The sequence below is a fragment of the Bacteroidota bacterium genome (assembly GCA_020161395.1).
Lineage (GTDB): Bacteria > Bacteroidota > Ignavibacteria > Ignavibacteriales > Ignavibacteriaceae > UTCHB3.
Map to the genome: position 1 here is coordinate 519,042 of JAIUOE010000002.1, position 115,343 is coordinate 634,384.

A 115,343-nucleotide genomic window follows, 5' to 3' on the forward strand; every position below is an offset into this window, starting at 1 on the left:
GTTTCTGTTGGACTCTCCCGTCAAGTCAAAGAAACTCAGAATTCTGCTCTTTTTGATATCGGTCATGCAGATATATTTTTCTGATGCCGAGAGCGAATATGGATAAAACCCTGTGTACGCAAGTTTCCTCAGAAAAACAGTCGTGTCACCGGAGAGACTTACATTATAAAGATTCTTGTCGTTACCGACAATATAAACTGAATCAGTCCCCGTTGCTACCGTTGACCACGATATTCCTTTACAATCTGTATTTGGCGGCAGATACTTTATATCCCCCGTTTCGGGATCTGCAAGATGAAATCCCTTTTCGAAATAGTAGAGAGGTTTGCCTTTTATATAGCCGACAAAATTTGTCCCTGATGGAATTTTTTTGGCATACTTGACTGTGTCATACGGCATGCCGTTACTGTCGAGTTTTATTGTTGTGTGAGAATAATCGGAGTAGATCAGGTTTATACTGTTCGAATCCGCAACTATACTGATACCTCCCGCAAACCGGGGAAACCGCAGAGGTTTACCTGTATCTTTTGGTGTTTTATAAACCGAGATGCCGCTGTCACCTTCGAAGGTGTAAAGCATTCCTTTGTTTGTGGCAAGTCGTCCAAGGTTACCCGGGGAAATGAATTCTTTTTCGATTTTGAAAGTTGTCCCTTCTTTTTGCAAAAGCAAAATCCGGTAATCACTTAGAAATGCAGCGAATTTATCTCCCCATTTTACTATTTCATAAACAGGACCGGGGGTTTCGAGTTGAGACACAAGAGAATCTTTTTTATAGACCTTTAGACCATCCATGTAGTCGGATACCACAAGTTCATCACCGATTGGTTGAACCTTATATGCCAGACCCGAAGTATTAAACTGAGTTATTTTTTCCCCCTCAAGATCAAAAATATAGACTCTCGATTCATTCTTAGCCAAAAACAACAGGATTATGAAAGAAACAACTCCCAAAGCAATTATGATATAATTCCTGTTGAGAAAGAGCATTACTAAAAGTCCGAGACCCAACCCTATCCAGGCTGTTCTCTTAAAAGTGGCAAGAAGTGAAGCAAATGAGATAAGGGAAAGGATCAACCATCCCGCCTTCCACTTCACTCTTTTTTCATTTAAAAACAATGAAAACAAAAAGAGTGCGGTGAATGAGGTCAGTTCACCTGTTGTTATCGGGTGCAACAGCACACTGGGTCCTTCGGAAGTATATTTATATAAATCCCTGATAAAATACTCGATCGAAAATCCGATATACAATAAATCGGATCCCAGGGCAAAAATGAGATAAGTGTAGAAAAATATCCTCAGTTGTCTGGCATCGCCGATTCCCGCGGCAATTGTATACATTATCGGAAGAAGAATCACCCTTTTAAAACCAAATTCAAGTGCTTGTGCCTTGTTTTCGGTGAAAATGAATGAGAAAACCTCTGCAGCCACAAAGAGGAGAAGCCAGGGCTCAAATCCAACCTTCTTAAAGAGAGAATTATCCCCTCTGAAGTATGCTGTCGCAAGCAGTACCAGCGCAATGTAATATCCCAACTGGTTGAAGAAGAGGGCATTCGTCAGCGTGCCTGCAAACATCAGAAGGGAAAAAAAAGCTGTCTTTTTGAGTGTTGAGTTAAGCGGCATCAAAAAATAATTAAAGGTTAAATAAAAGAAAACCTGAATGCAAAAACTTTGTCATTCAGGTTTCAAAATTACTTTAATAATTGCAATTTGGGTTACTTTTTAAAGACTCCCTCAATCACATTCCCAAAACTGCCGTTGGGAGCCATTATTTTAAGGAAGTTTGTAACTGTCGGAGCCACATCGGTGATCTCGACATATCCTCGGTGTTCCCCTTTATTGACACTCATTCCGTAAAAAATTAGCGGGACATGGTTATCATATTCATAGGGCGCACCGTGCGATGTTCCCTTATTGTCGTGATGCAACCATCCGGGATTGAAAACCAGCCAGGCATCACCACCTCTTTTTTTGTTGTACCCAAAGAACATCCTCTTCCTGAGAGGATCATTAGAATTGGTGCCGTTTTCCAATCCTGCCACCGGAAAAACATCCCTTATCTCCGGGAATTTCATAAGCTCGGGAGTGATGATTTTTGTCAACTCTTCTACAGTCGTCTTATATTTGGTTACAACTTTGTAATCAAAATAAATCTGGAAATTTTTAATTTCCAGGATAAATTTAGTCTCCGGATCGGGATTAAACTTTGAGGCGAGCACTTTTTCAGCAGCTTTTTGGTAAGCTGAAAGGTCGATCAATCCGCAGTCGATATGATTCTGTCTGACATAACCCGGCACTTCGGATCCCCCATGGTCCGCAGTCAGAAAAACCAGATAATCCCCTTTCGGGAACTGTTTTTTCAGGAATTCCAAAAATTCCTTGATTTCCTTATCAAGTTTCACATAACAGTCAGCAGTCTCAATTGCCTGGGGACCGTAACGGTGACCAATGTAATCGGGTGAAGAAAAACTAAGTGTAAGGATGTCGGTGTATTCACCCGCTCCCAGTTTTTCCTCCTTTATTGCTTCAATTGCAAACTCTTTTGTGAGTGTGCTTCCGTGGGGAGTTCCCTCTGCTGCACTGAAGTTCCCGAGTTTTAGTGTTATCGCAGGAATATCATGCGGGAAAACGGGTTTTTCCTCTCCCGGGAACAAACCTTCAAACGGGGTGTCATCCTCGGAACACATTGTGTACCTCGTCAGCGGGTAGGTCGTCTCCCATTTGCTTTTCAAAAGTGTTTCGGGCCTTCTTTTTGCATTGAAATCAGCTACCCACTTTGGCACCTCTTTCATATAATATGTACTGGATATCCAGTTACCAAGTATCTCATCAAACCAGTAAGCTGCATTTGCTGACTGCCCGGCAGGAAGGATCGAGCTTCGCTCTTTTATAGCTATTCCAATTGTCTTCGATTTGAATGAATTCGAAATCCTCATTTCATCAGCTATTGTATTCACAAGAAGTCGTCTTGGTGAGTACTTTCCCTGTTCCGGTGTACCACCAACGGCAGTCTCATTGTTATCCTCTGCACAATAAACAGACTTGCCTGTCTCCCGCTCATACCAGTAATTGCCGATAATTCCGTGCATCCAGGGCGAGGTGCCCGTAAAGATTGATGCATGACCCGGTCCGGTGTAGGTGGGCATATAATTGTAATGTGTGTTGGAGCAACTGTATCCGTTTTTTACGAGTTCTTTGAATCCACCCTCGCCAAACAGATCCCAGAACCGGTACAAATAATCGTACCTCATCTGGTCAATCACTATCCCGACTACAAGTTTCGGTCTCTCTGATTGCTGCGCATTTGCTGAGAAAACCAAGACCAATATAAATAAAGCTAATTTTTTCATCTCATTCCGTATGTTTTATTTATCAAAATTGGCAAATCCCATTTAAATTTAATATTTTATACTAAAACTAATTAAATTTTATGGCAAAAACTATGAAAAAATGGAGCCTTAAAGGCAAAAACGCTTTTATTACCGGTGGCAGCAAGGGAATCGGGCTTGCAGTCGTCGAGGAGTTCCTGACTCTGGGTGCAAATGTTCTCACTGTCGCCCGTAACGATGATGATTTAAACGCACTCAAAGCGGAACTGAAAACAGACAAACTTGAAACGATGGTTTGTGATATTTCTGTGAAGGAAGACCGGACAAAGGTAATAAAATACCTCGGGGAAAAACTGGATTCATTGGACATCCTGGTTAATAACGCGGGTTCCAACATCCGTAAAAAAGTTCATGAGTATTCCGACGAGGAAATTAAATATCTTTTTGAACTCAATTATTTCAGTTGTGTCGATTTCTGCAGAGGTCTTTTCCCGTTGTTCAGACTTTCGAAGTCTGCTTCCATTATCAACATCACCTCGGTGGCGTCCTTTTTCGACGACTCCACAGGATTTCCATATGCATCCTCGAAATCCGCTGTAAATCAGTTTACCAAATCCCTTGCTTCCGAGTGGGGAAAACACAAAATCAGAGTGAATGCTGTGCTCCCCTGGTTTATTAAAACCCCGCTAACCGAGGGTTACCTGGCGAATGAAGAGAATTACAAAAAAATCATTGAACGGACACCTCTGAACAGGGTCGGAAATGCTGATGAAGTCGCATCACTGGTTGCCTTCCTGTCGATGGATATTTCATCTTATATAACCGGTCAGACAATCTTTGTGGACGGTGGGGTGAGCGGGAGTGTGTTTGGGAAGTAGGTTTGGATAAAAACAAAAAAAAGAGGCTGTCAGATCTTAAAATCAAGACAGCCTCAAACATTTAGATAAAGTGGTCTGTGGCGTAAACCGGATGGATCATACACTCATCCTCTTCCGTACCGTAACAATGGCTGCATTTTTCTACCGTAAACACAAACTTGTCTTCCTTTTCCGATGCACCAATGAAATTAAGTACGGCTTTGCAGCTTGAGCATTGAACTATATGATACCTCTGAGATCTGCCCGAACACTCCGGACACAAATAACCAAGTTCTTCGTCGTGTAAGCCCGGCTCCAGTACGAAGAAGCTTCCACATTTTACATTATTACATTTAGCAAAATGTTTAGCATTTGTAGCTCTTTTCGCGATAGCTCCTCCATTTATTTTCAAGCCTCAACTTAACTGATTTGCCTCACATAAAAATATATAAAAATTTATACCTGTATATCGATTTTGTGCTTGCAAGTATTAATTTGTTCAATTAGAAGCGCAGGCGACAAATTTTGGACTAATTTCCCGACTTTAATTTTTGAACCTCTCCCGAAAGAATTCTGAATTTAATTTAGCGATTCAAAGACCACAACGGGGAGATAAATTCAACAAGTATGATTATTTTAAACGATTAAATTTTTTAATTATTTTCAAGATACCCGGAGAGTCAATGTCGAAAATCGCATGTTTTAAAGCTTATGATATCAGAGGAGTCGTTCCTTCTGAATTGAATGTTGAGCTGGCATACAATATTGCCAGAGGATATAAAAAATTCACCGGCTGCAAGTCGGTTGTAATCGGGCGGGATATAAGAAAATCGTCCGAGGAACTGAGCACAGCATTAGTGAACGGGTTTCTCGATTCAGGTGTGAATGTAATCGATATCGGTTTATGCGGAACTGAGATGGTGTACTTTGGTACATCATATCTGAACGCCGATGGCGGTATCATGATAACCGCATCCCACAACCCCCCTGAATATAACGGTATGAAGTTTGTCCGTGAGAGATCGATCCCAATCAGCTATGATTCAGGGCTTAATACTATTGAAGAAATTATCACTTCGAATGCTTTTGATCCCCTCCCTTCGGCGAAAGGAAGTTACTCCCAAAGAGACATCGCTGAAGAATTTGTGATACACCTCGGCAGTTTCTTTGATGTGAATAAAGTTAAAAAAATGAAAGTTGTGGTTAATGCCGGAAACGGATGTGTCGGACCGATGTTGGACAGACTGGAAAAAATTCTCCCCATCGAGATGATAAAGCTCTTCAATGACCCGAATCCCGATTTTCCAAACGGTGTCCCGAATCCGATGATCGAGGAAAACCGCAAACCGACCATTGATGCAATCATTTCAAACAAAGCTGACCTCGGCGTTGCATGGGACGGTGACTACGACCGCTGTTTCTTCTTTGATGAGTCAGGAGAGTTCATTGAAGGATATTATATCGTCGGAATGCTCGCAAAATCGATACTTAAAATGAATCCGGGCGAGAAGATTATCCATGACCCGAGACTTGTCTGGAATACCATCGAAGTCTGTAAAGAAGCCGGCGGTGAAGCTGTTCAGTCAAAAAGCGGACACGCCTTCATAAAAGAGAAAATGAGAGAAGTGAATGCAATTTACGGTGGTGAAATGTCTGCTCACCACTATTTCCGTGACAATGCCTACTCCGATTCGGGGCTGATCCCGTTCCTGCTGGTTATCCAGTTGATGTCTGAAGAGGGAAAATCGCTTTCGCAGCTCGTTAATGAAATGATCGAAAAGTATCCTTGCTCGGGTGAAATCAATTCAAAAATAGCCGACGCTGCCGGAAAACTTGAAGAGATAAAAGCCAAATACAGCGACGGTATTTTCGATTATACCGATGGTGTTAGTGTTGACTATGGCACATGGCGATTCAACCTCAGAATGTCGAATACCGAGCCTATCATCAGATTGAATGTGGAAACAGTCGGAGATATCCCGCTGATGAAACAAAAAACAGATGAGTTGCTTGCGATAATCAGAGGATAATCTTAATCACATTCCTAAAGTAGTTTATCCCCGGAAGTCGAAACTTTCGGGGATTTTTTATTTCTTTTTGTCGAGGCTTTTAAGTTTCCAGACCAGTCCGGAGATAAAAGCGAAAAACATGAGTACAATTATTGAAAAAGCGATCCCGGCACCTTCAGTATTAAACCCTAAGGCCTTGACCCCTTCTTCCGGGTTGGAAGTTATGAGTACCAACTCATAAACCCAACGGCTCAACCAGAATCCTGCAAGAATATGGATACCTGAACTCTTCATTGCCTCGAAAGTCTGTACCAAACCGGCAAAAATCACCACAGGTATCAGAACTAATGGAAGAATAGTGAGAGCAAACGCCTCCGTTTTGGAAAATGAAGATAACAAGAGCCCCAGTACAGTCGAGGTGAATGAAGAGAACAGGAGAATGAAAAATAGTTGAATATCATTTGCAAAATTAAAATATGAACCTGTGATAATTAAGAGTGAAAAAGTCTGAACAACCGAAAACATAAAGAGCACAGCAAGTTTTGAAGTCAAATATGCAGGTATGGAAAGATTTACCATCCTTTCCCTCTTGTATATACTTCGCTCGTTTACTATCTCCCTTACGGCATTTGAGCAACCTAACCAAATTGTAGATACAACTAAAATAAATAATGCTTTAAATTCATCTCCGTTTTGTTTAAATAAAAGATTGATGAAAAGAGCGATTAGTGGCGCTTGAATCAGAAGAAAGATTAAATTTATTGTATCCCGCATTTTAATCTTTAAATATCTGGAAGTCAGCGTAGTCAGTTGATTAAAAATGTCAGCCGTTTGTGGAACAGTTTTGTTTTGTGTTTGGGGTTTTCTAATTATTGTGTCAGGATTTGCAAAATTATCGAAATACTTGGAATTTCTAAATTTCTGTTTCCACTGATCGGGTGCGAATTTATCCAACTCATCAAAAATTTTAACAGGATCGTCAACTCCAAAGTACTCATTTACTTCGGAAGATGGTCCAAAAAAGGCAAGCTTTCCGTTCTTAGCCAAAACAATCACATGAGTAAAAAACTTAAAATTTGCCTCGGAAATATTGTGAGTGGTAAGCAGAACAGTTCTTCCTTCATCAGCAATCCCCCTTAGAATCTGCATCACCTCCCTGTCTGATCGGGGATCAAGACCGGATGTTGGTTCATCCAGCACAAGAATATTAGGGTCGGTCATTAATTCCTGAGCCAGATTTACTTTTTTCCTTTGTCCGCCACTAATTCCCTTTTTCTCAGGAGAACCAATCTTCACATTTTCTGCTTCCTGGAGTCTCAATTTTTTAATAACTTTCCCGGCTCTCTCATCAATTTCAGTCTCCTCAAATTGATGACCCAGCCTGAGCTTCCCGGTGTAGAGGAGTGACTCGCGAACTTCCAGTTCTCTGTGCAGAATATCATCCTGCGGGACATAACCGAAGACACCTTTAAAACTTTCAGGATTCGCCACAAGTGATTCCCCGTTTATTTTAACATCACCCGATGAAGGTTTGTTAATTCCGCAAATAAGATACATCAATGTGGTTTTACCGGCACCCGATCCGCCTATTAATCCAATGAACTGGCCCGGGGAGATATTTAGACTTATATCATCAATCAGTCTTTTTTCGCCTCCATAATAGATCAAATGTTGTGCTGAAATAGATATCTCATCAAGGGATTTTTTGGAACCACCCAGAAGTGAATCAAGAGAAAACGGGACTCCACCCACTGTAAGAATGTCCGAGGAAATAATTTTTGATTTTAATACTTTAATCCCGTTCAGAAATGTGCCATTGCTGCTGCCAAGATCTTCCACGAACCAGGAATCACCTTCCTGATAAAGCCGGCAATGCCTCCTGCTCACCTTGATATTATCGATCACTCTGTCACAGTCGGGATTTCGACCAATGAAATATTCCTTTTTACCTGTGTTACCCAAAGCCGCTTTTGATGGAGGAGTATAACCGCCGGAAGTGACGAGGTTTTGCCAGTCCAGTATGTGAGATTTTCCAAGAGTAACGGTATCCCCCTTCTGAAGTGTAGCGGAGGTGACCCTTTTCCCGTTGATATAGATTCCGTTTGTCGAGTTTTTATCCCGGATCGTACAGATTCCGCCATGGATTTCCAGTTCACAATGGAAATTCGAAATCCCTGATCCCTCCAGTTTGAGAGTATTCTGTGGATTCCTGCCAATCCTAATCAGTTTTGACCCGCCTGATGGCATGGAAGCTCCTGCCTGCATGGGGGCTCCACAGTCGGCACAGAATTTTGCCTCATCGTTGTTGTTGCTGTGACATTTCGGACATTGTTTCATGGTCTTAGTATCTCCTTAATATCAAATTTCCCGTTATAATTTAGGGGAATTGTAGCTGTTTGATCAAATATTTTTATCCTCAATTTCCCTTTTACTGTGTACGCGACCTTTCCTGCGGAAGTGAAAAGCCCGAACAGGGTTGAGGGACCCGATGAGAGAAGGTCGCCGATATAACAGGCGGCGTTGATAATTCCTGTGGCATTTTTTTCCAGCTTTCCGACAATCAGTGACTCTTCAAGTGAAATTTTCCCGGCAGGTTTGTTTCCGAGCATTACCATTCCGCTGTCAACTCCCGAAATTTCAAAATTGACATCGTAAGGATTATTTACCTGAACCGTCAGATCAAATTTAATTGAATCCCCCTCCAGGGAAATGTCGCTTATTTTTTTAATGGAAACAATGGAATCATTTACGGGTGAACCTGTTTTATTAAAGAGGGAATCTTTGATGTTCAGGGGGACCGGAATGTCAAAATCGACAGGGAGGGTAATAAAAGAAAGTCCGGCTACTGCATAACCACTGACGCTCAGGCGGGCTGTATCACCCATGCCATTGAAGAGTTTCAATGCCTGATTGATGTTCAGGGTGAGGTTTACCCGCATATCTGCAACCGAATCTGCCGGAAGCACCACCTTCTGATCTACGGCAATGTTTCCGATTTTCTTCGAAAGATCAACAAGGTCAGCCCGCAGTTTTTCGAGTGTGATATCGAAGAACACCTTGTTCCTGATACCAATTGTTATTTCAGCCTTAAGTGTTGAGTCTTCGATCGAAATCACACGGAACGAACGAAAACCCGCATACTCAGGTTTGCCAAAAGTCAGCAGTGCAAAAATACCGCCTGCAATTAAAAATAAAGCCACACCACCTGTTATCAGGAAAATCTTTTTCCTGCTCATAACTGCTCCCTTTTATTGCATGTTTTCTATTCTCTTTGCTCTTTCCAGTGACAAAGGATGCGATGCGACAAAATCATTCACAGGGTCTCTGTCGGTTTCCTTGAAGAGCTCTGCGAGGCGTTTAAAGAATGCTATCGCTCCAAACTTCTTGTATCCCGCCTTCTTCAGGAGAGTTACCCCGTATTCATCAGCCTCATACTCATCATATTTGGTGAAAGGGACATCATAAACCGATTTCATTGCATCAACAAGCATCGCAAGATTTACATCGAACTTCCCGGCGATATAGGTCAGCTTTATTTTGTTTATGCAGTGTTTCTTCTCGATGTGTCCGAGTTCGTGAGCTATAACAAAAGCGAGTTCATCCTCACTTTTCACGAAATTCAGAATTCCGGTGTTCAGGTATATTCTGCCTCCCGCAATTGCAAAGGCATTAACTTCCTTGTCATTCACAATTTTGTAATTATAGTTTATCCCTTTTCTTTCGACAAACTTCAGGATTTTCTTGAATACTTTATCGACATCCCATCTCTTTGTAGATCCGGCAGCCATGTTTTTATCGATGTCGGCAGCGAGTCCGGCACCAATATCATTCTCTTCGGCATCACTGATATCCACAATGTTCAAAGTAATTTTTGTAAGGTCGTTTATGGTTCCCGTGATCTCGTCAAAAAGACTCCCTTGAGAAAAAGTGATACCCGAACCCAGAATCAGGAGAAAAAATAACTTTCTCATTTTTCGATCCCTATTTCAACAGATTAAAAAATCCGGAAGTGTTGCCTGTGTTTAGTGTGCACTCCCACTTTGACTCTCTCTTTTCAAATTTCAGAGTCCCGGGTATGTCCTTTTGGATACCAACGATCGGAACAGGTTTGTTGAGGTCAAACTTGAATTCAACCTCAAATTCCGTTTTTTGATCGTTTGTGTACCCCTCCTTGATTTCGCGGAAGTTGATCGCGTCATATTCCTGTCCGAGCAAACCTTTCACAGAATTCCGGACTTTCTCATATTCTTCTTTGTAAAGTGAATTTGAGGGCACATCTTTGCATCCCGAAAGGGTAAGAATCATTAGAACAGGGAGAAGCAATTTCACCAATCTGTTTTTCATACTAACCTCGTTTTTCAGTTTTATTCTTTTTCTCAATAATTACCTGATATATCCAAAGAAGGACTGCAATTACTGACAATAAAATCGTTAGATACGGTACAACAAATGCACTGTTCATGAACAGAGTGCTTTTCTTCAACAACGGAACATCCACCGTGATCACGGCAGTCTCATACATCCTTGTCGCAGTTTGCGTTGTTCCCGACTGATTAATCAGGCACGAAATGCCGCCGTTTGCTGCCCGAACAAATGCCCGGTGATTTTCAAGCGCCCGGAGAGTGGAAAATTCTTTATGCTGATATGGTCCTGATGTGTTGCCGTACCAACTGTCATTTGTAACAACTGCAAAAAATTCAGCACCCTTCTGTGAAAACTCTGTCACAAAATTAGGGAAAACCGATTCGAAACATACAAGAGCACCAAACTTTACCTCCCGCTTGCCGGTTGATGTCTTTACATTAGCAGAAAATACCATCGACTCCTGCCCCACATTCCAACTGCTCAGCCCAACTCCCCATTGCAAAACATTTCCCAAAAAAGGAAGCTGATCGATATAAGGGGTTCGCTCGCCAAAAGGAACGAGCTTTACTTTCCCATACTGCTGAACGGTCCGGTCACCGGGGGCAAACAGCAGAACTGAATTATAAGTCGCATATTTAATGTCACTTCCCTTGTAGGATTTTACATCGGGGGGAAGCTTGTCACCGGGTTGAAACATTTTAATATGCGGCATACCTGTAAGAATATAAACTTTGTTACTGTCGGCATAACTGTAAATTCTTTGTACCTGAGCGTCATACTGACCGTTCATGAGATAGACGGGCAACGCCGTTTCGGGCCAGATAATTAGTTGAGCTCCCTCTTTAACCGCCTTGTCTGAGAGGGTAAAATATTTATTCAGAATGTCATCAAGATTGCCACCTGCCCACTTTTCGTAGGGATCGAGATTTGGCTGTACCAGTCCGGTTCTTAGAGTCTCCTGTACCGGCTGATCATCACGGGTGACGATTCCGTAAAAAAGGGGAACAAGTATAAGGACATTCAAAATCCTTAGCGCCATCCTGTCGGTTTTCTTTTCAGTACGCCATTTTTCCCAAATCCGGAAGAGGATAATATTTATATAAAGGAGCAGCATCGTAACTCCGAGAGCTCCGATGATATCGCTAATCTTGTAGAAAACCGGGAAATTTGCCAATGAATTTGAAAGGGTAATCCATGGGAAGTTCAGGTCGATATTCATGTAAAAATATTCGTAGAATGCCCAAAACGGGGGAAGTAACCAGATCGCCTTCTCCTTCCCGACAAATTTCGACCTGGACAGGGCATAGTAGAGAGTAGTCGGGATGATAAAGAAAATCGGGTTGGCAAAAAGCATCAATCCCCCTCCAATCATCAGAAATGGATCTTTGCCTACAGTGTAAGCCCCGACCCAGTAGAGGGAAACCAGTCCGGTTACAAAACCAAAAAAATAGCCCGCCCTGTTTAAATCGATGAGTTTCTCCCGTCTCGTCAGGACATAAAGAAACGGGACAAGTGCAATGAAAGCGGTTACCGGAAATGGAAAAGGTGGATACGCAAACCCCATCAAAACACCCGATAGAACGATCATAAACCGTTCGGAGCGGAGTTTTTGCTTCTCTTCGGGAGTTCGCGGGATCCGTTTAAACAGGTTCATTACCTGCCTCTGTCTTCTGAAGCAACACTACAGCGTAAGCCACGGCACCCTCTCCCCTGCCAATAAAACCCATTTGCTCTGAAGTGGTGGCTTTGATAGAGATATCATCCGGGCTACATTCAAGGATATCCGATATCATCTCTTTCATGGCAGGTACATACTTCGCAATCTTTGGTTTCTCGAGCACAACTACAGAGTCGCAGTTTACAAGTCTGTAGCCCTTCTCTTTAACGAGTTGATACGAATGCTTCAAAAGAAGTTTGCTGTCGATATCTTTGAACGCAATACAGGTATCAGGGAAGTGCTTCCCGATATCCCCAAGTGCAAGCGCCCCCAACAGGGCATCCATGATTGCGTGTAACAACACATCCGCATCTGAGTGTCCGAGCAGACCAATTTCAGAAGGTATTTCTACTCCCCCGAGGGTCAGTTTCCTTCCCTCTTCAAGCTGGTGGACATCGTATCCGTTTCCGATTCTAATTTTCAATGTCTAATCTCAAATTTAGTAAATTCATTATTTGCTTTTTCTTTAATTACTGTCACAGATTTCACATTCGATCTCATCGGACCTTCTTTCGCTTTCTGATGAAGTGCCTCAATCTGCCATTCCTCTCCCTCTGCCACTATTTCGACATCACCCGACCAAAGGTTTCTCACGAATCCGGTCACACCGATATCTGTTGCTTCCCGATAAATAAAATATCGAAAACCAACTCCCTGAACAAATCCTTTGACAACCATTGCAGCCCTAATCATCCGCAACCTCGTCTTTCTTGAAGACCTCTGTGAACAACAGCCCAAAAAAGATTATTCCTGCCCCGATCAAACCAAGTTTCGTGAACTGTTCACCGAGCAACAAAAATGCAATCACCGCGGCGAATATCGGCTCAAAAGCATAAATAATCGCTGCCTTCACAGGGGGTACTTCCTTCTGATATTTTGTCATCATCGTTATGTTAAACAGTGTTGCAAAAAGCGTCGTGTAAATCAATGCCAAAACCACATCGATATCCGGTGAAAATTTTATGACCTCCACCCCTGTAAAATGGAAAACGGGCATAAGCAAAATGGATACCACCGCTGTGAATGCCAGTTGAGAAAAGGTTGTATAGAGATAATTATTCCTCTTCGTAACAACATCCAAATACACTATATAAATCCCGAATGACATAGCACAAAGAAGAGTAAGGAAATCACCAAAATTAAATGTGCTGCCGAGCTCCGTCAACACACTGATTACATCCCCGTCCCCGCTTGAGAGGAATATAATCCCGACTGCAACAATCCCGATCCCAATGGAATTCACAAGTGACGGTGGTCTCCGCTCAATAATTGTTTGAGCAAGAGGGGTAAATATCACAAATGTGCCTGTAATAAATGCCGACTTTGATGCCGTTGTATATTGCAGTCCAACCGTCTGCAGAATAAACCCGAGAAAAAACCAGAATCCAATCCAAAAACCGTCAAGAAGTTTACCCCTGTCAAGTCCCTTCAAATGTTTATAAACAAACGGAAGAAACACAAGGGACGCAAACCCAAAGCGGAGAGAAACAAAAACAAACGGTGAGACATGATCGAGTGCATTTTTGATTAGAGAAAATGTCCCGCCCCATATCACAGTAAGCAGAAGGAGAATTAATTCTGCCTTAAATTCACGAATTCTTGAACTGTTCATCCGCCGGGTCAATCCCCGTCATCTGTCGAATATCCGAAATACTTCAGATATCTGTCGTCGCTCCGCCAGTTTGATCTTACTTTCACACGGATATCGAGATACACCTCCCTGTCAAGAAATGATTCGATACCGGCTCGCGACTTTTCACCAAGTTTTTTGATCATCGAACCCTTTTTCCCGATAATGATTCCCGCTTGTGAATCCCTCTCGACATAAATCATTGCGGCAATAAAATCCTTTCGTCCCTCCCGTTCTTTGAACTCCTCAATCACCACTTCACAACTGTAGGGAATTTCCTTTTCATACAGTTCAAAGATGTTTTCCCTTATAATCTCGGATACAAAAAACCGCTCGTTTTCATCGGAGAGGTCGTCCTCGGGATAATATTTCGGATGTTCGGGAAGGTGTTCAATAAAGAACTCTTTGATCATCTGAAGATTGACACTTGCCAAGGCAGAAATCGGTACCACTTTGTCGAATTTCTTTGTCCCCTCGAAATATTCGATGCTTTCGATGGTTTTTTTCTCATCGATGTCTATTTTATTTACGCATGCGATTTTGGGGACATTCACTTTTTTTACGAGTTTAAATATCTGACCAATCGCAGAATCCTCCTCCTCGAGAGGTGGAGCCTGAGCATCATGGAGCCATACAATTATATCCGCATCCTGAAGGGAAATATTCACATAATCCATCATTTTTTCCTGCAATTTATATCTCGGCTCGAGGATACCGGGAGTATCAAGAAAAATGATCTGGTAGTTTTCCTCTGAAAGAATACCAAGAACTCTTTTGCGTGTTGTCTGGGGTTTTGAAGTGGTGATTGAGATTTTCTCACCGAGTAAAGCATTCATGAGGGTACTTTTACCCGCATTGGGTGCTCCCAGAATCGTAACATATCCCGCTTTCGTTGTCATGACATCTTCCTTTCTGTAATTTGCCTGAAGCTGAGCATCATCAGTAGGGGTAAATTATGAACAGTATCAAAGAGATAATGCCCAGTGCCCACATACCGGTTGATATTTCGGAACTCCGTTTAGCCGCAAGCTTAAAAATGATGTAAACAATGAATCCACCTGTCATCCCTATCCCTATATTATAACTGAATGCCATCAGAACAATAGTAACAAATACGGGTACCGCCTCACTAAAATCTGTAAAATTGAGATGTGTGACCATGCCGATCATCAACAGACCCACAACCATCAATGCCGGTGCATAAGCGTAAGCCGGAATCGCCGCCACAAATGGTGAAATAAAAAGCGTCAGTAAAAAGAGAAACGATGTAACCACCGCGGTAAGGCCTGTTCTCCCCCCTGCTTCAATTCCGGTTGCAGAGTCGATGTAAGCTCCGGCAGTTGTGGTTCCAATTATACCTGCAAGAGTGGTTGCAATCGCATCACTCAGCATCGGTCTCTCTACATGAGGCAGTTCACCCTTCTCATCCAGTAAATTACCCACCATCGAAAGCGCCATCAGGGTTCCAATAGTATCAACAATGTCCATTACAACGATCGTTAAAATAATCGATGCAAAACTCCATTGAAGTGCCCCTATCAGATCAAACTGCCATACTATCGGCGAAATATCGGGTGGCATGCTAACCCATCTCTTTGGGAGATCCTCCAATCCCGTAACAAACCCCAGAAAAGTGATTGCGAGAATTCCAAGGAGAATAGCTCCCTTCACCTTTTTCATCATCAGAAGCGCAATGACGATAAACCCGAGTATAGCCAGATAGACCTCGGGGTTGTTCAGATGTCCGATTCTAACAGGTGGACCACCTGCACTTTCAATTATCCCCGATTTGATCAATCCGATAAAAGTTAGGAAAAAACCGATTCCCACAGTGCATGCAAGTTTCAGCGAAGTCGGTATCGATTTTGCCAGCCAGCCCCGCAATCCTGTTACCGTAAGGACAATGAGGATGATACCGCTGATCAATATTGCACCAATGGCTGTTTGCCAGGAATGCCCCATTATTTTTACAACAGTATATGCGATAAAAGCATTCATCCCCATATATGGAGCGATTGCAAAGGGTCGTTTCGCATAGACTCCCATTAAAAATGTGCCCAGAAAAGCTACCAGAATTGTGGCAACCATTGTCGGTTCCTCAGGAATTCCGGCGACAGCCAGCACTTTCGGATTAACGATAATGATATACGAAATGGTGAAAAAAGTTGTAATACCGGCTAATATTTCTGTTTTTACGGAGGAGCCGTGTTTTTCTATTTCAAAGAACGATAAAAGGAATTTCATTTACTTTATTTTTTTTAATCAGTTATTGGGAAATGCAATTATTCAGAGAAAAATTTCCCGATCACCTCGGTTGTTTCTTCATCACTTAAAAGGAGAATTCTTGAGATCTCCCTGGCTTTTGCTTTAATTTTTTCTCTGTCTGTCAGCCCGGCAGACAAATGTTCGAGGTATTTTACGAGTACAAATTTCCCGGCAATTTCACAAAGATTCATCACAAGAACCTCGTCCAGTTTCATCTTGCTCCCCAGTTCCATAATGAAATCCGCTTCCCGTCTGTCAAGCTCCCTGTCGGTTAAGGCTATTGCCCAAGCGAACAAAATTACGGCCTTTTTGAATTCAAAGCGGGTTTGTTCGTCGCACTCTTCCCGGGTTATCTCATGCGGTACTCTTATGTCACTCAGATCCCTGGGTACCGGAAAAATGAAGTCAAAGAGGAAAAGCTTTTCTATTTCCCTCAAAGTTTCGTCCGCTCCGGCAACCATCAACAGAACTCTGGAAAGGAATTTCTTTTCCGAATCCACCAGTGGTTTTCCTTCACGGAGGATTTTCTCGAACCCGTATTGCTTCAAGTCCTCCGGTATCCGGTTCGCAGTCCACGATTGTGACTCCTCGTCCCATCTGAAATGAGAACTAATGGAAGTGAAAGCGAGAACTATACCGGTATTAATGGCATCCTCCGAAGGCTGACTTACACGATTATGGAGAATTGCCTTTGTATCAAAAAACTTTTCATCATCGTAAATTCTGCTTCCAAACCTGCCGTTTATTATTTTCTGAAATATGCGGGACATCGAGTGCCTTACATTATTAAGTGCACTCTCTTCACTTCCTCTAAAAACAGGTTCATTAATAGTGGTGGGAATATGGGACATGGCAGCAAACTTCTGTCCCGTGGAAGCACATTGAAAAATGCAAAGAATTAAGTCGCCATCGAGTGTGTAACTCTGAAGGAGGGGTTTTACATTGGTAATATTTGCCTGTTGCAAAGATTGTTCTCCAATAATTCAAAATCGTTTAAGCAAATATTTGAAAAAATATCGGGAAAATCAATTAAATCTACATCAGAAGTGTGGCTAATGCCTCATGAAGTCTGATTCTGAAGTTTTTTATTCCCTCTTTTTTCCTTGTCGGATAGACCCTGTTTGTAAAAAGGATGACAGCAAATTTTTTCCGGTAATCAGCCCAAATGGATGTGCCGGTAAAACCTGTATGTCCGAATGAGTTCTCAGCAAACGATTTTCCCCCTACACCGGCATGTTTGAAGTTGGTGTCCCATCCGAGTGCTCTTGATGAATTGTTGCTTTGACGGGTAATAAATTGAGTGATTGTCTCCTGTTTCAGATATCTAACACCGTCAAAAACTCCTCCGGAGAGAAACATTATCATAAATTTTCTGATGTCTTCAACGGTGGAAAATAAGCCCGCGTGCCCCGTCATTCCTCCGAGTGCAAAACAGTTTTCATCGTGAACCGATCCTTGTATCAACCTGTTTCTCCAGAAATCATCTATTTCTGTCGGTACGCAATATGGAATGTCGACCTGCTCGGGATTATATTTTGTGCTCAACATCCCTATCGGGCTCCACAATATCTCCCTCATAAATTGATCGAGATTCTTTCCCGCAACTTTCTCGACAAGTCTGCCGAGCACGATCATCCCAAGATCAGAATAAACAGTTTTCGTACCTGTCTTATAATCCAGATTCAGTTCGCAAATTTCATTAAATATTTCGTCAGGACCCTTCACCGACCTGAAAAACTTACCCGAAGCAGGCAGACCGGAAGTGTGGGTTAGAATGGTTTTTATTGTAACTTTTTTTTTATTCACAAACCCGGGAATATATTTTTCGACAGGATCATCGAGCGAGATTTTCCCCTCCTCAAGCAGTTTCATCACTGCAAAAGTGGTTGCTGTCACTTTTGTCAGGGATGCAATGTCATACATCGAATTTGTTTTTACTGAGAAAGATGAGGGCTCATATGTGAATCGCCCGTACGAATTCTCATAGAACAATTTTCCATCCTTGATTATGGAAATTGCTGCCCCGGGAAAGATGGAATCCTTTATTCCGCTGTTTACCAGCTCATCAATTCTCTTGTACTTGTCAGAAAGTCCCTGGGTTCTGCCCTGTTCTTTCAACAAGTCGATTCCACTCCCTCTTTTAAATTCGGTGCCGGGAATGGATACCGGAAGTCTACCCGAGATATTGTTTTCGCCAAAAACAGCAGCCGCCAGCGCTTTCTCACCCGCAATCTCGGCTCCATAGTTCGTCACAAATACATCAACCTGGGGAAAATTCAACAAAATGTAGGGATGACAGTGCGCCAGCAGAATAACTTTTTTCCCCTTCTTCAGAAGATCCTGCACTACTTTTATGGTCGATTTTTCCATGTTAATCTTCCCTGTCGCATTACGGATCTGAAGATAAACAGAGACTATCACCTCTTTGGTACCTGTGAGTTTCTCGGAGAGAATTTCAAGATCTGTATCATCAGGTTTCAAAGGTAATTCCCAGGTGTCAATATTTTTATTTCTGGAATTCAGCTCACTGAGGAACGACTTATAATTAGGGAAATCACGCCCGTCCTTAATTACCAGATGAAAGTATTTTTTCTTTTTGTCCAACGGAAACAGACCCGGATTTGATTTCAACAGTGTAATCGACCTGATTGCAAGGTCCCTTGCAATCTCATCCACCTCCCGCTCGGCATCAAGTTTCGATACTTCTGAAATCGAAGCGGGCTTGCTGTCGAAAAGTCCGGTCCATCTTTTCGCCTGCAACACTTTTCTAACTGAAAGGTCAATTCTGGATTCCTTAATCTCTCCCCTCCTGACGGCTGCAACTATGGCAATGAATGCTTCCTTGGAATCGAGCGATGCCATGATTACATCCATCCCCGCCTTTATCGTCCTTACCGCTGCCTCTCCGGGTTTGTTATACTTGGAAACAGCCTTCATGCTCATTGCATCGGTATTTGCGATACCCTTGAAGCCAAGCTGTTCCCTCAGTAATTTCGTTACAATGTTGTAGGAGAGTGTTGCAGGTGTATCGGGTGTATTTTGTGATTCCACTCCAAGATGCCCGACCATGACACTGTAAGCCCCTTTCTCGATGCATTTTCTGAAAGGAAAAAGTTCGGTCGAACGAAACTGTTCATCAGTACCTTTTATTACTGCGAGATCTGTGTGAGAATCGGTGGAAGTGTTGCCGTGTCCGGGGAAGTGTTTTAAAGATGAGAGTACACCCCCGGCATGAAGACCCTTCATCATCATAATTGCCAGTTCAGCCACCTGTTCTGGGTCCTCACCAAACGAACGGACATTAATGATAGGATTTGCGATATTGTTATTGATATCTGCAACGGGGCTGAGATTCCAGTTGACCCCGAGAATTTTTGAATCACGGGCAATCCTCTTTCCCATTTCATAAACAAGGAGAGGCGAGTTTGCTGCTGCCAGTGCCATGTTGAAAGGATATGATTTTGCACCGGGAATCCGCATCGCAACTCCCCTTTCAAAATCTTCCGCAAAGAGTAAAGGAATTTTGGAATACTGCTGCAATTCCCTTATCAACTGAGCTGATTTCATCATGCTCGAACCGAAAAGGACAAAGCCGCCAGGTTTATAGTTTTCGAAATGCTTGTTTTCGAGATATTCCTTTGTCATTCTCCCGGGTTGAACTGCAGGAAACAGCAACTGCCCGACTTTCTCCTCCAGCGTCATTTTTGAGAGGATGGAATCGATGAAGGGGTCAGGTTCAGTCGAGAATATTTCACCGGGGTCGGGTGTCTCTTCCAGCTTGCTGTAGATATCATCCGCAGCTACGGCTGTTTCCGGCTCACTTCCATCAACCACCTTTTTTTCACAACCGGTGATCGAAAGAAAAAGGAGCAAAAGAAGCGTCGAAAGCCTGACCATTTTGCTGTCCATCGTCCGTGACGGGCTATTTTTTTCCATAATCGGCGTCAAGCGGAATCAGCCATGTCGCAAAGAGGCTTGGGATTGCCGTGAGTAGCACAATCATGAAAAAGTTGGAATATCCCACCGTCTCCTCCAGCCAGCCGGACCACATGCCCGGAATCATCATACCCAATGCCATAAAACCGGTGCAGACAGCGTAGGAGGAAGTTTTATATTTGTTGTCGGAAACATACATCATATAGACCATGTAGGCTGCAAAACCAAAGCCGTAACCAAATTGCTCAACCACCACCGCAACTCCGATGATAAAGATATCATGTGGAGGGGTGGCAGCCAGATACCAGAAAGCAAGAATCGGGAGGTGCATCGCTACAAGCATGGGCCAAATCCATCTCTTAAGTCCATGTTTCGAGATTGCAATACCACCGAGTATACCGCCGATGGTGAGGGCGATTATACCTGCGGTTCCATACACAACAGCAAACTGCTCATTACTCAATCCCATACCACTTTTTGAGACGGGGTCTTTCAGAAAAGGAGCAACCATTTTCACAAGCTGAGCTTCAGGCAGACGGTAAACGAGGAGAAAGAAAAGTATCAAACCAATTTTCTTCTGCTTGAAAAATCCTGCGAAAGCCAGAAAAAATTCATTCAGTTTATTCTTCCCCTCTTCCACTCTCGGTGAATCATCAGCGGGATAAGGAAGCATAAATTTGTGATAAACAAAGAAGAGAAGGAACAGACCTGCTGCAATTCCAAAAACTATCATCCAGGCAGGTTCTGCTTCACCTTTGAAATAATTTTTGGTGAAATACCCGGCAAAGAACACCAGAACACCATTTCCGAACAGTGTGGCAGCTCTGTAGAATGTGCTTCTGATTCCGACAAAAAACGATTGTTTGTCCTTGTCCAATGCCAGCAAATAAAAACCGTCTGCGGCAATATCATGAGTTGCCGATGCCAGTGCCATCAGGGCAAGGAAAATCATCGAGGGCCAAAAGAAATCCTCAATCGGTAGTGTGAGGGTGAAAGCCACACCGACAAACCCGGCTGCAAGCAATCCCTGCATGGCAACCGTCCACAACCTCTTCGTTTTTACAATATCAACAATCGGACTCCACAGCGGTTTGATAACCCATGGAAGATAGAGCCAGCTTGTAAACAGTGCTATATCTGTATTTGAGACCCCTAAATCCTTGTACATCACGACCGAAACTGTCATCACAATCACATAGGGGATGCCTTCAGCAAAATAGAGAGTGGGTATCCATGACCAGGGGTGCCTGTGTTCTTTTCTACTCATATTATTATCATTCCGGGATTATAAAAATGGTTAACAAATCAAAAAGGATGAAACTGAAATTGGTTTAATGTTTTTTCATCCGGGAGAATAAACTGTTTCTAAAGTTTGCCACTCTGAGCCAGCCAGACAGCTCCCATTACGGGAGGATGGTCTGTTTGTTTCAATTCCACCTGCGGAAGCCTCTCGGCGAGTTTTGCTTTGAACATCTCTGAAAATTTATTTGATTTCACCAGTACACTTCCGACGAACGAGAGTCTCAATGGCTCATCACCAAATTTTTTCATCATCGCCCTCACATGGTCAATCAAACCGTCAGATTCTTCATCCAGAATTTTGAGAGCGATGGCATCCCCATTACCGGCAGCTTCAACCACCAAAGGCGCAACAGATGCGATATCAAAATTATTGGTATAAACTGCGGTGATCAGGTCATTCGGCTCTTTAAATCCGAATTTTTCTTCCACCAGTGTTTTTATCAGGGTGTCTTCACCTCTTCCGTCAATAGCTCTTCCGGTGGCTGTAAGACCCCTTTGCCCGAGTTTAAAGCCACTTCCTTCGTCACCAAGAAATCTCCCAAGTCCGCCAACCCTGTAGATATCTCCATTTTGATTTTTGCCAAACATAATGGAACCGGTACCTGCAATGAGAATTGCTCCACTAACGCCGGGAAATGCCGTTTCGAGTGCGATTCTTGCGTCTGATACTATTGAGAAATTTTGGAAATGGATATTGTTGGAAAGGAATTTTTTAATTACTGCCTCTTCGAGCCGCTTTGCATCTGCAACTCTGCCGGCACCTGTGGTTCCGAGTACCGTTGCAACGAGGTCGTTGTAATCAAGTTTGTTGGTTGAAATGAAATCGTTGATAAGATTGAAAAGTGTCTCTGAAACGGCTTCTACCCCGTTCATAAGGAAGTTGGAGTTTCCGCCGAAACTCTCTCCAATCTTGTTATTTTGGTCGTCAAGACAAAAAAGATGTGTCTTGGTACCGCCTCCGTCTATTCCTATGTAAAACTGCATCATCTATTTTCTTATTTTTGGACAATTCTTTTTTAAATTCTTGTCTGAAAAATAAGAAATGATGGTCTCATAAAGAAATAAAGAGACAATTATTCTGACATCAAATAAAAGATTCCGTAGAGCGCGCTAACTAACAGGGTTATCGAGATGGTAACAAGAAGAACTTGTTTGGCTTTTTTCTTCCTTTCCTGTTCACGGAGGAAACGATTCGTCTCAGTGTAATCGCGCTTATAGTCACCTTTATTTATGTCCCAGTTTTTATGATTTGGGTCTAACATAAAATATCGTTCAAAATTTAAGTTGATCAGGATTTAATCTGCCTGAAAAGTCCTGATTCAGATTAATAAGATTTTCTCGAACCTAAAATAACATTCAAATCAAATATGACCAAACTTGAAGAACATTTTCTCTCCTTTCGCCGTAACACTTCCGGAAACGATGTGACAATCAACACGATTCAGGGAAAAAAGAAGCTCATCTATGCCGACTGGATAGCGAGCGGAAGACTATATCTGCCAATCGAAGAGGCAATTGCCGGCAGGTTTGGTCCCCTCGTAGGGAATACCCACTCCGAATCAAACTATACGGGTTCGGTGATGACAAGGGCATATCACCATGCCCACAAAAAAATCAAAGAGCATGTAAATGCCTCCGGGAAAGATATCATTATTACTGCCGGTTCAGGAATGACAGGCGTGATCAACAAATTTCAAAGAATACTCGGTTTAAGGGTACCCGAGTTGTTGAGGAAATTTATCCACATGGAAGAGACTGTGAAACCGGTGGTCTTCCTTACTCATATGGAACACCATTCCAACCAAACTTCATGGCTCGAGACCATTTGCGATGTGGTTGTGGTTCCACCTGCTGAAAACGGACTCGTTTCCGAAGAAAATCTGCAAATGGAACTCGAGAAATACCAGGACCGCCCCGTGAAATTTGGGGCTTTCAGCGCGTGCTCAAATGTTACAGGAATAGTAACTCCATATCATAAACTCGCTAAAATAATGCATGAAGCAGGTGGATACGCTTTTATCGATTTCGCTTGCTCCGCTCCCTATGTGGATATCGATATGCATCCGGCAGACCCGGCAGAGAAACTGGATGCCATTTTCTTTTCTCCTCATAAATTTCTCGGTGGACCCGGAACCCCCGGCGTGCTGGTTTTTGATTCGGAACTCTACCACAATACTGTGCCCGATGATCCGGGTGGAGGCACAGTCGACTGGACTAATCCCTGGGGTGAATACAGATTTGTGGATGATATTGAAGCAAGGGAGGATGGCGGAACTCCCCCGTTTCTCCAGACTATAAAGGCTGCAATGGCTATCATGCTGAAGGAAGAGATGGGAACTGAAAACATTATTTCCCGTGAACATGAGATGCTGCCGGGATTCATGGAAAAACTCGACAGGATACCCGGACTCCATATCCTTGCAGGCAACCACCGCGACAGACTCGGTTGTGTGTCATTCTACATGGATAATATCCACTATAATCTGGTTGTGAAAATTCTCAACGACAGGTATGGAATTCAGGTCAGGGGTGGTTGTTCATGCGCAGGCACTTACGGACACTATCTTCTGAATGTCGATCCCTGGATGTCTAAAAGAATTACTGAAAAAATCAGCCATGGCGACCTCTCCGAAAAACCCGGATGGGTCAGGGTATCAATACATCCAACAATGACAAATGACGAAATTGACCTGATTGCCGAGGCAGTTTCCGAAATAAGGAAAAATATAGACCGGTGGTCGTCAGATTATAAATATGACAACCACCGCAATGAATTTGTAAGCAGCGGAGGGGATCCTGTCCTCGAGGTTGGTGACCTCTTCAGGTTTCGCTGACAGTCACTCTATTTTGTGTAGCCCATTCTGTCAAGAATAAAAGCGTACTGGTAAGCCACTTCCTTCAATCTGGCATATCTTCCCGAGGCTCCACCATGACCGGATTCCATATTCATTTTCAGAACGGTTATGTTGTCATCCTTTTTTAGCTCTCTCAGTTTCGCTACAAATTTTGTCGGCTCATGAAAACTGACCTGTGAGTCGTTCAGCCCGCCTGTAGCCAAAATGTTGGGATATTTAACCGCTTTTACATTGTCATAAGGCGAGTAAGACAACATATATTTGTAATACTTTTCTTCCTTTGGATTCCCCCACTGCTCCCATTCCTGAGTTGTAAGAGGCAGTGTCTCGTCAAGCATAGTGTTTATTACATCCACAAACGGGACGATTGCAAGGACGACATGGAAAAGGTCGGGACGCATGTTTACGCACGCACCCACAAGAAGTCCGCCGGCACTTCCACCCATGATGGCAAGTTTCTCCGGTTTTGTGTATTTGTTGTTCACCAGATATTCTGCGCAGGCAATGAAATCGGTGAATGTATTCTTTTTATTCAGGAGTTTGCCATCCTCATACCACTCTTCACCGAGTTCGCTACCGCCTCTGATTTGAGCGATGCCATAGACGAATCCACGGTCAACGAGGCTGAAAACCGACGAGTTGAAGTTTGCCTCGGTGGAAGCTCCATACGATCCATAGGAATATAAAAGTGCAGGATTGTTCCCGTCTTTTTTAAGGTCCTTTTTGTAAACCACAGCCATCGGTACCTTTTTCCCGTCAGGAGCTGTTGCCCACAATCTCTCAACTGAATAGTCATCCGGATTGAATCCACTCGGAATCTCCTGAACCTTCAATTTTTTGGTCTGACCTGAAAAGACATCATATTCAAAAGTGGTCCATGGTCTGTTGAGTGATGTGTAAGTGTATCTGATTGTTTTCGAAGTGTATTCGGGAGTACCACTCAGATTGAGAGAATAAACAGCTTCGGGGAAATCAAGCCATCTTGAGACATATGTGTCGAAAGTGATGGTTCTCAGCTTCCGCAATCCCTCGGTTCTCTCCTGTACCACCATAAAATTGTCGAAGACATCAAGATTTTCAATCTTCACCTGAGGATCATGTGCAATCAGGATATTCCATTTTGACATCGATTCATACCCCTTTAGCGGAGCTTCATATACCATGGAATTCTTTGAATTGTCATCTTTGTAAAGAACAAAGAATTTCGACTTATGAGGGTAAACGGAATACTCAACATCCTTTTTACGGGGCATAAAGGGTTTGAAAGTTCCTGTCGGGTTGTTTGCATCAAGTAAAGAAATCTCACTTGTCGTAAAACTTCCCGAATAAAGCATCAGATAATCGTTTGTTTTACTTTTGTAAACGGAAATGTTGAAGAGTTCATCTTTTTCCTCGTAAACCAGTGTCCCGTTCCCTTTGCCAAAAGCATCCGCTCTGTATAACTGATAAGGTCTCAGAGCTTCATTCCCTTTAACAAAGAAGACTGTTTTGCTGTCGTTAGCCCACGCATAGGATTGTGTACCTGCAACAAAAAATCCGAGGTCTTTACCCGTTTGCAGGTCCCTGATTCTAAGATCATCCTCGGCAAACGAACCGGTTGTATTACTTGAATAAATTGCATAACGGTTATCTTTGCTTACTTCATATCCTGTAAAGAGAAATGTCGGCTTTCCTTCTGCCATCGCATTCACATCAAATATCACTTCCTCAGGAGCATCCAGGTTCCCTTTTTTTCGGCAGTGAATGTTATATTGTTTTCCGGTCTCTGTACGGGAGTAATACCAGTAGCCATTGTCGAGGTACGGTACGCTGTTGTCCTGCTCCTTTATTCTCCCCTTCATTTCATTGTAGAGGGTCTCCTGCAGGACTTTAGTGTGTCCCATTACCTCATCGGCATAAGCGTTTTCTGCCTCGAGATATTTTATAACCTCCGGATCCTTTTTGTCCCTCATCCAGAAGTAGTTGTCAACTCTTTTATTGCCAAATTCTGTAAAAGTAACAGGCTGTTTTTTTGCCACCGGAGGTGCCGGATAGTCTTTCTGTGTTTTGATCATTTTTGGATCGTCCTTCTTTTGGGCGGTGGTAATTCCTGTCATCAATAAAATGACTGAAACCATCAGGATAAGATTTTTCATGTATCTTCTCGGTTATTAAAAAAATGATGAGAAAAATAAGAATAAAATTAAAATTTGAACCCGTAAATATGCAGGAACGGATTTAAATAATTATAAACAGAAGGTGAAGTTATTTTGGACTTTCTGACAATGCAACTTCCCTTAAATTGAGGCTTTGATTTTAATTATTGATGGAACCACCAATGTCCTCTTTTTCTGTAAGATTTTTCCTCCTGCCCGTTTCAATTTTATTAATGCAATCAGTCACCTTCGCACAAACAGACACCGGATATTTCGCCTCCGATGGTGAGTTCATGCGGCTGGTTGAGGGTGGCACATTTAAAATGGGAGCCACTGAAAAAGAAAAATATCTTATTTCCGCATCTGTTCCTCAACACACTGTAACCGTCTCCGACTATTACATCTCCACCACCGAAGTGTCGCTGGCAAATTTTAAAAAATTTATTTACGAAACGGGATATAAAACCGTGGCAGAGATAATCGACTCAAGCTATATAAAAACGAAGGATGATTTTGCTTTTACCAAAGGAATCAACTGGAGACACAACGAATGGGGGTATCTCAGAGACAGCATGTTCAATGATTTCCCTGTCTTTCATGTAAGCTGGTACGATGCAATTGAATTTTGTAACTGGCTAAGCAGGAGAGAGGGTTTAAATCCTGTTTACACAATCGACAGATCCACTGTCGACACATGCAATAAAAGCGAATACGACAAGCTAAAATGGAGCGTAACCTGGAACGATAACCTTCCAAACCCCGGCTACAGGCTCCCAACCGAATCGGAGTGGGAATTTGCCGCAAGAGGTGGAAATCTGAGCAAGGGTTACTTTTACAGCGGAAGTGATGAAATGAGTGCCGTAGCCGTTTCAAAAAACGAACACCTCATCTACAAAGGATCATACCCTGTCGCAGGAAACACGCCGAACGAACTGGGGATCTACAACATGAGTTTTAATGTAATGGAGTGGTGTTGGGACTGGTATGCAGACTATACTCCTGAAGCAAAAATCAATCCCAAAGGTGCTCCTTCAGGCAACTGGCGTGTCAAAAGAGGCGGTGCATGGTACGGTCTCGGGTTCGAAGGAAAGCCCGCCTTCAGAAATGGTTACTCCTCAGATACGACTTTTTTCTGTCAGGGCTTCAGAATAGCAAAAAACAGGAAGAAAAACTAAAAAAAACATTAACATTTCATCCCTTTTGTTTGAATTCTGTAATTTATTTTGCATCTTCTTGTGCAGATTTTTGTAATTATAACTGCTCATTGCATGTTTCGCGAAAGTCCTCATGATGGTGAAAGAGAATCATGCGGATCAAAAGACGGATAACACTCCTGATCTTGCTCTGCTTTATGAACTGACGGTTCAAGACCTGCCTGATGCCGTATACTGGGTTGGCAAGGATGGCAGATTCATCTTCGTGAATCCTGCGGCATCTCTGCACTATTGTTATTCTAAAGATGAATTCTCCACCCTCAATGTTTGCGATCTGTTATCGTGTTCAATCGAGAAGTGGGCAGAAGAATTTCATACACTGAAAGAAGCCGGATCCATTACCCGTGAAACCGAACAAAAGAGAAAGTCCGGTTCTTCAATCCCTGTTGAGGTTAAATCGAGTTATTTCGAACTCGACGGAGTTGGATACGCTTGTAATGTCGCCAAGGATCTTTCAATTCGAAAAAGGGCGTTGAAGGAACTCGAAAGAAGTGAACTAAAAATGCGACAACTCCTTCTTAACAGCATCGACGCAATTCTTCTTACCAAACCCGACGGCACAATTGAATCTGCAAACCCCAGCGCCTGCAAAATGTTTAACAGAAGCGAAGAGGAGATTTGCAGAATCGGAAGAGCGGGTATCGTTGACATCACAGACCCCAAATTGGCAGCGGCTCTCGAAGAAAGAGCAAAGACAGGAAAATTTTTTGGTGAACTTACCGGCCTTCTACCCGACGGTACAAAATTTCCAATCGAAGTTGCCACCGCACTATTTTACCTCGATGGACTCCCTCACAGCAGTATGATAATCAGAGATATCACCACACGAAAAAAAGTTGAACTTGAGATGCTTCTAAATTCCGAGAGACTCGCAGCAATTAATTCAACTAAAGATAAATTCTTCTCGATGATCTCTCATGACCTTCGCAGCCCTTTTCATATTCTGTTAAATTTCTCTCAAATGCTTCTCGAAGACGCTGATAAATTATCCAGGGAGCAGATCAGGCACTACGCAGATACTCTTTTCAAATCGATATCTAATTTGTACGGACTCCTTGAGAATCTCTTAAACTGGTCTCTGATACAAAGGGACAAAATATCCTTCGAGCCGGAGGAATTGAATCTGGCTTCCATTACAGACCAGGCGTTCGAAATAATCTCTACCATAGCCCTTAAAAAAAATTGTTCTGATAAATGGAGTTTTACAGGAGACGCGGATTTTTGCCGACAAAAACATGCTAACGACAATTATTCAGAATCTCGTTTCGAACGGCATAAAGTTTAGTCACCGGGGTGGATCGATTCTCGTAACGGCTGTAAAAGGTAACGATGAGCTTGTTTTGATCGTCAGTGACCAAGGTGTCGGGATAAAAGAGTCTGATTTGCCGGGATTGTTTGAACAGCACGGAAATCTGCAGACTTCCGGAACTGAAAGAGAAAAAGGATCGGGTTTGGGACTGGTACTCTGCAGGGAATTTGCGAAAAGACACGGAGGTTCAATCGATGTGATCAGTCACCCGGGAGAAGGGAGCCGGTTCATTGTTTCATTTCCGGATGCAAAAAAGGAGAAATAATTTTTTAAGCCCTGCCTCTGGCGACAGGGCTTAATAACTTAAAATTGTTGGATTATTTTAGTACTATCATCTTGCGCGAAGAAACATACCCGTCAGTCTCCATCCTGTAAACATAAACACCCGATGAAAAACTTGATTTTGCTGAACTGATATCAAAATCAACCTCGTGCACTCCTGCATTCTTGTATCCGTTCACCAGAGTGGAAACAATGTTTCCCGTAATATCATATACTTTCAATGAAACCCACCCCGGCTTGGGCAACTCGTATGAAATAACAGTTGAAGGATTAAATGGATTGGGATAGTTCTGGAAAAGCGCATAAGCATAAGGATTGGCTAAATCGATGAGAATTTCATTTGAATATGAGAAATCACCGTTTAGATCTATTTGTTTAAGTCTGTATTTGTAAAATCCGGGAGACTGTCTCTCATCTTCAAAATAGTATCTTGATGGATAAAGTGAGGTCCCTTTGCCCTTAACAAACCCCACTGTCGACCATGTCAGGTTTTTATCAAATGCCGTTACCATCTTAGCCCTTTCCACCTCGAAACCACGATTGTTCACTTCACTGGCAGTCTGCCATTCCAGAAAAATCTTGCTCTCTTCCACCGAAGCAGAAAAACCGGTAAGCTCGACCGGAAGAACCGCCGCGGAATCAAAGAATGGAGCTGTCCAAATCGACATTGTGGTGTTGTCAGCTCTCATCCAAATTGGATACACTCTCCCCTGAAATGCTGATATACCTGTATAATCACCGAAAAACACGCCCGAGGAGGGGTTGAAAGATGTTTCACTTACTTTAAAATTTTCCCAGGTAAGCCCTCCATCAACCGATTTCGCAACAAAAACATCAGTAAGATTTCCCGTGGTGTTTCTTCTGTCATAAAAAATTGAATAAAGGACTCCCGTTGCCTGATCCACTGTAAGCCAGCAGAAAAACTGATGTCGTGACGAGTTGTCATTATTTACTTTTATTGGAGCGCTCCATGTGTTGCCTCCATCCGTGGATCTTGCAATATAAACATCCGTGTTTGTCGACCCGGCTCCCTGATCCGACCAGTTAATGTAAATATTGCCGCGATGAATTCCCCGGGAAGTGTCGCAAACCGTTACTGTCAATCCGTTTGCACGGTAGATTCCCGGGACTGAATAATCCCATCCGCCCGGATGTGTAGCCACAAATCTGTCATTTCCAAAAGTCACTCCACCATCAAGCGATTTGTCAAACATTATTCCATGCGGACCCGTCCACGAAACATAAACTTCTCCATTCGGACCAACCGCAGGTACTGCACCTTCCACAGTATTGTCCTCATCCACGCAGTCACCGCTTCTGTCGCTCACTTTTACGGGAGTGCTCCAGGTAATTCCCGCATCTGTGCTTCTGCTGAACAGAATCCTCGAACTGTCGGAGACGGATCCGCTCCCGTAATTATCGAATTCTGTCCATGACATGTAGATATTCCCTTTGTAGAGAGGACTGTGATAATCTGCTGCCAGCCACTCTTTGTCCTGCTCTTTAGGCGGAGTAAGCCCGACACCAGCACCGTCATTCCAGGTGGTACCGTTGTTTGTCGATCTTTGAACCACGATCCTGTCAATCCAGTAACCCACCGTGGGATTTGAAAGATGACCATAGTAGAGATATCCGCGGTGATCGTACAAAAGACATGGATCACCCCAAACACCAAGTGAGGAAGTCATCTGCTTCTGAGTCCAGGTGGCTCCCCTGTTTGTGGAAACATAAAAATAGCTGATGTTCGCCCCACCTGCAATAATGTCGGGGTTGGTCGGATTAATTGCTATCGACACCTCGTTCGGGCTCGATGCATTCGTTGTAGACATCCTGATGTTCTGGAACTGTGGGAACAACGGTATTGAAAAGACTATTAACAAGAGCAATATCTTACACGGTTTCATGATATTTAAACTTTCTTTATCTTAAGACTCATCTTGGAGAATTGATTCAATCAGACATTTAAAATAATCAAATCTGTTGACTTGGTAATGAACCGGAATTTTTTTACAAATGTAAACAAATTATCTCTTGAAATTTGTTATTCTAAAAATAATTATTTATTTTTCGAAGTGTCTTGTATTTTGTATGTGAATTATTTATGAATCTAACATGTATATATTCAGACATCAAATTAAGACTTCCAAAATTATAATAATCCTGAAAGGATTAATAGATGAAAATCTTCACAAGAAACCTCCCTTTTTTCCTGTTAATAACACTATTCTGTTTTACTGATCAGTTATTTTCCCAAAATCATGAAACCTCCATCGGCAGGGCTCCGGCTACTCAGAATCCTGTAAAAGAGGTCACCAAAAACGATAATTTGACAACAACAATCGCCTATGGCAGCGATGGAATTGGTAATCTGTGGTTTAGTGCCGCAATTCCTGCCGGTACTCTTACGCAGATTGGACCCAACGGTGGATTTCTACATATGGGTGGAGATTTTGACGGGCAGGGAGTCTTCTACGCGATAAATGGTAACCTCAACTCACTTATAACCGTAAATTATTTGACCGGGGCTGAAACTGTGGTTGGTGTAATTACTGGAGTCACCGCAGGACTAACCGTCACCTCCATTAGTTGGAATCCTGCGGACTCCAAAATGTATCTAAGTGCCTCAAATTTAACGACTTCATTTCTGTACACAATAAATTTGACCACTGCTGCTGCAACTCTTGTCGGCGAAATTACAAACGCTCCGTGTATTATCGCAATTGGAATAAATTGCACCGGAGAGATTTATGGGGTTGATATAGTGACAGACAGTCTGGTATCCATAAATCCCGGAACAGGTGCCGGAACAGTATTGGGAGCGTTGAACTTTGATGCGAATTATGCTCAGGATGTTGATTTTGACTTCGCTACAAACACTCTTTACCTCGCTGCCTATAACAACACTGCAATGTCTGGAGAGCTGCGTACAGCAAATTTAACCAATGGCTCAACTGCCCTGGTACTTGGCTGGCCCGGCGTTGAACTGACTTCATTTGGAATTCAGGGAAGCTGCGGACCTGTCCCTGTTGAATTAAACCGTTTCGAGGCTGTTCCTAAAGACGGTCAGGTTGAACTGCAATGGGCAACTTCCACCGAAACCAATAATAAAGGCTTCAGCATCGAAAGAAAATCCGCCGATGGTTTTATCGAAGTTGGCTTTGTTCAAGGAGCCGGAACCACTGCTGAGATAAAGCAATACAGTTTTACCGACAGGAATATTCCGGCAGGAACACAGATTTACAGACTTCGTCAAATCGATCTCGACGGTACTGTTGCACTAAGTTCTGAAGTGACTGTCGAAATTGGAGCCCCCACAACTTTCAGCCTCGATCAAAATTATCCCAATCCTTTCAATCCTTCAACCACATTTGATTTCAAGATCGCGACAGGAGGAAAAGTAATGTTAAGTGTTTATGACCTGCTCGGAAGGGAATTGGAAGTGCTTGTGGATGAAATGATGACACCGGGAAGCTATTCGGTTAAATTTGATGCTACAGGCTATTCGAGCGGAATCTATCTCTACAGACTGGAATCTTCAGGATTTGTACAGACCCGCAAATTAATAATTATGAAGTAACCCTTTAAAATATCAAAAGCTGTCATCCGGATCCGGGTGACAGCTTTTAATTTATTCGCAAGAACAGCTTCTTCTTTCCCGGCAACAAAAAAGCATGGGAAAATATTTCGCTGAATCCCCTATTGAACACCAAGCTTGATAAGGTTGATCATCTCTCTTACCGCATTATCGATTCCGACAAACATGGCTCTGGCGACTACTGCATGACCGATACTTACTTCATCAATCGTATGAATTGATCTGAAAAGTTTGATGTTGTGATAATCGAGTCCATGTCCGGCGTTTACAACAAGACCGTTTTTATGAGCGTAAAGCGCCGCAGCTTCAATCTTGTCGAGCTCCTCCACTATCTTTTCCTCCGTTTTTGCTTCGGAATAAACTCCCGTATGAATTTCAATCATGTCAGCACCCGACTCGAGGGCTGCGTCAATCTGCTCATTCAACGGTTCAATGAAGAGTGAAACCTTTATTCCGGCATCTTTCAATCTCTTGTTGCAATCTTTGAGAGACTGAAGATTTGCGATCACATCAAGTCCCCCTTCAGTGGTCAGTTCCTGCCTCTTCTCAGGGACTATGGTTGCCATTTCAGGTTTAATTTCGCAGGCAATTTTGATAATCTCATCATTTGCTGCCATTTCAAGGTCGAGCTTCGTTTTCACTAATTGTCTCAGTAAAATTACATCTCTGTCCTTGATATGTCGCCTGTCTTCACGCAGGTGAACAACTATTCCATCCGCACCTGCCTGTTCTGCAATCAGAGCAGCTAAAACAGGGTCGGGCTGGCTGCCACCCCTGGCATTTCTTATGGTTGCAAAATGATCTATATTTAAGCAAAAACGCATTTCAATTTCCTTAATAATTTATTCTAACTCGAACCGTAAAGTTACAAAGGTAAAAGGTTGAATCAAAATTCAATTTTGTTCACCCGTTCGAACTTTGAATCGAAGGTTGGGGGTATCTTTTTCAGGAGGTTTAACCCCGCGCAAAATTTTGTTTGATTCGGGAACAAACTGCATTAAGTTGTTTGTATAATGAATTATTAACACTAATTTTGCAGTAATCATCAATAATAATTTAATTGGAGTATAATTTGAGAAGAACGATTTTAATCTTCATAATTATGGCAAGTGTGGGCTTTGCACAACACTTCATACCTCACCTCGATAAACAGACACCAGAGTTTAAGAGTTTTTTGAAACAGTATGGCATCAAAAATTTGCTCGAAAAACTGATACCAACAGATTCAACCTTTATCGATAACTTCGACCCGGCTTCCCAAACAATGTTTACATTTGATAAAAACGGGAACATCCTGACTGCAAAGTCAAAAGGATTTACTTATGTCAGTTCAACCGTCGACAGTTTTGTTTACAATAAATCCGGAAAACTTGAAAAAATAATTTCTTCCATGACCGAGGGACACGCTTCAGAAGGAGCCGGCATCATAAGCGTAAGAGAGTTTGTGTATTCCAAAGACAAGGGCATCATTACCAAGGTCCTTTATAAAGAGATCGAAAACGGAAAAACGAGAGACTATGGCTCTTACGATTACGAGTATGATAACAATTCGGTTCTGAAAAAAATTACCGATAACACAAAAATCGTTTTCATGGGAGAAGAGATGCCCAGCTGCGACTACATTTTCGATGCAAAAGGAAAGATGGTAAAAGAGGTTTCCACTGCCCGTATAGCCGAGCACAAATACGATGCTGCAGGCAGAATTCTGGAAACCATCGAGAGCGTTGAAGGACTCGACCCCTACACCATCACATATACTTATGACAATGATGGCAAATTGTTAAGCAAAAAAAGCAGAAGTGAAACCTCATTCGGTGATGCTAAATATCAGTATGCAGCTACGGGAGTTCTTTCATCAATTGAGGAGAAATGGGTTTATGGATACGACATTCCCTCCACATATTTTGTTACTCAATACTGGTTTAATGTAGATTAAAGTTGTTATTAATACTCTCTTTATCAGGTTCCAGGGTGTTCAGGAATCTTCCTGTTCACCCTTCATTGTTTTAAAAGTCTCTCCACAAAAGCATCAGAGTTAAATTTATCTGAAAGTTCTGTCATATATTCATTCAGTCTCTTTTCGGATTCGAGCATGGCAAGAAATTCTTTGAGTTCGTCAAACTCCCTTACTTGTTTTGGTTTATCAATCTTTCTTGCACCAAGTTCCCTGACAAACGCTGTATATTCCGCAAATATTTCATGTCCTTTGTGCAGTTCCTTAAAATCCAGCACATCTTCAGACACAACATCCAAAATATGTTTGAAGAATTCATGATCTCCAAGTTTTATCATTCTTTCAAGAAGCCAGTGATCAAGTTTGAACACCCGGGAGACATGAAAGTCGGATATCCCTGAAAACATTGGGTCATTTCTTCTTGGATCGGGCTTAATACAAATCGATGCCGCGGTAAAGAATCCAAGATAAGTCAACATCCAGCTTTTCTCTTTCTCTTCCTTCTCATAAAGTTTTACCAACCCCATCTCCTTAAGTGAGGAGATCGCAAATCTGAGATTGGTTTTACAGCGAGTGGCACCTGAAGCAGTTATCGCAATATCAGCGAAAGTAAGACTTCTCTCTTTGTGGAAATCGATAAACCTGTCAATTATCTCGAAGAGGTTACACTGCTGTTTATAGAGTTCATTAAAATGGGTGAGAAGATAAACCAACAGCCAGTATTGATAATCAATCTCGCTTATTGACCGTTCAAGCTCCGAGTCCTCGTTATTGAAGATGTCCCTGTTTACCCAGAAAAAACTCTTGGATATTCTCTCTGAAAAGATTTTAGCATTATATGAAGTCAGGTGGTGTTTCGCCTTTATCTGTTCAAGCTCTCCCTCAATCAGATAAATAAGATGTTTTACATAAGTCTCCTCACCGGGGTGGAGTTTCTCCTTCTGCACAGCAATCAGAAGGTCTTCCAGTTTGTTTAAGAGGTCGAAAGCAGGCATAAAAATTCCAAAAGTATTCGATTAAATTTAGAAATAATTTTTCTATTCCTGAAAGCAAATCCCATTTCCCGTTAAAAAGTATTTCCTATAGCATGTCCAACAGTAAAAAATCATTGTGAGAATACTTTTTCTCATCAGAATGAAGGTTTTTGTCGTCATATTTGCAAACTTTCAGAAGAGGACAATGGATGCAATCCGGATTCTGCGGTCTGCAAAACTCCCTTCCAAGCAAAATCAGATTACTGTGAAAACTGTGAGCGAGCCCTTCGGGTATTTTTCCAAACAACAGTCTGAAAGTCTTTTCCGGCTGATTGCTTTTCACAAGTCCAACCCGGTTAACTATTCTGTTCACATGTGTATCCACAGGACAAACATTCCGTCTCAATGAAAAAAGCAGGACACAGGAAGCAGTCTTTACACCAACCCCCTTGTACGAGGTAAGCTCATCCAGAATTTCAGTATCCCCCATCCTCTTGGTGTGCTCGAGATTCAGGGTCCCCCGTTTTTCTTTCAAATCGTTCAAAACCTCAAGTATGGCAGCCGATTTCTGCTTCCCCAATCCGGCAACTTTTATTTGGTTCTCCAAATCCTCCCGGTTTAACTGTCTGACCTCTTCCCAATCCCTGAAATTTTCCTTAAGATTTTTGTAAGCCTTCCACGAATTCTTGTCATTTGTGTTCTGCGACAATATCGTTCCAATCAGCACATCCAACGGATCCTGAAAATTGTCACTTCGTACGGGCTCTCCGTAATATTCACGGAGCAAACTGTCTATCTTTTTAATTTTTGTTTTCATACCGGGGTCTTTGGGAAATTTGAGAAAATCGAGAGACTTGAGAAACTTGAGAAACCTGAGAAACTTGAGTACTTGAGAAACTTGAGAAACTTGAGAAACTTGAGAAACTTGAGAAACTTGAGAAACTTGAGAGACCTGAGAAACTTGAGAGACCTGAGAAACTTGAGAGACCTGGACTACAAGTTCTGAGATCCGAAATACTGAGGTTCTGAAGTTTCGAAGTTCCGAAATACTGATGTTCCGAAGTTCTGAAGCTCCGAAGTTCCTTTGAATCAAATAAGTTTGTTATTTTTCCTTCTCAAAATTACAAAAATACTTTACTTGTAAAATAATTAACAAAAGAGTTCTCAAGTCTCTCGAGTTTCTCAGGTACTCAAGTCTCTCAAGTCTCTCTGGTACTCAAGTTTCTCAGGTACTCAAGTCTCTCGAGTCTCTCGAGTTTCTCAAGTCTCTCAAAAAAGGAGTTTTCATGCCCACATTGATGGTCAGCATATCAGGAATCAGGGGAATTGTAGGCGATGGTCTCGATCCCGAAATACTCGTAAAATTTACATCAGCTTATGCGAAATGGATTGGAAGCGGAACCGTCGTAATCGGTCGCGATTCAAGAATTACAGGTGCGATGGTTAGCTCAATCACTGCCGGTGCCCTTAATGCACTTGGGATTAATGTGGTGGATATCGGGATTGTTCCGACTCCGACAGTTCAGTTTGCAGTTAAAACTTTAGGAGCCCAAGGCGGAATTGCGATCTCGGCAAGTCACAATCCGAATGAATGGAATGCCCTGAAACTGCTCAATTCCACAGGTCAGTTTATGTCGCCTGGGGAACACAATGAGATGAAGAAATATCTGGGGCAACCCGCTGAATACAAACCATGGGACAAAATCGGCCATACCACATTCAATTACGAAATGCTTAAAAACCATAAAGAGAAGGCACTTTTGCTTCCCTTCATCGATGTGGAGCTGATCAGATCAAAGAAATTTAAAGTTGTTGCTGATTGTGTGAATGGTGCCGGAGTTTATGTAATTCCCGAGTTGCTCCGTGACCTTGGCTGTGAAGTAATCGAATTAAATTGTGAGAAGACAGGCATATTCCCGAGATTACCCGAACCACTCCCCGAGAACCTCGTTGAAACGATGGCAAAGGTAAAAGAAACAGGTGCTGACCTCGCCGTGGTTGTTGATCCCGATGCAGACCGCCTCGTCCTCATCACTGACGAAGGTGAACCCTTCAGTGAAGAAAACACCATATCACATGTAGTTAAATGGGTACTTTCAAAAAATCCGGGAAATGTTGTCGTTAATCTCTCGACCACCAGAACAGTTGACGATGTTGCCAAGGCTGCAGGTTGCGAAGTGTTCCGCTCCCCTGTCGGAGAGGCAAATGTTGTACAAAAAATGAAAGAGACCGGAGCGGTCATTGGCGGTGAAGGAAGTGGCGGTGTTATTTATCCTGCACTTCACTACGGCAGAGACTCCCTTGTTGGTGTTATCATTACACTCCAGCATCTCGCTGAATTTGGCGGAAAACTGTCCGATCTGAAACGGGCTTTGCCGCAGTACAGTATTGCTAAAAAGAAAATCGATATATCAGGTAAATCTCCTGATGAAGTTCTGACTGCCATGGTGGAAAAATATAAACACGAAAAAGTTAATACTGATGACGGTTTAAGAATCGACTTTCCGGATCATTGGGTCCATTTCAGAAAATCAAACACTGAACCAATCATTCGTGTCATAGCAGAAACCACTTCTTATGATGAAGCCGTTAAACTTTGTGAGAAATATTTCGCCGAAATAACCTCACTCTTGTAGAACTTCGGAACTTCAGTACTTCAGAAACTCTGAGGTTCTGAGGTTCTGTATCTCCGAGGTTCCGAGGTTCTGCATAGTTTTATAACCGTTCGTCAATTAGTTTTGTTGAAATTGCGGGTCTGTGCATAATTTGGGATTCGATTTAATTAAGGATTTCAAGATGCCAAGACCCGTTTTTTCAATATTGTTGTTTTTACTCCTCTATATCCCCTCAATCGTAGCCCAAAATTCAGATCTCTTTATTTTCCGTGAATTTCAAAATGCTGTAAAGAAGGGCACGCGCACCCTTGACGGTGTTCCGGGTGAAAAATACTGGACCAATTCTGCAAAATATAACATCAAAGCCTCACTCGAACCGGTAACGGGGAAAATAAGCGGAAGTGAAATAATAGAATATTCAAACAACAGTCCCGATGATCTTAAATCTCTCGTTTTCAATCTCTATCCTGATGTCTATAAAAAAGGTGCACAAAGAAATGTAAAATTTCAACCCGAAGATATAACTGACGGCATGATAATTCATGAACTGAAAATAAATGGAGCTGATATACCCGCAGCCAAAATCCAGCGAAACAAAGCAATCGGGTTCGTAAAACTGTCTGAACCCGTTAAGAAAGGTACTTCTGCGAAAATTGAAGTCAAATGGGAATTTACCATGCCCAAAAATCCCGATGACAGAATCGGAACTTATGGTGATTCATCTTATTTCGTTGCATATTGGTACCCGCAAGTGGCAGTTTACGACGACATTTCAGGCTGGGATATGATCGGATATGAAGGTGAACACGAGTTTTACACCGACAACAACAGTTTTGAAGTGGAGCTGAATGTACCAAACGGGATACTTGTTTGGGCAACCGGTGACCTCAAAAATGGTGCAGAAATCTATTCCAAAGAGTGCCTCAAGAAACTGGATGATCTCAAAAACCATGACAATGTAACCATCATTTGCGAACCCGGTCAGGTAAAGAATATTTTGTTGCCGGGTAAAACTCACACATGGAAGTATCTCGCAAAAGATGTGCCAGACTTCAGTTTTACAGTGGCAAATGCCGTTAGATGGGAAGCTGTGAATCTGAAACTTGAAAACGGGAAAAGGAATATCCTTATCAACTCAGTTTATTCACCCGGCGACTCTCTCACTCCCGAAGTAACAGGGCTGTCGAAGCACATAATAAAATATTTTTCGGAAGTTTTTCCGGCAGTCCCCTATCCTTACAATTACATGACTGTCTTCAACGGAAGTGGTGGTATGGAATTTCCGATGATGGTAAACCAGGACACCGAGAATGACCGTTGGCTGACCACCTATGTTACCACACATGAAATCGCCCACATGTATTTCCCGTTTCTTACCGGTACAAATGAAAAACGGTTTTCATGGCTCGACGAAGGGATGGCTGTTTACCTCCCTCTGAGTGAACAGACAAATATCTTCCCAGGATTGAAATACGATGAAATCAGTGCGGCAAACCTAAGCAGAAACATGGGGACTCAAAGTGATGTTCCTTTGATGGTGCCTTCCACATTTGTATATGGTCCGGCACATATGACGGGTGCCTATTCCAAATCGGGCATCGCATTCCTGATTCTTGAAGATATCATTGGTAAAGATGCCATGCGTACTGCTCTGCAGTCTTTTATCAAAACCTGGACGCACAAACACCCGACTCCTTACGATTTTTTCTTCTCGATAAATAAATCAACGGGTAAAAACCTCGACTGGTTTTGGAAACCATGGTTCTTCGAGTTTGGTTATCCTTCCCTGATCTTAAACGACAGCGAGGCAAACACCAAAAGAAAATTTGAGGTGATCAAAAAAGGTAACTGCCCTGTTCCGATCCACCTTGAAATTGAATACACCGACGGCTCAAAAGAAACTGTAACCAGAACTGCTGAAGTTTGGAAGAATGGAGAGAAATCAGTAACTTTCGATCTCAAAGGAAATAAAGAAGTCAAGAAAATTTCCCTTGGATCACCCAAAATACCAAATGCAGTAATCCAATAATGCAGTAATGCAGTAATATTTCTCGATTATTGAATTATTGGATTATTGCATTATTGCATTATTGGATTATTGAATTATTGGATTAAAAAAATGAAAAGTAAACTTCCCGGCGCACCCGTGTCAATTTTTGCAGTGATGTCAGCTTTGGCACGGGAGCATAATGCCATCAATTTATCGCAGGGTTTCCCTGATTTTGATCTCGATCCTGAGCTTATTGAGTTGATGGACAGGAATATGCACGCCGGGAACAATCAGTATGCACCGATGACGGGGGTGCAGCAATTGCGGGAAGTGATCTCGGAAAAGATATTCAGAGACTATGGTCGGCATTATGACCCCAACAGTGAGATAAACATCACTTCAGGTGCCACACAGGCACTCTTTACTTCATTTAATTCGTTCGTTTTTCCGGGCGATGAGGTTATTGTAATTGAACCGGCATACGATTCATACATCCCGTCCATTATATTGAATGGCGGAATCCCCGTTGCAATACCCCTTTATGACAATTTCAGATATGACTGGGACAGAATAAAATCAGCGGTCACTCCGAAAACAAGGATGATCGTGCTGAACTCTCCTCACAATCCTCTCGGTACCGTTTTTCACGATGACGATATTTCTGCGCTTGTTGAGATCACAAAAGATAGTGATATCATGATTCTCTCCGATGAGGTTTATGAGCATATAATTTTTGACGGACGAAAACATTTAAGTATGGCGAGGTATCCGGAACTTGCGGAGAGGTCAATTGTAATTTCATCATTCGGCAAAACTTTTCACGCAACTGGGTGGAAAGTGGGATATATAGCTGCTCCCGCAAAATTTATTTCGGAATTTAGAAAAATTCATCAGTTTACAGTGTTTGCGGTGAATACTCCGGCACAAATGTCCTATGCAGAATTTCTCAAAGACCCCGATCATTACCTCCATCTGAACGAATTTTATCAGAAAAAGCGGGATTATCTTAACAGCTTCTTCCGGAATTCCGGATTAAAATTCACCCCGGCGGAAGGAACCTACTTTCAGATTTATGACTATTCCGAATATTCAGAAGATGACGATTTCACTTTTGCAAAGAAATTGACAGCAGATGCAGGTACTGCGGTTATTCCACTTTCACCGTTTTATTCAACCGGAAGTGATGCAAAAATGATCCGTGTTTGTTTTGCAAAAAAAGATGAGATTCTTGAGGAGGGTGCAAAAAGAATTCTGAATTATTTAAAAAAGTAGATTACACTTAAATTTCAATGTGGTTTTGGGTTCTGTCGGCAGGCCAATCGGGACGATTGTCGCTCCTTTTCCCAAATTTCAAACTTCATACCTCAAACTTCTGACTTCAAAATTTCAAACTTCATACCTCAAACTTCTGACTTCAAACATCAGTAATTCATCCTTCATCCTTCAAAATTTCATTTTATTTCAAGCAGATCCAGCATACTTGTTTTGAGGAATTTTGTGAAGTTGCCCGTAAGAAAAACGAGATCACTGTGGGTGAGTGGTGTTTTAATAACTACTATTCGATTGTAAATCAGGTCATCCTTTGTGAGATTTTCCTCATCGGTATTCAGATGGGGGATCTGAGCATCCTGAAGCCGTTGCAGCATCCTCATTGTCCCGTCACGGGTGCCCGATCCTTCGGTCCAAATGCTTATCAGCTTGCCATCGAAAGTCATCAACCAGTCCAGATATTCATCCACATAGCCATAAGTGGCATCAAAAAGGTAAACATCCCGTATCTGGTGGGTTACACCTCCCTGACGGAGAATTTTGGAGAGCACTCTGACACCACCCGAGTGGCACGCGATTACGATTTTGCCAGGGATTGTCTCTTCGATCTCTTTCCGCCCCTTCAGAGAATCCATTATTTCAGTTAACAGACTGAGAAAACCGTTTTCCCGCTCAAGCTTTCCATAATAAGAATCGGCTGCATTCTTGGGTCCTTCGGGTATCACAAAAATCGCATTTTTTCGGGCTTCCAAAAACTGGTCAAGCATTCGGAAACCGCCCAAAACTCCATCAACGGTATTGTACCAGCCGTGAAAATAGAATACAAAATCGACACTGTTCGTAAATTTATAGCCGGGGGGAACATAAACCGCAACTGTATTGTCGTCATAGTGCCCCGAGTATGGAAGTCCGTTGTATCCGTTGGCTCTCCCCTCTTCGGGGAATGGTGCATTTTCCAGACGGAATTTGTACAGTCTTCCTGGTTCACTTTGTGCAAAAAACGGGTTCGATGCAAGAGTAAAAAGAGATAATACAAAATAAAGCGTTAATGCTACAGTAGATTTTCTTCTTGTCACTACAGGAACACCACCTGGTGATCGAATGATTCGCCGTCCAGTTTTTCCATCAGATATTCGTAAAAACCAAGGCCATATTTATTTGCAAAATAGAAGTAGTTAATCTCTCTTTCCTGCAAATTGTCATTTGGCAGTATCATGGAATAACTTTTTTGTAACTGGTTCATTGTACTCTCATGCTTCCGTAATCTGGCAGCCTCAGCCTTACCTTTTAGCTCAACCAGATATTGCAGAGTCCTTTGCTTGTTCTTTTCGACAGGATCACCCAGAGTCTTTTCGATTTCAGAAAGATAATCTTTCAGATCATCAAAAATATTTGCCATCCTGTTTTCGGCAACTTCAAACTTCCCTTCTATGTCGTACTCGGAGATCATGGAAGCAACTTTGTTGAATATCTCTCCTTTTAACTCGAAATAATCATTGATGGTTAAATCAAATTTCTGTGAAAGAGTCTGAACACTTTTTTCCACTATAGTCGCACTTATTCTGGGCCAGGCCATCGGGGTTGCCAGATTGAATGCTTTGTAAAGTTGTACAATCTGTGCAAAATAGGATATCTCGGCAGGTCCACCGACATAAAAAGCCGTCGGGAAGAGCCAGTCCTGACATACAGGTCTTAAGATCACATTTGCACTAAACATCTCAGGTGAACTTTCAAGAAGCTGTAACAGCTCATCTTTTGAAAATTTGACCTTTTTCCGTTTCAATCTGAATTCGTTGTTCTCAAGAGGATCAAGGAGGTATCGCCCGTTTTCATTATTCACAAAAAGATTGATCGGACGGATTTTCACCTGGGCATGATATTCTTCGTCGAGTCCGGCGCTTATGGTTATAAGTTTGGTGGCGTGTGCCCTGTAGTTTTCAAGCTCATGTTTGAATACCGGAATTAAAAGTTTCTTGACATCATTTGCCTGAGGATTAAATATTAAAAGCCCGTACTTGTCAAAAAACTTGAACATCATTTCACTGAACGCCTCAGCGACAGATTTACCGGGACGGTAAATTGATGAGATGTAGTGGATAACATCCTGAGTAAATTCTGTCGGTCGCAGTGCCCCTTCCAGACCGGATATAAAGTCCTCTATCTCCTTCTCAAGGCGTATTCCGCCAACGCTTCCCGCTTCTTTTTCACCTTCTTCCTCAACCTTGTAGGCGATGGTTTCAACTTTGTTTTCGTTGTTAAGAAGGTTGATCGAACTGATTTCCTCGAAGTCGTGATCGTCTCCGGCAAGCCAGAAGACAGGAACAAAATTGAAATCAGGGTATTTTGCTGTGAGATGTGCAGCCAGTTTGATTGCTGTAATGGTTTTGTAAATCGTGTAGAGTGGCCCTCCGGCAAGTCCCAGTTGCTGCCCGGTGACTATCGCAAGCGTGTTCCGCTCTTCCAAAAGTTTAATATTTTGCGAAGTTTTGGCGGATATTCTCTTGCTGATATACTGATTTTTTATCGTCTGTGTGACCTGTTTGCGGTCAGAAGGATACTTGGAGAGAACATCTCTGAAATGTGGCTCATAAATTGCTTCGTTTCTGAAGTCCTTGATGTAATATTTGGCAACTTTTTTGAAGTTGTAAAGATAATCAAGAAACAGAGGCGATTGCCCGGGAATCTCTTTAAAATTGATTTTCATTTTAAAAACTTTAAATTTTATGATTACTAAAATAGCTATTTAAGTGGTAAATGTTTCCTCTCCCGAAATATGTGCATTTAATCACCTCCATGTCTACATTTATTTTTGCTCACAATTTTTAAAATGCTTAATTTAGGTTAACATTTCACTTCAATTATTTATGGAAGGAGCCAACAAAACATGGCCTTTTTACGCACTTCTCTGCTATCCATACTGCTCACCGGCATGATTCTTGCCCAGGGTACAGGTGGAGAAACAGAAAGAGACTTGTCAAAATACTGGACGAGATTAGCTCTTGACCAGAATTTTGCAACGGCTGCAGGAGATAATTCGTTTATCTATGTCCCTGCTCCAAATATTAACCGCTATGTCCGTGTAACCGGTGCAGAAGCGACTTTATACCCCAATTTCAGACCTTTTCCAACTACCAACTCAACTCAATCCGAGCTTAGTATTGATGTTCATCCGTTAAATATGAATATCCTGCTTCTTTCTGCAAACTCCACTTCATGGTCGGGTTCATCGGTTGGTACATTATATGGTACCGGTACCTACCTGACTACCAATGGTGGAACAAACTGGCAGGGCTGGGATGATCCTCCATACGGAAGAAACTCAGGTGATCCTGTTTCAGTAATTGCTCCTAATGGTTACATGCATGTTGGCTACATTCACAACAGTGGCGGCCAGGGTGTTGCCACTTCATCAAACAACGGTGTTAACTGGACTACCTCACAAGCCGGTGCAAACCCTTCAAGCTCAGCAGACCTTCTTGATAAAAACCATATGACTGCTGATAAAGTACCCGGAAGCCCCTATGCTAACAGACTTTATGATGCATGGACTGCCTTCCTGACCGGAAGCCCGAATAACAACAATATCGAACTTGTTTACTCAAGCAACAACGGTACAAGCTGGAGCACTCCAAAAAACATCTCCGGAAACCTTAACGCCGGCAGCCATTGCCAGGGTGTTAATCTTTCCACAGGTCCCAATGGTGAAGTTTACGCTACTTTTGCAGTTTACGACCAATGGGGTGCCGGTGTTTATGGTGAGGATGCCATTGGATTCGCCAAGTCAACTGATGGCGGCGTTACATGGACACCTGCTACCAAAGCCTACCAGGCTGCCAATTTTGGTATCCGCGGAAACTTGAAACCGACATCAATCAGAGTTTCATCTTTCCCATCCATGGCTGTTGACAGAAGTAACGGACCGGGAAGAGGAAACATCTACATCACCTGGCCACAAAAAGGTGTAGCACCTGCCGGCAGTGATCCTGATATCGTGATGATAAAGTCAACCAACGGTGGTACCACATGGTCAACCCCTGTTCGCGTTAACAATGATCCGATGAACAATGCAAAAGATCAGTATTATCCATGGGCTACAGTTGATCAGACCACAGGTCATGTTTATGCAGTTTGGTACGACAGCCGCGACATGAGCAATGACTCCGCAACTGTTTACATGGGAAGATCAATGGATTTCGGAGCAACCTTCGAAAACATTAAAATCTCAGACTCAAAATTCAAACCTAAAGCCATCAGCGGTCTCGCAGGCGGCTACCAGGGTGACTACATCGGTATCGCTGCAAAAGACAATACCGTTTGGGCTTACTGGGCTGACGACAGAACCAATGTTTATCAGGGTTGGGTTGGTAAAGCCACTTTTGGTCCTACAATCAACCATACAGCTCTCGGTAACACAGAAAATCTTGCCGGTCCTTATGTAGTAAATGCAGTAATCGAATCAACCATCCCTCTTACAACCAATGGCGTGAAAGTTTATTGGGGAAGAGGAACCGCCGGTGAAATTACAGATTCACTTATAATGACCAACCCTTCAGGTAACAACTGGACAGGTTCCATCCCCGGAAACGGCCAGCCTGCTACCTACAACTATTACATCAAAGCTGAAGACAACACTGGTGGCGTCTCCACATTCCCAGCAGGCGCACCTTCAAATAAACTTAGCTTTGTTGTTGCAACTGACACTGAAGCTCCCGTGGTTACACACTCGGTTATCGGTGACCAGTACAGAGAAACATGGCCTGTTACTTTGAATGCCACCATCAATGACAATATCGGAATCGACAGTGCTTATGTTGTTTACAAGATAAACACATCAGGCACAATGAGAAGATTCAACCTCTCGGCAGGAACCGGTAATGCCTACTCGGGTGCTTTCAATATTGACACTTCACAAATTGTTCTCGGTGATACTCTCTACTATAGAATCGTTGCCAAAGATGCCGGTGCCGCTCATACCGCAGGTTACCATCCATCATCGACAACTTTCAATTCATTCAAATTCGTTCCTGACAACACTCTTCCTGTAGTTAATCATACTCCTCTTAGAGATGTTGCAAAAGTAAGATGGCCTGCAAAGGTTTCTGCTTCAGCAACTGATAACCTGGGTATCTTTTCTGCAACTGTTGAATACGCAAAAAATAATGGTACCCTAAATCAGTTCACATTGACCAACACTTCAGGCAGTCTTTATGAAGGATTCTTCAATCTTGACAGCACTCAGGTAGCGGTTGGCGACAGTATCCAGTACAGAATCAAAGTTGTGGACAATTCTACAAACAGAAATACTGTTTACTTCCCTGCTTCAGGAACATTACAGTTTAAGGTAATTAACACACTCGGCATTATTCTCGTTCTTGATGATGATGTTGTTATGGCAGAAAGAACCACTTCATCCAAAGGAAAAGGTGACGAAATCACACCTCTTGGTGCTTCAGGAAACATTATCAGCACTACTCTTACCAGCGAAGGTTACCTCGTTGACAAGATCAATTTTGCATCACTCGATACAACCACTTTGAATAATTACGATGTAGTAGTTCTTACTTCCGGTGCAAAAACCGGTGCCATGTTCGATGATCTGGCAAAGAGAACTGCGATTGTTAACTACTCACTTCGTGGTGGAAAGACCCTCATTGAAGGTGGTGAAGTCGGATACATCTATCGTTCATCAGGAACGACAACTGACAAGGATCCTTATTTCAGAACCAATCTTCTCCAGTGCTCAACCTGGGTTTCTGATATGTCAGGTACAGGTCTTCTTCGCAAGATTGACCCGAATCACCAGATGTTCACAGTTCCAAACTTGATCGCCGACTCACTCGCTTTCACAGGTACCTCTTATGGAGACCGTGATGCCATGAGAATCATTCCTAACAAGCCGGGTGTCTACAAAATTGCAGGATGGTATCCAACTTATCGCGATACTGCCGGTATCATTCTTTATTCACCATCAAACAACCCGTCAAATGTAAGAAATGCATTCTTTACCTTCTCTCTCGGTACTATGGTAAACCAGACCATGGCTGCGAAGTTGATCGTAAATACTCTGAATTTCATGATGAGTGGTGGTGGAAATATTCCTGTTGAACTTACATCATTCAATGCAAATGCAGATGCAAATTCTGTACTGCTTACTTGGACAACAGCTACCGAGCTCAATAACCAGGGATTCAGCGTTGAAAGAAAGAAAGCAGGCGGTTCATTTACCAGTGCCGGATTTATTGCCGGTAGAGGAAATACCCTTGAACCAAGTGCTTATTCATTTGTTGATAAATCACTCGAAGCAGGCAAATATACCTACAGACTGAAACAAGTGGATTTCGATGGTACAATCAAATATTCAAATGAAATTGAAGTGGAAGTTGGTTCTCCTTCAGTATTCGCTTTGGAACAGAACTATCCTAATCCTTTCAACCCCTCAACCGTAATCAAATATTCGATTCCTGTTGACGGATTTGTAAATCTCACAATCTACAACACTATTGGTGAGAAGATCAAAACAATCGTTTCCTCTGTACAGAAAGCCGGAAGCTATGAAGTTTCATTTGATGCCTCAAAACTCGCTTCAGGTGTTTATATCTACAGACTTGAATCAGGTTCCTTCTCATCAGTAAAGAAAATGATTCTCAACAAATAGTTTTCAGTTCGAACTAATAATTCATAACTAAAAACTAATAATTTTAAAAAGGCTGCTCATTTGGTTGGGCAGCCTTTTTTATTGTCAAATATCCTCCGGAATTATTCACTCATCATTTAATACTTTCATTTAATTATTAATAATGCTGCCGGTCAAGATCTTTGCGGACTAATTGAAAATTTTTCATAATTTTGTAATCGAAAAACGATGTATCCGGGAGAAAGGCAATAATCAGTTTTAATATACCAGTTGAACCACCCATTACCGGATTCAATCGTCAGTTTAATCATTATTACATCATCAACTTTCTTTTCAAAGAAAAATTTCAGGAGAGATTCTTATGAAGAAAAGTCTTTATTCACTCCTTGCCGTCGCCATGTTGACTACAGTTGTCATAACAGGATGCAAAGCCAAGGAAGAAAAATCACCGGCAGCACCAACACCAACCTCCCAGGAAGACCTCGTAAAAAGAGGAAAATACCTCGTAGACATTGCAGGATGCAACGACTGCCACAGTCCCAAAGTTTTTGGCCCGAAAGGTCCCTCACCCGATCCAAACCTTCTCCTTTCAGGACACCCCGAAAATGTACCTCTTGATGCAATCGACAAGAATGCTCTAAAATCATGGGTACTGTTCAACGGAATGAACACGGCAGCGGTAGGACCGTGGGGAGTTTCATTTGCAGCAAACATTACTTCGGACGAGACAGGAATAGGTACCTGGACAGAACAACAGTTTATCAAAGCGATGAGAGAAGGAAAATACAAAGGACTTGACAACACGAGACCGCTCCTTCCCCCAATGCCATGGCCATCGTATGCCAACATGACAGATGAAGACTTAAAAGCGGTATTTGCATTTCTGAAGACAACAAAACCCGTCAGAAATTCTGTACCTGCCCCAATTGCAATAAAGGATATAAAATAAACCGAAAAGGGCTGCCTGATAACCGGGCAGCCCTTTTTCTTATCTCCAAACCAACCCGCTACATCCCGAGATATTCCAACACGAGCTTCATGAATTTGTCCCTCTGCTCAGGAATAATAATTGTTTCAAAGGGAAAGCCAGATACAATAGATTTACGCAAACCTCGATAGCCCACCACTGCGCTGTTTGTATTTTCCGCATATCGAAGAAGTGTTTCCCCCTCCTTTTCCGGATTTATCGCTTCAGGGGCTTCGACCCGGTAAATTTTATCTGAGTGAAGTGTATTAAATTCGAACTTCTCCCCAGCAAAAATACCGGCGTTGCTCACTCCAAATACCCTGCCCGATGTCGATGCGAAATGAGTGCCGAGTTTTGATTTGAGCACTTCTGATCCAAATTTAACAGTCATTGAATCCACCTCCAGTTCAGAACCAGTATACGCCCCGCTGATAAAAAGCGATTTCCCCCCCGCAAGGTAAGTGGTCAGAAGATTCATCATGTTTGGTGTAAACAATCTGAAATTTTCAGATTTTACCGGTTCCAGTCCCAGCGATATTTCTGATCTTTTCTCTTCTCCTGCAATTATATCGACCAGATCGAATTTTTGCAGATCCACTTCACCCGATTCAACAGATTCATCACTTGTGCCGCTGAAAGAGAAACCCGCATTCAGAATTGATTCACCGTGAATTGCGGGATAATCGAATGTATTTCCGGCAATTACTTTGCATTCCATATTCGACTTGGAGGCTCCGAACCCGGGTGCATCATTCGATTTGAAATCGGATGCCCGATCAAAATCAACCTGCTCTCCGGTGAAGGCAACATCTTTGTTCAGTTGAACACCCTCGTCAAAATTAAACTGAAATCCCTCAAAACCCGGTTTTTCGATTATCTTTGGCGCATCAAGCCTGTCAAAAGAGTTGACCACGAGAATTTTTCGGGACTTGTTTTTCCCCAAACCCGCAGCCAGAATTTCTGAAGGGAAACTCTCTCCGCCACTGTTGACTGCACAAACCTTGTAGCTGACAACCTGACCGACAGGGATCTGTTTGTCCGTGAATTGTGGTTCATAAGTGAACCTGCCATTGTCAAATCCGCCATTTCCGACTCTGCGGTAAACTACATATCCCGTTGGCGTTGCGGTTGGTTCAAGAGGGTCTTCCACAGGTTTCCAGCTTAACTTCACATCTTCACCGTCAAGTATCGCAGAAAAATTATTCACAGGAAGCGGTTGAACTGCAAAACGGCTTGAATTTGACGAACTGATAAATCTCAGCATTCCTTTGTAAATTGCCCTGGCTACAGCAAACTTGAATGAAGGCTGCCAGAAAAATTTCATTTCTGCAAAATTTTGGTGTGACAACAGTTCGAGCAGAATACCGGGTACATTCCCTCTTACTGCTTCTGCGTAATTGGCATCCATAAGTTCTCTGCGGGTCCACTTCCTGTCGAACAGTAATTTAATGTCATCAACAATCTGACTTTGCACGATGTCTGCCAGGTCGCGGTTTGCCATCCTCGATCTTCCACCGGGGAAATATGTCGTATCCATCCCGACAGAACTGTAGATCATCAAGGTGCCTACAACCGAGTCACTTCCGAGAACACCCGCATCAGTATGCCATGCAAGTGACAAATCGACGGGTATTTTTAATCCCTCTTCACTCCTGTTTTTGTTCGGTCCTGCCGGACTTCCGCTAAGCCAATTGACATATTCACTTCTGGCTCTGTAATCATCAGTATAATCATCAATGTTCTTGTGAAGATTATACACAAGAGTATCGTTCACACCGAGGTACTGGAGATAATACCGCGCAGCTTCAGCAAATTTAGGTCTGCCACTCGTTTTTCCATTCCTTTTAATTACTCCCGTGCCGCCACCAAACCGTACCGCGTCTGAAGTTACAACTCCCTGCTCATTACTTTTATCTGAAACTTTTACACACGCACCGTTTTTGTCTTTACCCTGTTTAAATTTGAATGTCCCCAGATATACCCATGTGCCCCAACCTGCAGTCTGGTCAACTTTAAACGAAGTGCTCCCGCCGGCATGATTGACTGTATAGGTGGCATCCGAAACATTTTTACCGTCAGCGTCTTTTCCATATGATACATAAACTGCATATTCTCCCGTTTCGGGTATTGACGGTACATAAAACAAAGGATTTGACTCTTCCTTTTTTGTCCCGGCTCTTTGATAACTTCCGAGGCTGAATGGGTTAACATTTGCTTCGTAACCTTCTTTTTGAAAAAGAAATCCCTTGCCGGTTTTTTCCCACTCGGAACTGTTCTCAACAATGACATCACCGGTGCCACCATCGGCATCAACCACCACTTCATTTGTCTGAAAATCCCGTTCCCGGGGTAAAAAGACTCCCGCTCCTGCATTCTCGAGCATCGGTACCAGATATGGAATCACTATCGAAGTGGTTAGCAGGTCTTCCACAGTTCCCCAGAGCCTTGCCCTCTGCCACTGCCAGCGATCATCTTCGTGGCTGTAGTACCACCCGTGCGAATTCCAGACAACTACATTTCGACCAAAAAGCCCGTTCTCAATTATAAAAGGTTGATCGAGTTTTTTAACCAGTTGAAATGGTGGTCGCACTGCAGGCAGTCTGCTCTTATCAATGTCACTCTTCACTCTGTAATAATTCGGTACCATTTCCTTTAATTCAAAAGGACCGAGATAAATCTTCAATCCGTTCTTTGCATAACCGTTGGCATCCTTAAAATCCATAAACGACTTTGTCATGGTCGTTATATTTTCCTCTCTGATGACTTTACCTGATGCCCGGCGATTCAGACCAATTACGAGTTCGCCGCCGGCAGTTAAATAAACAGTATCCACTCTCGCCGCTGCAGGCAGATTATATTTGGCAAAATCTTTTTTCAGCTCGGCAACAAGTTTTTTTCTAAATTCAGCAACTCCATTGTCACCCTGATTTTGTGCTCTCAAAGGCAGAATTAAAAACAACAGGAGAGAAAAAACTATAATTTTTACACATTTCATTTATATCGGCTCGTTTTATATTTAAGAACTCAATTTTCAAAATTTAATCACCAAAACTTACAAAAACCCTGATGAAGAAAAACAAAAACCTCGCCATTTTTTTATTTTTTGCTGCACTTGTTCAGATCTATGTCATCTACCACTATTACGAGAAGGGGAAGGAAAATGACAGAAAGGAAATATTTGTTCTAAGATCACAGGCTTTTGAGAAACTGACAACAGGCTACTTCGACTCGGCTGTAAAAATATATTCCAAAATTCTTGATATCGACTCCAAAGACAGTTCTGCCCACCTCTTCAGAGGTCTTGCCTATCAGGGACAGAAAAAATATGACGAGGCAATTGCTGATTTTAATGAAGTGTTGTCAGAAGACCCGAACAAAGTTGATGCAATTATCCTGCTCGGGAATCTCTATTCAGAGAAAGGTGATGACAAAAAAGCAATCGAACATTATCTGAAGGCGGAGAAAATTGAACCGGGCAATCCACTTGTTCCTGTCTACAAATCGGCATATTTCCTGAAAATGAAGCAACCGGATGAGGCAATAACTGAACTGGAAAAAATTCAAAAGATAAAACCCGATTTCGAAAGTCTGCAGGCATTTTTTGGTGAGGCGTATTTTTTAAAGGGTGAAATGAAACAGGCAGAAATATATCTTCAAAATGCCTCTCAAATGAGCAGTGCAACCTCAAAAACCTGGCTGATGCTCGGAAGTGTGCTACAAGCGAAAGGAGATAAAAAGGGGGGGTGTGATGCTTTTAATGAAGCAAACCGCAGCAATTCGAAAACTGCTGCGGATTCGCTTAAAAAATATTGTGAATAAAGGGAGTTACTTTATTTTTTGAGAGCAAACATTAAATTGCTTCTCCCCTGCTCCCAGTAATACCCGATACCAAAAGGCAAAGGTTTCACATTCCCTTTTTTGCGGTATTCTGCCTGAAGATCACCCTGCACTCTTCCTGCAAACATTGGTATCGGAGCAGTATAGGTTCCGTAGAATCTTCTCTCCCACTTCTTTTCATCGAAATATCTGAGGGGAATTCCGCTGTCTTCCTGAACCATATATTTTGCGTTTTCAACAACAAAATTTCTGATTCCGTCGAATCCGCCCTGATGCATCAGATATGAAGCTGCCTTTGCCATCGAAGCGAAAGGTTGCATTTCCTTCACGAAAGCCTGGAAATCAGTTTTCTTTGGAAATCCACCATCTGAAAGATCTGTGCTGAAAAAGAAAAGTTTTTTCACGACCTTCTCTTCTTTGTCGGTGAATTTAATCATCACACCATCATATTTGGTCTTTGTTTTTCCTGATGAAGAGTCAGACTTTTCGTAGGTGAGCTTTCCCGTTTTGTCCAATTTGATATACTCGATATCAAGCACTTTATGGTCTGTCTTTGCAAGAAACACCATCAGAACAGGTACAATACCGTTTACTCTGCCCGGCTGAAAATCGGATGCCATATCGATGGTCTTGAAAAATCCGCCCGAGATGAGTGTTGCAAGAGAATTCTGAAGACTTGCGAGATAACCACTCAGGACATTTTTATCAAGTTTTTTCAAATCAGGCAACTGCCCTACCGGCTCAAGACCTATAAGTACATAATTGTTGAACGAAGGGAAAAATGTGTTTGCGAAAAGGAAATCAGGACCGCCGAACGGGTAGAAGAGGGTTTTACAGTCGGCAGAGATGTCTTTAAGCTCTGTTGCCACCCACTCTCTTATTGGAGCAAGTCTTTTCTTTTCCAAACCTGCCCACTTTGAATCAAAGCTTTTTGCATGATTTTTCCATGTGTTTGCCTTAAAGAGTGGAGCGAGTTCACTGGTCGAGTCAACTTCGATGCCCGCAAAAAATTTCGCCATGTCGTCATACTTTGAGCCGTACTTTGTGGCATCGTATGCTTCTGTTGCGGTAACTGATTCAGCCTTTTTAGGGGTTTCTGCTTTTAATGTATCTTTTCCAGCAGGAGGAATGTCTCCGGCGTTTGCACTTTTATTGCAGGCTGCGAAAGAGAAGGAAGCCGTCATAACAGTGATTAAAAAGAGTACGGGGAATGATCTGATGATTTTTTTCATTTTCTATCCGTTTATTTTAGAATTCTTGTCGCTCTAATGAATCTTTTTTTGTAATACTGATTTTCCAGGGGGGTAATTACTACTCCAGTTTTTCTTCCTTCGGCATGGATGAACTTTATTTCACCGTTCGAATCCCTTTCGTATGCCATCCCGACATGGCCTATCCAGTTGGAGTTGACATTGCCGCCTCTGAAGAAGATTAAATCTCCCGGTTGAATTTTTGAATATGGAATATCTTGTCCGAGGATACACTGATCTGCTGGCATCCTGGGGATTGGTTTGCCGATTTTATTATAAAGAAAATACATAAACCCCGAACAGTCAAAACCCCGTTCTGTTGTACCACCCCAGACATAAGGGTATCCTAAATATTTTCTTGCCAGCGACAACAAATTATTTACGGTAGCCTGATCTGTGAAATAATCGGGTACTTTATATTCGTCATTTATGACCACCCCGGCGGGCAGCTTGTAAACATTTTCTAGATAATCCCTGTGAAGTGTAATGAAATTTTGGTTTGGTAATGCTGAATTAAGTGAACTCATTATCGATAAAATATATATCAGATATGGTGCCATAATCCTCCTGTTATGTTATAAAAAAGGTCCGGTATTTCAATAATTAAGAGTGAATCACCGGACCGTTAATTTCTTTTACGGAAGCAGAATTGCCGCTGCAATTACCGTCGTCCAAAGGCCGTTTTTATGACCTTCTGCAGACTGGGTTACATTAAACGAGCGAACAATTTTGCCCGACATTTTGTAAATATTTTCTCTTTCGCTCCAGTCAACCTCGGGGTTAAAATCGATTCCCAGAGTGGTTGCAAGCATTGTGGCAGCAAGGTCTTCCGCATATTCGCCGCACACTTTTTCCGTCTCACCGTAAGGATGGTGTTCTGATAGATATCCATAAAGACTTTTATCGGCAGGTATGGCTACACCAATCGAAGAGGCGATCAGTCTGTTCGGTTCATTTGTCTGGTTACGGGCCATAACACAAAAAGTAACCTGACCGGGTTTTAAATATTTGAGACCCTCTTCCTTCGAAATTCTTTTGCAATCGGGGGGATAGATACTGCTGACTGTAACCAGGTTACACATCTCAATTCCGGCACCTCTTAATGCAAGCTCGAAAGAAGCTAAATAATCTTTATGTCTGCCAACGCCTTTGGTAAAAAACATCCGAGAAGGTACGAACACCTTTTTTCTCCTTCCTGTTTTTATTTAAAAAAATAAAAATGAACTAATATTTGCTCCTCTTTCTTTCTCTTTCCATCTCTCTTTTCGCAATCGACTCTCTCTTGTCATAAAGTTTTTTACCTTTGGCAAGGGCAATTTCAACTTTAACTTTGCCATTTTTGAAATAGAGAGCAAGAGGAATAATCGTGTACCCTTTTTCTTTGACTTTCTGATTCAACTTCTTTATTTCAACCGCATTGAGGAGAAGTTTTCTGTCTCTGAAAGGATCATGATTATTAATGTTTCCCTGAGAATATTCGGAGATGTGGGCACTTTTCAACCAGGCTTCATTGTTTACAATTTCCACAAATCCGTCGGTCAGATTGCACTTCCCGGCACGAAGTGATTTAACTTCGGTTCCGTGGAGCACAATTCCAGCTTCAAACGATTGTATAATACTGTATTCAAAGTGAGCTTTTCGATTTCTCACTATTATTTTGATATTTGCCTGTTCCACTTGCCTAATCTTGAATATTCGAACTTTAAATATATGCAATAAAAGTCACAGAGTAACGAATTTGTAAAACAGGGAAAAAAAATTACTTCCCGGGGTTACGGTTTCGGTACTCTGTGACTCTTTACAATGAAGCTGATAAACGGATTATTTCAAAATATTCAACTTCCTGACTGCCGAAAAATCACCTGATTCAAGTCGATAAAAATAGACCCCTGAAACAAGTCCTGTTCCATCAAATGAAACCTTGTGGTAACCTGCTTCGAGGAATCCGTCTGCCAGCAGAGCAACAGCCTCACCGAGTGCGTTGTAAACTGTTAATCTGACATTCCCGGCTTTTGGAGTGGTAAAAGATATTACCGTCGATGGATTAAACGGATTGGGGTAATTCTGCTCAAGAGAATATTGTGAAGGTGCACCAATCTCCACCTCGATTTCATTCGAATATGCGAACGACCCGTCGTTATCCATCTGTTTCAAGCGATAATATACTTTTTGTCCGGTTACATTTTTATCTGTATATGAATAAAAAACGGGAGAAGTGGTGGTTCCACTACCATTCACAAAAGCAACCGTTTCCCAGTTTTTCCCTGTTTTTCTCTCTATGTTAAAGCCTTTGTTGTTTGTCTCGGTGGCTGTCTGCCAGTTGAGGGATACACTGTTGGCTTCAACAATACCTTTGAAAGAGACCAGCTCAACAGGAACAATTTCAGAGGAAACCTTGTAAACCATTCCGCCGGTTCCAACCAGAACGAACTGACTGCTGTTAATTTTATGTGCGGCTAAAAAGTCAACATTTTTCATTGAGGTATCAATAAGAGTGACATTACCAACTCTCCGCATCAGAACACCAGACCTGCCGACTGCCCAGACATCATCAGGTCCCATTATAACGATGTCGTGCATCACCTTGCCCTGAAGAGCAACTGTATCGGAAAGAAGTGTAACCGTCTGGAAACCGTCTGTTGTCTTGTAAAAGGCACCATTTTCACCGCAGATGTAGCCGGTATTGGCATCAATCATCGCAACTCCGGTAACCTGTCCGGCAGGAACAGCCATGGTTCCATGTGCAAAATTAACCCCGTCTGTCGTTTTGAACAGTCTCTCACCGGAACCGACGGCATAACCCGTAGTGCCGCTGACCATTTTAATGTCATACAAAGTTGTCAGCGGAATTGTGGTTTGGGCTGTCCATGTAACTCCCTGATTTGTGGTGAAAAGAATTCCACCTTCATTATTAACCATGTAACCGGTATTGGGATCAGAGAATGCAAGTTTGTAGTTTCGGGTTGTCGATGTACCGTTTGACCTGTTTAACCAGTTCAGTCCATTGTCAGTTGAAACAAAAAATGCGCCAAGCCTTCCACAGGTGTACAGGTTTGAACCCGATGTGTATGCATCGTAAAGCATATCACCCACCATGAAAGATGATTTTCTCCAGGTCAACCCGCCGTCTGTGGTCTGGTGGAGTTCGCCTCTGTCACCTGCAACAGTATATTTTTGGTTTGATTCCGCATATACTCCGTACATGTCTCTTGAAGTGGAACCTGTGGTTTTCCAGGTGGCTCCGGCATCGGTGGATATTGCAAGATTGGCGAGATATCCCCCGGCAAGAATTTTAATTCCATCTTTCAGGGAGGTTCTGATAACTTCTGTTGAGAAAAGAGGGATGTTTGTCCAGGTTGCACCACCGTCAGTGGTCCTTATTACCACACCGTTGGAGCCGAGAAATACACCATTGGAGGCATCATTAAATTCGAGGGTGTAAAGCGCAACCGTCGTTGGAGTAGTTACTGCTGCAAAAGTCACTCCGTTGTCAGTACTCTTGAAAGCTCTTCCTGCAGTGCCGACCACGAAATATGTGGTTGCATCTGCTTTCCGGATTCTGTAAAGAGTCGTCGAGAGACCCGGCATGGTGCCCGCCGTCCAGTTGGTGCCACCGTCAGTCGTGTACATATACTGACTGCCGCTGCCCACAACCACCGCTTCAGACTGACTGGTCCAGTGGATGTCATACAGCGTTCTGGTGGGGATTGCATTTGATACAGCACTCCAGGTTGCACCACCGTCAGTGGTTTTTATCATATTCACCGAACCAACAGAACCCCCTGCTATATATCCGGTGGTTGCATTGAAGAAGTGAATAAAATTAATACTTCCTGTGTAAACAGCCGGTGCACTGATGTTCGTCCACGAAACCCCTCCGTTGGTAGTTTTGTAGATCACTCCTCCGTTGCCACCGATGTAACCTGTCTGCTCATCCACGAATGAGATGGCATTCAGATTGTCCCCCGCAGCAAAGGATGAAGGGAGAGTCTGCCAGGAATTGCCGCCGTCGGTTGATTTGCTGAAATTGCTCGCAACACTGAGTGAGTAACTCACGGCAAAAATTGTGTTCCCGGCTTTGCTGAAAGCTCTGAAATCATCGGGAATGAGCGGTTTTTTAATAACCTGCAAATTGCTGCTGAGTGGCTGGGCAATAAGAGGAATGGAAACTAAAAACGATATAATAAAGTAGACAAAACTTCTTTTCACAGTAACTCCAAAATGTAAATAATCTTTCTGCAAGTTAAGAAAAAAGAGGAATTATATATTTATTTATGCCTGTTTCAGAAAAATAATTAGCCGCCTTCTACCAGGTGAAACCAACCGGCATAATCATCATAACTCCACTCATGTTACTTACTCTTTCCACTTCCCTAATATAAAATTCAAGTTTCCTGGCGGTTTCACTTTTGATAAAAAATGTACTGACCTTCGCTTCAAGATTACGCATCAGTTTCTGGAAAAATGTTTCAGATGTGCTGCTGTAGCTAACCGTGTAATCTTTTAATTTGGCTTTTTTCGCTGCAATCTCTACAGCATCATACAAACCACCCAAAGTGTCGACAAGTTTTTTATCCATCGCTGCAGGCGCAAACCAGATTCTCCCCTGTCCGATTTCATTCACTTCGTCTCTGCTGATTTTCCTCCCTTTGGCTACTATTCCGAGGAAGGTCTCGTAAGTGGTGTCCACATTCATCTGCATTACCGACAATTCATAATTCGTCATCGGACGACTGCCGGTGAAAAAGTCGGCGTAAGGATTGGTCTTCACTGTATCAAAGTTTATTCCAAGCTTGTCACGCATCAGTTTTTGGGTGTTCATCACGAGTCCAAAGACGCCAATCGACCCTGTGAGTGTGTTCGGTGACGCAACTACCACATCACCCGGAGCGGAAATGTAGTAACCTCCCGAAGCAGCGTAATTCCCCATTGAAACAATCAAAGGCTTTTTACTTTTCAAAAGTTGAAGTTCACGGTACATAATATCGCTTGCCATCGCACTTCCACCGGGAGAATTGACCCTAAGGACAACAGCTTTTACCGACTCATCTTCAGCAGCAGCCTTTACCGCTTTTACGAATGTTTCGCTGCCTATATTGTCGTCATTGCTTTTGCCCATGACGATATCACCTTCAGCATATATTATTCTTACTTCGTCACTGGTTTTGTATTTAAACTTTCCTGCACCGGTCTTAAGATAGCTCTCGAACGAGATGTACTCCGGTTTTTCGGAGAGTTTCAAACTTTTCTTGACAACTGAATCAATTTCGTGATTATAGACGAGTTCATCCACTATTCCGGCATTTTTTGCAGAAACTGCATCGAAGACTGACAGTGAATCCGCAATCGAGTTTAATTTTTTTAGATCAAGCGTCGTTTTTTGAGAAATCTTTGCAAGTATCGAGCCCCAAAGTCCGGCAAGATATTCCCGCATCTGTGTCTTGTTCTCTTCACTCATGCTGTTTGCAATAAATGGCTCGACAGCACTTTTATACTTGCCTGCTCTGATCACCTGAACATCAAGCCCGATGGAATTGAGGAGATTTTTAAACATCGGCACTTCGGCACTCAATCCTTTCAACATTACCCCGCCCCGCGGATTAAGATAGATGCTGTCTGCCACCGATGCCATGTACAGTCCTCTCAAACTGTAAAAATCGGAAAAAGCTATTATCTTTTTACCGCTCTTTCTGAAATCAGCAAGTGCATTCCAGATTTCCTCAAGATTTGCCAGATTTCCGTTTGCATCCCCGACTTCGAGGTAAATAGCTTTGATATTGGCATCTTCCCCGGCACTTTTTATGGCGTTCACATACTCCTGAAGGCTTGTCTTTTTACCGCTTTCCTCCGCAAAAAGATTGGCGAAAGGGTCATCCTCCTGTTTCGGTGAATCAATAATCGACTGTCGCATGGTTATCTTTAGAATTGAACCGGGTGCAACCGTTACCGTCTCACTGCTCGAAAGTCCGGCAACGAGGATAACGATAAATCCAACCGAGACAAGGAGTATTCCAAAACCTGCTATCAAAAATCCAAGCATCGATGCAAAAAGCATCATGAAAAAATCTTTAACTCCTCGCTTTGGAGGTGGATAGTATGGACTGTAGGGTTTAGTGTCTGACATTTTAGCTCTGATTTTATTCTTCAAAAATAAGACGGTAATATATTAAATTGCAGTTTGTTTTTTCATATACCGGCAATTCAATGATCCCACGATCGGGAATATTTTTTTCTATTCTGTTATTTCTCTTCCTGCACAATTACAATTATTGTTCTTCAACGACTTCTCATATCTCCGGTCTGCCAATAATCTTTAATTATGCTCCTTCCACCTACGGTTACGAACCTCAAAACTGGGGAGCTTCGCAGGATTCGCGCGGCATAATGTATTTCGCGAATACTGAAGGCATCCTCGAATACGATGGAGTATCGTGGCGTGTAATCCGTCTGCCAAAGGGTGAAACCTGCCGCGCTCTCCACCGCGCCTCTGACGGCACACTTTATGTCGCCGGTTTCAATGAAATAGGCAAACTCCAGCTCAATTCCTCAGGAAATGCTGAATACCACTCTCTAAAATCTAAAATACCGGCAGAAAGCAACAACTTTTCGGATGTCTGGTTGATCGCAGAGTTAAACGGTAAAATATACTTCTCCACTTACGACCGGATCTTTGTTTACGACGGAAACACATTTACAGTAATCAACTCATTAAGATATATAATCTCAATGAGGACCATAAATGGCAGTCTGGTGATACTTCGTAAAGATGAACAACCCCGGACGCTTTCCGGTTCACAATTCATACCGCTTCAAAGTGAGGAATTTACTCTTCCGGGTGAATTTTACATGTCTCTCCCTTCTGATGATGGCGGTTTCATTTTTATTACAAAAACCGGTGTTTTTTATAAATTATTAAACTCAGGATATGAAGAACTTTCAGACGGATTTACGCATCAGGGTTACGGCTCCTCATTTTACGATGCTCTCGTGCTTTCAAACGGTGATTTTGCAATTGCTTCTCTGGAGTCAGGACTGATTCTGACCGACAAAAAGGGACAGCTAAAACAGGTAATCAAGCAGGAAACAGGGCTCGGACGTAATACGATTTATGCCCTTTTTGAGGACAAGGAAGGCAACCTCTGGATGATGCTTGAAAACGGCATTTCCAGAATCAACATCAATTCTCCAATCTCAATTTTTGACAGCAGAACCGGTCTGCCCGGGGCAGCCTTCAGCTCCGTATTCTACAAAGACAGGTTGTTCGTCGGTACAAATTTTGGTGTCTATACCTCGAAGCTAGAGGGAACAAATTTTGGCACTCCGTTCGAAAAAGTCTCAAAAAACATAAGCGATTCCTGGGATTTCCTCAGCTATCGAAACAATATCTACCTGAATACCGGCTCCGGTTTCTTTCTGATTGATGATAATCGAGAAATCCTGATCGATTCGTCATACTGTTTCACAGCAACCTCAGTTTCCGATGATTCGTCTCTTATCCTGCTGGGTACTGATTCAGGTGTCAAACTGATTCAAATGGATCAAAAAGGTGAAAGGGCTGTGGTTTCCCGGATTATTGAAGGTATCTCGGGACAGCTAAAAAAAATCGTTCAGCACGGTCCGCGGGAGTTTTGGATTCAGATTGAACCGCGCACAGTAATCAGAATGCGGTTTGTTAATGGATATTTAAATCCTCCAAAAGTGGATTTTTTTGAAGATGATTTTACGGGTACAGGTTTCAACCCGACATTGATGGAACTGAACAACGAACTTTATGCAGTGACAGTGAAGGGCATATATTATCTCGATTCACAGAAAGATACATTCCTGAGTCTGAATAATACCGGACTGCAACAAGTCAAAAATCTCTATACAGTCCCTCTTTTCAGCGTTATAAACAATCAGAATATAATTCTTTACCTCGAAGGCATTATCTATTCTGTCGAGATCAGCCCGACTGATTTTTCGTGCAAATTCTCTCAGCTTGGGAGAGTAAGAACTGCTTCAATCTACGGAATCAGCACCAATTTTCATGCTCCAAACCGTGAAATCTGGCTCTCATCGACAACCGGACTGATAAAGTTTGACGCCGGTACAAATAAATTCAAAAGCGACATCAGTGCCATTTTTCGCAGTTTTCAAATTGGTGATTCACTCTATTTCTCGGGTGTTACCCGTGACGGTGATTTAAAAGACATCCCTCCGGGGAGCAATATTACTGTTAATTTTGCCGCTCCCGGTTTCCAGGATGAATTTAACATAATGTATCAGACCTGGGTACAGGGGCTCGATACAAACTGGACACAACCCGGCAGAAACAGTTTCAGGGAATTTTATAATATGCAGCCGGGCAATTACCTTATCAAAGTGAGAGCCATACTCTCCTCGGGACAGGTATCTTCGGAAGCTGTTTATTCTCTGGAAGTTGACTCATTCTGGTATGCCAATTTCTTTGCATATCTCCTTTACACCTTGATTTTAATTGGACTCATTATCCTTTTTATCAAGATAAGAACTGCTGAAATACTCAAAGAAAGAGATGATCTCGAAGGTCTGGTCTCCGAGAGTGCAGCCGAGCTTAAGAAAGCGAACCAGGAATTAAGTTTTAAAAATGTTCAGTTGCAGAGAATAAACAGCCAGCTTGAAAAACTTGACAGGGAAAAAAATGAATACCTCGGAATTGTGGCTCACGATTTGAGAAATCCAATTTCGGGTATTATGGGCTTTGCTGAAATTATCACTGATGAGGAGGAAGAACTCGAGAAAACCGATATCACCCGTTTCGCTGAAAATATAAGAGTCAGTTGTGCTTCAATGCTCGAAACGCTGAACAAAATTCTCAACATGAATCTTGTGGAACAGGGAAAGCTTGACCTTCATCCTGAAAATTTTGACCTTGTAGAGCTGATTAACGAACTGAAAGACAGAAATCACCCTGCCTCAGAGAGAAAGAACATTAAATTGAAGGCAGAATTGCCTGACAATCTGTTCAGTTTCTCGGATCGTAATTTTACGGGGCAGATAATTGACAATCTGATTTCCAATGCGATAAAATATTCATTTCACGGAAGTTCGATAGACATACGGCTTAATGAATCGGATGGATTTGCGATTGTTGAGGTCGAAGATCACGGTCAGGGGATTCCCGAGGAAGAGGTACCAAATGTATTCAAACGGTTCGCTAAAATAAGCAGCTCCCCTACCGCAGGTGAATCTTCCGCCGGTATGGGGCTTTCTATCGTTCAGATGCTTGTGAATCTCTTAAAAGGAACTATCGAGTGTGAAAGCAGGGTGGGATTCGGCACTCTTTTTACAGTAAGACTGCCATTGAAAATTGAGGATTTATGATTTATGAAAATATACTTTATTGACGGAAACAACCTGATCGGTAAAATTCCCGATCTTAAAAATAAACTAAAGACTGACAAAACTTTTGTCAGGGAACAACTTGCATTACGCCTTGACACGATTTTTCTGAATTCCAGCAATGCTGCAACGGTTTTTTTTGATGGATTTATGAATGGTGTGATCAATACTAACAAGTTAAAAATTATCTACTCCGACTCCAGACCCGCTGATCTGGTGATCAAAGAAGAAATAGACAGATCAAAAAACCCGCGAAATATCGTGGTCGTCTCTTCAGATAATGAAGTGTATAACTATGGCAAGAAGTGCTCCTGCGATGTATTGAAATCGGAAGAATTTTTTACACGGTTCTTTGGAACTGCTGTCGAAAAAGAAGAATCGGAGAAAATCAGCCTTCTCCAAAAACAAAATGATGAATTCAAAAAACTGTTCGGACTATAACCATGAAAATCCACCTGTTCTTTCTTTTAATAATTCTTGCTGTACCGGTTCTCTCACAAGAACCGTCTTCCGTGCATAAGAATGAACTTGACCACTATAATAAGTATTTCACTCGAACCCCCGTTTCAGAAGCGGAAAACATTATCCCTCTTCAGTTTGACAAATCCCCTGCAGGTTCCAAGGTTGTATATGGCTTCCTCCCCTACTGGGAGTATCCGGGTGCCCTGTCTTATCTCCGGTATAATCTCCTTACACACATATCGGCATTCGATTTCCAGATAGATTCCCTGGGAAATGTAACCAATCCTTCAGGCTGGCCTTGGACAAATCTTATCAATGCTGCACATCAGAATGGCGTAAAAGTTATTATGACTGCAGTTAATTTCACTCCTTCACAGATTCGTCACATTATCACCAACAGTGCTGCTAAGCAGAACTTCTTTTCAAAAGTAAAAGCCACACTGACCCAATACTCTCTCGATGGTGTCAACATAGATTTTGAAGGTCTTTACACGGCCGACCGCGGAAGTGTCATTAACGGTTTCATGACCGATCTTACTGCATATATTCATACTGAGCTGCCGGGAAAGGAAGTCTCCTTCGCCGGTCCTGCAGTAAACTGGAGCGGCTGGAATCTGGCAGGGCTCGCAGCAGCATGTGATTATATTTTTATCATGGGATATGACTTCTCAGGTTCCTGGAGCACTGTCACCGCACCCACAGCTCCTCTTACGGGTGGGACTTACAATATCACCAACACAATCACAGTTCAGTATGGTGCCTGCCCTCCGGAAAAACTTGTTCTTGGTGTGCCTTATTATGGTTGTGAGTGGGTTGCGAATACCAACCAGCCCGGTGCCACCATAAGTTCTTATCTTGGTCACCCGCGGTTTTATGCAGCCATGGATCAGTCGCAATACTATGGACTTCAGTGGCACACTGCTTCACAGACCGTTTATTATACGATTCCTGTTAACAACAAATACAACCAGGTCTGGTTCGATGACGGAAGAAGCACCGGCTTGAAATTTTCACTTGCCAAACAGTATAATCTTAAAGGTGTCGGAATGTGGGCTCTTGGTTATGACAGGGACAGACAGGAGCTTTGGACAGAATTGAACAAATATCTGAATCCATCATCGATAGGTGAAGATGATAATTCACCGGAATCGTTTCAGTTGGCGGCATATCCAAATCCTTTTAACCCTTCGACAACTGTAGCGTTCACGCATTCGGGAGAAGGGAATGTAAAAATCTCGATGTTCGATCTCCTCGGCAGAACAGTTATGGAGAAAGAATATGAAAACCTGCCACAGGGTGAGCATAAAGAATTTATCGATGCCCGGACATTAAATTCAGGAGTTTATTTCGTCAGGGTCTCCGGTTACACCAAATCCGGTATACAAACCTCAATTGTAAAACTTGTACTGACAAAATAGTATTTCCCACAAATAAAAAAGCCATGATCATTTTTCATCTGACCATGGCTTTTTTTCTTTTTTTAATCTTCTATTCGGCTCTTAAAATCTCATCATATTTTGCCAGCCTTGGTGGATCGACACTTTTCAGCGTTTTAAAGATCGATTTTTCAGGGTAATCCTTCAAATATTCGATAATTTCACCACTTTTTGCATCAAAAAACACTTTTAAGTAGACACTTCTGATATCGATTTTCGATTTCATCTGCTCAAGTACCTTAATCATCTTGACGATAAGTTCCTGACCCTTCGCTTTGTTTTTTGCAAAAATGTCAATACCTCTGTGGTACTCCGAGGTTGCATCGCGAAATGCTCTGTATTTATCATCAAGTATGTTCTGTATAAAATCCGCTTTGCTGTATGCAGCTCCGGCTTCCCATCCTGTCGCTCTTCTTCCCGCTGCGAGATTAACAACATCGAATGCCTTTTGGAAATATGGTGTGCCCGCGCCCTTCTCCCATGAATCCTGCTCGAGACCAATTATCACATATGCGTAAAAATCGAGAAATGAAGTCAATCCGTTAAACAGATTTGCATCGTAATAAATTGTCTGATTTTTTTCATAAACGAATGCCCAGTTCACATCATTTACAAGAAGCATCGGTGAAAATTTTTCACTTTTGTAAACTTTTCTCATGCTGGTTACCACTACTTGAGCGGTGTAGTTTGACTCATCAGCTCCTGTATTAAAGAAAATATTAAAGCTGCATTTAATCCGGTCGTATTCCCAGGGAGATCCGCTAAATTTTGTGGTGTTTAAGTAAGTCTGCACCATTGGTCCAAAATCGGCGAGTATCTCTCTGTACTTAATCGAAACTTTTTCTGCATTAACATTCACCGTCGCATCCAGTTCCTGACTGAACAGTATGTTGAATGATAAAAAGAATAAAACAATCAGCTTCTTCATTTTTTGTCCAAATTTCTTATTTCCTGAGTGCAATTTATGCATATCAGTTTTACGGGCAAATTAAAAATATGTTCCTTCCTCTTTCGTTGCCCGTTACCCCTGTTCTAAATTCCAAAAACACCCCGGAACTCACCGGGAGGAGAATAAAACCACAGAGAACACAGAGTACACAGAGGGGAGGATTGGAACCACAGAGAACACAGAGGGGTATTGGAACCACAGAGAACACAGAGGGGGTATTGGAACCACAGAGAACACAGAGAACACAGAGGGCAGTATTGGAACCACAGAGATTAAAGAGATCGCAGAGAAAGAGTTTAAGGAAAGTATCTCTGTGCTCTCTGTGTGCTCTGTGGTTGATAACAGTTTAACAAAACATTCTCTGCGCTCTCTGTGGGCTCTGTGGTTTATTAGTCTTTCATTTCATCAAAGCCATTTTAATGGTCAAAGATTTCGTTCTGCCCGAAATTGTGTTTGTACACAAAACCTGACAGAAATATATCCCTGAAGGTGAATCCCCCATCTCGATATCCTGATCAAAATTGCCGTGTGGGAGGATGCCTCGATTGATCTCTTTTACCAGTTCTCCCATCGCATTAAATACCCTGATAACAACCTCGTTCTCCTCGGGGAGTGAGAATGAAACCTGTGTACTTGGGTTGAAGGGGTTCGGGTAGTTCTGGTTGATTGAATAATTCTCAGGAACTTCGCCCAGCAATACTTCCACTTCGTTTGAATACTCGAATTCTCCGTTGTAATCAATCTGTTTCAGTCGGTAGTAAAGTATTGCCGGGGCTTTTGCTTCAAGATCGTCGTAACCGTAGTATATTCTCCTGGTGGATGTCCCTGATCCCTTTGAAAAAGCAATGGTTTTCCAGTCACCGTATTTGTAGCGTCTTTCAATCTCGAAGCCCATATTGTTGGTTTCGGTTTCGGTCGTCCACTGAAGTGCAACTTTGTTCCCAAGCGAAACTGCTGAAAATCCCGACAATTCAACAGGGGTGTTGCCGCGGTTGGAGGTAACAAACAGGGATCCTTTAGAATCGCCAATAACAATTCCGTCAAAGTGATCGAACAGATACATCCACTTGAATGTTTTGTATTGAACCGGTATGCTGAACTCGTTGACCTTCCACATCCATCCGCCGTCGTAGGTAGTGTAAAGTTCATTCGCGGAGAGCATAAAGTTAAGTGAATCCTGACACTGTATCTTTTGAGGCGCTGACATTCCCGGGATCACCAATTTTTGGAAACTCATCCCGCCGTCGGTAGTCCGGTAATAAGCCTCACCCTTATTGCCTATATAACCGTTACTGCCATTGTAAAAATCAATATCATTGGCTATCGTGAGGGGAATATTAAGCCTCACCCACGAATTGCCGTTATCGGTTGATTTTAGCACTTCTCCATTTACCGCGTATACAGTACCATCATCAAATATCTGAAGATCCTCGTAACGGTATGTACCTGTTGAGGTGTAGCGGGTTTGCCAGGTGTGTCCATTGTCGGTACTTGTAATTATACTTGTACCTCTACAGAGCCATATCTCCCCGTTCTCTCTAACCCTTACATTCCTTATCAGGTCCATTCCAAAATCGGCGATTGTATCGATGGTTGAGAAAAGGTCTTCTGTCTTGTAAAGTTTATACATGTCAGTAAAATAAACGGTTGAATCACCGGTGATGAAGACTGAGGTCGGGATATCGATCGAGCTGCTTTTCAAAGTCCATTTCTTCCCCTTGTCCCGTGAAATATATACCCTTCCACCGTAAGTATTGGCGACCACGAGTCCCGCCCCGGTAAAATCCGCTGCCATGAATTGAGAAAACGCCGCATCGAGCCTGAGATCCCAAGGAGTGGAGATATCCGGATTTGAAACAACAAAATTGACTCCCTTGCCGGTTGCGTAAACCCTGCCGTTCAGCACCTTAAAGTCGCTGTACTCTTTCTGATTCTCCGGTGCGTTCCCCCTGCTCCAGGTTAAACCTTTGTCAGTAGTGTACAGAATTCCTTTATATGGAAGAACCATTACAGTATTTGGATTAACGAATTTTATTTTCGTTGGAAATCCCTCAACAGTCGAACCATGGTCTTTCACTGCCCAAGAGGTTCCACCGTCTGAAGAGATGGCGGTTTGAACGATATGCGAATTGTAGTAGGGAGGGATTGAGTAATATCTGAAACCACCGAGGACAATATTGTTACCCAGAATGTCAACAGATCTGACATTTGTAATTCCTGCCGGGGTTGGGAATACGGTAAATGTGGCACCACCATCAGTGGTTCTATAGACACTGTTGCCAAATACCCATCCATTATTTACATCATCGAACTGTATTCCGTAGATGTCGTTAAAAGTTGTATCAAGGGTTCTCCAATCTACCCCTCCATTTGTGGTTTTCAGAAGCCTGTGTTGATTACCGGAGGTGGTTTGTTGATCCACAAAGAGATAACCCGTTTCCGGAGTTACAAAATTATGGCTCGATATTCTGATAACCCCTGCGGGTAAATTAACTTCTGACCATGAAGCACCTCCATCAGTCGTTTTATGGAGTGTACTAAAATCTACTGTAAAAATATTTAATGTATCAACGAAATAGACTGGAATTCTAAGGTTTGAAGGCATATTATGTTTGATCTGCCAGGTCCTTCCTCCGTCATGGCTTCTGACAATGCATGGTCCGTCGAAACCCGCCAATACATTCATTGAGTCTATCATATAAATGCTGTACAACGAACCACTCATAGGGCTTACATCAACAGCATTCCATTGAGCAAAGATAGAAAGATTAAAAACCAAAAAAATAATTGATATTTGTTTCATAATAAAATTCCCTATTAGTTTCTTAAACATATGAAAAAAATGAAAAAAAAAAAAAAATCGGGAGTGATTAGTCGGATAGCAAGGACTCGTTACATGGACGGCTTACTTACCCGGCAGGCGGGATATTCTGAGAATAAATCCACGATCTCCCCCCGTCACTGCTCCTTATGATTGCTGATTTACCATTATCATCATAGTACCGCCGAAACACCGCAGAAATATTCGATGAGTCTTCCAAGTTGAAATCATAAATTGCCCCATACAAGGGTAATAAATCGACTTTGGTCCACTGCGAGAATAAAACCGAATTAAACACTAAAAGTATGATAAACAATCTTTTCATAATGATTTTCATTTTTTACTCTCAAGAAAAGTTTTTTAACCTGATACATTATGTACAATTTCATCAGGAGGCTATTTGGTTACTAATATTTTTATATGCTCTGTACCGGATTTTGTTGTTAATCTAAAAACATACACACCGGAAGTAAGCCCCGCGGTAACAAATTTTATTGAATTTTCGCCGACTGGGAAGTTATCATCAAGAATGTCGGCTACGGGTCTGCCAAGGATGTCATAAAGTGTCCCTTTAGCATGACCGGCAGATGGCATATTAAATCGTATTGTCGCAGATTGGTTTCCCAAATTGTTGTTCAGAGATACCGGATTAGGAAATGACTTCAGATCTATCGAGACCGGGATTTGGGGATCATCCTCTATTAATCCAACGCTTGGGTCGTAACTTAAGGTGTTAAAGCCAATCGATGATGGCTGGGAGGCTAATTTTGGTCTGTAAAATTTATCGCGCAAAGTAAATCTGTATTTAAACTTGTATCCTGCTTTCATTTTTGTGCTATCGAGATTCACAGTAATGTTTGTTTTAGGCTTATCGGCAGATACTTTCTCAACCACTGTTGTAGTAGAATCTACTCCGTTTGTATAGAAATAACGAATGAAGAGTGAATCGTTAAAATTTATTCCGGGTATAGAATTTGAAAGTTGAGAGTTCAGGTCATGATTGGTGTTAACAGAAAAGGTTTTTACAAATTCCGCGGTCGTAATCTCAGGAGAAAATGAGATTCTCGGAATCCAATTTGTTGTATTGTATATTGTATCACCATTTTGGTTGAAACGAATCTGATCGAATGAGGAAAAACTCTCACTATCTCCACCGGTGTGTGATTGCCAACCGCTACGATGAAATGTAAAACCTCGACCTCTTTCAACAGTAAATGCTTCTTCGCTGCTTCCTGAGATTGTAATCTCACCAAAACTGTAGTGTCTCAGAGAATCTGTGCCCCAGACAGTAATTTCAACAGGGGAAGATCCACCCACATATCCTAAAAAAGTTTGATAGGGAGGGATGTTAAAATCTAACATCATATATTTATTACCATCTTTGAGATAATATAACTTGTTGTTTTCTTCATCCATCCCAAAGTACCAGCTTCGTGAAACGAAATAACCCTTATAGAATTTTATACCATCATGAATCACCATTGAATCAACTGATGCTTCATGTATGGATTTAACAGATGTGTAAAGTCCACCTGACCAAGAATTTAATTCTTTAATGTACTTATCCTTGTCTTGAAGGTTCATCACAAAAAATGGAGTGGTTTGAGCATAGATATTCAAAAAGGGAACCAGCAATAATGTAAATGTGCTGATTAACAGGTGGAGTAATACTTTTCTTTTCATCTTTTTTATTCTCGTTTATTTAACCTCAGAGCACACAGAGATTGTATCGGGACGCAGATTCACGCAGATTCAACGGATGAACGCAGAGCGAATTTGAATACCCAAAACCTTCTCTGTGTGCTCTGCGTGCTCTGTGGTTGTTATTTCATTTATTTCAACAAAGCCATTTTAACCGTAAGTGATTTTGTTCTGCCGGAAATTGTATTTGTACACAAAACCTGACAGAAGTAGATACCTGAGGATTCAGTTCCCATATCGATATCCTGTTCAAAATATCCATGACTTAGAACCCCTCTATCAATCTCCTTTACCTGTTCCCCCATAGCGTTAAAAACTTTTATCACAACTCTATTTTCTTCGGGAAGTGAAAAAGTCACCTTTGTTGAAGGATTGAAAGGATTGGGATAGTTCTGTTGAATTGAATAATTCTCAGGTACTTCGCCCAGCAATACTTCCACTTCGTTTGAATACTCGAATTCTCCGTTATAATCGATCTGCTTGAGGCGGTAGTATAGTATTGCAGGGGCTTTTGCTTCAAGGTCGTCGTAACCGTAGTATATTCTCCTGGTGGAAGTCCCTGATCCCTTTGAGAAAGCAATGGTTTTCCAGTCACCGTGTTTGTAGCGTCTTTCTATCTCGAAGCCCATGTTGTTAGTTTCCGTTTCGGTAGTCCATTGAAGAACCACTTTGTTTCCGAAGGGGAGTGCTGAGAACAATGAGAGTTCAACAGGTGTGTTGCCGCGATTGCGGGTTTTCCATATTCCGGATCCCCCGGAATTAACTATTGTGACACCAATTCCTTCAAATAAATCATACATTCCCATCCATGAAAATTTGCTACTGTATGTAGGCAGGAATTCGTTTACTTTCCATGAAAAACCACCATCATAAGTTGAGTATAGTTTATTCGCACTAACATATATGCTAAGTGAATCTTTCATATAGATATAGGATGCGTTTCCCATTCCCGGGATGATCATTTCCGAAATCGTCGCTCCACCATCAGTCGTTTTATAAATTTTACTGTTAGAGGTTAAGAAGATGCCAAAATTGCTGTTAATGAAAATAATTTCCCGAAGGGTTAAACCAAGATTACTGAGTTGGTTCCAGGTGTTTCCATTGTCTGTGGTTTTATAAAGTGAAACATTACAAGCATAGCCTGTTCCGTCTTCGAACATGATTACTTGATCGAAGTTAATTCCTGAGACTGACAACTTTGTGTCCCAATTCCTGCCACCGTTGCTACTTGATAAGATAGTGGTTCCAGATGCAATCCAAATGGTGCCGTCTTCTTGGGTATATATATCATAGATCTTGCCTGTTGGTGATTGTGAAATAGAGTCCATAGTCAAGCAAAGGTCTTCAGATTTAGAGAAGACTTTATCGCTTGCCAGATAGACAAGGGAATCATTCACTATACTAATTTTTGTAGCTTTTCCTTTTTGCATTCTTCTTGTAGCCCAGTGGTTCCCCCGATCGGTAGAAACATAAAGCCTGCCACCTTCATCAGCAATTATCGCATAACCCGGATCGAGAAATGCAGCAGCAGAGTGATTTAAAAAAGTCTGGTCTGTTCTTATTTCCCATGGTTCATTGATATTGGGTCGGGAAACGACAAAAAATATTCCGTCTCCGAGGAGATAAACGCGATTTTCAAAAATTTTGACATCTTTATATTGGCGAGATACTCCAATCTGCGACACATATCGCCATGTAACTCCGGTATCTGTAGTATATAATAGTCCGTTTTCAAATTGGAGTGGGGATATCGCGGTTGTGGGATTTAAAAATTTAATATTAAAGGGAATACCTGCGAAATTAACCTCACCTAAGTCTTTGAATATCCATGTCAAACCTTTGTTTGTAGATGTTGCTAACAATGGGGCATAGTAACCTCGCCAAGGGTCAACCTGAATCCAACGGGCACTTCCCACAACCAGGATACTATCACTAATCTCATCAATGGTTTTTGGGGAAGAGATTCCTGGCGGATTGTACATGTTGGTGAAGGTAATTCCTCCGTCAGTTGTGTGGTGGATTTCTCCAGATGCAAAAACCCATCCTTTAAGAGCGTTTTTAAAATAAAACCCGCCAATATACTGCGCCGAGTCAATAATATTCCAGTTCACTCCCTTGTCAGTGGATTTTAACAAATAATAAACCACAGCTTCACCAGAACCATAATCGACAGAAGCATAAACGGTTGTGCTGCTGAGGAATTGGATTTTCTTCAAGTTTTGATATTGGGTTGGGAGATTGATCTCCGACCATGTTGACCCACCATCAGATGTAAAAATCATTTGGCTCGGGGAATTCAATCTGGCGAAAATATGGTTCTCATCAATAACAGATGCTTCTGTCAAACTGAGTATAGGGATTTGTTGTGCACGAAACCAGTTTCTACCCCCATCAGTGGTTTTTATTACATAACAACTATCGTCCGAATAGGCTGCAGTAAAATTCAATGAGTCGGTCATATGGAAGCTAAATACCTGCCCACTCAATGGGTTGATTACTACACTTTCCCACTGCGAAAGCAGCAGGGAATTTATAGCAAACAGAAAAATTATCAATCGTTTCATTTTTATTTTTCCTTCGAAAATTATGTTTATTTCATCAAAACCATCTTAACCGTAAGCGATTTTGTCCTGCCGGAAATTGTATTTGTGCAAAGCACCTGACAGAAATACATACCCGAGGATTCGTTACCCATCTCAAAATCCTGTTCATAATATCCATGACTGAGAACCCCTCTATCAATCTCTTTTACCAGTTCTCCCATCGCGTTATATACCCTGATAACAACCTCGTTCTCCTCGGGAAGTGAGAATGAAACTTTCGTATTTGGGTTGAACGGGTTCGGGTAGTTCTGGTTGATAGAGTAATTTTCAGGTACCTCGCCGAGGATCACCTCAACTTCACTGGAGTAGGAGAATCTGCCGTCATAATCGATCTGCTTGAGGCGGTAGTAGAGTATCGCCGGGGCTTTTGCTTCATAATCATCATATCCGTAGAAAATCTTACGGGTGGAAGTACCGGACCCTTTTGAGAAAGCAATGGTTTTCCAGTCACCGTGTTTGTAGCGTCTTTCAATCTCGAAGCCCATGTTGTTGGTTTCGGTTTCGGTAATCCACTGAAGTGCAACTTTGTTTCCGGATTGTGTTGCCGTGAACGCAGAGAGTTCGACGGGGGTGTTGCCGCGGTTGGAGGTTTTCCATATACTGCCGTATCGTGTGACAGCTATCCCTTCAAAGCGATTGTACATTTTCATGAAATCGATTTCCGGGGGAGTCGATTGAGTTACAAATTCATTTACTCTCCACCACTTCCCGCCATCCTCAGTTGAATAAAACCTGTTCGCACTCAAAAAGTGATTTAGCGAATCACTACAATGAATTTTATACAAATTGGAAACTCCCGGGACAAAAACCTGTTCGAATGATATCCCGCCATTTTGCGTTCGGTATAGGTAGTTATTGTCAACGATAGCATAGCCATTTTCACTGTCATAAAATTCGATATCTGTGATATTGAGTGGTGACAAAACGACCTCATTCCAGGTGTTTCCGAAGTCCGTGGTTTTAAGCAGTTTGCCGTTACAGGTGTAACCCGTACCATGTTCAAAAAACTCCAGCTCTTTGAAAATTTCTGACGAAGACAGTTTTGTGGTCCAGGTATGACCGTGATCACTGCTCATATTGAGAGTTTTTCCCGAGGAAATCCAAATATGCCCGTTTCCGGTCGGCAGAATATCCCGTATAAATGCTGAGGGGAAATACGCGATGGAATCAAATGTCGCCCCCATATCATCCGACCGAAAAATTGTATTTAAAGTGGTCACATAAATTATCGAATCCTTATCAATGGCAGAGTTTAACAGAGACCCGTTGTACAACCATTTTGTGTCCCAGTTTATCCCCCGGTTACCTGAGATGTATATCTTGCCCTCTCTGGTGGGCATCACGATAATGCCCGGATCAAGGAACGAGGCAGCCGAAGGCGCATGGTTGAACTGTTCGGTCCTCATTGCCCAAGGTTGTGCAACATCTTCACCTGATACCACAAAAGATATTCCCAGACCTGCAGCATACAACCTGTTATGCACTAATTTGATATCTGTGTATTTCAGGAGTGCTTCGGGCCGGTTTCCAAAACTCCAGGTAAGCCCAAAGTCTTTTGTAATAATCAATCCGGGTTCATCTTTTATTGTGGTGACAGCAGTTGTTTCATTGATGAATTGAATATTATCCGGTTTTCCCCGGAGAAAATCAGAGTCAAAATCTCTTAGTCTCCAAGTCGAACCTCTGTCTGTTGAAATGGCGATCTGAGGTGCCTGATATGTCGACACAGGGGGTACAAAAATCTCTCTGACTCCACCGACTATAATAATGCTGTCATTGATCTGACCGGCAGTGTTTGCGCTCAACATTCCCGGCGGGTTAACGATGATCGAAAAGGTGCTTCCGGCATTTGTGGTACGAAAAATGTGCCCGCCAAAAATCCAACCCGATTGTGTATTTTCGAAGTGGAAGTTGTTTACAGGATTGATAAGCGAATCCATAATTTCCCAGGAAGTTCCTCCGTCACCGGTCTTTATCATCATCTGTTTTGTTGCGACACCACTGTTATATGATACAGAAGCATATCCGGTCAAAGGATTAATAAATTGAAACTTATGAATTCTGAAGTAACGCTGCGGTATCTGAACAGTCGTCCATGATGATCCACCATTGGTCGATTTTAGAAGTGTAAGCAAATCAGACTTCAACACAAAAATATTATTCTGATCGGCGATTGCTGCATAGGCAGGTGAATTGGCAGGGATTCCGTAACTTTTTGTCCATTCTCTTCCCCCGTCACTGCTTTTGATCACAAATGATGAATCACCTGAATAAACCGCCGTTATGTTAAGTGTATCAGTCATATGGAAACAATGGATCGTGCCGGAAAAAGGGTGTATCTTCACCTGAGTCCACTGAGCGTATGAACAAAAATTTAATACCAGTATAATAATCTTTAAATACTTCATAATAATATTCCCTTTTAGATTCAGAAAAATACAAAAAAATGTAATACACAAGCAATCGTTATTTTTTGTTTTTCGAAAATGAATGTTGGAGCAAGGAGGTAAGGATTCAAACTTTAACTCCCGTCGGTTGTATGAAGGGAATACTTACCCGGCAGGTGGGCAAACTAAGGGGAGAAATAATGTTTGGAGCGGTGTGCCGGCTGAATTGCACACCGTCCAAACGGAGGTATTTAGCGTGTGTAAGTAGAAAATCAGTCCATTATATTACGCAGAAATGCAGCACTTCTGTCTTCTTCTTCCTCTTTCGGTACTGAATTCGGATTGCTCTTGAACTTAAGTTCATTGATATTCTCTTTTCGTGTTTCAGAGAAACTGAAGGTTTTCTGCTCGGGAACACCTGTTGTAACACCCAGTCTGCCGTCACGAAGTATCGCAGGAATATTGATATCATCACTGTTGATTTGAACCTGTGGCATCTGTGGCGCCCTTGAAGTCTCCACCTGTGGGACAACAGGGGCTGCGGGCATTGCAACCACGGGGTTCTGAACCGCTGTACGGATCATCTCGGGATTGCTGGTCGGTTTTGCAACTGCTGAATCAAATCCTGTGGCAATTACTGTAAATGAAACATAATCCTTCATCTCTTCTTTTTCCACCAGCCCAAAAATTACATTAACATCTTCGCCTGTGGCTTCAAGTATGGTGGCCATCCCCTCTTCCACTTCGTGCATGGTCAAATTCGAGGATGCAGTGATATTTACAAGCATCGCCTTGGCACCTCTGATATCCATGCCTTCGAGAAGCGGACTTGAAATTGCTTTCTGTGCAGCTTCTATTGCACGGTTATCACCCGTGGCGGTTCCGGTACCCATAAGAGCCATTCCGCTCGATTCCATAACGGTCTTTACATCTGCAAAGTCGACATTTATCTTTCCTTCGAAAGTGATGATCTCTGCGATTCCTTTTGTCGCTTCGTACAAAATTTCGTTTGGCTTGTCATAGCCTGAAAAAGCGGGAAGATTTTTATCCAGCAGCTCGTGCAGCTTTGAGTTTTTGATGATGATCAAACTGTCAACATGCTTCTTCAATTCCACCAAACCCGACTCGGCATTTTTCTTTCTGGTCGGTCCTTCGTAGTTGAATGGTTTGGTAACAATCGAAACAACAAGTGCACCGTTTTGCTTCGCTATCTGAGCCACGATCGGTGCAGCACCCGTTCCGGTGCCACCGCCCATTCCTGCCGTAATGAAAACCATGTTGGCTCCGACGAGTGCCTCCTCAATCCGGGCACGGTCTTCCTCAGCGGCAGCTTTCCCGACTTCAGGATTCGCTCCGGCGCCAAGACCTTTGGTGATCTTGGTTCCAACAGTTATCTTCTTTGTGGCAAGATTTGAGTCAAGGCTCTGAGCATCCGTGTTGATGGCGATGAACTCGACGCCTGAAATTCCCTGTTTGATCATGGAATTTATTGCGTTGCATCCTCCACCACCGACACCGACTACTTTAAGATTGGCGCGCAGAACTGGTACTTGTGTTTCTAATGTTGCAAATGGCATAATACCTCCGTACTATAAGTTTTTTAATTCAGCCTGTTTAAAACTTTTGACTAAAGAATTGATAACACTCATCATCAATTCATTTTTTGACTTTTCTTCATTAGCTTTCAGCAAAAAATCACCGTTGTTTTTCTCGAGCATATAAAGTCTATACCCGTTTTTAAGAAAGAATTCGAGATTCTCTGTTGTTACTTTGTCTTCATGGCTCTGCAGTTTCACTGCGATAAAACTTGGGTCTGTTCCTGTCTCCTCTGATGCCCTTACCAGCATCGGGGTGACAGATAATGCAAGGGGATCTTCTGCGGTAAACAGAACAATCATCGAAGCAGATTCACCCAACAAAAAGAGGATGGCTTTCTGCAGGTTATCAAATTCCTTCTGATTCAGAAAGAGTATCGAATCATCAACATAAAAGTCTCTGATTCCCTCATTCACAATAAGTTTCTTCCCGGCACTGTACTTCTTCAATTCATTTTCATCGGTTCCGACAAAAACGAACTTTACTTTGTCAAGAAATTTTTCACTGACGCTCTCGAGATGATCCGAGAGGAGCTTTCCAATTACAAAGATTACCGGTTGTTTAGAGATCATCAAACTGACTTTTTATTTGAGAGAGAAAATCTTTGAATTTGCTCCTGCTTTTTGTCTTCGAGTCTTGTTTCACGGGTTTTTCGGCTTTGTTTCTGGTGAAGAATCCCTTCTTTTTCTTCGGTTCCTCGCCTTCATCGTCCGAAGAAAAATCTTCCTCGATCGGCAAAAGAAGTCCGAGAACAGATGAATAATCGGGTTTGTTCAGCTTTCCGAATTCTCCCTCGAAATGACTCTCATCAGGAAGCCCTATTCTTGCGGGAGCACCAAAAACCTGCTCCGCCAGATCGGTTATTCCTTTTAACCATGCTCCACCACCGGTGATTACAATTCCCGCCCTGATCTTGTTCTTTACATCAGCTTTTTCAAGTTCGTTGTTAATCATTTTAAAGAGTTCTGCCACTCTGCTTTTTATTATTTGTGTGAGCAGACTTACAGGTATCTTGGTGCTTGGTCTGGGACCCACACCCTTCACTGTGATCAGATCGTCTTTTATAATTGCGGACTCGGTCGCATATCCGTAATCCAGTTTCAACAACTCGGCTTCTTCCTCAATAACGCTTAAAAACTCTTTGATATCGAGGGTAACGCGGTTACCTGCGATGCCAAAAACTCTCGAAAACCGTATCGCATTCCCCTGATAAATAAGTACATCTGTGCATCCCGATCCGATATCGATCATCAGGATTCCAAGATCCTTTTCCGCAGGTTCGAGTACTGCCGAGGCTGAAGCAAGTGACTGCATCTTCAGGTCAGAGACCTCATATCCGGCTTTTTTAACCGCTTTTCGAATATTATGGATAGCTCCTGAAGAACCCATCACCACATAATTTGCTGCTTCCAGTCTTGAGCATGCAACTCCCAGCGGTTTGGAAACACTTCCCTGCCTGTCAACAAAAAATTCTTCGTGAAGAATATGGAGTATCGTCATATCCTTCGAAAATGAAATGCTCTGTATGTCCGATTTCAGGCGGCGAAGATCGTCAACCGTTACAACCTGCTCATCGTTTGTAATGCTTACATAGTTTCTCGACCTTATACTGCTCAGATTTTCACCGGAAATACCGGTCACTATGTTGGTCGCTTCCACCTCAGCTTCAGCTTCTGCCGCTTTTATGGCATTTTTAATCGATTCTGCGGTGCTGATGATGTTACTTACTTCTCCTTTGAGCAATCCGTCACAATCTGCCTCGCCACTACCAAGAATCTTGAACCTGTTTCGGTCAATTTTTTCGGCTATTACGGCACGAACTTTGGTAGAACCGATGTCAAGCCCTGTTATTATCTCGTTTTTCATCTTTCTTTTCCATTTTCTTCGTCTTGCCCAAAAATATTTTTCCGGAATACCTCAGGTCTATATATTCAATTTCTTTATTAAGGGAGAGCTGCTCACTCATGTCTCTGATTTGCTTCAGAATCAGAATCTGCTCGGCAACCCCTTTTTTCTTGCAAATGACAGGCGGCTTCATATCGGAAAACACCAGAACGATGTCGCCACCCTGTCTTAAATCAATCTCGGAGAGACTTGTAGCCATCGTACCGCCAATTAAACGGCAGGCTTTGGCTATTTTATACCCCGGTAAAATAGTGGAATCCGGAAATATCCTGAAATAACCGGCTTTATTCACTTTCGTATTCCGAATTACAGGCCAGTCAAAGTTTTTTAACTCGCTCATCAAAGGGAGCAATTCAAGCTCTTTTGAGATGAGCATCAGTTTATCACCGGAATAAACAGACAGAACAATCTCTTTTTCAACAACTGTTATCTTTACAATCCCCTCTTCTCCAAGCTGCATCTCCACACTTTTTAAATACGGGTGGTTCAGCAGTCTGTCGTAAAGGACATTAAGCGGTGGAAATTCACCCTTTTCAGGTGACGATTTTGTAAACCTGATATAATCTTCAGGTGTGAGCATTGATGCTCCCGTCAACTGATACCCCGTAATCTTCTGTTCTATCTCCTTCTTCATAAAGAGCCCCGGCAGAGCCGTTGCTCCGGCTGCCAGAATGACAAGAAGAATGAGTGCGGGGATAATCCTGCTTTTTTTCATCGCTTATTTCTGACCGGAAGTGTACAGTTCAACAAATTTTTCACCATACTTCCAGATGTCGCCCGCTCCAAGAGTAACCACTATATCTTCGGGTTCTGTAATTTTCTGAAGTACAGCCGGTACATCCTCTTTGTTTGGAACATAGATAACATTTTTGTGTCCCATTTTCCTGGCAGCATCTGCGACCAGTTGACCTGTCACCCCTTCAACGGGTTCTTCCCGGGCGGGGTATATATCGGTACAAATGAAAATATCAGAGTTGAGGAAAGACCTGCCGAATTCCTGATAAAAATCACGCGTTCTTGAATAGAGGTGTGGCTGAAAAACTGAAACGAGTCGTCTTTGCCAGCCGGCTCTGATTCCTTCCAATGTGGCAGTTGTCTCAGTAGGATGATGTCCGTAATCATCAACTACCATAATTTCCTTGTCATATTTCACTTCAAAACGACGGTAAACTCCGTTAAAACGCTCCAAGGCAGTTTTAATAACATCAAAAGGGACTTCCAGTTCAAGAGCGATGGTTACCGCAACAAGTGAATTTTTAACATTATGCAGTCCCGGTACCTTAATGGTTATATCGCCAAGCACTTTTTTGTTGTAAACAACCGTATATTTTGTTTTGTAACCGTCATGCACGATGTTAACTGCACGAAGGTCCGCCTGCGGTGTGATGCCGTAGGTAATAACTCTTTTGTTGATGTATGGTCTGATATCCAAAAGTGCAGGTTCATCCATACACAGAACAACAAATCCGTAGAAAGGCACCTTGTTTGCAAACTCAATAAATGCACCTTTGATATCATCAAGATCTCTGTAGGTATCAAGGTGCTCCCTTTCGAGAGTTGTAATGGCTGCTATTGCCGGCATTAATTTCAAAAAAGTCCTGTCGAATTCGTCGGCTTCAACCACGATGAAGTCACCTGCTCCGAGTCGTGCGTTTGTTCCGCCAAGACCTGAAAGTTTGCCACCAACTATGATGGTAGGGTCAATCCCGGCTTCAGTGAGCACAAGTCCTGTCATTGAAGTGGTGGTTGTTTTACCGTGTGTACCGGCGATTCCGATGCCATATTTTTGCATTCTCATAGTTTCGGCGAGCATTTCAGATCTTTTAATCACAGGAATATTTCTGTGAATTGCTTCCTGAACTTCGGGATTCGATTCCACTACGGCAGAAGAATAGACTACCACATCCACATCTTTGATATTGGATGCACTGTGTCCCTCATAGACTGTAGCACCGATTGATTCAAGTCTTTCTGTAATGTCACTTTTATTTTTGTCGGAACCCGAAACCTCAAATCCCTTCGAAATCAGAATCTCCGCGATGCTGCTCATTCCGATTCCACCGATACCAACAAAATGCACTTTAGTAAATTTTGAAAACATTCAATCCTCTAACTAAATAATTCCGGATCTGCAGGCATTTACCACTCTGCCGGCGATCTCTTTTGCGGCGTCAATTCCGCCAATTCTTTCCTGATTTTTTCTGATCTCTCCCAGTCTTGCTGAATCAGAAATCAGCATTACAATTTCTTCTGCAAGCTGGAGGGAAATTTCTTTTTCCTCAATCAAAACCGCGGCACCCTCGTCCGACATCGACCGGGCATTCTTATACTGATGATTTTCAGCAGCATAAGGAAACGGAACAAGTATAGCCGGCTTCCTCAAATAGACAAGTTCCGCAATTGTTGTGGCTCCCGCTCTGGCTGTCACCAGATCTGCAGCGGCATAAACTTCGTTTACATCATCAATAAATGAGAGAACCTTTACATTTTCCGATTCATATTTCCTGTACTCCTCGAAAGATAATGCTCCCGTCTGCCACAATAAAAATATTCCCGCTTCTTTGAATTTCTCCAGAGAACCAGCAATTGCATTATTAATTGCCTTTGCACCCAGACTTCCACCCATTACCAGCAAAACTTTCCTGTCGAGTCCGATTCCCAGTTTTTTACGGGATTCTTCACGGGATACTGAAGTCAGATCCTTCCTTACCGGATTACCCGTTACAAAAATTCTTTCCTTCAACCGCAGATAAGAGGCTGCATCCTTAAACATCAGGTGTATTTCGGTTGCCTTTTTTTCAAGAAGCCGTGTCGTAATTCCCGGATAACTGTTTGGCTCAATTAAAAATACTTTTGCACCCATAATGTGAGCACCTGTTACCGATGGTCCCGAAACATATCCACCCGTCGCAACTATTGCCTGTGGTTTAAATTTCATCGCAATTGCTATCGACTGAATTATGCTCACCACCAGTTTCACAGGGAAAAGCAGATTCTCTTTTATGCTTTTTCTCGCAAAACCTGAAATCCAGATACTTTTAAATTTAAATCCGGCTTCAGGAACAACTTTTCCCTCTATTTTATCCCTGGTGCCCAGGAAAAGAATATCGCAATCGGGAACCATGTCCCTGACCCGTTCAGCGACAGCAATCGCCGGAAAAATATGTCCCCCGGTTCCTCCGCCCGTGAACATGATTCTCATACTGTCTGTTCCTGCCAGGTTTTGGCTTCTTTTGGTTCCTTTACTTTGGCTTCTTTGGGAACTGCTGTCCAGCCGATATTAAGGAGAATGCCAAGTGATGCACATACAATAATAATCGCTGTTCCACCGTGACTTATTAGCGGCAGCGGCAGACCCGTAACGGGAAATACACCAATTGCCACGGCTGCATTTACGAAAGCGTAAAGTGCAATGGAAAATGAAATTGAAAACGCGAGAAGTTTTCCAAATTTGTCTTTTGCGTTTTTGGCGATAAGTATTCCGAAAACCAGAATTGTACCGTAGCCAAGCAACACAAGCACTGTGCCCAAAAGACCCGCTTCCTCACCCACGATTGCAAAAATAAAATCTCCATAAGCTTCGGGCAGAAACAGATTTCTCTGTGCACTGTTTCCCAATCCCACTCCAAAAAAACCACCGCTTCCAAGTCCATAAAGTGACTGCAGTACCTGTGGATGAAAATCCCCGTTTCCAAACACCGCACCAACATGCGAAGCAATCCTCTTCAAAGAGTGAGGTCTTATGAGTGCATAGGCAAGAGCCAGTGTGGCAGCCGAGGCAGCAAACGACAAAAAGTGTTTGCTCTGGATGCCTGCAACAAAAAGTACGGTAATCCCGATCGCAAGAATCAGAACACCGTTACTGACATTGGGCTGAAGAAAAACAAGACCCGCTACTGTCATAATCCAGATCATTGGATTGATGACCCCCTTTTTCAAATCAGTGATGTCGTCTCCGACTTTTTCAAGCATTGCAGCCAAGTGGATGAAAAGTGCGAGCTTCACAAGTTCCACGGGTTGAAATGACACACCTGCAATACTGATTGATCTGAGTGATCCCTTGATCGACGGAGCAAACATGAATGTCATTATCAGCAGTCCGATTCCCCCGATTAGCACCCATTTGCTGTATTTTTTGTACCAGTGATAATCAACAAGCATCAAAATCAGCATTATCACGATGCCACCGATTGCCTTGCCAATGTGTCCCCAAAACAGATGCTGGGGATTGTCAAACTTCATGTCTGAAAAGGTGCTGCTTGCACTAAGAACGAGCATGGATCCAAAAAGGACCAGTGCTATCGATACTATCAGAATCATGAAGGCATAAAATTTCAACCGGCAATCTCCTTCACTGCAGATTTAAAAACTTCACCGCGGTGTTCATAGCTCTTGAACATGTCAAAACTTGCACACGCCGGGGAGAGAAGCACCACTTCCCCTTTTTCGGCTTCTGCATGTCCCTTTTTCACACAGTCTTGCAGACTTCCAACGATTTCGACTTCGACAATTTTTGAGAAATAGTCATATATTTTTGATGCAGAGTCACCAATCGCATAGATCTTTTTGACATTTTTTTGGACAAGATCATGGATCAAATCGTAGTTGTTCCCTTTATCAAGTCCGCCAAGTATCAGAAAAACCGGGGAATCAAAGCTTCTAAGAGCGTAAACAACCGAGTCGACATTAGTCGCTTTGGAATCGTTGATATACACTATTCCATCACCGGAGGGAACGGGTTCCAGTCTGTGTTCAACAGCCTTAAACGACTTCAGAGCCTCTTCAATTACTTTTTTGTCAATACCGGCATCTATCGCCATCGTAATTGCCGCGGCAGCATTTGCGAGATTGTGCTCACCTTTGATCTGCAGGTCGTTAATTTCAAATGAGCAGATAAAATTTCCGCCAATTCTTGTGACCAGTCGCGGATGCGAAAGATAAGTACCGTTTTCCACTTCCTTTTTTGTGGAAAAAAATCTGAGCGATGCACCCTTGTAACCATTTTCCTTCAAAACTTCATCGTCAGCATTATATAATGAAATATCGCTTCCGGTCTGATTCTCCACAATCCGGTATTTCGAGGAAATGTAATTTTCGAACCTGTTTTCATACCTGTTCAGATGATCCGGCGTGATATTCAGAATTGCAGCCCCGTTTGGTTTGAATTTTTCAATCAGATCCAGTTGAAAACTGGAGACCTCAAGAGCCACCAGACTCTCTTCATCGCATTCGAGAGCTATTTCCGAAAATGCTATGCCGATATTCCCCGCTGAAAAAGATTTTTTGCCGGAAAGAGAAAAGATATGGTACAACAGGGAAGTGGTTGTGGTTTTTCCGTTTGTGCCGGTGATTGCGTAAATTTTTCCTTTGCATAATGATGCTGCAAATTCAATCTCGCTGATCATCCTGATGTTTCTCTTTTTCCCCTCGAGAATAACTGCCGATTCGAGCGGCACGCCGGGCGATACAATCATCAAATCACAATCAAAAACTCTCTCACTGTTGCTTCCCGTTTCAAATTCGATTCCCGCAGATTTCAACCTGGAGGTGACATCAGCAGTTTTTTCAGGTGCTCCGCTGTCACTGACGAAAGGAATTGCACCCGACTTTGCAGCCAGATATGCCGCCGCCTCACCACTTCTTGCAGCTCCGATAATTGAGATTTTCATTCCTTTGTAACTTGTCACGGACTTACCTGATCTTAAACGATGTTAAACTGATGATCGCCAGAATGATTCCAATTATATAGAATCTGACGACTATTTTAGGTTCTGCCCATCCAATTTCTTCAAAATGATGGTGAATTGGTGCCATCTTGAAAACTCTTTTTCCAGTTCCTGTTTTTTTCTTCGTGTATTTGAAATATGATGTCTGGATAATTACCGAGATGGTCTCGAAGAAAAACACACCGGCAAGAAACGGAAGCAGAAGTTCTTTGCGTACCATGACTGAAATAATTCCCAAAGCACCACCGAGTGCAAGACTCCCCGTGTCTCCCATGAATACCTGTGCGGGATAAAAATTGAACCATAAAAAGCCCAGGCCCGCTCCGATAAGAGCCGCTATAAAGACTGTCAGCTCACCTGAACCCGGCAGATAAAGGATATTCAAATAATCGGAGTAAATCGCATTCCCCGAGATGTAGCTTATCAGACCGAGTGCCAGCATCGCAATTATTGTCAAACCGATTGCCAGTCCGTCGAGTCCATCCGTAAGATTGACTGCATTTGAGGTGGCTGTGATAATAAAAATGATCGCCGGAATGTAGAGATACGACAAATCAAGATTTAAATCCTTAAAGAAAGGGATGGTCGTCAGTCCCTGCACATCAGCAAACTCGGGTGAAAAATACATTACAGCACCGACAAGCAACCCGACTGAAACCTGACCTGCAAGTTTATAACGGGCAATCAGTCCGTTTCGCATTTTCTTTACTACTTTTAAGTAGTCATCCAGAAATCCTACACCGCCGAGCAAAAGCGTCCCCAGCAACAACAGCCAGATGTAGGTGCTTTTCAAATCTCCCCAAAGTATCACAGGAATAAACACACATACCAGAATAATCAGCCCGCCCATGGTTGGTGTACCGGCTTTACTGAGATGCGACTGTGGACCAAAATCCTTTATTTTCTCGCCAATCTGATGCTTTTGCAGTGCCTTTATAATTTTCGGAGCAAAATAAAATGCCATGAAAAGCCCCGTAATGGCTGCAATTGCTGATCTGAAAGTCAGAAATTTAATCATGTCCAGACCGGGAGGATTAAAAGTTTTGTTCAGGTAATCCAGTAAATAATAAAGCATCTAATTGCCTTTTTCTTTCAGGAAATTAACAATTACCTCCATTTGCATTCCTCGCGAACCTTTTACGAGAACAAGGGAGTTTCTGAATTCATAATTTCTCAGGTATTCAATCATTTTCTCTTTGGAAGTGAAGTATGTCGAATTAATACCTTCAGCTTTTGCTGCGGAGTGGAGGTGCTTCATATTCTTCCCGGTAAGAAAGAGGGTTTTTATCCTCCCTTTCTTTAGTGAGTGTACCAGGTCAATATGCATCTGCACAGCGTTTTCACCAAGTTCGAACATGTCTCCAAGAATCACGATTTTTCTCTCATGGATGATATCTTTTTTCATCGCTTCGAAAGCACTTTTCATACTCTCAGGATTTGCATTATAGGTATCATCGATTACATCAAAACCGTCAAGTGTGCTTCTGTTCATTCTTCCCTTGGGAGCCTTTACCAGACTGAATGCCTCCCCGATCTCCTGAAGAGTCATTCCGCACTCAAGTGCAATTGCAGAAGCCATGAGTGCATTATCACAATTTTTTTTGCCGTACAAAGGAAGTTCAAATCTGACTGAGTTGTTACCTGCTTCTATTTTCATGACCGGCAAACCGGACTCGGAATAGTTTAAGACTGTGCCGGAAACATCCATCCGGTTTTTCATCGAAATTTTTGTTGCGTCAGGATATTCCCTTATCATCCTCTTGAGGAAAGGATCATCGCAGTTTAGAATAACCTTTCCACCTCTGGCAGCAGTTACCTCGAGCAGTGCTTCCTTCTCTTTTCTGACTCCCTTTCTGTTGATAAGGAACTCCAAATGGGAGTCGCCAATATTTGTTATGGTCGCAATGTCAGGTTGAGCAATATTCGCCGAATATCTTATTTCCCCGAAATGATTTGTGCCTGTCTCACAAACCACAAACCGTGTGTCCCTGTTTGCATCAAGCAAAGTAAGCGGTACGCCGATGTGATTGTTGTTATTAGCCACTGTGGCTACTGTCGGATATTTCGTCCGAAGAAGTGTTGCCACCATATCCTTGGTAGTTGTTTTACCATTGCTTCCGGTAATCCCGATTACGGTGGCACCAAGCTTTGCTCTCCATGCTCCCGCAATGCTCCCTAATGCTCCCACGGTGTCGGGAGCACCGATAACGGGAGCACCAGACCGTGCCCCCGGAGCATAGCGTGACTTTTTCACAACTACACAACCTGCTCCCTTTTCAAGAACCTCACTTATAAAATCGTGACCGTCGAACTTATCTCCCTTAATCGCGATAAAAAGACAACCATGAGTAACCTTCCTTGAATCAATCACAACGGATGAAAAATGCGTATTTTCATCAATATTCGCAGATTTGAATTCACGGTTGCTTGCTTCAAGAATATCTTTTACTGTGATCATCTTGTTTTATCAGATTTGAGACAAATATTTATTTGCAATTTCGCGGTCTGAGAAATGACTCTTGACACCTTTAATTATCTGGTAATCTTCGTGTCCCTTTCCCGCTACCAGAATGATCGCATTATCAGGGCTTTCGATTATCGCTCTTTTGATAGCCTCTTCACGATCGGCATAAACAACAAAATTATCCTTTTTGATACCCGCTGTAACCTCATCTATGATAGCTACCGGATCTTCATCTCTCGGATTGTCACTTGTTATTACTGCCCTGGTGGACATGTCAGAGGCTATTTTGCCCATTACCGGACGCTTTGTTCTGTCACGGTTTCCGCCACATCCAACAACTGTATAAATCGGGGAATCTCCCGCAAGTTTGTTGATACTGATCAGTACCTGCTCGAGAGCACCGGGACTGTGCGCATAGTCAATTAAAACTTTTTTGTTTCCTTTTTGAATAAGCTCAAACCTTCCATCCACTTGAGGTGCCTCCAGTATTCCGGCAGTGACAAGTTCCCTGTCAAATCCTGCCTCGACCATAAGAACATAAGCTGCAGCGGCATTGTAGGCATTAAATTCACCTACGAGGGAAGTTCTCAAATCGACTCTTGTCCCGTTGTGAAGCAGAGTAAATGAGGTACCTGAAAAATCGTAACTGATATTTTCGATTGTGTATCTACCGCCGCTTTTGCCGAATCCAATTTTTCTTCCATCAGTATCCTTAGATATAAAGCAGCCGTATTCGTCATCGATATTATAAACAGCCGGTGCTCCGCTCTTCAAACCGTCAAACAATATCTTCTTTGCAGATGCATAATCTTCCATAGTCTCGTGAAAATCACGGTGTTCGCTGGAAAGATTTGTAAAGACAGCACCGTCATAATCGAGACCGAATGTCCTTTTCAGGTAAAGGGAATGTGATGAAGCTTCCATCACGGCAGCGGTACACCCCTCTGCTCTCATTCTTGCAAAAAGTGCATTTAACTCCACGGATTCGGGAGTTGTAAGGTCTGTTGGAATTTTTTCATCCCCAATCATATTGGCGATGGTACCGATCATTCCGGTTTTATGTCCCGCTTTTTCAAGGATATGCTTTATGATAAACGATGTAGTGGTTTTTCCTTTTGTGCCTGTTACACCGAACAACAGGAGGTTTTTTGAAGGAAATCCATAGTATGCATTTGCGAGTTGAGCAAGTGCTTTTCTTGAATCTGCCACAACAATCTTTGCCTGACCGCTCCTTCTGAATATTTCATCAGGGATAGAGTGCAGGTCTTCAACAATCACCGCTGCCGCTCCTTTGCTGTAGGCATCAAGGGCGTAAAGGTGACCATCGGTCTTGTATCCCTTTACAGCCACAAAGATGGAGTCTTTGGTAACTTTGGCGGAGTTATAATAAATCCCTGTGATCTCTTTGGCAAAAAAATCACCGGTTAATTGAATTACTGAAAGATGGTCTAATATTTCGTTTAATCTCATATCAATAAATGTTTGCACCGTAAACCGGTTTTTCCTGCAATATCAGGTTGATTTTCAAATTTTTTCGTATGGCTGAACCGGGTTTAATACTCTGCTCGATCACTCTGCCCGAACCCGTCCAGGTGACTGCAAGATCAAGTCTCTTCGCCACGGCAATTGCTTCCTTCAAGGAAACTCCTTTTAAATCAGGCATCTCTTTTGTGTCAAGCTTCCCGGCATCCACTCTTTTTATTCTAACTTCTTCTTTAATTTCTGTTTCCGGTTCATCTGTCTCACCTTCAGGACTGATGATCTCGATATCATTCTCTTCCGGAGTGCTGTCGAGTTTCAGGTTACCCCCGATTGACTTGTCAAGAACGAGTATTCTTCTCGCGACATTTTTAAAGACCGGAGCCGCCACTTCACCACCTGTGATTCCGATGCTCTTGGGTGAATTCACAAGGATCAGACAAATGTACTTTGGATTATCAGCAGGGAAAAATCCAATAAAAGAAGAGTTGTAGCGTTCTTTCGAATATTCGCCATTAACTATCTTCCTTGATGTTCCCGTTTTCCCGCCGATTTTTATTCCTTCAATCCGTGCTTTTTTCCCTGTTCCGTTCTCAACAACATCAGCAAGGAGTGAACGGATAATTTGAGAAGTCTCTGCTGTGATCACTTCCCTGATTTTAACCGGATTGTTAAATTCTTTTATGTTTCCCCTAACATCCTTAATCTCTCTTACAAGAAGCGGTTTGTAGAGCACTCCACCATTTATAAGAGCCGAGTAGGCAGTAATCAACTGAATCGGAGTGAGAGAGATTCCATATCCGTAGGCAATTGAACCTTTAGTCGTGCCGGACCATTCAGCGGGCAGCCCGAGCCGTCCTTTAACTTCACCCGGTAACCCTGCATAGGTATAATTTCCGAAACCAAAACTTCTCAAATACTGATAAAAATCGTTCTTTTCCATTTTCTGAGAGAGTTTTAGCATTCCGATGTTACTCGAATACCTTATTATCTCTTTCACCGTCATTGAAGCCTGTCCGTGATGATCTTTTATTTCCTTCCCCATGAAATTGTATCTGCCGTTTTCAGTATTAACCACTGTGGAAACGGTAGCCAGCTTTTTATCGAGTATTCCGGCGAGTGCAATACCTTTAAATGTCGATCCCGGTTCATAAACATCGGAGATGGCTCTGTTTCTTCTTGTATCATCCGAGAATTTCATATATTGTTCAGGATCATACGAAGGATAATTAGCCAGTGCAAGAACTTCCCCGGTATTTGGATCCATCACAATACCGGTGGCATTCTCGGCTCTGGCAGCTTTCACCCCGGCTTCAAGCTCCATTTCGAGAGCTCTTTGAATTGCCCTGTCGATGGTTAATCCTATGTTGTCACCCGGGACAGCATCTTTGTAATTTTCCTCGAGCACCGACATAACAGCACCTGTCCCGTCCTTAAGTACGAATCTGCTTCCTTCTTTCCCTTTTAACAGGTCGTTGAAACTCGATTCGATACCGTCAGTTCCTTTCCCCTCCCGATTCACAAATCCCGTTATGTGGGATGCCAGCGATTTGTACTCGTAAACCCGTGTTGGATCGGGCTCGTAAAAAAGTCCGTCCTTCACAACATTTTTTAGCTTTAATGCTTTCTTCGCATCGACCTTCTTTAAAATGCAAAAAGTTTTCTTCGACGAATCGATCTTCGCTTTCAGTTCAGTGTAATTCAACTCGAGAGAATCTGCAAGAATTTTGGCGATGACTGAATCCTTTTTATATTTTCTTGCAAGCTTTGGATCGACAAAAAACGAAACTTCATTTTTAGTATAGACCAGAATGGTACCATTCCTGTCAAAAATCGAGCCTCGTTCGGGCAGAAGTGGTTCAATACCAACCTGCTGTTTGTTTGCAAAATAGGAATAGTCCTCAGCCTTCACCACTTGAATAAAAATCAGTCTGGTGAGCAAAACCCCCAGAAACAGGGTCATTACCCCGATTATGAGAAGGATTCTGTTAGTGCTCATTTAACAGATTAATCCTTTCTTCCAGATCCTCAACCTGCTCCTTCGATATGGTGACGGGAGCAGTTGTATCATTTGCAACTGTGAGATTGAGTTTGGATTCAGCCAGAGGGACAAGAAATTCTTTTGACACAAGCTTGTCGAGGATCGCCTTGTTGGAATTGATTCCGGAGAGTTCAATTTTAATCTCCGACTTAAGGTCATCAATCTGTTTCGACAGTTTGTTGCTTTCGATGTTCATACTGATATAAAAATACGCCATCACCGCAATGACAATTGCAAAGGAGAGATATAATGCGATATTTTTTTTGTATGACTTCTTCATTTTCAGATTTTTTCAGCCGCTCTGAGTTTTCCGCTTCTTGCTCTTCTGTTTGCTTCCACTTCGGCAGCAGAAGGAGAAACGGGCTTTTTAGTCAAAATCTTCAAAGAGGGTTTTTTGTTGCAGATGCAAACCGGAAAGTTCGGTGGACATATACAACCCTTTTCCTCCTCTTTAAAAAATTCCTTAACAATTCTGTCCTCAAGAGAGTGATAGGTAAGTATCACGATTCTCCCGCCCGGTTTCAGAAGTGTAATCGATTCCTTCAAAAATTCTTTTAAGGAATCAAGCTCCCCGTTCACCTCAATACGAAGAGCTTGAAACACTCTGGACAATCTTTTAAACAAAAACCTTTGAGGTGTAACAGTTTCCAACAGTTTTGCGAGATCGGTTGTGGTTTTAAAAGGCTTAATTTGTCGCTGTTTAACGATCAGTTTTGCCAGAAATCCACTTTGTATCTCTTCGCCATATTCCCTGAAGATCCTTGCGAGTTCTTCCGGTTCGGCATTATTTACAATCGCAGAGGCAGGTTTTCCCTCTGACTTGCTCATCCTCAAATCGAGTGGTGCTGTAACTCTGTAGGAAAATCCCTCGTCACTTTCGTCGAGCTGGTAGGAAGATACACCAAGATCTGCAAAAATCCCGGAAAACTGATCGACCTGCTCCAGCCTGGCAGCTATCCCAATTTTAGTAAAATTAAAATTGTAAAGCCTGACCCGGCTGTCAGTAGAAAACTCTTCCAAAGATTTATTGAAGACTGTTTGATCGAGATCTGTTCCAATTAATATGGCATTCGGGTTCAGTTTCTCAAGAAACCTTTTCGTATGCCCGCCGAAACCGAATGTCCCGTCGAAATATGCTCCGTCTTTGTCTGTTATTAAATATTCTACAGACTCTTTGAGGAGTACAGGACTATGAAACTTGTCCATTTATTTGCATCACATTTTCGGCAATGTTTTCAAAGCTGTCCACAGAAGCTCTTTCATATTGCTCGTAGATCGCAGGATTCCAGAACTCGATTCTGTTCAACGAACCCAATACCAGCACTTCCTTCTCAATTTTGGAATATTCGAGGAGATGCGGCGGGATAATTACTCTCGACTGACCGTCCATCGTCTGCTCTTCAGCGCTGTGAAGAAAGATTCGAATGAATCGTGCATGACTTTTGTTGTACTGGTTCAACTTTGAGAGATTATCCTCGATCTTTGCAAATAAATCTTTAGGATACAGATCGATACAATGACCTACCTCATCCAGACCCACACCTTTGGTTAGTACCAGGGTGTTCTCAGCAGCCGGACTGATAAACTTCTTCAGCTTCGAAGGAATACTGATTCGGTTTTTGGAATCTAGAGTATGTAAAAAGTGTCCTTTGAACACTCAGGCGGTCCTTTTGTTTGTTTTTGGTTTGTTTTGTGGGCAGTTTACCCACTTTTCCACACTTCACCCCAAAACTTACTTATTTTTTCGCAAATAGTCAAGTAAATTTTAAATTATTTTAAAATAATTTTACAGACGAAACTTTTAATTGTACTCAGGATAATGATTTACGGGTTTTATCGAAGAACTTGTGGAGTGGACTGTTCTGATGTGGGGCAAATTCCCATGAAATCACGGGAATTTCAATATTGGAGTCTAATAATGCTTTTTTTACTTCTTTTTGAGCTTTGCCATAAAGAAACCGTCAAAACCTGTGTCTGCCGGTGAAATCGATTTTGACTCGATCAGTTCAAACTCATCTTTGCGGTTGGCAAGAAATTTCCTGATCTGGTGCTCATTTTCGGAAGGAAGGATGCTGCAGGTAACATACACGAGAGTGCCTCCCTTCTTCACCATTGTGGAATGGAGAGAAAGTATCTCCTCCTGCGTTTTTATCAGCTCTTCAATTCTCTCTTTTTTGAGTTTCCATTTGGCATCGGGGTTTCTTTTCAGAACACCAAGACCCGAACAGGGTACATCAAGCAAAACAAGATCAGCACTTTCAGAAAGCCTTTTGATTACTTTCGAACTGTCGATCAATCGTGTCTCAATTATTGAAACTCCGTTCCGCTTGGCTCTTTTCCTTAGCTCAAATAATTTTTTATCCTCTATATCTAGCGAAAGTATTTTCCCTTTGTTTTTCATTACTGCAGCCAGGTGAAGAGATTTGCCACCGGCTCCGGCACATGAATCGATCACTCTCATGCCCGGCTTTACTCCGGTGAAGTATGCCACCGTCTGAGATGATGCATCCTGAATCTCGAAAAACCCCTTTTTAAATTCATCCGTCAGAAAAATGTTTTTTCTGCTTTCGAGGATAAGCGCATCAGGGAAAGCGGGATTTTCCTTCACAGGTATATCCTGTTCGGCAAGTTTTTCAGTCAGATATCTCTTGTTTGTCCTGAGTGAATTGACCCTGATTATCACCTCCGCCTGTTTGTTCAGGGCAATCAGCTCCTTTTCCCACCGTGCTCCCAGTTCCTGCTCCCCAAGTGCATCAAGCCAGTCAGGGACAGATTCCCTGATTTTTCTAATCTGTTTCCCCTCTTCGAACCGTTGAAGCAGTTTTTCCTTTTTCAGCCCGGTCCCGTCGAGCATTACCTCATCGATCTGGTGATTCAGGAAAAGCCAGGCAATCACGATTTTTCTTAATTGCTCCTCATTTTCTGTCCCTGTGGATGCTGCGTAAGCAATCAGTCTGAGATGCCTGATTATTTCATATGACGATTCTGCGATAAACTTCCTGTCTCTGCCGCCCCACTTTGGATTGGTTTTAAGTACATAATAGATAACAGAATCACTGTATCTGTTCTCAAGAATGGTCATGGTCGTGATCTTAATTACAGCTTCAACAAGGTTTTTATGGATTTTTTTCATCTGGTGGGACTGTCCGGCTCCGGATTGATTCTAAAAAAGAGTGAGAAATAAAGTAAATTTGACATGACTAATTTAACAGATTAACAACAAGTAACCGAATTATGAAAAAACCCGGAACGATTTTAGGATTAACTCTGACTCTTGGCATTCTGCTTGCCATGTTTCTTACGAAGATTGTAGTTGATGCTTTAGTAACAGGAGTAATTGTCATTGGACTGGCACTTCTGATCGGCATCTTTTTGGAATATTTTAAGTTTATGAGGAAGTGATGGCATACTATCCCCTTTTCCTGCTGTCAGTATTTTTGCTTTCTATCACGATTTCACAGCAGCCGACAGTCGCAGTTGCGCAACCGGGCAAAGTTAAAACTCAGGCTGTAGATACCTCAGAGGTGTTCCTAAAGTCTGAACTGGAATCGATGGTAAAACTGAAACTTATCTCCAGCAAGCAGAAGGATAAGCTCTTCGATATCCTGAAAGCGGTGGAAGTTGATTATCTCGACACAAACAATGAGCGAAAAAAAGGATGGTTGATTACCCACAAAGATGTAGCTCATACAATTACAAAAATATTCAAAACATTAGCCGATTCAGGATTTGTAATTGAAAGAATCGAGCCAATGAGTAAATACAAATGGTCAGACAGCAGCTCTATGGCACACAACAATACCTCCTGTTTTAATTACCGGCTTGTATCAGGAACCCGGAGCATCAGCAAACATGCGAATGGACTCGCCATAGATATAAATCCTTTCTGGAACCCCTTTGTTTCCGGAAAATACATTTCGCCGAAAGGTGCCAGGTATGATATAAAGAGACCCGGCACCATCCATAAAAAGGCATTTATCTATAAAATATTTAAGGAAAACGGCTGGACCTGGGGTGGAGAATGGATCCCCTACCAGGACTATCAGCACTTCTTTTATGACAAAATAAAAGTAAAAAGTTTTTAATTTTTTCTTAATGTATTACTTTTATCAAATTAGTTTAAGATTCAGTCAAAAAAGATAAATAAACTGTTTTTAAGAAAGTAACACTTTAAATATTTTTTTATAAATTCTATTTAATTTTTACTTTGACCGATACGGCACCTCTCAGGTCTCCGGGTTTGAAATTTACAGCTTTATCATCGGGATATTTTTCAGATAAAATCTTTTTAATCCCTTCAGGTATCTGCTCCTCTGTGCCATGACAAACCACACACTCCTCCGAGAGTAAAATTGGTTTTACCAGATGAAGGGTTCTTTCACTACCATTCTTTTCCACTCTAAAGAGAACAGTGTCTTTATTGAAAGTGCTCCCTTTCATCATGTTTTCAAATTCCTTCAGCCACATCATCTCACCTGCATCCGGAATATTCCTGTCATTTCTGTTCAGGAAAGCCACTCTCCGGATATCAATTGATTTCTCCCGTGAAAATTTGTTTGTAAACTCCTGTGCCGTGTCTGAACAGACAGTCAATGCGGCTTCAGTACCGCCGCTTTTCATCTCTTTTACGAGGATACCTTTCAACTCTTTTAAATATGTATTGGCAGCGGATAAAGCCTCTTTTTTTGCCGCTTCGAGCGCTGCATCCTTCTTTGGTTCAACTTTTCTGATGCACCCCGTCAGCAATAAAGCTGTCAGAACTGTCAGCACAATCAGGTTACGCATAATTTCTCCGTTGTTATGGTAATTGGATGTTTAAAAATAAAAGAGGTTGCTTTTATTTTTCATAAAAACAACCTCAAAATAATTAATTAATCAGTTAAACGATGAATTTGCCGCGCTTTGTATAGTGAGTATGCAACAATTCATGCGATTTGTGACTGCAGGGACCCTCCGGAATAAACCTGGCATAGAACTCTGCCACATGAGTATTCTCGTGAGATTTCCTTATCGGGAGCTCTTCCTCTTCCTGATAGATTGCCTTGGCTCTTGCCTTACGAATCTTCTCATTGGTAGGTACGGGCATTCCACCACCACCAAGACAGCCACCGGGACATGCCATGATTTCGATGAAATGTACATCGTAAAGTTCTCCGGCTTTCAGCATTTCCATCACCTTCTTGGCATTGGCAGTACCGTGTGCAACGAGGAATTTAAGCTCTACACCTTCAAGGAATGCCCAATCTGGCACACAGCCTTCAAGCACTACAGATGATTGCTTGATGCCTTCAAAGCCTCTGACGGCTTCTATACGAAGCTTGTCAAACGGTACTTCTCTGCCGGTAATGAGTTCGTAGGCGGTACGAAGTGCAGCTTCCATAACTCCACCGGTGGCACCGAAGATGAGTCCCGCTCCCGACCCGATTCCGAACGGATCATCGAATTCAGATTTGGGAAGTGAAGGAACCATCATTCCTGCTTCCTTTATCATCTTCGCCATTTCACGGGCTGTGAGACCATAATCCACATCCTTGTAACCTGATGCATTCATCTCGGGACGGTTGCATTCAAACTTCTTTGCGGAGCATGGCATTAAGGCAACACTTACCACATCTGCAGGATCCACACCGGCTTGCTCGGCATAAAATGTTTTGATGATGGCACCAAACATTTGCTGAGGTGATTTTGCCGAGGAAAGGTGATCGAGATATTCAGGATAGAAATGCTCGATATACTTTACCCAGCCGGGAGAACATGAAGTGAACTGAGGCAGTTTGACATCGGTGTCTCCGTCAACAATGGCTTTTTTAAGTCTGGTGAGGAGCTCTGTTCCCTCTTCCATGATCGTTAAATCGGCTGTAAAGTTGGTATCGAACACCTTGTCGAATCCTACCCGCTTCAATGCTGTATTCAACTGCTTCGTTACCGAAGTGCCGGGTTCCAATCCGAATTCTTCACCGATTGCAGCACGGGGGGAAGGAGCAGTCTGAATAACCACATGTTTTGTCGGATCCTCAATCGCTCTGAATATTTCATCTGATGGATCATTTGCATATAATGCTCCGGTTGGACATCTGTTGATGCACTGCCCGCAGTTTATACAAACAACATCGGCAAGCGGTTTTTCCATAAAAGTGGAAATGTGTGTGTGTGGACCTCTTCCAATAACATCGAGTGTACCCACCTCCTGTAAATCGATACAGGTTCTTACACATCGGCGACAGTTCACACATTTGTCCATATCCCTGACAACGGAAAATGATGATCTGTCGACATCAAACTTGCTGACTGTTTCATGTCCAAAGGTGAAGCTGTCAACGCCCATTTCTTTGGCAAGAGTCTGGAGTTCGCAGTTGCCATTCTTTATACAGGCGTAGCATTCACCCACATGCTCACTGAGAAGCAATTCCATAATGTGTTTTCTTGCTTTTCTGACAGCAATGGTTGATGTTTTAACTTTAAGGGGAGCAGTAATAGGGTATGAACACGATGCCTGCAAAGTCCTCATTCCCTCAACATCCACCAGACACAAACGGCAGTGACCACCGATTCCGAGATCATCATGATTACACAAGGTCGGGATATGAATGTCAGCCATTTGACATGCTTCGAGAATTGTCGTCCCAAATGGAACATTCATCGTCTTGCTGTTTATTTGAACCGTTACGGTGCCACCAATGGTCTCGGTATTTTCCGGTGCCTTCGGAACAAAGGTCTTGTGACTCATCGGAGCACGGGATGTCTTTAAATGTTTCATTGGTAAACTCCTTCTCCTTTGGAATGAAATATCTCGTCTTTGAAGTCTTCCAGAATTGACAAAAACGGGTTGGGACTGCTTTGCCCCAATCCACATTTTGACGCAACTCTCATCGTCTGGCCGAGTTCCTTCAGGTTGTTAATGTGGGCGAATGTATAATCGTTTTTCTCTATCATCTCCACACCTTCCAGGAGTTTCTGGTTGCCCAGTCTGCAGGGAGTACACTGCCCGCATGACTCTTCCACAAAAAATTCCATGAAATTTTTCAATACATGCAACATGTCACGGCTTTCATTAAAGATCATGATTGATCCGCCTGTGGCAACATCTTCGTAGGAAAGTTTTCTGTCAAATTTTGATTTGGGTATGCAAATGCCCGATGCTCCGCCAACCTGCACAGCCTTTGTGTTCTTTGCACCGACTTTTTCAAGCAGCTCATTTATGCTGATTCCCCAGTTGAGTTCGTAAACTCCGGGTTTGTCGCAGTCGCCTGAAACTGAAAAAAGTTTGGAGCCTGAAGATGCCGAAGTACCAAGCTGAGCATACTTTTCACCACCCTGGAGCACGATATGTGGCACAGCAGCGAGAGTCTCTACATTGTTAACAGTCGTGGGAGCACCGCAAAAACCTGTATTTACCGGATATGGAGGGCGGTTTCTCGGTTCACCTCTCTGACCTTCGAGTGACTCAATCAAAGCGGTTTCCTCACCGCAAACATATGCTCCTGCTCCCATCACAATTGCGATATCGAAGTTAAAACCTTCTTTTCCGAGAATATTTTCTCCAAGCAGATTGTTCTCACGCATCTCAGCGAGGCAGTCTTCCAGGAACTGTTTCATGTAGATGTATTCACCTCTAAGATAAATATATCCCTGAACCGCTCCCACAGTGTATCCTCCGATTACCATTCCGTCGAGGATCAGGAAAGGAGAATTCATAAGGAGCACACGGTCTTTGAATGTACCCGGTTCTCCTTCATCAGCATTGCAAACGATGAATTTATCTTCGCCCTTTGCGGCTGCCACAAGCATCCATTTGGTCGAAGTCGGGAATCCGGCTCCGCCTCTTCCCTTTAGTTTGGAGGTTTTAAGCTCAAAAAGAATATCTTCCCGGCTCATTTCGAGGGCTCTTTTTACTCCTGATCCGGCAATGTAATCCGAAAAAAGAAGACTGGAAGTATGTATTGTATTTACTATGTCGTTATGCATTTTATCATCCTCCTCACTTGATCTCTCTTAAAATGGCACATGCTTTTTCAGGATCAAGTTTAGTGTAAACCCTGTCGTTTACAGTCATGGCAGGTCCTTGATCACACATACCAAGGCAATTGGTAAATTCGAGTGTGATTTTCTGGTCTTTACTGGTCTCACCAAACTTCAATCCGAGCTCTCTTTCGATCGCTTTCTCGATGTTGCATTTGCCTGCCATGTCGCAAATAATAGTGCGGCACAACCGTACAATGTTTCTGCCTTTTGGTTTGCAATTGAAAAATGAGTAGAAGGAAACCACGCCAAATACTTCCACGGGATGGATATCCAGCACCCGTGCCACCTCCTGCTGAGCAAAATCGGGGATGTAATTATACCTGTTCTGGATGTAATTGAGGAGTGGCATTAGAGCAGTGCGATGAAATTCATACTGCTTTGCGAAATCCTCAATTTCCTGAGTTAAACTGTTTTTTTCTAATTCTAACATCTCTTTACCTCTTATTTCTTGTTCAAGAGTTTGAGAACTTTATCGATGAGCACATCGGCTGAGACAGGTTTTTCAACGAAATCGTCGACAGGAACCATGTCGCTTTTTCCAAACTCAAATCCGAGTGCTTTGGATACAGATGTGTACATCAAAATGGGGGTTTTTACACCGTCGCGGCGTAACTTCTGGGCAAGGAAAAATCCGTCATCAGGCTCCTGCATCATTACATCAAGTATGATGAGGGATGGAGAATTTTCCTTTACTATTTTAAAACCATCGGTGGGGTTGTTTGCGGTTATCACTTCGAAACCGTTAGCCATCAGAACCAGGGTAGTGGCGTCTATAATATCCGGGTCGTCATCAATTATTGCTATGAGAGACATATCAGTCCTTTGCATTAATTTGTTGCTTTGTTTTGTTCTATATCTTCCCATCGGAATTTACCGACAAGTCACGGGAGACTTCTCCCGATTGGAACTGTCTGCTTGAAAGAGTATTAGTTCCGCAGTTATGATCTGTGCCCGGTGGCACGCCCAACTTTATTGAAATTTATTTGTTTACAACCTTCTCAGGAAGGAAAATCCTGAAGGTGCTCCCTTTTTCGTATTCACTTTCGGTCTCTATTTTACCTGAATAGTAATCGATCGTTTTCTTTACTATGGACAAACCGAGCCCTGTGCCATGAATTGATTTTGTAAATTCGTTCTTCGCCCTGAAGAAATCGGAGAAGAGCCTGTTTTTCTCCTCAGGTTTTAGTCCGATTCCCGTATCTCTTATCTCCAATACTATGTATGCTCCCCTCTTTTGGAGGGAGATGAAGACCTGACCATTTTCCTTGTTATACTTGATCGCATTGCTTGTCAGGTTGGTAATCACTCTTTCAATTTCAAGGCGGTCAGCTTCAATAGTGTAGGAAGTGTCTCCTTTTGAGTATTTAATCGATACATTTTTCTTCTTCGCTTCAAACTCCATCATCTGGATTGTTTCTGTCAGAAGTGAATCCAAATCAATTTTGATAATCTCCCTTTTCACAGTGTTCAACTCGATCCGCGAAATATCGAGCAGATCGTTCACCATGGTTAACAGACTGCGAAGACGGCTTGTACTTCTGTTCAGGAAGTCCTGCCTCTGCTCATCTGTGATTTTCATTTTGGGATTGCTTAGAATGTCAAGGAAGCCGATTGTAGCCGCAACGGGAGCTTTAAGCTCATGCGATACCATCGAGACGAATTGCGATTTAAGGTTTTCTATCTGCTTGAACTGGGTAATGTTCTTTGCCACAACCACAATTCCCGCCGTCTTTTTCTTTTCATTATCGGGAATTGGCGAACAGGAAACTTCGACGAACATTTCAGGCTGGGTGGAGAGTTTCAATTGTACTGACTCACTCACATCTTCAAAAACCTCCCTGTTGATCATCCGTGTGGCGATTTCCCGCACTTCCTCCGGCAATACTTCAAGTATCCGTTCTGCAAGTAAAATTTCATCCAGATCGAGTAACCGCAGAGCGGCAGGATTGTAATAAACCATTTCACCGAACTGGTTCATTACCAGTACACCGTCTGCAAGGAGATTAATTATGGTATTCAGCCTGCTTCTCTCGAATGCAAGCTCTAAAAGGCGGGCTTCACGGTCACGACGCAGTCTTTCGGCTTCAAGTATCAGCCTCCGTTTCTGCATCCCTTTTTCGATATTGTGTATCAGTTCGTCAGGGGTGAAAGGCTTCAAAATGTAACCTTCCGCTCCAAGTTTCGTGGCTTCGACTGCAGTTTCATAACTGGCGTAGGCAGTCGCCATAAAACAGATGGTGTTGGGTCTTGCGAGACGGATTTCGCGCAACACATCAATGCCGCTGACATCAGGCATTTTAAGGTCGAGGAGAGCGATATCGAAATCGCCCCCTGTCCCTTTTTTAATTCCTTCCATGCCATTCTCGGCAGTGTCCACTTCAAATCCTTCGATCTGAAGTATCCTTTTTACGCCGTTACGAAGGTAATCTTCGTCATCAACCAGAAGTATCCTGGCAGGGCTGTCTGAATCTTCCACCCTGTTATCTCCGGATCAACCTGACTGTTTTTCGTAAAAATCGGAGATCCTGCTTAAGATATCTTCGAGAACGACCGGTTTGTTCAGGATGTCATCTGCGTTGATCCACTCCTGCTCCTCCTGAGTCATCGAATCAAATTGCATTCCTGTCTGGTTTGCAACTGCTGTTACGATGTAAACAGGCATTTTTTTACCATGCGGATGCCGCTTGATCTTGTGAGCCAGAATAAAACCTGAATCATACTCTTCCATCATCAAATCGATGACCGCACAGGCAGGTTTGAATGTCAGGAACTTTTCATAACCTTCGTTACTTGTTTCGGCTGTTTCAACTGTAAATCCTTCAGCCTCAAAAAGAAGTCTGTTCTGCTCAAGTATGTCTATATCGTCATCAACCAGTAATATTTTTTTTTCGTAGTCCATTTTATACCTTCATATGTTTAAGTACTGTTTTTTAGGGAGTCGAATATGAAATTCGGTTCCTTTTCCCTCTTCACTCGTAAAGTTGATATCGCCTTTATGCATTTTCATAATACCATAGGCGATCGCCAACCCGAGTCCGGTCCCTTTACCGGCTTCTTTCGTAGTGAAAAAAGGAGTAAACAGTTTGCTGTGATTCTCTTTTTTTATGCCTTCTCCGGTGTCAGCAACAAACAGTTTGATGCTATCACCCAGATCCTCAAATCTGATATTGATCTTTTTTGTTGACGCGTTTCTAAGCGCGTCCGTTGCATTAATCAGAAGATTGGTTAACACCTGCTCTATTTGATCCTTGTCTCCCTGTATTACCATGGCAGCCAAAGGAAGCTCCGCCTTAACTTCAACTCCATCCAGCTTCCCGGTTACCGATAATTTTTTAACAAGATTCTTTATCTCTGCAAATATATCGAAAGTTGAGACATTTAGTTTGCCTTGCCTTGCAAAATTCAAAAGATTGGCAACAATATTTTTACATCTGTTTGCCTCACCCATAATCATTTCGAGGTCACCCGAAATATCAGCTTCTATTTTATGCTTGTCACAAAGTTTCTTCAACAATCCTGCATAAACCATAATAGTCCCCAGTGGATTATTGATCTCGTGAGCAACTCCGGCAGCCAACTGACCGATTGATGCGAGTTTTTCAGCCGAATGAAGTGCGGCTTCGGTCTCGTGAAGATTGTCGTATGCATCCCGTATCTCATCAAGGAGGTGCGGCAGACACATCTCTTTTTCGCTGAGTCCCTTGGCAATTGCAATCGCGAAATCTCTGCAGGTATTATACCCGCATGCACCGCAGTTTAATTCATCCCTCTTCCTGTTTATCCCGAAAGTGGAGAGAATTTCATTTATTTTCTCTTCATCGGGCTCGGGTCTTCTCTGGCTTGTCTTGACAAAATTCCTGCCAAAATCGATATCCCTGCTGTTGAAAATATTGCTTTTCCACACCTTTTTGTCAACCTGCTTCATGTCTTTTTTGATAAATTCTATCACTTTCTCCCGTTTGGAATAGTAGTTCAGATCAATATCAATTGCAGGTCCCGAAATGCAACCTTCACAAAAAAGTATGTCCACGAATCGCGCATTAATATTCTTCGCGGCTATTTCATCGATGATCTCAATTACCTTTTTTCTCCCCTCAACTACAACGATCTCATCATCAAGTACATCGCCGGGAAGGTCAGTTGATTTCAGAAGTCCGCCTGCAAGAGGAAATGCCTTCCCAAGTGCTGCTCTCGGAGGATCGAACGGGATTGTTTCCAAATCGGAAAAAACTATATTTTCCCTTAAAAACATCTGCTTCAGCTCACTGAAGGTCAGTACTGTGTCGATAACATTTTCCACAGGGTCGTCTGTAAATTCATCTTTTTTCGCGACACACGGTCCCACAAAAACAATTTTTGTGTTCTCCCCTTTCTCCTTTTTAAGATACCTGCCGAGGGCTATCATCGGCGAGACTATTCCCGCGAGGTTTGGTACCAGTTCAGGATAGTATTTCTGTATGTAGTTGAAAACTGCAGGGCAGGCGGTGCTTATCACCGGCTTCACTTCTGCGTTCATAACTGCATCAATATAGTCGCTTCCCACGAGATCGGCACCAAATGCTGTCTCAACAACTGTGTCAAATCCAAGTCGCTTCAGGGCTGCGGGAATTTTTTCGTAGTCATTGGGGAAGGATGCAGCGAAAGACGGAGCTACAATGGCAATCCGTTCAGACTGGATATCTGAAAGCACTTCACTGTATGTGTCTTCGATGTTGCTGATGATGCATTTGGCGTGCTGAGAGCATACCACTACACAGTTGCCACAGGTAATGCAACGATCCTGTATTATAAGAGCCTGTCCGTTTACTACCCTGATCGCTTTCGCCGGACACTCCCTAATACACGAATAACACCTTTTACATCTGTCAGGTACGGTAAATATTACACCGGACATTTTTGAACTTCCGCAATAATCTCTTTTTAGCATGCATAATTGATGCCAAACTTAATGAGTCAAATTTGATGCTTAAAGCAGGAATCTGTTATTGAGCGAAAATTCAATTTCTCACAAACGATAAAATTTTGTCTTAATTTTTGGAAACGGGTTGAAAAGCGATTTACAATATTAAATCGATTTTGTGAAATGGCGTGGATATTATCTGGCCGGGAAAAGATTTGCTGCTCGACTTCTAAATCACCTCCACCACTTCCGAACAACTGCTTCCCGTAAAAATAATCACCCAAAATTTGAGATTGGTGATTTCCTTTATTTCAGGCAGTTGCTTGTATCTTTCCACCTGTTTTATTGCGGCAGATTTCACATCTTCAAGGGTTGAAGCATCACTTTTTTTAATGTACTTTATTTCAAAAAGGTGCTGAAATGCAGGGCTGTAATTCTGTGAATTCAAAAACATAAGGTCAGGATAGTTAAGGTTCACTTCCTGTTCACTTTTAATTTTGAATGATTTTGTAAGTGAAATATATACGATAAACAACAGTTTTACATATTTCTCATCAAAATTCATAAAATCACGATTCGACAGATTCTGTAAAATGGACTCAACAATTCCGGCCACAGGTCGAACATCGTTTGAATTACCCATCGCCCTTACTGCATTTTTGAGGTCTTCAATATCGGGTTCTATCTGATTTTTTTCAGTCATTTCATTTGCGAAAAAATCCCAAAACACTTCTTTTACCACATAGTTTGGAATCTCAAACAACAAATCGAAATCTTTTTGCCCCTTTATCGTCAATAACCCGTTATAAAAGAGCATGGTAATAAAATCCTGTACTGTGAATTTTCGCTCAAATGTGAAGATTTGAGTGAGATTGGAAGGATAGGAACCTGTCTTTAAAATAGTATCAATCACTTCAACATTTACTTCGTAATTCTCAAGATTCACGATCTTTTTGATCTTCGAGAAATCTGTCAGGATATTACTGTCCACCATTTCGCGGGGATATTTCAGCGTAACGGGATTTATTTCCGAGAAAAATCTAAGCAACATCGTCGGATTATAAAGTCTGGTAGTTGATTCAGGAGAGAATAAACTGCCATTGTACCATGCGGCAACATCTTGAAGAATCTTTTCAGCAGCCTTTGCTTGAATACCGGGCAGAAGATCATAAATCATCTTTTCGACTTCCCCGGTCGTAAATCCTGTCATTTCATTAAATTGGGGATGCAATGAAATATTTGTACCAATATTAAAACCACTGGTCATCGAGTCGAGCGTTACTGGCGTAACCCCTGTTGCAAAAAATCTTTCGATTATCCCTTTGCCTGTAAAATATTTTATTGTCTCGTAAAATTTTCTAACAAATCCGTTTTTTGAAACAATGTCCGAAAATGTATCAAAATGGAAAGAGAGGATTTCGTTCGTAAAATGATCGTACTCATCTATTAAGATCATGATTTTATTTTCAAGTATTGAGCTGACCTTTGATAGATAAAATTCCAAAGTTGATGCAGGAAATCTTTGTTGCGATATTTCTTCGAACTCTGACCTGTCGAGTAAATTATATGATTCGTTAAAAAGAAGTAAACCCATCCTGATTTTATTGTTAAAACTCTCCATGATATCATCAAGGTTGGAAGTATTTATTCCTGTGAAATCGAATCTTAATACATAATAATTGTTTTTATTCGGAGTGGTGTGCTCCTTTTGTCCAATATATAATTCAGAGAACAGTGAATCAAAATCATCTTTGAACTGAAGTCCATAATAATATTCGAGCATTGAAATTGTAAGAGACTTTCCAAAAAGACGAGGACGGAGAAAAAAGAGATATTTATTGCTCTCCTCCATTTTACGGATAAACTGAGTTCTGTCAACATAATAGCAGTCGGATTGAATCAGTGTTCTGAAATCAGCTATTCCGTAGGGCAGTCTTTTTCGCTTGTTCATTTTGGTACCAAAACTTGTAAAATCTTTGATTTAAATATAAGAATCCTGTTTTATCATTTCTTTCTTTGTTTTCACCAATATTATTCAGATATTTTGATTCAGCTTTCCGTTTTTGACAATCACAATTTCAGTGAATCTGGTATGAACACTTACACAATAAAAAACATGGTCTGCCGTCGATGTATTACCGCGGTAGAATCAATTTTTCACGAAACGGGAGTTAATCCCACTCTGGTAAGACTTGGGGAAGTGGTGACAGAAAAACCTCTAACTGACGACCAAACCAAGCTGTTGCGCGAAAAACTTAACGAAGCGGGTTTTGAACTGCTTGATGACATAAGAAAACAGCAGATCGAAAGAATAAAAACTTTGATTATTGACCATGTCCACCACAGAAATGAAGAAAAATTTAATTATACCGATGTGTTATCGAAAGAATTGCACCGCGAATATTCGAGTCTCAGCAAGCTCTTCTCGGAAACCGAAGGCATCACAATAGAGCAATTTGTGATCCTGCAGAAGATTGAAAAGGTGAAGGAACTCCTCGTTTACGATGAACTGAGCCTTGGCGAGATTGCTGACAAACTGGGTTACAGCAGTGTCGCCCATCTTTCGGGACAATTCAAAAAAATCACGGGATTTACTCCGACACAGTTTAAGGCACAAGGAATCGGCTCCAGAAAACATCTGGATCATCTTTAAATCCGTTTAAGTGTAAATCATTTCCATCCAAATGTAACGAATCACCATGCTGACAATCGTAATTTTGCTTTGTAACTAAAAGGAATTTGAAAATGACGAAGCAAACTTATCCGGTCTTAAACATGACATGTGCTTCATGTGCCGCCAGAGTGCAAAAGACCATAGAAAAGCAACCCGGTGTCGCCTCAGCGATGGTAAATTATGCCAACTCCACTCTTGTTGCAGAATTTGATCCAAAGCTTGTGACTCCAGAACAACTAAAAACTGCCGTTCAAAAATACGGGTACGACCTTGTACTGGACAGCGACAATTCAGACCTGGATGACATCAACAAAAAGAAATCGGATGAATTAAAGAACACAACAATCGGTGCCGTAATTCTCTCCCTCCCCGTTGTGATAATCGGAATGTTTTTTATGCATATGCCGTATGCAAATTACATTTCCTGGGTGCTCTCAACTCCGGTAGTCCTTTGGTTCGGACGAAGATTTTTCACAGGTGCATGGAAACAGTTGAAAAATAAAACCGCAAATATGGATACCCTGGTCGCACTAAGCACGGGTGTAGCTTATATATTTTCGGCTTTTAACACACTCTTTCCGGAATATCTAAGTGAGAAAGGTGTCCACCCGCATGTCTATTTTGAAGCGGCTTCAGTCGTAATTGCCTTCATTCTGCTCGGTAAAATGCTCGAAGACAGGGCAAAAGGTAGCACATCATCCGCCCTTAAAAAACTTATAGGACTTCAGCCAAATACCGTTACAGTAATGTTCGATGGAATAACCAAAGTGGTTCCCATTTCAAATGTTATGGTTGGTGATACAATCGTCGTAAAGCCCGGTGAAAAAGTGGCTGTTGACGGTACCGTTACTTCAGGGAAATCATTCGTAGATGAAAGCATGATCAGCGGAGAGCCAATCCCCGTTGAAAAGTCTGAAGGTTCAAAAGTTTTTGCGGGTACTATAAACCAAAAAGGAAGCTTTATCTTCTCAGCGGAGAAGGTCGGAAGTGATACACTTCTTGCTCACATAATAAAAATGGTTCAGGATGCACAGGGCAGCCGGGCACCTGTACAACAACTTGTGGATAAAATTGCATCTGTTTTCGTACCGATAGTCATTGTCATTGCAATTCTAAGCCTCTTTGCATGGGTGATCATCGGAGGAGAATCTGAGATTACACACGGATTGATAGCAATGGTTACAGTACTTGTGATTGCCTGCCCGTGTGCTCTCGGTCTGGCAACCCCAACAGCAATTATGGTTGGTATTGGTAAAGGTGCGGAGAATGGAATCTTGATCAAAGATGCAGAAAGTCTCGAAACAGCTAAAAAAGTGAATGCCATCGTTTTCGACAAAACGGGTACCATCACGGAGGGGAAACCGGCTGTTCACTCAATTCTTTTCACGGATGAAGCGAAACAATCAAAAGACATCCTCGCAGCGATAGAAAGCAGATCAGAACACCCGCTCGCAGATGCAGTTGTCAACTTTATTGGGAAAACTTCACCTATCGAAGTGAAAAATTTCAAAAGCCTGACAGGACTTGGTGTGCGGGCGGAAGTGGAAAATGAGGTTTATTTTGTCGGCAACAAAAGGTTGATGGAAAATGAAAAGATCAGCATTTCCGAAAATATAGACGCAAAATATGAGAAATGGATTCTGGAGGGGATGACCGTGATATTTTTTGCGAGCAGGAGTGAAGTTCTTGGAATTGTTGCAATCACCGACAAAATAAAACCTGAATCTGTAACTGCCATAAAAGCACTTAAGGAGTCGGGAATTGAAGTTTACATGCTTACAGGTGACAACCGTGCAACCGCCGCTGAGGTTGCAAAAAAAGCAGGAATTGATCACTTTGAAGCTGAAGTGCTGCCTTCTGACAAGATTGAGTTTATTAAGTCACTGCAGAGGGAAGGAAAAACAGTAGGTATGGCCGGTGACGGGATTAACGACAGCGGTGCTCTCGCTCAGGCAGATTTAAGCATTGCCATGGGAACAGGAAGCGATATTGCCATGGATGTCGCGAAGATGACCATTGTTTCGTCAGATTTATCAAAAATTTTGAAGGCTATAAGACTTTCAAATGCCACGGTGAATACAATCCGTCAAAATCTTTTTTGGGCATTTATCTATAATGTCATCGGAATTCCGATAGCGGCGGGATTGCTTTACCCGATAAACGGTTTTCTCCTCGATCCAATGATTGCAGGAGCAGCAATGGCAATGAGCAGTGTGAGCGTCGTAAGTAACAGTCTAAGACTAAAACTTAAATCTGTTTCCTAAATGCCCATACATCACGAAGGATCATCGAGAGCCGTTGTAATACCTCCTTTTTTGAATTTCGAAAGAGTTGAATATTTATCCCTTTTCGCTGCATTATTATACTTCTTTTGCTCGAATGATAATATAAATTAACAATTTCGGAATATTTATTGGCACCTTCGCCGGAGAGTGTTTTATTGTAAACTTTAATCTCATTCTTTGTCAGGATAATGTCACCGTTTTGGAAAATCAGCGAAAAGTAAAGCCAAATAAAATTTGCGGCGATTCCGCCTATGATCAACATCGGAGATATCAGATCCGTATCCCGACCTCCGGTTGAAATAAATTCATATAATCCACTTGCAAAAAAAACTGCGAATAACACGCCAACAAGCAGAAAGGAAATCCTCATTCCCTTGTATCCATCAGCGCGGTTTTTTATCTCAATATCGCCGTTGTCTTTTCGACTCACAAAAAAGTTTTGATTCATTCTTTGGAGCATTGTCAAATCACGGTATGCTCTCTCGAAGACATCAGCCTGACCTGTTTTCTGTCCCGTATTCGAAGGTATCCCTGACACACTTTTTGTACCCTCGAGCACTGCCACAAAATCGGCAACTGATGCAATCCTTTTACCATGGTCTCTTTCGATTGCCATGAAAATTGCTGATACAATTCTTTCATCTATGTGCGGATAGAACGAACGAGGGTCGGGAACGGGTTCATTCAAGACCCTTTGCATCACATGGTAGGAACTTGTACTGGTGTTTATTTCCAAGGGGAGACGCCCCGAGAGCATTTCGTAGAGGGTCATCCCGAGACTGTAAATGTCAGATCTTTGGTCCACCCTCTCCCCTTTTATCTGTTCAGGACTCGCATATTGAAGTGTTCCAATAACTGTTCCCGATTGAGTGAGGGTCTGCCCTGTTTCATCCCTCGCGATACCAAAATCGAGGATTTTTATCCTGCCTGAAGAGGTAATTATGATGTTACTTGGTTTAATGTCCCTGTGAACCACCCCCAGAGAATGGGCGTAGCCAATACCATCTAGCACCTGTTTAAAAATTGGATATGCTCTGTCAAACGGAATGGGACCAGTCTCCTTCCCGATCATTTGGGAAAGGGTTCTTCCCTCGACATACTCCATTACGATGAAAACATTTTGGGTGGTCGGGTCTTTGAGGATGTCGTGGAATTTTACAATATTGGGATGGTCAAGTTTCGAGTGGGTTTTTGCTTCTCTGATAAACCGTTCACGGGCATCAGAATTCTGTGAGAGAGAATCGGAAAGCTTTTTTATGGCAAAGTGCTGACCGAGAGTGAGGTGTCGTGCTTTATAAACCACAGCCATTCCACCCGCACCGATGGTGGATTCAATTTCGTATTGCCCAAAAAGAATCGTGTTAACCATAAACTCAATCCGATTTAAATTTTATTTAATCAGTACATCCGGCAAAACTTCCCTGATACTACACCCAAAAATACTCAAAAGCCAGCATTACTGCATTATTGGATTATTGCATTACTGCATTTTAAAATACACGGAGCCACCTGCCGGATTCGAACCGGCGACCTAATCATTACGAATGATTTGCTCTACCAGCTGAGCTAAGGTGGCTTCTTATAACAAGATTGAAAAGAGGACTATCTTACTCTTTTTTTATGTCTGTTTTTTCTCAATCTTTTTTTGCGCTTGTGCGTAGACATTTTATGTCTTTTGCGTTTTTTTCCACAGGGCATCTAAATCTCCGTTAGATTAGGTTATTTGTTTTTTTCAAGAATACTTTGAGCCTGCTTTGCAGGGTTTGAATTAGGGTCAAGTTCTATGGTTTTGGTGAGCCATTTTGTGGCTTCATCTTTATTGTTGTTCGAGAGGCTGACCACACCCATATTAAGATGTGCAATCTGATGCTTTGGATCAATTGTCAAAGCTTTTTTAAAACTTTCCTCTGCCTGCTTGAGATCCTGCATGTTGAAATAGCAGACTCCAAGATCAACAATTACATCGGGAATGTTTGGCTTTTTCTCCAAATATTTTTTGTAAAGAGGCACTGCCTTTTCAAACATACCCGAATCAAAATATGTGTGCGCAAGGTTAAGCATCACATCAAGATTGTCAGGTGATTCGGCAAGTTGTTTCTCCAGATTCATAATCTGAGGGTCGAGTGCAGGATTTTTCCCGATCGGATTTGCGGGCTGGTCATGTCCTTCACCGGGCGGATGATTGTGACCTGCATGGGGATCTACAGCTTTTGGCGATTCAAAAATTCCCGAACCGATAAGGATGAACATACCTGCCACAAGCAGAATTCCAAGAACGATGCCTGCAGTTTTAGTCTCGGATGACGAAGTACCCTTTCCGGCATTCTTCCCTTTGGAAGCACCCTGTTCCCTGAGATTCTTCTGAGCCATCTTTTTCTTTTCCGGATTCAGCAATGCGCCACAATCGTTACAGTAGGTGGCTGAACCTGAATTAACCGTTCCGCAGACGGGACATTTTATTTGATCTTTGTTTTCTGCCATTTGCAATCTTAATTAGTTCTTATTTACTCTCTTTTTTCAATCCGTTGTCAACCTGATTTTTAAAGTCCTTCGAGAACTTAAATACAGGGATAAAATGCTCGGGGACAAAAACCTTGTCGCCATTTTTAGGATTTCGTGCGTATCTGGCCGCTTTTTTCTTCACTTTGAAGGTACCAAAGCCTCTTATTTCAATTCCTTTACCTGCGCTCAAGGCTTCTATCACACTCTTAAAAAAACCCTCGACAACAGCTTCGGTCTCAAGTTTGGTCAGCCCTGTACCTTCTGCTACAATATCTACCAGATCGGCTTTAGTCATTATTCAGTTCTCCGGATATAAAATTTTTCAAATCGAACCTCCAATTTATAACCATTTTAAGAAAAATGCAAACTTTACCGAAACTTAACACCAATTGATCTGATATTTTTATTTACCCGTCCAAAGGTCTGCGTTTGAAAATGAATTTTTTATTACATTTAGTATCAACTTTGAATTTATTTTGATGTCCAAATCAAATGACAGTACAGTTGAGTCCTTCGATTAGCGGGAGGTTAAAAAAATCTCCCCGGGATTTGACAAATTTTTCCGATTTTAATTGTTGAATTTGCAGATTGTAGAAAGCGTAAAAGCGTACAGATGGATACCGGCATAATTCCTTTAGTAAAACAAGTTGTAATTATCTTTACGATAGTGATAACTGTTTTTATTCTCCTGTCGTTTGGTTATGCCAAACTGAAAGCCCTTATCACAGGGAAAAAGCCTCCCAAAACGGGTCCCGAACTATACGCCGCACAGCTTGCAATGCAAAAAAACCCCAATCAGCCACAAGTAAAAAAAGCACGGATCCCTTCAAAAGAAAAAGAAGCTCCAAAACAAAAAGAGGAGCAACTGCCGGTAGAAAATGTTGAGAGGTTAAAAGCTCCAAATCCCCCGTTGAGAAGAAATGATGAAGCCCGGCGCTCACGAGCCCAGAGCCGCGTTAACATGAATATTGTGCAGCAGAGCATCCCAAAAAGAAATGTGTTTCAGGTTGTAAACAATCAGCAGGCAAATTTCCGCGGGATCAGCACAGGTACCATTTCATATACCCCGACGGAAAAACCATCCACTACTCAGGCTACGATGAGAAACCAGTCCCTCTTCACGACTGCCGGACAGAATCCGCAGACGCAGAGAACTCCTCCCGGCAAAGTAAATATCAACTTTAAATAATTAAAGCAGAGTCTCCATCTCGTCAATAATGCTGTTCATCCTGCTGATTATTGCAGTTACAGCATCCGGTTTTCTCATATCCACTCCCGCATCACTTAAAATATCTATTGAGTATTTCGATTTTCCGGATCTCAGAAAATTCAGATAACGGTCAACTGCAGGCTGCCCCTCTTTCTTCACCAGACTTACGAGAGCTTCCGAAGCTGCCATTCCTGTGGCATACTGGTAAACATAAAAATTGTAGTAGAAATGAGGGATTCGCGCCCAGGTATATTCTTCTTCCTCATCCACTTCCATCGCATCACCCCAATATTTGCCGTAGAGCGATTTGTATAATTCCTTAAGCTCTGTAGCCGTGAGTGCCTCACCATTCTCAACTCTTGCATAAGCAATCTTCTCAAATTCGGCAAACATTGTCTGTCTGTAGAAAGTGGCTGTAACACTGTTCAGGAATTTTTCCATCAACGAAAGTTTTTCAGATTTGCTCTCACTTGTCTTGATCAGATGCTCAAGAAGCAGGGATTCATTGAAGGTACTCGCCACTTCAGCGAGGAATATCGAGTAGTCTGCATAGACCGGTGGCTGTGTTTCACCCGTAAACCATGAATGCATATTGTGCCCCATCTCGTGCGCAAGTGTGAACACATCATTTAGATTGCCTGTAAAATTCATCAATACATACGGGTGGGTACCATAAGTGCAGCCTGATGAATAAGCTCCAGATCTCTTTCCGGCTGTCTCAAAAACATCAATCCAACGGTTGTCGAATGCCCTGTTGATTGCCTCAAGATACTCGCTTCCCATTATTTGAAGTGAATCAACCACGAGCTTTCGGGCTTCCTCCCAACTGTATTTTTTCACTTCATTCGAGTCAAAAATAGTTACATATGAATCGTAAGGGTGAATTTTATCCTGCTTTAGCATCCGTCTCTTTATTTCAGCCCACCTGTGCATGGGTGCCAGATTTTCACTGACTGTCTCAATCAGATTCTCATAAACCGATACAGGAATGTTGTTGGTGTGAAGTGCGGCATCGAGTGAGCTTCCAAAATTCCTTGCCCGGGCATTGAAAATCTTCCCTTTCAGATTATTGTTGAAAATAACTGAAAAGGTGTTCGCATAATCCTTAAAAGGAGAATAAAATGCTTTGTAAGCCCGTTCCCTGTAAGCTGAATCCTTGGAGTAGAGTGCAGCATAAAAACGACCGTGTGACATCTCCAGCTCTTCACCCGACTCTCCGGTCACTTTTGGGAATTTCAAATCAGCATCCGAAAATATCGAGAAAATCTCGTAAGCCCCACCTGTTACGCTTGAAGAGAGAGCAAGCAGCATTTCCTCTTTTTCTGAAAGTGTGTGCGCCTGTTTTCTCCTTAAGTCGTCAAAAAAGTGTTCATAACCTTCAAGTCCAAATCTGGCAATTGCTTCTTCAATCACTGAATCAGGCGTAACATTCAGTTCCGGCAGGATGAATGATGCCTTCGAACCGGCAATCGTGTAGAGGTTTCTGATTCTGTCATTCAGCCCCTGATATTTATTCACCCGCAGGTCGCTGTCCTTTTTCAGCATTACGAAAAGATGGAGTTTCTCTACTGTCATGGAAACGAGTTCGTCAAATTTTATGCACTCAGCCAGAGCTGCCGCATCTTTTGATATTGTTCCTTTGAACCTGTCATACCCGTCGATCATCGACTGAATTTTCGCAAATTCCGCTTCCCATTCCTCATCATTTTGATATATGTGCGACACATCCCACTTGTAATTCTCGTCTATCCCGTCTCTTTCAGGGAGTGATCCCCCCTCGGTCGCCAAAAATATCCTCTCAAATCTTTCGTCAAATTTCATCTTTTTTCATCCGGTTTTGTTGGTCGCAAATTTATTTTTATCAAATTTTAACACAAAATTAACAATTCTGATCTTTTTTTTTAATTATATGAGTAGTGCACTCGCAAATTAGTTGATTTTTTAAGGAGTTAAAGGTAAATTGCTTGTCTGAATTTTTTTTCATATTAAATAGTCGAGTTAAGTTAAATTTATGGAAAAGTACCTATACAGGATTCTGATCACTGTTGCGTTAGTAGCTCTGTCGATATATTTCTTATATCCCACATACCAGGACTACCTTAAAACTGCAGAGATAAAAGAAAAAGTTTCCGCTCACGAGAAATTTTTGAACAAGACCTACCCGGGGATGAAGAAGGAGACTCTTTCCGGTCTTCTTAAGAACTTTGAAGACAGTCTCAAGACTGTTGATGAAGATTACGCCAAAGTTAGAGCCAAAAGAGTTAAGCTCGGTCTCGATCTTCAGGGTGGAATGCGCGTCGTTCTTGAAGTGAACACCGCGCAGCTTCTGCAAAAGCTCGCCCAGGACCCCGATCCGGTATTTGTGAAGCTCCTTGATGAAGCTTCCAAAGAAGCCAACGCAAATGATGAATCTGTCGTTAATGTAATGGTCAGGAAACTGCAGGAGAAAAACATCCGCTTAAGCAGATATTTCGGCAATATCGATCAGGATGATGCCAAAATTTCAGCACAGCTTAAAGATCAGGCAACT

General features: G+C 42.3%; 88 protein-coding genes and 1 tRNA gene (2 of these 89 cut by a window edge). 23 read left to right on the top strand and 66 right to left on the bottom strand.

Annotated elements, in window-relative coordinates; all coding sequences use genetic code 11:
* A protein-coding gene (locus LCH52_04765; GenBank protein ID MCA0387787.1) for an O-antigen ligase family protein crosses the window boundary here: on the bottom strand, window positions 1-1,620 show its 5' portion. Its footprint begins 426 nt before the window's first position; the window shows 1,620 of its 2,046 coding nt (coding positions 1-1,620); its start codon is at window positions 1,618-1,620; the stop codon falls past the left edge of the window.
* A gap of 92 nt (window positions 1,621-1,712) precedes the next feature.
* Entirely contained in the window at window positions 1,713-3,347 is a 1,635-nt protein-coding gene (locus LCH52_04770) for an alkaline phosphatase family protein (GenBank protein ID MCA0387788.1), read from the bottom strand.
* 92 nt (window positions 3,348-3,439) lie between these two features.
* Between LCH52_04770 and LCH52_04775 the strand changes: the two genes are divergently transcribed.
* Window positions 3,440-4,204, top strand: coding sequence for an SDR family oxidoreductase (locus LCH52_04775; GenBank protein ID MCA0387789.1), 765 nt, complete (start codon window positions 3,440-3,442; stop codon window positions 4,202-4,204).
* Between the two features lie 662 nt (window positions 4,205-4,866).
* Window positions 4,867-6,213, top strand: a complete 1,347-nt coding sequence (locus tag LCH52_04780) for a phosphomannomutase (protein MCA0387790.1) — start codon at window positions 4,867-4,869, stop codon at window positions 6,211-6,213.
* Between the two features lie 57 nt (window positions 6,214-6,270).
* On the opposite strand, the gene LCH52_04785 is transcribed toward LCH52_04780, so the two are convergent.
* The 15 genes from LCH52_04785 to LCH52_04855 form a co-directional block, all read right to left on the bottom strand.
* A complete protein-coding gene (locus tag LCH52_04785; protein MCA0387791.1) occupies window positions 6,271-8,529 on the bottom strand; it encodes an FHA domain-containing protein in 2,259 nt (752 codons plus the stop codon).
* Window positions 8,526-9,428 carry a hypothetical protein gene (locus LCH52_04790; protein ID MCA0387792.1) on the bottom strand — a complete coding sequence of 301 codons (903 nt, stop codon included), beginning with the start codon at window positions 9,426-9,428 and terminating at the stop codon, window positions 8,526-8,528. Before LCH52_04790 ends, LCH52_04785 begins: the two co-directional genes overlap by 4 nt.
* A gap of 12 nt (window positions 9,429-9,440) precedes the next feature.
* The gene (locus LCH52_04795; protein ID MCA0387793.1) at window positions 9,441-10,163 is read right to left on the bottom strand and encodes a M48 family metallopeptidase; all 723 of its coding nucleotides are present in this window, start codon (window positions 10,161-10,163) and stop codon (window positions 9,441-9,443) included.
* Between the two features lie 10 nt (window positions 10,164-10,173).
* Window positions 10,174-10,536 carry a hypothetical protein gene (locus LCH52_04800; GenBank protein MCA0387794.1) on the bottom strand — a complete coding sequence of 121 codons (363 nt, stop codon included), beginning with the start codon at window positions 10,534-10,536 and terminating at the stop codon, window positions 10,174-10,176.
* A gap of 1 nt (window position 10,537) precedes the next feature.
* Window positions 10,538-12,211 (bottom strand): apolipoprotein N-acyltransferase, encoded by a 1,674-nt coding sequence (gene lnt, locus LCH52_04805; protein ID MCA0387795.1) that lies wholly within the window; start codon window positions 12,209-12,211, stop codon window positions 10,538-10,540.
* Window positions 12,198-12,692 carry a 2-C-methyl-D-erythritol 2,4-cyclodiphosphate synthase gene (gene ispF, locus LCH52_04810; GenBank protein MCA0387796.1) on the bottom strand — a complete coding sequence of 165 codons (495 nt, stop codon included), beginning with the start codon at window positions 12,690-12,692 and terminating at the stop codon, window positions 12,198-12,200. The genes lnt and ispF overlap by 14 nt, the downstream gene beginning before the upstream one ends.
* 2 nt (window positions 12,693-12,694) lie before the next feature.
* The gene (locus LCH52_04815) at window positions 12,695-12,967 is read right to left on the bottom strand and encodes an acylphosphatase (protein ID MCA0387797.1); all 273 of its coding nucleotides are present in this window, start codon (window positions 12,965-12,967) and stop codon (window positions 12,695-12,697) included.
* Complete coding sequence (locus LCH52_04820) at window positions 12,960-13,886, bottom strand: DMT family transporter (protein ID MCA0387798.1); 927 nt, start codon at window positions 13,884-13,886, stop codon at window positions 12,960-12,962. Before LCH52_04820 ends, LCH52_04815 begins: the two co-directional genes overlap by 8 nt.
* An 8-nt stretch (window positions 13,887-13,894) precedes the next feature.
* Entirely contained in the window at window positions 13,895-14,803 is a 909-nt protein-coding gene (gene era / locus LCH52_04825) for a GTPase Era (protein MCA0387799.1), read from the bottom strand.
* Window positions 14,804-14,843: 40 nt separating this feature from the next.
* Window positions 14,844-16,148, bottom strand: coding sequence for an NCS2 family permease (locus LCH52_04830; GenBank protein ID MCA0387800.1), 1,305 nt, complete (start codon window positions 16,146-16,148; stop codon window positions 14,844-14,846).
* Between the two features lie 38 nt (window positions 16,149-16,186).
* A complete protein-coding gene (locus tag LCH52_04835) occupies window positions 16,187-17,134 on the bottom strand; it encodes a hypothetical protein (protein MCA0387801.1) in 948 nt (315 codons plus the stop codon).
* Between the two features lie 70 nt (window positions 17,135-17,204).
* Window positions 17,205-20,105, bottom strand: a complete 2,901-nt coding sequence (locus tag LCH52_04840; GenBank protein ID MCA0387802.1) for a serine hydrolase — start codon at window positions 20,103-20,105, stop codon at window positions 17,205-17,207.
* On the bottom strand, window positions 20,092-21,372 hold the full coding sequence (locus LCH52_04845; GenBank protein ID MCA0387803.1) for an MFS transporter: 1,281 nt from the start codon (window positions 21,370-21,372) through the stop codon (window positions 20,092-20,094). Before LCH52_04845 ends, LCH52_04840 begins: the two co-directional genes overlap by 14 nt.
* Before the next feature lie 98 nt (window positions 21,373-21,470).
* Window positions 21,471-22,394 carry a hypothetical protein gene (locus tag LCH52_04850; GenBank protein MCA0387804.1) on the bottom strand — a complete coding sequence of 308 codons (924 nt, stop codon included), beginning with the start codon at window positions 22,392-22,394 and terminating at the stop codon, window positions 21,471-21,473.
* 86 nt (window positions 22,395-22,480) lie between these two features.
* A complete protein-coding gene (locus LCH52_04855) occupies window positions 22,481-22,669 on the bottom strand; it encodes a hypothetical protein (protein MCA0387805.1) in 189 nt (62 codons plus the stop codon).
* 105 nt (window positions 22,670-22,774) lie between these two features.
* On the opposite strand from LCH52_04855, the gene LCH52_04860 reads away from it, so the two are divergent.
* Window positions 22,775-24,241, top strand: coding sequence for an aminotransferase class V-fold PLP-dependent enzyme (locus LCH52_04860; protein ID MCA0387806.1), 1,467 nt, complete (start codon window positions 22,775-22,777; stop codon window positions 24,239-24,241).
* A gap of 8 nt (window positions 24,242-24,249) precedes the next feature.
* Here the strand turns inward: LCH52_04860 and LCH52_04865 are convergent, their stop codons facing one another.
* Window positions 24,250-26,397 (bottom strand): S9 family peptidase, encoded by a 2,148-nt coding sequence (locus tag LCH52_04865; protein MCA0387807.1) that lies wholly within the window; start codon window positions 26,395-26,397, stop codon window positions 24,250-24,252.
* A 182-nt stretch (window positions 26,398-26,579) separates the two neighbouring features.
* On the opposite strand from LCH52_04865, the gene LCH52_04870 reads away from it, so the two are divergent.
* From LCH52_04870 to LCH52_04880, 3 genes are all read left to right on the top strand, one after another.
* Window positions 26,580-27,572, top strand: coding sequence for a formylglycine-generating enzyme family protein (locus LCH52_04870; GenBank protein ID MCA0387808.1), 993 nt, complete (start codon window positions 26,580-26,582; stop codon window positions 27,570-27,572).
* A gap of 112 nt (window positions 27,573-27,684) precedes the next feature.
* Window positions 27,685-28,896, top strand: coding sequence for a PAS domain S-box protein (locus LCH52_04875; GenBank protein MCA0387809.1), 1,212 nt, complete (start codon window positions 27,685-27,687; stop codon window positions 28,894-28,896).
* Entirely contained in the window at window positions 28,847-29,185 is a 339-nt protein-coding gene (locus LCH52_04880) for an ATP-binding protein (GenBank protein MCA0387810.1), read from the top strand. The genes LCH52_04875 and LCH52_04880 overlap by 50 nt, the downstream gene beginning before the upstream one ends.
* 52 nt (window positions 29,186-29,237) lie before the next feature.
* Here LCH52_04880 and LCH52_04885 read toward each other — a convergent pair whose 3' ends face one another.
* On the bottom strand, window positions 29,238-31,031 hold the full coding sequence (locus LCH52_04885; protein ID MCA0387811.1) for a T9SS type A sorting domain-containing protein: 1,794 nt from the start codon (window positions 31,029-31,031) through the stop codon (window positions 29,238-29,240).
* Between the two features lie 347 nt (window positions 31,032-31,378).
* Between LCH52_04885 and LCH52_04890 the strand changes: the two genes are divergently transcribed.
* Window positions 31,379-32,779, top strand: a complete 1,401-nt coding sequence (locus tag LCH52_04890; GenBank protein ID MCA0387812.1) for a T9SS type A sorting domain-containing protein — start codon at window positions 31,379-31,381, stop codon at window positions 32,777-32,779.
* Window positions 32,780-32,898: 119 nt separating this feature from the next.
* Here LCH52_04890 and LCH52_04895 read toward each other — a convergent pair whose 3' ends face one another.
* Window positions 32,899-33,621, bottom strand: coding sequence for a pyridoxine 5'-phosphate synthase (locus tag LCH52_04895; protein MCA0387813.1), 723 nt, complete (start codon window positions 33,619-33,621; stop codon window positions 32,899-32,901).
* 248 nt (window positions 33,622-33,869) lie between these two features.
* On the opposite strand from LCH52_04895, the gene LCH52_04900 reads away from it, so the two are divergent.
* Complete coding sequence (locus LCH52_04900) at window positions 33,870-34,733, top strand: hypothetical protein (GenBank protein MCA0387814.1); 864 nt, start codon at window positions 33,870-33,872, stop codon at window positions 34,731-34,733.
* A gap of 62 nt (window positions 34,734-34,795) precedes the next feature.
* Here LCH52_04900 and LCH52_04905 read toward each other — a convergent pair whose 3' ends face one another.
* On the bottom strand, window positions 34,796-35,746 hold the full coding sequence (locus LCH52_04905; GenBank protein MCA0387815.1) for a hypothetical protein: 951 nt from the start codon (window positions 35,744-35,746) through the stop codon (window positions 34,796-34,798).
* Between the two features lie 85 nt (window positions 35,747-35,831).
* Window positions 35,832-36,542, bottom strand: a complete 711-nt coding sequence (locus LCH52_04910) for an endonuclease III (GenBank protein MCA0387816.1) — start codon at window positions 36,540-36,542, stop codon at window positions 35,832-35,834.
* A 469-nt stretch (window positions 36,543-37,011) separates the two neighbouring features.
* Between LCH52_04910 and glmM the strand changes: the two genes are divergently transcribed.
* From glmM to LCH52_04925, 3 genes are all read left to right on the top strand, one after another.
* The gene (gene glmM, locus LCH52_04915) at window positions 37,012-38,361 is read left to right on the top strand and encodes a phosphoglucosamine mutase (protein ID MCA0387817.1); all 1,350 of its coding nucleotides are present in this window, start codon (window positions 37,012-37,014) and stop codon (window positions 38,359-38,361) included.
* A 160-nt stretch (window positions 38,362-38,521) separates the two neighbouring features.
* The gene (locus tag LCH52_04920) at window positions 38,522-40,369 is read left to right on the top strand and encodes a M1 family metallopeptidase (protein ID MCA0387818.1); all 1,848 of its coding nucleotides are present in this window, start codon (window positions 38,522-38,524) and stop codon (window positions 40,367-40,369) included.
* Window positions 40,370-40,459: 90 nt separating this feature from the next.
* Window positions 40,460-41,602: a methionine aminotransferase gene (locus LCH52_04925; GenBank protein ID MCA0387819.1), complete on the top strand. Its 1,143-nt coding sequence runs from the start codon at window positions 40,460-40,462 to the stop codon at window positions 41,600-41,602.
* 179 nt (window positions 41,603-41,781) lie between these two features.
* On the opposite strand, the gene LCH52_04930 is transcribed toward LCH52_04925, so the two are convergent.
* Together LCH52_04930 and bshC are read right to left on the bottom strand one after the other, a co-directional pair.
* Window positions 41,782-42,675: a hypothetical protein gene (locus LCH52_04930; GenBank protein ID MCA0387820.1), complete on the bottom strand. Its 894-nt coding sequence runs from the start codon at window positions 42,673-42,675 to the stop codon at window positions 41,782-41,784.
* Window positions 42,675-44,303 (bottom strand): bacillithiol biosynthesis cysteine-adding enzyme BshC, encoded by a 1,629-nt coding sequence (gene bshC, locus LCH52_04935; GenBank protein ID MCA0387821.1) that lies wholly within the window; start codon window positions 44,301-44,303, stop codon window positions 42,675-42,677. Before bshC ends, LCH52_04930 begins: the two co-directional genes overlap by 1 nt.
* 180 nt (window positions 44,304-44,483) lie before the next feature.
* Between bshC and LCH52_04940 the strand changes: the two genes are divergently transcribed.
* Window positions 44,484-48,254 (top strand): T9SS type A sorting domain-containing protein, encoded by a 3,771-nt coding sequence (locus LCH52_04940; protein ID MCA0387822.1) that lies wholly within the window; start codon window positions 44,484-44,486, stop codon window positions 48,252-48,254.
* A 340-nt stretch (window positions 48,255-48,594) separates the two neighbouring features.
* A complete protein-coding gene (locus LCH52_04945; GenBank protein ID MCA0387823.1) occupies window positions 48,595-49,182 on the top strand; it encodes a c-type cytochrome in 588 nt (195 codons plus the stop codon).
* Window positions 49,183-49,240: 58 nt separating this feature from the next.
* Here LCH52_04945 and LCH52_04950 read toward each other — a convergent pair whose 3' ends face one another.
* A complete protein-coding gene (locus LCH52_04950; protein ID MCA0387824.1) occupies window positions 49,241-52,195 on the bottom strand; it encodes a xanthan lyase in 2,955 nt (984 codons plus the stop codon).
* 71 nt (window positions 52,196-52,266) lie between these two features.
* On the opposite strand from LCH52_04950, the gene LCH52_04955 reads away from it, so the two are divergent.
* Complete coding sequence (locus tag LCH52_04955) at window positions 52,267-53,019, top strand: tetratricopeptide repeat protein (protein MCA0387825.1); 753 nt, start codon at window positions 52,267-52,269, stop codon at window positions 53,017-53,019.
* A gap of 11 nt (window positions 53,020-53,030) precedes the next feature.
* Here LCH52_04955 and LCH52_04960 read toward each other — a convergent pair whose 3' ends face one another.
* The 6 genes from LCH52_04960 to sppA all read right to left on the bottom strand — a co-directional run bounded on the left by LCH52_04960 (window position 53,031) and on the right by sppA (window position 60,411).
* Complete coding sequence (locus tag LCH52_04960) at window positions 53,031-54,269, bottom strand: hypothetical protein (GenBank protein MCA0387826.1); 1,239 nt, start codon at window positions 54,267-54,269, stop codon at window positions 53,031-53,033.
* A gap of 11 nt (window positions 54,270-54,280) precedes the next feature.
* Window positions 54,281-54,847 (bottom strand): C40 family peptidase, encoded by a 567-nt coding sequence (locus LCH52_04965; GenBank protein ID MCA0387827.1) that lies wholly within the window; start codon window positions 54,845-54,847, stop codon window positions 54,281-54,283.
* A gap of 75 nt (window positions 54,848-54,922) precedes the next feature.
* Window positions 54,923-55,450 (bottom strand): arginine decarboxylase, pyruvoyl-dependent, encoded by a 528-nt coding sequence (locus LCH52_04970; GenBank protein MCA0387828.1) that lies wholly within the window; start codon window positions 55,448-55,450, stop codon window positions 54,923-54,925.
* A gap of 61 nt (window positions 55,451-55,511) precedes the next feature.
* The gene (gene smpB, locus LCH52_04975) at window positions 55,512-55,964 is read right to left on the bottom strand and encodes an SsrA-binding protein SmpB (GenBank protein MCA0387829.1); all 453 of its coding nucleotides are present in this window, start codon (window positions 55,962-55,964) and stop codon (window positions 55,512-55,514) included.
* A gap of 144 nt (window positions 55,965-56,108) precedes the next feature.
* Window positions 56,109-58,496, bottom strand: a complete 2,388-nt coding sequence (locus LCH52_04980) for a T9SS type A sorting domain-containing protein (GenBank protein MCA0387830.1) — start codon at window positions 58,494-58,496, stop codon at window positions 56,109-56,111.
* Between the two features lie 97 nt (window positions 58,497-58,593).
* Entirely contained in the window at window positions 58,594-60,411 is a 1,818-nt protein-coding gene (gene sppA / locus LCH52_04985) for a signal peptide peptidase SppA (GenBank protein ID MCA0387831.1), read from the bottom strand.
* 80 nt (window positions 60,412-60,491) lie between these two features.
* On the opposite strand from sppA, the gene LCH52_04990 reads away from it, so the two are divergent.
* Genes LCH52_04990 through LCH52_05000 form a run of 3 tightly spaced genes read left to right on the top strand, consistent with a single transcriptional unit; the run spans window position 60,492 to window position 65,530 of the window.
* Window positions 60,492-63,632, top strand: a complete 3,141-nt coding sequence (locus tag LCH52_04990) for a hypothetical protein (protein ID MCA0387832.1) — start codon at window positions 60,492-60,494, stop codon at window positions 63,630-63,632.
* A gap of 3 nt (window positions 63,633-63,635) precedes the next feature.
* Window positions 63,636-64,091, top strand: a complete 456-nt coding sequence (locus tag LCH52_04995) for an NYN domain-containing protein (GenBank protein MCA0387833.1) — start codon at window positions 63,636-63,638, stop codon at window positions 64,089-64,091.
* A gap of 2 nt (window positions 64,092-64,093) precedes the next feature.
* The gene (locus LCH52_05000) at window positions 64,094-65,530 is read left to right on the top strand and encodes a T9SS type A sorting domain-containing protein (protein MCA0387834.1); all 1,437 of its coding nucleotides are present in this window, start codon (window positions 64,094-64,096) and stop codon (window positions 65,528-65,530) included.
* Between the two features lie 70 nt (window positions 65,531-65,600).
* Here LCH52_05000 and LCH52_05005 read toward each other — a convergent pair whose 3' ends face one another.
* From LCH52_05005 to LCH52_05105, 21 genes are all read right to left on the bottom strand, one after another.
* The gene (locus tag LCH52_05005) at window positions 65,601-66,476 is read right to left on the bottom strand and encodes a DUF4835 family protein (GenBank protein MCA0387835.1); all 876 of its coding nucleotides are present in this window, start codon (window positions 66,474-66,476) and stop codon (window positions 65,601-65,603) included.
* A 418-nt stretch (window positions 66,477-66,894) separates the two neighbouring features.
* Window positions 66,895-69,300 (bottom strand): T9SS type A sorting domain-containing protein, encoded by a 2,406-nt coding sequence (locus LCH52_05010; GenBank protein MCA0387836.1) that lies wholly within the window; start codon window positions 69,298-69,300, stop codon window positions 66,895-66,897.
* 414 nt (window positions 69,301-69,714) lie between these two features.
* Complete coding sequence (locus LCH52_05015) at window positions 69,715-71,001, bottom strand: T9SS type A sorting domain-containing protein (GenBank protein MCA0387837.1); 1,287 nt, start codon at window positions 70,999-71,001, stop codon at window positions 69,715-69,717.
* Window positions 71,002-71,150: 149 nt separating this feature from the next.
* Window positions 71,151-73,583, bottom strand: a complete 2,433-nt coding sequence (locus LCH52_05020) for a hypothetical protein (protein MCA0387838.1) — start codon at window positions 73,581-73,583, stop codon at window positions 71,151-71,153.
* Window positions 73,584-73,609: 26 nt separating this feature from the next.
* Window positions 73,610-75,925 (bottom strand): T9SS type A sorting domain-containing protein, encoded by a 2,316-nt coding sequence (locus LCH52_05025; protein ID MCA0387839.1) that lies wholly within the window; start codon window positions 75,923-75,925, stop codon window positions 73,610-73,612.
* A gap of 356 nt (window positions 75,926-76,281) precedes the next feature.
* Entirely contained in the window at window positions 76,282-77,586 is a 1,305-nt protein-coding gene (gene ftsZ, locus LCH52_05030; GenBank protein ID MCA0387840.1) for a cell division protein FtsZ, read from the bottom strand.
* A gap of 12 nt (window positions 77,587-77,598) precedes the next feature.
* Complete coding sequence (locus LCH52_05035; protein ID MCA0387841.1) at window positions 77,599-78,177, bottom strand: hypothetical protein; 579 nt, start codon at window positions 78,175-78,177, stop codon at window positions 77,599-77,601.
* Complete coding sequence (gene ftsA, locus LCH52_05040) at window positions 78,167-79,471, bottom strand: cell division protein FtsA (GenBank protein MCA0387842.1); 1,305 nt, start codon at window positions 79,469-79,471, stop codon at window positions 78,167-78,169. Before ftsA ends, LCH52_05035 begins: the two co-directional genes overlap by 11 nt.
* A complete protein-coding gene (locus tag LCH52_05045; protein ID MCA0387843.1) occupies window positions 79,443-80,225 on the bottom strand; it encodes a hypothetical protein in 783 nt (260 codons plus the stop codon). The genes ftsA and LCH52_05045 overlap by 29 nt, the downstream gene beginning before the upstream one ends.
* Before the next feature lie 3 nt (window positions 80,226-80,228).
* Window positions 80,229-81,611: a UDP-N-acetylmuramate--L-alanine ligase gene (gene murC, locus LCH52_05050; GenBank protein MCA0387844.1), complete on the bottom strand. Its 1,383-nt coding sequence runs from the start codon at window positions 81,609-81,611 to the stop codon at window positions 80,229-80,231.
* A gap of 12 nt (window positions 81,612-81,623) precedes the next feature.
* Window positions 81,624-82,712: an undecaprenyldiphospho-muramoylpentapeptide beta-N-acetylglucosaminyltransferase gene (gene murG / locus LCH52_05055; protein MCA0387845.1), complete on the bottom strand. Its 1,089-nt coding sequence runs from the start codon at window positions 82,710-82,712 to the stop codon at window positions 81,624-81,626.
* Window positions 82,709-83,848: an FtsW/RodA/SpoVE family cell cycle protein gene (locus tag LCH52_05060; GenBank protein ID MCA0387846.1), complete on the bottom strand. Its 1,140-nt coding sequence runs from the start codon at window positions 83,846-83,848 to the stop codon at window positions 82,709-82,711. Before LCH52_05060 ends, murG begins: the two co-directional genes overlap by 4 nt.
* The gene (gene murD / locus LCH52_05065) at window positions 83,845-85,197 is read right to left on the bottom strand and encodes a UDP-N-acetylmuramoyl-L-alanine--D-glutamate ligase (GenBank protein MCA0387847.1); all 1,353 of its coding nucleotides are present in this window, start codon (window positions 85,195-85,197) and stop codon (window positions 83,845-83,847) included. Before murD ends, LCH52_05060 begins: the two co-directional genes overlap by 4 nt.
* A 4-nt stretch (window positions 85,198-85,201) precedes the next feature.
* The gene (gene mraY, locus LCH52_05070) at window positions 85,202-86,311 is read right to left on the bottom strand and encodes a phospho-N-acetylmuramoyl-pentapeptide-transferase (GenBank protein MCA0387848.1); all 1,110 of its coding nucleotides are present in this window, start codon (window positions 86,309-86,311) and stop codon (window positions 85,202-85,204) included.
* Window positions 86,312-87,694 (bottom strand): UDP-N-acetylmuramoyl-tripeptide--D-alanyl-D-alanine ligase, encoded by a 1,383-nt coding sequence (locus tag LCH52_05075; protein MCA0387849.1) that lies wholly within the window; start codon window positions 87,692-87,694, stop codon window positions 86,312-86,314.
* A gap of 9 nt (window positions 87,695-87,703) precedes the next feature.
* On the bottom strand, window positions 87,704-89,188 hold the full coding sequence (locus tag LCH52_05080) for a UDP-N-acetylmuramoyl-L-alanyl-D-glutamate--2,6-diaminopimelate ligase (GenBank protein ID MCA0387850.1): 1,485 nt from the start codon (window positions 89,186-89,188) through the stop codon (window positions 87,704-87,706).
* Window positions 89,172-91,178 carry a transpeptidase family protein gene (locus LCH52_05085; protein MCA0387851.1) on the bottom strand — a complete coding sequence of 669 codons (2,007 nt, stop codon included), beginning with the start codon at window positions 91,176-91,178 and terminating at the stop codon, window positions 89,172-89,174. The genes LCH52_05080 and LCH52_05085 overlap by 17 nt, the downstream gene beginning before the upstream one ends.
* Complete coding sequence (locus tag LCH52_05090; GenBank protein MCA0387852.1) at window positions 91,168-91,500, bottom strand: hypothetical protein; 333 nt, start codon at window positions 91,498-91,500, stop codon at window positions 91,168-91,170. Before LCH52_05090 ends, LCH52_05085 begins: the two co-directional genes overlap by 11 nt.
* A gap of 2 nt (window positions 91,501-91,502) precedes the next feature.
* Window positions 91,503-92,426, bottom strand: coding sequence for a 16S rRNA (cytosine(1402)-N(4))-methyltransferase RsmH (gene rsmH, locus LCH52_05095; protein ID MCA0387853.1), 924 nt, complete (start codon window positions 92,424-92,426; stop codon window positions 91,503-91,505).
* A complete protein-coding gene (gene mraZ / locus LCH52_05100; protein MCA0387854.1) occupies window positions 92,410-92,877 on the bottom strand; it encodes a division/cell wall cluster transcriptional repressor MraZ in 468 nt (155 codons plus the stop codon). Before mraZ ends, rsmH begins: the two co-directional genes overlap by 17 nt.
* A gap of 270 nt (window positions 92,878-93,147) precedes the next feature.
* A complete protein-coding gene (locus LCH52_05105; GenBank protein MCA0387855.1) occupies window positions 93,148-94,353 on the bottom strand; it encodes a methyltransferase domain-containing protein in 1,206 nt (401 codons plus the stop codon).
* Window positions 94,354-94,454: 101 nt separating this feature from the next.
* Here LCH52_05105 and LCH52_05110 point away from each other — a divergent pair, with 101 nt between their 5' ends.
* Together LCH52_05110 and LCH52_05115 are read left to right on the top strand one after the other, a co-directional pair.
* Complete coding sequence (locus LCH52_05110; GenBank protein ID MCA0387856.1) at window positions 94,455-94,622, top strand: hypothetical protein; 168 nt, start codon at window positions 94,455-94,457, stop codon at window positions 94,620-94,622.
* Entirely contained in the window at window positions 94,622-95,305 is a 684-nt protein-coding gene (locus LCH52_05115; GenBank protein MCA0387857.1) for a M15 family metallopeptidase, read from the top strand. The genes LCH52_05110 and LCH52_05115 overlap by 1 nt, the downstream gene beginning before the upstream one ends.
* 106 nt (window positions 95,306-95,411) lie before the next feature.
* Here the strand turns inward: LCH52_05115 and LCH52_05120 are convergent, their stop codons facing one another.
* From LCH52_05120 to LCH52_05160, 9 genes are all read right to left on the bottom strand, one after another.
* Window positions 95,412-96,005, bottom strand: a complete 594-nt coding sequence (locus LCH52_05120) for a DUF3365 domain-containing protein (protein MCA0387858.1) — start codon at window positions 96,003-96,005, stop codon at window positions 95,412-95,414.
* Between the two features lie 94 nt (window positions 96,006-96,099).
* Window positions 96,100-97,977, bottom strand: a complete 1,878-nt coding sequence (locus tag LCH52_05125) for a [FeFe] hydrogenase, group A (protein ID MCA0387859.1) — start codon at window positions 97,975-97,977, stop codon at window positions 96,100-96,102.
* Window positions 97,974-99,185 carry an iron hydrogenase gene (locus LCH52_05130; GenBank protein MCA0387860.1) on the bottom strand — a complete coding sequence of 404 codons (1,212 nt, stop codon included), beginning with the start codon at window positions 99,183-99,185 and terminating at the stop codon, window positions 97,974-97,976. The genes LCH52_05125 and LCH52_05130 overlap by 4 nt, the downstream gene beginning before the upstream one ends.
* 13 nt (window positions 99,186-99,198) lie before the next feature.
* Complete coding sequence (locus LCH52_05135) at window positions 99,199-99,672, bottom strand: NAD(P)H-dependent oxidoreductase subunit E (protein ID MCA0387861.1); 474 nt, start codon at window positions 99,670-99,672, stop codon at window positions 99,199-99,201.
* An 11-nt stretch (window positions 99,673-99,683) separates the two neighbouring features.
* Window positions 99,684-100,106, bottom strand: a complete 423-nt coding sequence (locus tag LCH52_05140) for a response regulator (protein MCA0387862.1) — start codon at window positions 100,104-100,106, stop codon at window positions 99,684-99,686.
* A gap of 115 nt (window positions 100,107-100,221) precedes the next feature.
* Window positions 100,222-101,718 carry a response regulator gene (locus LCH52_05145; protein ID MCA0387863.1) on the bottom strand — a complete coding sequence of 499 codons (1,497 nt, stop codon included), beginning with the start codon at window positions 101,716-101,718 and terminating at the stop codon, window positions 100,222-100,224.
* A 15-nt stretch (window positions 101,719-101,733) separates the two neighbouring features.
* Window positions 101,734-102,141, bottom strand: a complete 408-nt coding sequence (locus tag LCH52_05150; GenBank protein MCA0387864.1) for a response regulator — start codon at window positions 102,139-102,141, stop codon at window positions 101,734-101,736.
* 9 nt (window positions 102,142-102,150) lie between these two features.
* Window positions 102,151-104,136, bottom strand: a complete 1,986-nt coding sequence (locus tag LCH52_05155; protein ID MCA0387865.1) for a 4Fe-4S dicluster domain-containing protein — start codon at window positions 104,134-104,136, stop codon at window positions 102,151-102,153.
* A 235-nt stretch (window positions 104,137-104,371) separates the two neighbouring features.
* Entirely contained in the window at window positions 104,372-106,093 is a 1,722-nt protein-coding gene (locus LCH52_05160; protein MCA0387866.1) for an ATP-binding protein, read from the bottom strand.
* Between the two features lie 141 nt (window positions 106,094-106,234).
* On the opposite strand from LCH52_05160, the gene LCH52_05165 reads away from it, so the two are divergent.
* Window positions 106,235-106,795 (top strand): AraC family transcriptional regulator, encoded by a 561-nt coding sequence (locus LCH52_05165; GenBank protein ID MCA0387867.1) that lies wholly within the window; start codon window positions 106,235-106,237, stop codon window positions 106,793-106,795.
* A gap of 92 nt (window positions 106,796-106,887) precedes the next feature.
* Window positions 106,888-109,080, top strand: coding sequence for a heavy metal translocating P-type ATPase (locus LCH52_05170; protein MCA0387868.1), 2,193 nt, complete (start codon window positions 106,888-106,890; stop codon window positions 109,078-109,080).
* Here LCH52_05170 and LCH52_05175 read toward each other — a convergent pair.
* The 4 genes from LCH52_05175 to LCH52_05190 form a co-directional block, all read right to left on the bottom strand.
* Window positions 109,064-110,470: a serine/threonine protein kinase gene (locus LCH52_05175; protein MCA0387869.1), complete on the bottom strand. Its 1,407-nt coding sequence runs from the start codon at window positions 110,468-110,470 to the stop codon at window positions 109,064-109,066. The genes LCH52_05170 and LCH52_05175 overlap by 17 nt on opposite strands.
* 134 nt (window positions 110,471-110,604) lie before the next feature.
* A tRNA-Thr gene (locus LCH52_05180) sits at window positions 110,605-110,677 on the bottom strand.
* A gap of 143 nt (window positions 110,678-110,820) precedes the next feature.
* Window positions 110,821-111,582: a tetratricopeptide repeat protein gene (locus LCH52_05185; GenBank protein ID MCA0387870.1), complete on the bottom strand. Its 762-nt coding sequence runs from the start codon at window positions 111,580-111,582 to the stop codon at window positions 110,821-110,823.
* Between the two features lie 19 nt (window positions 111,583-111,601).
* Window positions 111,602-111,898 carry an integration host factor subunit beta gene (locus tag LCH52_05190; GenBank protein ID MCA0387871.1) on the bottom strand — a complete coding sequence of 99 codons (297 nt, stop codon included), beginning with the start codon at window positions 111,896-111,898 and terminating at the stop codon, window positions 111,602-111,604.
* A gap of 318 nt (window positions 111,899-112,216) precedes the next feature.
* On the opposite strand from LCH52_05190, the gene LCH52_05195 reads away from it, so the two are divergent.
* Entirely contained in the window at window positions 112,217-112,792 is a 576-nt protein-coding gene (locus tag LCH52_05195) for a hypothetical protein (GenBank protein ID MCA0387872.1), read from the top strand.
* Here the strand turns inward: LCH52_05195 and pepF are convergent, their stop codons facing one another.
* The gene (gene pepF / locus LCH52_05200; GenBank protein ID MCA0387873.1) at window positions 112,793-114,634 is read right to left on the bottom strand and encodes an oligoendopeptidase F; all 1,842 of its coding nucleotides are present in this window, start codon (window positions 114,632-114,634) and stop codon (window positions 112,793-112,795) included.
* Between the two features lie 190 nt (window positions 114,635-114,824).
* Between pepF and secD the strand changes: the two genes are divergently transcribed.
* Window positions 114,825-115,343: the 5' portion of a protein translocase subunit SecD gene (gene secD / locus LCH52_05205; protein MCA0387874.1), read on the top strand. The gene runs 1,488 nt beyond the window's last position; only the first 519 of its 2,007 coding nucleotides appear in the window; the start codon lies at window positions 114,825-114,827; the stop codon falls past the right edge of the window.

Coding starts and splice junctions, on each gene's coding strand:
- LCH52_04770 (MCA0387788.1), bottom strand. CDS start 3,347: ATGAAAAAATTAGCTTTATTTATATTGGTCTTGGTTTTCTCAGCAAAT.
- LCH52_04775 (MCA0387789.1), top strand. CDS start 3,440: ATGAAAAAATGGAGCCTTAAAGGCAAAAACGCTTTTATTACCGGTGGC.
- LCH52_04780 (MCA0387790.1), top strand. CDS start 4,867: ATGTCGAAAATCGCATGTTTTAAAGCTTATGATATCAGAGGAGTCGTT.
- LCH52_04785 (MCA0387791.1), bottom strand. CDS start 8,529: ATGAAACAATGTCCGAAATGTCACAGCAACAACAACGATGAGGCAAAA.
- LCH52_04790 (MCA0387792.1), bottom strand. CDS start 9,428: ATGAGCAGGAAAAAGATTTTCCTGATAACAGGTGGTGTGGCTTTATTT.
- LCH52_04795 (MCA0387793.1), bottom strand. CDS start 10,163: ATGAGAAAGTTATTTTTTCTCCTGATTCTGGGTTCGGGTATCACTTTT.
- LCH52_04800 (MCA0387794.1), bottom strand. CDS start 10,536: ATGAAAAACAGATTGGTGAAATTGCTTCTCCCTGTTCTAATGATTCTT.
- lnt (MCA0387795.1), bottom strand. CDS start 12,211: ATGAACCTGTTTAAACGGATCCCGCGAACTCCCGAAGAGAAGCAAAAA.
- LCH52_04815 (MCA0387797.1), bottom strand. CDS start 12,967: ATGATTAGGGCTGCAATGGTTGTCAAAGGATTTGTTCAGGGAGTTGGT.
- LCH52_04820 (MCA0387798.1), bottom strand. CDS start 13,886: ATGAACAGTTCAAGAATTCGTGAATTTAAGGCAGAATTAATTCTCCTT.
- era (MCA0387799.1), bottom strand. CDS start 14,803: ATGACAACGAAAGCGGGATATGTTACGATTCTGGGAGCACCCAATGCG.
- LCH52_04830 (MCA0387800.1), bottom strand. CDS start 16,148: ATGAAATTCCTTTTATCGTTCTTTGAAATAGAAAAACACGGCTCCTCC.
- LCH52_04840 (MCA0387802.1), bottom strand. CDS start 20,105: ATGGAAAAAAATAGCCCGTCACGGACGATGGACAGCAAAATGGTCAGG.
- LCH52_04845 (MCA0387803.1), bottom strand. CDS start 21,372: ATGAGTAGAAAAGAACACAGGCACCCCTGGTCATGGATACCCACTCTC.
- LCH52_04850 (MCA0387804.1), bottom strand. CDS start 22,394: ATGATGCAGTTTTACATAGGAATAGACGGAGGCGGTACCAAGACACAT.
- LCH52_04855 (MCA0387805.1), bottom strand. CDS start 22,669: ATGTTAGACCCAAATCATAAAAACTGGGACATAAATAAAGGTGACTAT.
- LCH52_04860 (MCA0387806.1), top strand. CDS start 22,775: ATGACCAAACTTGAAGAACATTTTCTCTCCTTTCGCCGTAACACTTCC.
- LCH52_04865 (MCA0387807.1), bottom strand. CDS start 26,397: ATGAAAAATCTTATCCTGATGGTTTCAGTCATTTTATTGATGACAGGA.
- LCH52_04870 (MCA0387808.1), top strand. CDS start 26,580: ATGTCCTCTTTTTCTGTAAGATTTTTCCTCCTGCCCGTTTCAATTTTA.
- LCH52_04875 (MCA0387809.1), top strand. CDS start 27,685: ATGATGGTGAAAGAGAATCATGCGGATCAAAAGACGGATAACACTCCT.
- LCH52_04880 (MCA0387810.1), top strand. CDS start 28,847: ATGCTAACGACAATTATTCAGAATCTCGTTTCGAACGGCATAAAGTTT.
- LCH52_04885 (MCA0387811.1), bottom strand. CDS start 31,031: ATGTCTACAACGAATGCATCGAGCCCGAACGAGGTGTCGATAGCAATT.
- LCH52_04890 (MCA0387812.1), top strand. CDS start 31,379: ATGAAAATCTTCACAAGAAACCTCCCTTTTTTCCTGTTAATAACACTA.
- LCH52_04895 (MCA0387813.1), bottom strand. CDS start 33,621: ATGCGTTTTTGCTTAAATATAGATCATTTTGCAACCATAAGAAATGCC.
- LCH52_04905 (MCA0387815.1), bottom strand. CDS start 35,746: ATGCCTGCTTTCGACCTCTTAAACAAACTGGAAGACCTTCTGATTGCT.
- LCH52_04910 (MCA0387816.1), bottom strand. CDS start 36,542: ATGAAAACAAAAATTAAAAAGATAGACAGTTTGCTCCGTGAATATTAC.
- glmM (MCA0387817.1), top strand. CDS start 37,012: ATGCCCACATTGATGGTCAGCATATCAGGAATCAGGGGAATTGTAGGC.
- LCH52_04920 (MCA0387818.1), top strand. CDS start 38,522: ATGCCAAGACCCGTTTTTTCAATATTGTTGTTTTTACTCCTCTATATC.
- LCH52_04925 (MCA0387819.1), top strand. CDS start 40,460: ATGAAAAGTAAACTTCCCGGCGCACCCGTGTCAATTTTTGCAGTGATG.
- bshC (MCA0387821.1), bottom strand. CDS start 44,303: ATGAAAATCAATTTTAAAGAGATTCCCGGGCAATCGCCTCTGTTTCTT.
- LCH52_04940 (MCA0387822.1), top strand. CDS start 44,484: ATGGCCTTTTTACGCACTTCTCTGCTATCCATACTGCTCACCGGCATG.
- LCH52_04945 (MCA0387823.1), top strand. CDS start 48,595: ATGAAGAAAAGTCTTTATTCACTCCTTGCCGTCGCCATGTTGACTACA.
- LCH52_04950 (MCA0387824.1), bottom strand. CDS start 52,195: ATGAAATGTGTAAAAATTATAGTTTTTTCTCTCCTGTTGTTTTTAATT.
- LCH52_04955 (MCA0387825.1), top strand. CDS start 52,267: ATGAAGAAAAACAAAAACCTCGCCATTTTTTTATTTTTTGCTGCACTT.
- LCH52_04960 (MCA0387826.1), bottom strand. CDS start 54,269: ATGAAAAAAATCATCAGATCATTCCCCGTACTCTTTTTAATCACTGTT.
- LCH52_04965 (MCA0387827.1), bottom strand. CDS start 54,847: ATGGCACCATATCTGATATATATTTTATCGATAATGAGTTCACTTAAT.
- LCH52_04970 (MCA0387828.1), bottom strand. CDS start 55,450: ATGTTTTTTACCAAAGGCGTTGGCAGACATAAAGATTATTTAGCTTCT.
- sppA (MCA0387831.1), bottom strand. CDS start 60,411: ATGTCAGACACTAAACCCTACAGTCCATACTATCCACCTCCAAAGCGA.
- LCH52_04990 (MCA0387832.1), top strand. CDS start 60,492: ATGATCCCACGATCGGGAATATTTTTTTCTATTCTGTTATTTCTCTTC.
- LCH52_04995 (MCA0387833.1), top strand. CDS start 63,636: ATGAAAATATACTTTATTGACGGAAACAACCTGATCGGTAAAATTCCC.
- LCH52_05000 (MCA0387834.1), top strand. CDS start 64,094: ATGAAAATCCACCTGTTCTTTCTTTTAATAATTCTTGCTGTACCGGTT.
- LCH52_05005 (MCA0387835.1), bottom strand. CDS start 66,476: ATGAAGAAGCTGATTGTTTTATTCTTTTTATCATTCAACATACTGTTC.
- LCH52_05010 (MCA0387836.1), bottom strand. CDS start 69,300: ATGAAACAAATATCAATTATTTTTTTGGTTTTTAATCTTTCTATCTTT.
- LCH52_05015 (MCA0387837.1), bottom strand. CDS start 71,001: ATGAAAAGAAAAGTATTACTCCACCTGTTAATCAGCACATTTACATTA.
- LCH52_05020 (MCA0387838.1), bottom strand. CDS start 73,583: ATGAAACGATTGATAATTTTTCTGTTTGCTATAAATTCCCTGCTGCTT.
- LCH52_05025 (MCA0387839.1), bottom strand. CDS start 75,925: ATGACTGATACACTTAACATAACGGCGGTTTATTCAGGTGATTCATCA.
- ftsZ (MCA0387840.1), bottom strand. CDS start 77,586: ATGCCATTTGCAACATTAGAAACACAAGTACCAGTTCTGCGCGCCAAT.
- LCH52_05035 (MCA0387841.1), bottom strand. CDS start 78,177: ATGATCTCTAAACAACCGGTAATCTTTGTAATTGGAAAGCTCCTCTCG.
- ftsA (MCA0387842.1), bottom strand. CDS start 79,471: ATGAAAAACGAGATAATAACAGGGCTTGACATCGGTTCTACCAAAGTT.
- LCH52_05045 (MCA0387843.1), bottom strand. CDS start 80,225: ATGAAAAAAAGCAGGATTATCCCCGCACTCATTCTTCTTGTCATTCTG.
- murC (MCA0387844.1), bottom strand. CDS start 81,611: ATGTTTTCAAAATTTACTAAAGTGCATTTTGTTGGTATCGGTGGAATC.
- murG (MCA0387845.1), bottom strand. CDS start 82,712: ATGAGAATCATGTTCACGGGCGGAGGAACCGGGGGACATATTTTTCCG.
- mraY (MCA0387848.1), bottom strand. CDS start 86,311: ATGCTTTATTATTTACTGGATTACCTGAACAAAACTTTTAATCCTCCC.
- LCH52_05075 (MCA0387849.1), bottom strand. CDS start 87,694: ATGATCACAGTAAAAGATATTCTTGAAGCAAGCAACCGTGAATTCAAA.
- LCH52_05085 (MCA0387851.1), bottom strand. CDS start 91,178: ATGAGCACTAACAGAATCCTTCTCATAATCGGGGTAATGACCCTGTTT.
- LCH52_05090 (MCA0387852.1), bottom strand. CDS start 91,500: ATGAAGAAGTCATACAAAAAAAATATCGCATTATATCTCTCCTTTGCA.
- rsmH (MCA0387853.1), bottom strand. CDS start 92,426: ATGGACAAGTTTCATAGTCCTGTACTCCTCAAAGAGTCTGTAGAATAT.
- LCH52_05105 (MCA0387855.1), bottom strand. CDS start 94,353: ATGAAAAAAATCCATAAAAACCTTGTTGAAGCTGTAATTAAGATCACG.
- LCH52_05110 (MCA0387856.1), top strand. CDS start 94,455: ATGAAAAAACCCGGAACGATTTTAGGATTAACTCTGACTCTTGGCATT.
- LCH52_05115 (MCA0387857.1), top strand. CDS start 94,622: ATGGCATACTATCCCCTTTTCCTGCTGTCAGTATTTTTGCTTTCTATC.
- LCH52_05120 (MCA0387858.1), bottom strand. CDS start 96,005: ATGCGTAACCTGATTGTGCTGACAGTTCTGACAGCTTTATTGCTGACG.
- LCH52_05125 (MCA0387859.1), bottom strand. CDS start 97,977: ATGAAACATTTAAAGACATCCCGTGCTCCGATGAGTCACAAGACCTTT.
- LCH52_05130 (MCA0387860.1), bottom strand. CDS start 99,185: ATGCATAACGACATAGTAAATACAATACATACTTCCAGTCTTCTTTTT.
- LCH52_05135 (MCA0387861.1), bottom strand. CDS start 99,672: ATGTTAGAATTAGAAAAAAACAGTTTAACTCAGGAAATTGAGGATTTC.
- LCH52_05140 (MCA0387862.1), bottom strand. CDS start 100,106: ATGGGAAGATATAGAACAAAACAAAGCAACAAATTAATGCAAAGGACT.
- LCH52_05150 (MCA0387864.1), bottom strand. CDS start 102,141: ATGGACTACGAAAAAAAAATATTACTGGTTGATGACGATATAGACATA.
- LCH52_05155 (MCA0387865.1), bottom strand. CDS start 104,136: ATGTCCGGTGTAATATTTACCGTACCTGACAGATGTAAAAGGTGTTAT.
- LCH52_05160 (MCA0387866.1), bottom strand. CDS start 106,093: ATGAACAAGCGAAAAAGACTGCCCTACGGAATAGCTGATTTCAGAACA.
- LCH52_05165 (MCA0387867.1), top strand. CDS start 106,235: ATGAACACTTACACAATAAAAAACATGGTCTGCCGTCGATGTATTACC.
- LCH52_05170 (MCA0387868.1), top strand. CDS start 106,888: ATGACGAAGCAAACTTATCCGGTCTTAAACATGACATGTGCTTCATGT.
- LCH52_05175 (MCA0387869.1), bottom strand. CDS start 110,470: ATGGTTAACACGATTCTTTTTGGGCAATACGAAATTGAATCCACCATC.
- LCH52_05185 (MCA0387870.1), bottom strand. CDS start 111,582: ATGGCAGAAAACAAAGATCAAATAAAATGTCCCGTCTGCGGAACGGTT.
- LCH52_05190 (MCA0387871.1), bottom strand. CDS start 111,898: ATGACTAAAGCCGATCTGGTAGATATTGTAGCAGAAGGTACAGGGCTG.
- LCH52_05195 (MCA0387872.1), top strand. CDS start 112,217: ATGGATACCGGCATAATTCCTTTAGTAAAACAAGTTGTAATTATCTTT.
- pepF (MCA0387873.1), bottom strand. CDS start 114,634: ATGAAATTTGACGAAAGATTTGAGAGGATATTTTTGGCGACCGAGGGG.